Source organism: Peribacillus sp. V2I11, from assembly GCF_030817135.1.
Classification (GTDB): Bacteria; Bacillota; Bacilli; order Bacillales; family DSM-1321; genus Peribacillus; species Peribacillus simplex.
This window is the reverse complement of record NZ_JAUSYW010000001.1, coordinates 448,530-563,872: the sequence shown is the minus strand read 5'-3', so window position 1 is coordinate 563,872 and position 115,343 is coordinate 448,530. Positions and strand designations below refer to the sequence as shown.

98 protein-coding genes and 8 pseudogenes (1 of these 106 only partly in view) are annotated in these 115,343 nt (G+C 38.2%); 76 read left to right on the top strand and 30 right to left on the bottom strand.

All coding sequences use genetic code 11. From position 1 onward, the window contains the following. The 13 genes from rny to mutL form a co-directional block, all read left to right on the top strand. Positions 1–474, top strand: the 3' portion of a protein-coding gene (rny, locus tag QFZ73_RS02665) for a ribonuclease Y (protein WP_063231807.1). Its footprint begins 1,086 nt before the window's first position; only the last 474 of its 1,560 coding nucleotides appear in the window; its start codon lies beyond the left edge, outside the window; it ends in the stop codon at positions 472–474. A 150-nt stretch (positions 475–624) separates the two neighbouring features. Further along, entirely contained in the window at positions 625–1,422 is a 798-nt protein-coding gene (locus QFZ73_RS02660) for a TIGR00282 family metallophosphoesterase (RefSeq protein WP_251428030.1), read from the top strand. 174 nt (positions 1,423–1,596) lie between these two features. Then, positions 1,597–1,857 carry a stage V sporulation protein SpoVS gene (gene spoVS, locus QFZ73_RS02655; RefSeq protein ID WP_029281188.1) on the top strand — a complete coding sequence of 87 codons (261 nt, stop codon included), beginning with the start codon at positions 1,597–1,599 and terminating at the stop codon, positions 1,855–1,857. 89 nt (positions 1,858–1,946) lie between these two features. Beyond that, positions 1,947–2,924, top strand: a complete 978-nt coding sequence (locus QFZ73_RS02650) for a dipeptidase (RefSeq protein ID WP_251428248.1) — start codon at positions 1,947–1,949, stop codon at positions 2,922–2,924. A gap of 215 nt (positions 2,925–3,139) precedes the next feature. Continuing rightward, on the top strand, positions 3,140–4,897 hold the full coding sequence (locus QFZ73_RS02645; RefSeq protein ID WP_307262626.1) for a 2-oxoacid:acceptor oxidoreductase subunit alpha: 1,758 nt from the start codon (positions 3,140–3,142) through the stop codon (positions 4,895–4,897). Then, positions 4,884–5,750, top strand: coding sequence for a 2-oxoacid:ferredoxin oxidoreductase subunit beta (locus QFZ73_RS02640; protein WP_057278380.1), 867 nt, complete (start codon positions 4,884–4,886; stop codon positions 5,748–5,750). Before QFZ73_RS02645 ends, QFZ73_RS02640 begins: the two co-directional genes overlap by 14 nt. Positions 5,751–5,793: 43 nt before the next feature. After that, a complete protein-coding gene (locus QFZ73_RS02635; protein WP_307262619.1) occupies positions 5,794–6,153 on the top strand; it encodes a hypothetical protein in 360 nt (119 codons plus the stop codon). A 235-nt stretch (positions 6,154–6,388) separates the two neighbouring features. Beyond that, the gene (gene tdh, locus QFZ73_RS02630; RefSeq protein ID WP_307272548.1) at positions 6,389–7,429 is read left to right on the top strand and encodes an L-threonine 3-dehydrogenase; all 1,041 of its coding nucleotides are present in this window, start codon (positions 6,389–6,391) and stop codon (positions 7,427–7,429) included. 342 nt (positions 7,430–7,771) lie between these two features. After that, the gene (gene miaB, locus QFZ73_RS02625) at positions 7,772–9,316 is read left to right on the top strand and encodes a tRNA (N6-isopentenyl adenosine(37)-C2)-methylthiotransferase MiaB (RefSeq protein ID WP_098370963.1); all 1,545 of its coding nucleotides are present in this window, start codon (positions 7,772–7,774) and stop codon (positions 9,314–9,316) included. Position 9,317: 1 nt separating this feature from the next. Further along, the gene (locus tag QFZ73_RS02620) at positions 9,318–9,746 is read left to right on the top strand and encodes a YlbF/YmcA family competence regulator (protein WP_034313499.1); all 429 of its coding nucleotides are present in this window, start codon (positions 9,318–9,320) and stop codon (positions 9,744–9,746) included. Positions 9,747–9,957: 211 nt separating this feature from the next. Continuing rightward, positions 9,958–10,497, top strand: a complete 540-nt coding sequence (locus QFZ73_RS02615; RefSeq protein WP_034313495.1) for an outer spore coat protein CotE — start codon at positions 9,958–9,960, stop codon at positions 10,495–10,497. Between the two features lie 270 nt (positions 10,498–10,767). After that, positions 10,768–13,395, top strand: a complete 2,628-nt coding sequence (gene mutS, locus QFZ73_RS02610) for a DNA mismatch repair protein MutS (RefSeq protein WP_307262607.1) — start codon at positions 10,768–10,770, stop codon at positions 13,393–13,395. 22 nt (positions 13,396–13,417) lie between these two features. Beyond that, positions 13,418–15,358, top strand: coding sequence for a DNA mismatch repair endonuclease MutL (mutL, locus tag QFZ73_RS02605; RefSeq protein WP_307262604.1), 1,941 nt, complete (start codon positions 13,418–13,420; stop codon positions 15,356–15,358). 1,116 nt (positions 15,359–16,474) lie between these two features. On the opposite strand, the gene QFZ73_RS02600 is transcribed toward mutL, so the two are convergent. Then, positions 16,475–17,143, bottom strand: coding sequence for a cupin domain-containing protein (locus QFZ73_RS02600; protein WP_307262601.1), 669 nt, complete (start codon positions 17,141–17,143; stop codon positions 16,475–16,477). A gap of 343 nt (positions 17,144–17,486) precedes the next feature. Here QFZ73_RS02600 and QFZ73_RS02595 point away from each other — a divergent pair, with 343 nt between their 5' ends. The 3 genes from QFZ73_RS02595 (at position 17,487) to QFZ73_RS02585 (ending at position 20,524) form a co-directional block, all read left to right on the top strand. Then, a complete protein-coding gene (locus tag QFZ73_RS02595; RefSeq protein ID WP_230177458.1) occupies positions 17,487–19,379 on the top strand; it encodes an OPT family oligopeptide transporter in 1,893 nt (630 codons plus the stop codon). After that, complete coding sequence (locus tag QFZ73_RS02590) at positions 19,369–19,731, top strand: PqqD family protein (RefSeq protein ID WP_251428075.1); 363 nt, start codon at positions 19,369–19,371, stop codon at positions 19,729–19,731. Before QFZ73_RS02595 ends, QFZ73_RS02590 begins: the two co-directional genes overlap by 11 nt. Before the next feature lie 184 nt (positions 19,732–19,915). Then, positions 19,916–20,524, top strand: coding sequence for a methyltransferase (locus tag QFZ73_RS02585; RefSeq protein WP_307262594.1), 609 nt, complete (start codon positions 19,916–19,918; stop codon positions 20,522–20,524). 99 nt (positions 20,525–20,623) lie between these two features. Here the strand turns inward: QFZ73_RS02585 and asnB are convergent. Beyond that, positions 20,624–22,505: pseudogene (gene asnB, locus QFZ73_RS02580) on the bottom strand (asparagine synthase (glutamine-hydrolyzing)). 600 nt (positions 22,506–23,105) lie between these two features. Further along, positions 23,106–23,822 (bottom strand): GntR family transcriptional regulator, encoded by a 717-nt coding sequence (locus tag QFZ73_RS02575; protein ID WP_307272546.1) that lies wholly within the window; start codon positions 23,820–23,822, stop codon positions 23,106–23,108. Positions 23,823–24,109: 287 nt separating this feature from the next. Here QFZ73_RS02575 and QFZ73_RS02570 point away from each other — a divergent pair, with 287 nt between their 5' ends. The 7 genes and pseudogenes from QFZ73_RS02570 (at position 24,110) to chbG (ending at position 28,188) form a co-directional block, all read left to right on the top strand. Beyond that, positions 24,110–24,418 (top strand): PTS sugar transporter subunit IIB, encoded by a 309-nt coding sequence (locus tag QFZ73_RS02570; protein ID WP_307262591.1) that lies wholly within the window; start codon positions 24,110–24,112, stop codon positions 24,416–24,418. Between the two features lie 4 nt (positions 24,419–24,422). After that, entirely contained in the window at positions 24,423–25,193 is a 771-nt protein-coding gene (locus tag QFZ73_RS02565) for a PTS transporter subunit EIIC (RefSeq protein ID WP_307262587.1), read from the top strand. A 48-nt stretch (positions 25,194–25,241) separates the two neighbouring features. Then, entirely contained in the window at positions 25,242–25,385 is a 144-nt protein-coding gene (locus QFZ73_RS02560; protein ID WP_307262583.1) for a hypothetical protein, read from the top strand. Further along, on the top strand, positions 25,345–25,758 hold the full coding sequence (locus QFZ73_RS02555; RefSeq protein WP_307262580.1) for a PTS transporter subunit EIIC: 414 nt from the start codon (positions 25,345–25,347) through the stop codon (positions 25,756–25,758). Before QFZ73_RS02560 ends, QFZ73_RS02555 begins: the two co-directional genes overlap by 41 nt. A 16-nt stretch (positions 25,759–25,774) precedes the next feature. Then, positions 25,775–26,122: a PTS sugar transporter subunit IIA gene (locus tag QFZ73_RS02550; protein ID WP_063232121.1), complete on the top strand. Its 348-nt coding sequence runs from the start codon at positions 25,775–25,777 to the stop codon at positions 26,120–26,122. Further along, the gene (locus QFZ73_RS02545) at positions 26,119–27,462 is read left to right on the top strand and encodes a 6-phospho-beta-glucosidase (RefSeq protein ID WP_307262577.1); all 1,344 of its coding nucleotides are present in this window, start codon (positions 26,119–26,121) and stop codon (positions 27,460–27,462) included. The genes QFZ73_RS02550 and QFZ73_RS02545 overlap by 4 nt, the downstream gene beginning before the upstream one ends. Next, positions 27,459–28,188 (top strand): annotated as a pseudogene (gene chbG, locus QFZ73_RS02540) (chitin disaccharide deacetylase). The gene QFZ73_RS02545 and the pseudogene chbG overlap by 4 nt, the downstream one beginning before the upstream one ends. Before the next feature lie 90 nt (positions 28,189–28,278). Here chbG and QFZ73_RS02535 read toward each other — a convergent pair. Continuing rightward, complete coding sequence (locus QFZ73_RS02535; RefSeq protein WP_307262574.1) at positions 28,279–29,460, bottom strand: NAD(P)/FAD-dependent oxidoreductase; 1,182 nt, start codon at positions 29,458–29,460, stop codon at positions 28,279–28,281. 39 nt (positions 29,461–29,499) lie between these two features. Next, the gene (locus QFZ73_RS02530; protein WP_307262571.1) at positions 29,500–29,937 is read right to left on the bottom strand and encodes a helical membrane plugin domain-containing protein; all 438 of its coding nucleotides are present in this window, start codon (positions 29,935–29,937) and stop codon (positions 29,500–29,502) included. A gap of 491 nt (positions 29,938–30,428) precedes the next feature. On the opposite strand from QFZ73_RS02530, the gene QFZ73_RS02525 reads away from it, so the two are divergent. From QFZ73_RS02525 to spoVK, 10 genes are all read left to right on the top strand, one after another. Further along, complete coding sequence (locus tag QFZ73_RS02525) at positions 30,429–30,641, top strand: hypothetical protein (protein WP_307262568.1); 213 nt, start codon at positions 30,429–30,431, stop codon at positions 30,639–30,641. A gap of 491 nt (positions 30,642–31,132) precedes the next feature. After that, positions 31,133–31,588, top strand: a complete 456-nt coding sequence (locus QFZ73_RS02520; protein WP_251428100.1) for an SMI1/KNR4 family protein — start codon at positions 31,133–31,135, stop codon at positions 31,586–31,588. Positions 31,589–31,685: 97 nt separating this feature from the next. Then, on the top strand, positions 31,686–32,393 hold the full coding sequence (locus tag QFZ73_RS02515) for a response regulator transcription factor (RefSeq protein ID WP_307262561.1): 708 nt from the start codon (positions 31,686–31,688) through the stop codon (positions 32,391–32,393). Then, complete coding sequence (locus tag QFZ73_RS02510; protein ID WP_307262558.1) at positions 32,390–33,451, top strand: sensor histidine kinase; 1,062 nt, start codon at positions 32,390–32,392, stop codon at positions 33,449–33,451. The genes QFZ73_RS02515 and QFZ73_RS02510 overlap by 4 nt, the downstream gene beginning before the upstream one ends. A gap of 97 nt (positions 33,452–33,548) precedes the next feature. Continuing rightward, positions 33,549–34,325 carry an ABC transporter ATP-binding protein gene (locus tag QFZ73_RS02505; protein WP_251428107.1) on the top strand — a complete coding sequence of 259 codons (777 nt, stop codon included), beginning with the start codon at positions 33,549–33,551 and terminating at the stop codon, positions 34,323–34,325. Continuing rightward, the gene (locus tag QFZ73_RS02500; RefSeq protein ID WP_251428110.1) at positions 34,303–36,243 is read left to right on the top strand and encodes an FtsX-like permease family protein; all 1,941 of its coding nucleotides are present in this window, start codon (positions 34,303–34,305) and stop codon (positions 36,241–36,243) included. The genes QFZ73_RS02505 and QFZ73_RS02500 overlap by 23 nt, the downstream gene beginning before the upstream one ends. A 557-nt stretch (positions 36,244–36,800) precedes the next feature. Beyond that, the gene (locus tag QFZ73_RS02495; protein WP_251428113.1) at positions 36,801–38,123 is read left to right on the top strand and encodes a sensor histidine kinase; all 1,323 of its coding nucleotides are present in this window, start codon (positions 36,801–36,803) and stop codon (positions 38,121–38,123) included. A gap of 396 nt (positions 38,124–38,519) precedes the next feature. Then, the gene (gene miaA / locus QFZ73_RS02490) at positions 38,520–39,440 is read left to right on the top strand and encodes a tRNA (adenosine(37)-N6)-dimethylallyltransferase MiaA (protein WP_251428252.1); all 921 of its coding nucleotides are present in this window, start codon (positions 38,520–38,522) and stop codon (positions 39,438–39,440) included. Between the two features lie 3 nt (positions 39,441–39,443). Then, positions 39,444–39,677 carry an RNA chaperone Hfq gene (gene hfq, locus QFZ73_RS02485; RefSeq protein ID WP_034313436.1) on the top strand — a complete coding sequence of 78 codons (234 nt, stop codon included), beginning with the start codon at positions 39,444–39,446 and terminating at the stop codon, positions 39,675–39,677. Between the two features lie 388 nt (positions 39,678–40,065). Beyond that, complete coding sequence (spoVK, locus tag QFZ73_RS02480; RefSeq protein ID WP_251428116.1) at positions 40,066–41,022, top strand: stage V sporulation protein K; 957 nt, start codon at positions 40,066–40,068, stop codon at positions 41,020–41,022. 37 nt (positions 41,023–41,059) lie between these two features. On the opposite strand, the gene QFZ73_RS02475 is transcribed toward spoVK, so the two are convergent. After that, positions 41,060–41,668: a trimeric intracellular cation channel family protein gene (locus QFZ73_RS02475; RefSeq protein WP_307262544.1), complete on the bottom strand. Its 609-nt coding sequence runs from the start codon at positions 41,666–41,668 to the stop codon at positions 41,060–41,062. Positions 41,669–41,836: 168 nt separating this feature from the next. Between QFZ73_RS02475 and hflX the strand changes: the two genes are divergently transcribed. The 4 genes from hflX to glnA all read left to right on the top strand — a co-directional run bounded on the left by hflX (position 41,837) and on the right by glnA (position 46,347). Next, positions 41,837–43,090 (top strand): GTPase HflX, encoded by a 1,254-nt coding sequence (gene hflX, locus QFZ73_RS02470; protein WP_307262541.1) that lies wholly within the window; start codon positions 41,837–41,839, stop codon positions 43,088–43,090. Between the two features lie 12 nt (positions 43,091–43,102). Beyond that, positions 43,103–44,371 (top strand): methionine gamma-lyase family protein, encoded by a 1,269-nt coding sequence (locus QFZ73_RS02465; protein WP_251428124.1) that lies wholly within the window; start codon positions 43,103–43,105, stop codon positions 44,369–44,371. Positions 44,372–44,568: 197 nt separating this feature from the next. Continuing rightward, positions 44,569–44,973: a MerR family transcriptional regulator gene (locus QFZ73_RS02460; protein ID WP_053345434.1), complete on the top strand. Its 405-nt coding sequence runs from the start codon at positions 44,569–44,571 to the stop codon at positions 44,971–44,973. A 39-nt stretch (positions 44,974–45,012) separates the two neighbouring features. Continuing rightward, entirely contained in the window at positions 45,013–46,347 is a 1,335-nt protein-coding gene (glnA, locus tag QFZ73_RS02455; protein WP_251428127.1) for a type I glutamate--ammonia ligase, read from the top strand. Between the two features lie 114 nt (positions 46,348–46,461). Here the strand turns inward: glnA and QFZ73_RS02450 are convergent. The 4 genes and pseudogenes from QFZ73_RS02450 to QFZ73_RS02435 form a co-directional block, all read right to left on the bottom strand. Beyond that, positions 46,462–46,951, bottom strand: a pseudogene (locus QFZ73_RS02450) (site-specific integrase); the annotation flags it as partial. 209 nt (positions 46,952–47,160) lie between these two features. Next, a complete protein-coding gene (locus QFZ73_RS02445; RefSeq protein ID WP_307262533.1) occupies positions 47,161–47,658 on the bottom strand; it encodes a complement C1q domain-containing protein in 498 nt (165 codons plus the stop codon). A gap of 107 nt (positions 47,659–47,765) precedes the next feature. Next, the gene (locus QFZ73_RS02440; RefSeq protein WP_307262530.1) at positions 47,766–48,215 is read right to left on the bottom strand and encodes a hypothetical protein; all 450 of its coding nucleotides are present in this window, start codon (positions 48,213–48,215) and stop codon (positions 47,766–47,768) included. Between the two features lie 321 nt (positions 48,216–48,536). After that, complete coding sequence (locus tag QFZ73_RS02435; RefSeq protein ID WP_053346046.1) at positions 48,537–49,031, bottom strand: DinB family protein; 495 nt, start codon at positions 49,029–49,031, stop codon at positions 48,537–48,539. Positions 49,032–49,787: 756 nt separating this feature from the next. Between QFZ73_RS02435 and QFZ73_RS02430 the strand changes: the two genes are divergently transcribed. Beyond that, the gene (locus tag QFZ73_RS02430; RefSeq protein ID WP_307272541.1) at positions 49,788–50,291 is read left to right on the top strand and encodes an alpha/beta hydrolase; all 504 of its coding nucleotides are present in this window, start codon (positions 49,788–49,790) and stop codon (positions 50,289–50,291) included. Between the two features lie 362 nt (positions 50,292–50,653). On the opposite strand, the pseudogene QFZ73_RS02425 reads toward QFZ73_RS02430, so the two are convergent. Both QFZ73_RS02425 and QFZ73_RS02420 read right to left on the bottom strand, forming a co-directional pair. Continuing rightward, positions 50,654–51,042 (bottom strand): annotated as a pseudogene (locus QFZ73_RS02425) (FMN-binding negative transcriptional regulator); the annotation flags it as partial. Between the two features lie 71 nt (positions 51,043–51,113). After that, positions 51,114–52,016 (bottom strand): DMT family transporter, encoded by a 903-nt coding sequence (locus tag QFZ73_RS02420; RefSeq protein WP_251428139.1) that lies wholly within the window; start codon positions 52,014–52,016, stop codon positions 51,114–51,116. Between the two features lie 160 nt (positions 52,017–52,176). Here QFZ73_RS02420 and QFZ73_RS02415 point away from each other — a divergent pair, with 160 nt between their 5' ends. Both QFZ73_RS02415 and QFZ73_RS02410 read left to right on the top strand, forming a co-directional pair. Further along, positions 52,177–53,553, top strand: a complete 1,377-nt coding sequence (locus QFZ73_RS02415) for an aminotransferase-like domain-containing protein (protein WP_307262524.1) — start codon at positions 52,177–52,179, stop codon at positions 53,551–53,553. Between the two features lie 345 nt (positions 53,554–53,898). After that, on the top strand, positions 53,899–54,213 hold the full coding sequence (locus QFZ73_RS02410) for an MTH1187 family thiamine-binding protein (RefSeq protein WP_207440008.1): 315 nt from the start codon (positions 53,899–53,901) through the stop codon (positions 54,211–54,213). 436 nt (positions 54,214–54,649) lie between these two features. Here the strand turns inward: QFZ73_RS02410 and QFZ73_RS02405 are convergent, their stop codons facing one another. From QFZ73_RS02405 to QFZ73_RS02395, 3 genes and pseudogenes are all read right to left on the bottom strand, one after another. Next, positions 54,650–55,102 (bottom strand): hypothetical protein, encoded by a 453-nt coding sequence (locus QFZ73_RS02405; RefSeq protein WP_307262520.1) that lies wholly within the window; start codon positions 55,100–55,102, stop codon positions 54,650–54,652. Positions 55,103–55,313: 211 nt separating this feature from the next. Beyond that, entirely contained in the window at positions 55,314–55,784 is a 471-nt protein-coding gene (locus QFZ73_RS02400; protein WP_307262517.1) for a hypothetical protein, read from the bottom strand. A 215-nt stretch (positions 55,785–55,999) separates the two neighbouring features. Next, positions 56,000–56,366: pseudogene (locus QFZ73_RS02395) on the bottom strand (winged helix-turn-helix transcriptional regulator). Between the two features lie 256 nt (positions 56,367–56,622). On the opposite strand from QFZ73_RS02395, the pseudogene QFZ73_RS02390 reads away from it, so the two are divergent. The 5 genes and pseudogenes from QFZ73_RS02390 to QFZ73_RS02360 all read left to right on the top strand — a co-directional run bounded on the left by QFZ73_RS02390 (position 56,623) and on the right by QFZ73_RS02360 (position 63,050). Next, positions 56,623–57,498 (top strand): annotated as a pseudogene (locus QFZ73_RS02390) (SDR family oxidoreductase). 653 nt (positions 57,499–58,151) lie between these two features. Then, entirely contained in the window at positions 58,152–58,364 is a 213-nt protein-coding gene (locus QFZ73_RS02380; protein WP_307262511.1) for a hypothetical protein, read from the top strand. Positions 58,365–58,367: 3 nt separating this feature from the next. Continuing rightward, positions 58,368–59,216 (top strand): sulfite oxidase, encoded by an 849-nt coding sequence (locus QFZ73_RS02375; protein WP_307272538.1) that lies wholly within the window; start codon positions 58,368–58,370, stop codon positions 59,214–59,216. A 1,787-nt stretch (positions 59,217–61,003) separates the two neighbouring features. Then, positions 61,004–62,413 (top strand): processed acidic surface protein, encoded by a 1,410-nt coding sequence (locus tag QFZ73_RS02365; RefSeq protein WP_307262505.1) that lies wholly within the window; start codon positions 61,004–61,006, stop codon positions 62,411–62,413. Between the two features lies 1 nt (position 62,414). Beyond that, entirely contained in the window at positions 62,415–63,050 is a 636-nt protein-coding gene (locus QFZ73_RS02360; RefSeq protein ID WP_307262502.1) for a class D sortase, read from the top strand. Positions 63,051–63,166: 116 nt separating this feature from the next. Here QFZ73_RS02360 and QFZ73_RS02355 read toward each other — a convergent pair whose 3' ends face one another. Further along, entirely contained in the window at positions 63,167–63,574 is a 408-nt protein-coding gene (locus QFZ73_RS02355; protein ID WP_251428162.1) for a DoxX family protein, read from the bottom strand. A 316-nt stretch (positions 63,575–63,890) separates the two neighbouring features. On the opposite strand from QFZ73_RS02355, the gene QFZ73_RS02350 reads away from it, so the two are divergent. Next, entirely contained in the window at positions 63,891–64,013 is a 123-nt protein-coding gene (locus QFZ73_RS02350; protein WP_285846936.1) for a hypothetical protein, read from the top strand. Between the two features lie 108 nt (positions 64,014–64,121). Here QFZ73_RS02350 and xylR read toward each other — a convergent pair whose 3' ends face one another. After that, on the bottom strand, positions 64,122–65,276 hold the full coding sequence (gene xylR / locus QFZ73_RS02345; RefSeq protein ID WP_307272535.1) for a transcriptional repressor XylR: 1,155 nt from the start codon (positions 65,274–65,276) through the stop codon (positions 64,122–64,124). Positions 65,277–65,516: 240 nt separating this feature from the next. Between xylR and xylA the strand changes: the two genes are divergently transcribed. From xylA to xylE, 4 genes are all read left to right on the top strand, one after another. Continuing rightward, positions 65,517–66,854: a xylose isomerase gene (xylA, locus tag QFZ73_RS02340; protein ID WP_307262492.1), complete on the top strand. Its 1,338-nt coding sequence runs from the start codon at positions 65,517–65,519 to the stop codon at positions 66,852–66,854. A 56-nt stretch (positions 66,855–66,910) separates the two neighbouring features. Further along, positions 66,911–68,413: a xylulokinase gene (gene xylB / locus QFZ73_RS02335; RefSeq protein WP_307262488.1), complete on the top strand. Its 1,503-nt coding sequence runs from the start codon at positions 66,911–66,913 to the stop codon at positions 68,411–68,413. Positions 68,414–68,461: 48 nt separating this feature from the next. Beyond that, positions 68,462–69,508, top strand: a complete 1,047-nt coding sequence (locus QFZ73_RS02330; RefSeq protein ID WP_307262485.1) for an aldose epimerase family protein — start codon at positions 68,462–68,464, stop codon at positions 69,506–69,508. Positions 69,509–69,712: 204 nt separating this feature from the next. Next, a complete protein-coding gene (xylE, locus tag QFZ73_RS02325) occupies positions 69,713–71,134 on the top strand; it encodes a D-xylose transporter XylE (protein ID WP_251428173.1) in 1,422 nt (473 codons plus the stop codon). Between the two features lie 372 nt (positions 71,135–71,506). Here the strand turns inward: xylE and QFZ73_RS02320 are convergent, their stop codons facing one another. Then, a complete protein-coding gene (locus QFZ73_RS02320) occupies positions 71,507–72,088 on the bottom strand; it encodes a YitT family protein (protein WP_307262478.1) in 582 nt (193 codons plus the stop codon). A 542-nt stretch (positions 72,089–72,630) separates the two neighbouring features. Further along, on the bottom strand, positions 72,631–74,121 hold the full coding sequence (locus QFZ73_RS02315) for a DHA2 family efflux MFS transporter permease subunit (protein ID WP_307262474.1): 1,491 nt from the start codon (positions 74,119–74,121) through the stop codon (positions 72,631–72,633). Between the two features lie 546 nt (positions 74,122–74,667). On the opposite strand from QFZ73_RS02315, the gene QFZ73_RS02310 reads away from it, so the two are divergent. After that, positions 74,668–75,024, top strand: a complete 357-nt coding sequence (locus tag QFZ73_RS02310; RefSeq protein ID WP_307262471.1) for a UTRA domain-containing protein — start codon at positions 74,668–74,670, stop codon at positions 75,022–75,024. Positions 75,025–75,241: 217 nt separating this feature from the next. On the opposite strand, the gene QFZ73_RS02305 is transcribed toward QFZ73_RS02310, so the two are convergent. Together QFZ73_RS02305 and QFZ73_RS02300 are read right to left on the bottom strand one after the other, a co-directional pair. After that, complete coding sequence (locus QFZ73_RS02305) at positions 75,242–75,406, bottom strand: hypothetical protein (RefSeq protein ID WP_307262468.1); 165 nt, start codon at positions 75,404–75,406, stop codon at positions 75,242–75,244. Between the two features lie 43 nt (positions 75,407–75,449). Beyond that, on the bottom strand, positions 75,450–75,956 hold the full coding sequence (locus QFZ73_RS02300; RefSeq protein WP_307262465.1) for a DinB family protein: 507 nt from the start codon (positions 75,954–75,956) through the stop codon (positions 75,450–75,452). Positions 75,957–76,268: 312 nt separating this feature from the next. Here QFZ73_RS02300 and QFZ73_RS02295 point away from each other — a divergent pair, with 312 nt between their 5' ends. The 3 genes from QFZ73_RS02295 to QFZ73_RS02285 all read left to right on the top strand — a co-directional run bounded on the left by QFZ73_RS02295 (position 76,269) and on the right by QFZ73_RS02285 (position 79,855). Further along, a complete protein-coding gene (locus tag QFZ73_RS02295; RefSeq protein ID WP_251428189.1) occupies positions 76,269–76,475 on the top strand; it encodes a hypothetical protein in 207 nt (68 codons plus the stop codon). 939 nt (positions 76,476–77,414) lie between these two features. Then, a complete protein-coding gene (locus QFZ73_RS02290; protein ID WP_307262459.1) occupies positions 77,415–78,788 on the top strand; it encodes an aspartate aminotransferase family protein in 1,374 nt (457 codons plus the stop codon). Positions 78,789–78,994: 206 nt separating this feature from the next. After that, on the top strand, positions 78,995–79,855 hold the full coding sequence (locus tag QFZ73_RS02285; protein WP_307262456.1) for a MurR/RpiR family transcriptional regulator: 861 nt from the start codon (positions 78,995–78,997) through the stop codon (positions 79,853–79,855). A gap of 73 nt (positions 79,856–79,928) precedes the next feature. On the opposite strand, the gene QFZ73_RS02280 is transcribed toward QFZ73_RS02285, so the two are convergent. Next, entirely contained in the window at positions 79,929–81,332 is a 1,404-nt protein-coding gene (locus tag QFZ73_RS02280) for an amino acid permease (RefSeq protein ID WP_307262453.1), read from the bottom strand. A 216-nt stretch (positions 81,333–81,548) separates the two neighbouring features. Here QFZ73_RS02280 and QFZ73_RS02275 point away from each other — a divergent pair, with 216 nt between their 5' ends. The 6 genes from QFZ73_RS02275 (at position 81,549) to QFZ73_RS02250 (ending at position 88,323) form a co-directional block, all read left to right on the top strand. After that, a complete protein-coding gene (locus QFZ73_RS02275) occupies positions 81,549–82,358 on the top strand; it encodes a nitrilase-related carbon-nitrogen hydrolase (protein WP_307262450.1) in 810 nt (269 codons plus the stop codon). Positions 82,359–82,695: 337 nt separating this feature from the next. After that, positions 82,696–83,292: a TetR/AcrR family transcriptional regulator gene (locus QFZ73_RS02270; RefSeq protein ID WP_307262447.1), complete on the top strand. Its 597-nt coding sequence runs from the start codon at positions 82,696–82,698 to the stop codon at positions 83,290–83,292. Positions 83,293–83,443: 151 nt separating this feature from the next. Next, positions 83,444–84,151 (top strand): aspartate/glutamate racemase family protein, encoded by a 708-nt coding sequence (locus QFZ73_RS02265; protein ID WP_307262444.1) that lies wholly within the window; start codon positions 83,444–83,446, stop codon positions 84,149–84,151. Positions 84,152–84,301: 150 nt separating this feature from the next. Next, positions 84,302–85,621, top strand: coding sequence for a purine-cytosine permease family protein (locus QFZ73_RS02260; protein ID WP_307262441.1), 1,320 nt, complete (start codon positions 84,302–84,304; stop codon positions 85,619–85,621). 27 nt (positions 85,622–85,648) lie between these two features. Further along, positions 85,649–86,743: an S-methyl thiohydantoin desulfurase family protein gene (locus QFZ73_RS02255; RefSeq protein ID WP_307262437.1), complete on the top strand. Its 1,095-nt coding sequence runs from the start codon at positions 85,649–85,651 to the stop codon at positions 86,741–86,743. Further along, positions 86,743–88,323 carry a hydantoinase/oxoprolinase N-terminal domain-containing protein gene (locus QFZ73_RS02250; protein WP_307262434.1) on the top strand — a complete coding sequence of 527 codons (1,581 nt, stop codon included), beginning with the start codon at positions 86,743–86,745 and terminating at the stop codon, positions 88,321–88,323. The genes QFZ73_RS02255 and QFZ73_RS02250 overlap by 1 nt, the downstream gene beginning before the upstream one ends. A gap of 378 nt (positions 88,324–88,701) precedes the next feature. Here QFZ73_RS02250 and QFZ73_RS02245 read toward each other — a convergent pair whose 3' ends face one another. Continuing rightward, positions 88,702–89,169 (bottom strand): DUF2306 domain-containing protein, encoded by a 468-nt coding sequence (locus tag QFZ73_RS02245; RefSeq protein WP_307262431.1) that lies wholly within the window; start codon positions 89,167–89,169, stop codon positions 88,702–88,704. 345 nt (positions 89,170–89,514) lie between these two features. Here QFZ73_RS02245 and QFZ73_RS02240 point away from each other — a divergent pair, with 345 nt between their 5' ends. Next, positions 89,515–89,865 (top strand): hypothetical protein, encoded by a 351-nt coding sequence (locus QFZ73_RS02240; RefSeq protein WP_251428205.1) that lies wholly within the window; start codon positions 89,515–89,517, stop codon positions 89,863–89,865. A 109-nt stretch (positions 89,866–89,974) separates the two neighbouring features. Here QFZ73_RS02240 and QFZ73_RS02235 read toward each other — a convergent pair whose 3' ends face one another. Both QFZ73_RS02235 and abc-f read right to left on the bottom strand, forming a co-directional pair. Next, positions 89,975–90,799 carry a DUF2935 domain-containing protein gene (locus QFZ73_RS02235; RefSeq protein ID WP_373458906.1) on the bottom strand — a complete coding sequence of 275 codons (825 nt, stop codon included), beginning with the start codon at positions 90,797–90,799 and terminating at the stop codon, positions 89,975–89,977. Positions 90,800–91,125: 326 nt separating this feature from the next. Then, positions 91,126–92,768 (bottom strand): annotated as a pseudogene (gene abc-f, locus QFZ73_RS02230) (ribosomal protection-like ABC-F family protein). Between the two features lie 447 nt (positions 92,769–93,215). Here abc-f and QFZ73_RS02225 point away from each other — a divergent pair. Next, positions 93,216–93,986, top strand: coding sequence for a GH25 family lysozyme (locus tag QFZ73_RS02225; RefSeq protein ID WP_251428210.1), 771 nt, complete (start codon positions 93,216–93,218; stop codon positions 93,984–93,986). A gap of 50 nt (positions 93,987–94,036) precedes the next feature. Here QFZ73_RS02225 and QFZ73_RS02220 read toward each other — a convergent pair whose 3' ends face one another. Further along, positions 94,037–94,216 carry an H-type small acid-soluble spore protein gene (locus tag QFZ73_RS02220; RefSeq protein ID WP_076368724.1) on the bottom strand — a complete coding sequence of 60 codons (180 nt, stop codon included), beginning with the start codon at positions 94,214–94,216 and terminating at the stop codon, positions 94,037–94,039. A 295-nt stretch (positions 94,217–94,511) separates the two neighbouring features. On the opposite strand from QFZ73_RS02220, the gene blaOXA reads away from it, so the two are divergent. Together blaOXA and QFZ73_RS02210 are read left to right on the top strand one after the other, a co-directional pair. Continuing rightward, the gene (blaOXA, locus tag QFZ73_RS02215) at positions 94,512–95,315 is read left to right on the top strand and encodes a class D beta-lactamase (RefSeq protein WP_307262422.1); all 804 of its coding nucleotides are present in this window, start codon (positions 94,512–94,514) and stop codon (positions 95,313–95,315) included. Between the two features lie 252 nt (positions 95,316–95,567). Then, positions 95,568–96,314: a TerC family protein gene (locus tag QFZ73_RS02210; RefSeq protein ID WP_251428214.1), complete on the top strand. Its 747-nt coding sequence runs from the start codon at positions 95,568–95,570 to the stop codon at positions 96,312–96,314. Positions 96,315–96,480: 166 nt separating this feature from the next. Here QFZ73_RS02210 and QFZ73_RS02205 read toward each other — a convergent pair whose 3' ends face one another. Together QFZ73_RS02205 and QFZ73_RS02200 are read right to left on the bottom strand one after the other, a co-directional pair. Further along, a complete protein-coding gene (locus QFZ73_RS02205) occupies positions 96,481–97,134 on the bottom strand; it encodes a LuxR C-terminal-related transcriptional regulator (RefSeq protein ID WP_307262418.1) in 654 nt (217 codons plus the stop codon). Beyond that, positions 97,119–97,619 (bottom strand): hypothetical protein, encoded by a 501-nt coding sequence (locus tag QFZ73_RS02200; protein ID WP_307262415.1) that lies wholly within the window; start codon positions 97,617–97,619, stop codon positions 97,119–97,121. The genes QFZ73_RS02205 and QFZ73_RS02200 overlap by 16 nt, the downstream gene beginning before the upstream one ends. Before the next feature lie 213 nt (positions 97,620–97,832). Between QFZ73_RS02200 and QFZ73_RS02195 the strand changes: the two are divergent. From QFZ73_RS02195 to QFZ73_RS02185, 3 genes and pseudogenes are all read left to right on the top strand, one after another. Then, a pseudogene (locus QFZ73_RS02195) lies at positions 97,833–98,225 on the top strand (SDR family NAD(P)-dependent oxidoreductase); the annotation flags it as partial. A gap of 53 nt (positions 98,226–98,278) precedes the next feature. Continuing rightward, the gene (locus QFZ73_RS02190) at positions 98,279–99,022 is read left to right on the top strand and encodes an SDR family NAD(P)-dependent oxidoreductase (protein WP_307262412.1); all 744 of its coding nucleotides are present in this window, start codon (positions 98,279–98,281) and stop codon (positions 99,020–99,022) included. A 328-nt stretch (positions 99,023–99,350) separates the two neighbouring features. Then, on the top strand, positions 99,351–100,709 hold the full coding sequence (locus QFZ73_RS02185) for an IS1182 family transposase (protein ID WP_307262410.1): 1,359 nt from the start codon (positions 99,351–99,353) through the stop codon (positions 100,707–100,709). Positions 100,710–100,888: 179 nt separating this feature from the next. On the opposite strand, the gene QFZ73_RS02180 is transcribed toward QFZ73_RS02185, so the two are convergent. Further along, positions 100,889–101,788, bottom strand: coding sequence for a DMT family transporter (locus QFZ73_RS02180; RefSeq protein ID WP_251428220.1), 900 nt, complete (start codon positions 101,786–101,788; stop codon positions 100,889–100,891). A gap of 608 nt (positions 101,789–102,396) precedes the next feature. On the opposite strand from QFZ73_RS02180, the gene QFZ73_RS02175 reads away from it, so the two are divergent. The 7 genes from QFZ73_RS02175 to QFZ73_RS02145 all read left to right on the top strand — a co-directional run bounded on the left by QFZ73_RS02175 (position 102,397) and on the right by QFZ73_RS02145 (position 110,923). Further along, a complete protein-coding gene (locus QFZ73_RS02175; protein ID WP_307262404.1) occupies positions 102,397–103,161 on the top strand; it encodes a hypothetical protein in 765 nt (254 codons plus the stop codon). A 1,018-nt stretch (positions 103,162–104,179) separates the two neighbouring features. After that, positions 104,180–105,592, top strand: a complete 1,413-nt coding sequence (locus tag QFZ73_RS02170; protein WP_307262401.1) for a DHA2 family efflux MFS transporter permease subunit — start codon at positions 104,180–104,182, stop codon at positions 105,590–105,592. Between the two features lie 559 nt (positions 105,593–106,151). Continuing rightward, a complete protein-coding gene (gene gloA2 / locus QFZ73_RS02165) occupies positions 106,152–106,538 on the top strand; it encodes an SMU1112c/YaeR family gloxylase I-like metalloprotein (protein WP_251428226.1) in 387 nt (128 codons plus the stop codon). 392 nt (positions 106,539–106,930) lie between these two features. Further along, on the top strand, positions 106,931–107,989 hold the full coding sequence (locus QFZ73_RS02160) for an ABC transporter substrate-binding protein (protein ID WP_307262395.1): 1,059 nt from the start codon (positions 106,931–106,933) through the stop codon (positions 107,987–107,989). A gap of 28 nt (positions 107,990–108,017) precedes the next feature. Then, positions 108,018–108,833 (top strand): ABC transporter ATP-binding protein, encoded by an 816-nt coding sequence (locus tag QFZ73_RS02155; protein WP_307262392.1) that lies wholly within the window; start codon positions 108,018–108,020, stop codon positions 108,831–108,833. Between the two features lie 20 nt (positions 108,834–108,853). Next, positions 108,854–109,681 carry an ABC transporter permease gene (locus QFZ73_RS02150; RefSeq protein ID WP_307262390.1) on the top strand — a complete coding sequence of 276 codons (828 nt, stop codon included), beginning with the start codon at positions 108,854–108,856 and terminating at the stop codon, positions 109,679–109,681. 345 nt (positions 109,682–110,026) lie between these two features. Next, positions 110,027–110,923 (top strand): DMT family transporter, encoded by an 897-nt coding sequence (locus tag QFZ73_RS02145; RefSeq protein WP_307262387.1) that lies wholly within the window; start codon positions 110,027–110,029, stop codon positions 110,921–110,923. A gap of 161 nt (positions 110,924–111,084) precedes the next feature. Here the strand turns inward: QFZ73_RS02145 and QFZ73_RS02140 are convergent, their stop codons facing one another. Next, on the bottom strand, positions 111,085–112,869 hold the full coding sequence (locus tag QFZ73_RS02140; protein WP_307262384.1) for a laminin G domain-containing metallophosphoesterase family protein: 1,785 nt from the start codon (positions 112,867–112,869) through the stop codon (positions 111,085–111,087). 432 nt (positions 112,870–113,301) lie between these two features. On the opposite strand from QFZ73_RS02140, the gene QFZ73_RS02135 reads away from it, so the two are divergent. Together QFZ73_RS02135 and QFZ73_RS02130 are read left to right on the top strand one after the other, a co-directional pair. Then, a complete protein-coding gene (locus tag QFZ73_RS02135) occupies positions 113,302–114,063 on the top strand; it encodes a class I SAM-dependent methyltransferase (protein ID WP_307262381.1) in 762 nt (253 codons plus the stop codon). Positions 114,064–114,212: 149 nt separating this feature from the next. After that, positions 114,213–114,782, top strand: coding sequence for a GNAT family N-acetyltransferase (locus QFZ73_RS02130; protein ID WP_307262379.1), 570 nt, complete (start codon positions 114,213–114,215; stop codon positions 114,780–114,782). Positions 114,783–115,343 lie beyond the last annotated feature (561 nt).

The window sequence follows — 115,343 nt, the reverse complement described above, 5'->3', positions numbered from 1 at the left end:
GCAGGTTTATTGCATGATATTGGGAAAGCGATCGATCATGAAGTGGAAGGCAGTCACGTTGAAATTGGCGTTGAATTAGCAACCAAATATAAAGAGCATCCAACTGTCATTAACAGCATCGCTTCACATCATGGCGATACGGAACCAACTTCCATCATTTCAGTGCTTGTGGCTGCCGCTGATGCATTATCAGCTGCAAGACCGGGAGCTAGAAGTGAAACGCTTGAAAATTACATTAGAAGACTTGAAAAACTTGAGGAAATTTCTGAATCCTATGATGGAGTGGAAAAATCTTTTGCGATTCAAGCCGGACGAGAAGTACGGATTCTAGTGAAACCAGAACAGATCGATGATCTTTCGGCCCATCGACTCGCACGTGATATCCGGAAAAGGATTGAAGAGGAGCTCGATTACCCAGGTCATATAAAAGTCACGGTCATCCGTGAAACAAGGGCAGTCGAATACGCCAAATAATTGTTAATGAAAGACGAAGTGGTGCAAACCACTTCGTTTTTTCTTTTTCCGATATTAATCGTTAAGCGTAATTCCTATAATTACCCCAAATTATGTTACAATACATACTTGAATAATTCATAATTAGGTGAATCTAGAAAGGGTTTTACAATGAAATTGCTATTTATTGGAGATGTAGTGGGGTCTCCCGGTCGTGACATGATCCAAGAATACCTTCCTAAGTTAAAAGAAAAGTATCGTCCGCATATCACGGTGATCAATGGCGAGAATGCAGCAAGCGGCCGGGGAATTACAGAAAAGATTTACCGCAGTTTTTTAGAGTGGGGAGCGCAGGCAGTGACCATGGGAAACCATACATGGGATAATCGAGATATTTTCAATTTTATCGATGAAGCGAAATATCTCATCCGTCCAGCGAACTTTCCAGACGGGGCACCTGGAGAAGGAATGAAATTTTTAAAATTGAACCAGCATGAAATAGCGGTCATCAATTTGCAAGCAAGAACGTTCATGCCGGATTTGGATTGTCCGTTCAAAAAGGCTGAAGAACTCGTGGCGGAGGCACAAAAAAAGACACCAATCATCTTTGTCGATTTTCATGGAGAAGCTACAAGTGAAAAGCAGGCTATGGGGTGGTTCCTGGATGGGAAGGTTACAGCCGTTGTCGGTACACACACACACGTCCAGACAGCCGATAACCGTATATTACCTGGAGGCACCGCTTACATATCAGATGTAGGCATGACAGGACCATATGATGGCATCCTTGGTATGGGGAGAGATGCAGTCATCCATCGGTTCCTAACTAGCCTTCCTGCTCGTTTCGAAGTGCCAAAAGAGGGGCGGACCCTATTAAGTGGGGTTCTCCTTGAAATTGATGATGAAACTGGCAAGGCTAAAAAAATAGAAAGGATACTGATTAACGAAGATCATCCCTTTTATCATTGATTCGAACGGATGGACAGTCAAACTGGCCATCCGTTTTTCCATTCATTAATAAATGGTGGACAATCCCGGTTTTCTTTGTCATACAAGTTTTACTTGATGAATATAGTAGCAGTGGAAAGTGTTATAACTATTGAGCCAAGTTAGAATCGGCAGGGAAAACAAGGAGGACTAGGAATGGAAATATTAAAAGTTTCAGCAAAATCTAATCCTAATTCTGTAGCAGGCGCACTAGCGGGAGTGCTCAGGGAAAGAGGGGCAGCCGAAATTCAAGCAATCGGTGCAGGTGCGTTAAATCAAGCCGTCAAGGCAGTAGCAATCGCAAGAGGGTTTGTCGCACCTAGTGGAGTTGACTTGATTTGTATTCCTGCCTTTACAGATATACTTATTGATGGCGAAGAGAGAACGGCAATAAAACTAATCATTGAACCAAGATAATTCCATGTTGGGTGTCCTGTTTGTCGGTTGGCGAGCAGGCACTTTTTTGTCGTGAAATCCAAATGACGAAAGACCCGTGTCCCTTTATAATGGAATATATCATCAAAAAAGGTACAGGAAGGGGGATTACATTGGAGATTTTTGATGCACATTGTGATGTGCTGATGAAGATGTTCATCGATCCGGATATTTCTTTTACGAATAGTGATAAATTACATATAACAAAGCGGGGTTTATTGGATGAAGGGGGAAAAGTCCAATGTTTTGCAATATATATTCCTGAAAAAGTCCACCCTGATATGAGATTTCAAGCGGCTTTGGCGATGGTGGATATTTTTCATGAAAAGATTTTATCAGAGCCGGAAATGAAATTTATAAAGACCAAGGCAGACATCGAATCTTTAAAAGAAAAGGAAATCGGTGCAATGCTGACATTGGAGGGGTGCGATTGCATTGGGAATGATTTGTTGAAACTGAAAACCCTTATTCATCTTGGAGTGTCCTCCGTAGGTCTAACTTGGAATTACGCTAACTTGGTAGCGGATGGGGCATTAGAAACAAGAGGGGGCGGCTTGACAGGATTTGGAACGGAGGTGGTCGCGCTATTGAATGAGAAGGCAATTTGGTGTGATTTATCCCATTTGTCCGAAGCTGGATTTTGGGACACCCTAAAGTTGGCGAAATTCCCAATCGCCTCTCATTCGAATGCTTATCATCTTTGTCCGCATCCGCGAAATTTAAAAAACACCCAGATAAAAGCCCTTTTGCAGAAAAATGGGGTGATCGGCGTAACCTTTGTCCCGCAATTTCTAGCAAATGGTGATTCTGCTACGATAAAGGATATCTTGAAACATATAGAGCATATATGCAGTTTGGGCGGGGAAAGACAAATTGGATTAGGGTCTGACTTCGATGGAATCGATCATATGGTAGAAAATTTAATGTCATATAAGGATTATCATAACTTAATCAATGAACTGAACAGGCTTTATTCCAGTGAGTTTGTAAAAGGTCTCCTTTTTGATAATTTCACTCGTAATTTTCCGCTTGAAAAGGTAATATCCTAAGTGATTTTCAATTCTTACTATATAGATATGAATAAATATTCTGAAAATATAAAAAATAAAAGCAAAAAGGTTGCAATTTAATGCTTAAACCGATAGAATTGAAAGCGTTTAGTACACCTTTCCTAAATTAGAACGATTAATTATACATATGAATGTTCTGAAGAGAGGTGCGGTTAAATGCATTTATATACGAACGTCCTAAAGGAGTGTAAGACATGATCAATCAACTTTCATGGAAAGTTGGCGGACAACAAGGTGAAGGTATTGAAAGTACAGGAGAAATATTCTGTATTGCCCTCAATCGCTTAGGTTATTACTTGTATGGCTACCGTCATTTCTCATCCCGAATCAAGGGTGGACACACGAATAACAAAATTCGTGTAAGTACTACGGAAACTCGTGCTATCTCTGATGATTTAGACATCTTAGTTGCTTTTGACCAAGAAACAATTGACGTCAATTATAAAGAATTACATGAGGGTGGCATCATAATCGCAGATGCAAAATTCAAACCTGTCTGCCCAGAAGATACAAAGGCAGAATTATATATTGTTCCATTTACGGAAATAGCAGCCGAATTAGGAACATCATTAATGAAAAATATGGTCGCCATCGGTGCGACATGTGCTGTTCTAGGAATGGAAATTTCCGTATTTAACGATGTGGTTGATGAAATATTCGGCCGTAAAGGTGAAGAAATCGTTAAGAAGAATATGGATGCCATTACTGCTGGCTATAAGGCAATGGAAGTGTTGCTTGGAGAAAAACTGGGCGCAATGGAGCTGGAAAAGGCAGACGGCCAAAAACGAATGTTCATGATCGGTAACGATGCCATCGCTTTAGGTGCAGTTGCAGGCGGTTGCCGCTTCATGGCAGCTTACCCGATTACTCCGGCCTCGGAAATTATGGAATACTTAATTAAAAAACTTCCTCAATTTGGTGGGACGGTCATACAGACTGAAGATGAAATTGCGGCGGCTACAATGGCAATCGGTGCAAACTATGGCGGTGTGCGTGCCATCACAGCTTCAGCTGGACCTGGACTTTCCTTGAAAATGGAAGCGATTGGTTTAGCGGGCATTACCGAAACGCCAATTGTCATCGTCGATACTCAACGTGGCGGTCCATCTACGGGACTTCCTACAAAACAGGAGCAATCCGATTTAATGGCGATGATTTATGGTACACATGGTGAAATACCTAAAATCGTCATGGCTCCGAGTACTGTTGAGGAAGCTTTTTATGATACGGCAGAAGCATTCAACCTTGCAGAGGAATATCAATGTCCAGTTATCGTTTTATCCGACTTACAGCTATCATTAGGTAAACAAACGGTTCAGCCGCTTGATTACGGAAAAGTGGAGATAAGACGCGGAAAATTGGTTGACTTTGAAATTGAAGAGGCTGAAGACAAATCTTACTTCAAGCGTTATGAAGTAACGGAAGACGGAGTCTCACCACGTGTAGTGCCTGGTATGAAAAATGGAATTCACCATGTTACAGGTGTTGAACATGATGAAACGGGCAGACCTTCTGAAACGGCTTTGAATCGTAAATTGCAAATGGATAAACGGATGCGTAAGCTGAATAATTTAACTAACACATTCCAAACACCAGTATACAAAAACACACCGCATGAAGATGCGGATTTATTAATTCTTGGCTTTAACTCAACACGCGGGACGATTGATGAAGCGATCGGCCGGTTAGAAACGGATGGAATGAAAGTGAATCATGCGCAAATCCGTTTGATTCATCCTTTCCCAACTGATGAAGTCCTATCATTGGTGCAAAGTGCTAAGAAAGTAGTAGTTATTGAAAATAATGCGACTGGACAATTGGCTAATATTATCAAGATGAATGTCGGACATGTTAATAAAATTAAAAGCATCCTAAAATATGATGGCAACCCATTCCTCCCGCATGAAATTCACACACAATGCAAGGAGATGTTCGAATATGGCAACGTTTAAAGAGTTTCGGAATGATGTAAAACCTAACTGGTGTCCTGGCTGCGGAGATTTCTCCGTTCAGGCTGCCATGCAGCGTGCGGCAGCCAATGTAGGATTGGAGCCGGAGAATTTGGCCGTTGTTTCCGGTATCGGCTGTTCAGGTCGTATATCCGGTTACATCAAGTCCTATGGTTTCCATGGTATCCATGGCCGCTCACTGCCAATTGCCCAAGGAGTAAAAATGGCCAACCGTGAATTGACCGTTATAGCTTCAGGCGGTGACGGAGATGGTTTTGCAATCGGGATGGGTCACACCATCCATGCGATCCGCCGTAATATCGACATTACGTATATTGTCATGGATAACCAAATTTATGGATTGACAAAAGGCCAGACTTCTCCTAGATCCGCTGCTGGATTCAAAACGAAATCCACTCCAGAAGGATCAATAGAACAGGCTGTTTCGCCTATGGAATTAGCATTGTCAGCTGGCGCTACGTTTGTCGCCCAAAGCTTTTCCACTGACTTGAAAGACCTGACGGCGATCATTGAGGCAGGGATAAACCATAAAGGGTTCTCCTTTATCAATGTTTTCTCTCCTTGCGTAACATACAATAAGATCAATACGTATGATTGGTTTAAACAAAACTTAACTAAATTGAACACGATTGAAGGCTATGATTCATCAAATAAAGAACAGGCCATGCAGACTTTGATGCAACATGACAGCCTTGTGACAGGGATTATTTATCAAGACTCTTCACGCCCTTCGTACCAGGAATTAGTGCCAGGGTATGCTGAAAAAGCGTTAAATAAATCAGATCTGACACTGGATCAAGCGCACTTTGATAAGCTTGTTGCTGAATTTATGTAAAAAGTTAAAAGGTTCACCCCTAAAGATGGGGTGAACCTTTTTTGTGATTAATTGGAAAGCTCAAGTAGAGAGAATCACTATACTCTCTAAATTAGAATCCGAAGAAATTGCAACGATTCCTTCTACGACAACAATTGTGATGGCGGTCCCGATCGCGATCCCGATCACGGTCCCGATCGCGCCTATTACAGCCCCTCACAGCACGACAAAAATTGTCTGCGATTCTATCGTTATCTCTGTCCCGATCTCTGTCCCGATCGCGGTCCCGATCGCGGTCCCGATCGCGGTCCCGATCGCGGTCACGCCTATTACAGCCCCTCACAGCACGACAAAAATCGTCTGCGATCCTGTCGTTATTATTATCATGATGATCGTGATGATCGTGATTATTGCATCCACATGACATATAAGTCACTCCTTCATAATTTTGTTATACAAGATATCTTATTCGAGAGCGGACAAGATGCTATAGAAACATGACCCATTTAACAAAAATGTACGAATACCCTAAAAATCATCATTATTAATGTGAACAGGCCGGTACAAAAGCGATTATGGTATTTTTGTGATTGGTTTTTCATATCTTTACATATTAAGGTAGATGAAGAGAGCAGCCCTATGTCAGGGGGATGTACATGTTGAGAGGTAAAATGAAAGCCATCGTCAAACACCACCGAGGTTATGGGGCACAATTACAAGTTGTCGATATACCGGACATTCGTGATGACGAGGTTTTGATTCGAGTGAAAATGACCTCGATCTGCGGAACGGATATTCATATTTTCACCTGGGATGAATGGTCACAGGGAAGGGTGAGTCCACCATACGTATTTGGGCACGAATTTGCTGGGGAAGTAATCGAGATAGGAGCAAGTGTCAGCAATGTTTCGGTTGGTGATTGTGTATCCGCCGAGACACATATAGTTTGCGGTACATGCAGGCAGTGCGTAACCGGACAATTCCATATTTGTAAAAAAACAAACATTATCGGTGTTGATAAACAAGGGTGCTTTGCAGAGTATATAGCTTTGCCAGCCAAAAATTTATGGAAAAATCCAAGTGATATGCCACTCGATATAGCTACCATCCAAGAACCAATGGGTAATGCAGTCCATTCAGTGCTAGCTGGCGAGGTGCTGGGTAAAACGGTGGCAATAATCGGCTGTGGTCCAATTGGGCTAATGGCGATTGCTGTAGCAAAGGCCGCGGGTGCTGATAAAGTAATCGCTCTTGATATTAATGATTATCGACTTCAGCTTGCCAAAAAGATGGGTGCTACAGACGTCATTCATTCAATTAAACAGGATCCATTGGAAATCACGAAAAGCCTCACAAGTGCGGATGGGGTGGATGTTGTTTGCGAAATGAGCGGTAATCCTGCAGCTATCCAACAAGGGTTCAAGATGGCGACGAATGGTGGAAGAATATCAATTCTAAGTCTGCCTACTAAGCCCGTCACGCTTAATATAACAGAGGATATTGTATTCAAGGGTCTTACTGTCCAAGGGATAACTGGAAGGAAGATGTTTTCAACCTGGCAACAGGTATCAAGTCTGCTTGAAAGTGGCAACGTTGATGTAAAACCAATGATTACCCACCGGTTTTCACTTAGCGATTTTGAAAAGGGATTTGATCTGATGATCAAAGGTCAGTGTGGTAAGGTTCTCCTTATACCTTAAACATCTGAAAAGGTGGAAATTGCATTGTCTGCATTTGAAAAATCTTGAAAGGGGAAGGCGTCATCCAAAAATGACAAGAAGAGGCTAATTTCGTCGTAGCCTCTTATTTCATGTTCTTATTTTCTGTATTTGTGAAAAATTTCTTACAATTGAGGAAGCCACGACAGAATGATTGTTTCTTGCAGTTAAAAGCTTTATACTATGATAATGTGGATATATCACACTTAATAGCAAATATTTACTGGTAATTCTTAAAAAGGAATCCGTATAAATCCATTTGAAGATAGGTCTTGAAATAGTTGGTGAAAGAAATAAACTAACTATTTTGAAAGGAGATTAACTATGAACGAGAAACAACGATTAGAATCACAACAAGTACAGGCTGAGAATCCAGCGGACAAAAAATCCGAGAAGGACTTCAGTAAGTACTTTCAAGCTGTTTATATTCCGCCTTCCTTAAAAGATGCGAAAAAGCGAGGGAAAGAAGAAGTAGAATATCATGATGACTTTGCAATTCCTGAAGGTTTCCGTGGAATGGGAGAAGGTAAAAAGTTTTACATTCGTACTTACGGCTGTCAAATGAACGAACATGATACAGAAGTCATGGCGGGCATCTTTATGGCACTTGGTTATCAGCCGACAGACACGGTGGATGATGCTAACGTCATTTTACTTAACACTTGTGCGATTCGGGAAAACGCAGAGAATAAAGTGTTCGGTGAATTGGGGCATTTAAAATCATTGAAATTGGAAAAGCCGGATCTATTGCTTGGGGTTTGCGGTTGTATGTCACAAGAGGAGTCAGTTGTAAAGCGGATCCTAGAGAAGCACCATTTTGTAGATATGATTTTCGGAACGCATAATATCCACCGGCTGCCGCAAATTCTTAATGAAGCTTATCTTTCCAAGGAAATGGTCATTGAGGTTTGGTCTAAAGAAGGTGATGTAATCGAGAACCTTCCGAAAGTGCGTAAAGGAAAAACGAAGGCATGGGTCAATATCATGTATGGCTGCGATAAGTTTTGTACATACTGCATCGTACCTTACACAAGAGGGAAAGAAAGAAGCCGCAGGCCTGAAGATATCATCCAAGAAGTCCGTCATTTAGCGGCACAGGGTTACAAGGAAATAACCTTGCTTGGACAGAATGTGAATGCTTACGGTAAAGATTTTACGGATATCGAATATCGTTTCGGCGATTTGATGGATGAAATCCGCAAAATCGACATTCCGCGTATTCGTTTTACGACAAGCCATCCCCGTGATTTTGATGATCACTTGATTGAAGTACTGTCTAAAGGCGGAAATCTCGTTGACCATATCCATCTTCCAGTTCAATCGGGAAGTACAGACACACTTAAAATCATGGCCCGTAAATATACACGCGAACAATATTTAGAGCTAGTAAAGAAGATCAAGGAAGCTATCCCAAGTGCATCGCTAACCACTGACATCATTGTAGGCTATCCGAATGAAACGGAAGAGCACTTTGAAGAAACGATGTCTTTATACCGCGAAGTTGGTTTCGATGCAGCATATACTTACATCTATTCACCACGTGAGGGAACACCGGCTGCGAAAATGCAGGATAATGTACCGATGGAAGTGAAAAAGGAACGTCTGCAACGCTTGAATGCCCTTGTCAATGAAACGTGCGCATTGAAAATGAAGGAGTATGATGGACAGATTGTTGAAGTGCTCGTTGAAGGCGAAAGCAAGAAGAATGCGGAAGTATTAGCAGGTTATACAACGAAAAATAAGCTCGTGAACTTCAAAGGACCAAAATCCGCTATTGGCCAAATCGTAAAAGTGAAAATCACAGGAACGAAAACATGGTCATTAAATGGGGATATGGTTGAAGAAGCAACGGCGATTGAGGTGGAGTAATATGACTAAATATACTAAAGATGACATTCTGAACAAAGCGGCCGAGCTTGCTGAAATGATCGCCAGCACGGAAGAAGTCGATTTCTTTAAACGGGCAGAGGCTCACATCAATGAAAACCAAAAAATCCGTGAAATGATCGCCAGCATCAAGAGTTTGCAAAAACAGGCTGTAAACTTCCAGCATTACGGCAAAGAGAAAGCATACAGTCAAGTTCAGGCCAAAATTGATGCACTGGAAAAACAATTGGATGAACTTCCGATCGTGCAAGAATTCAAACAATCCCAAGTGGATGTAAATGATCTTTTACAAATGGTCTCATCACAGGTATCAAATAAGGTGACGGACCTGATTATTGAATCGACCGAAGGTGACGTCCTTCGCGGTGAGACAGGTTCACAGGTACAAGCAGGCGGCGGAAGCTGTTCATGAATATTAAAAAAGCCCTTCTGATTTCAGAAGGGCTTTTTATATGCGGAAATCCTTATACAGTGCCCATTCGTGACACATATCCCAAAACACGCGCATAAAATAATCTAGGTTTAAAACATTACAGCAGTTTTCAAACAATTAAAATTCTACGCACACTAGACTTTTACCACGCATAGGATGAATGGAAACTGTATGAGGAGGGTTCGCTAGCATGTCACAATATAGAGAGATAATTACTAAAGCGGTGGTGGCAAAAGGACGTAAATTCACAAAGTCCTCTCACACCATTTGCCCGGCTCATCATCCTTCTAGCATTCTAGGTTGTTGGATCATCAATCATAAATACGATGCAAAGAAAGTCGGCAAAAAGGTAGAAATTCACGGCAGCTACGAAATCAACGTCTGGTATTCTTATAACCAAAATTCGAAGACGGAAGTTGTAACTGAAAAGGTGCAATATACCGACGTTATTTCGCTGAAATACCGTGATCCCGATTGTCTTGATGACCATGAAATCGTTGCAAAAGCTGTCCAACAGCCGAATTGTTTAGAAGCTTGCATCTCCCCATGTGGACAAAAAATCATTGTCCATGTGGAAAGGGAATTCTTTGTGGAAGTCGTCGGCGAAACGAAAATTTGTGTCGCTGTAAGTCCAGATGGCCGCTGTGAGGATGACTGGGGCTCTGATTTCGATGATGAGGATTTCGAAGATTTAGATCCGGATTTCCTTGATGAATTCGAAGACGAATAGAATATAGAAATTAATACCGGATGACATTCCCTTCATCCGGTTTTATTTAATTTGAAGCGGGACAAGTTCCTTGCTGAACTGGCGATGAGAAAAAAAGCAATGTAATGTTACTATATCCGTGTGTATGGCTTTGCAGATACAGCTAGCTCACAATTTAAAGGATAATTGATTTACCATGCAATTTCGAATACAGGCAATGTTGCTTTCCCGTATGTTATAATGAAGGACATAAATGTGTAATAGATTTTAGTTTGGAAAGGTTTTGAAGGAATGGCAGGATATACTCCGATGATACAGCAATATTTAAAAATTAAGGCAGAGTATCAGGATGCCTTTTTATTTTTTCGTTTAGGCGATTTTTATGAAATGTTTTTTGACGATGCACTGAATGCATCGCAAGAGCTCGAAATCACATTAACGAGCCGAGAAGGCGGTAGTGAAGAGCGAATTCCGATGTGCGGCATTCCGTATCACTCGGCTGCTAATTATATTGATATATTGATAGAAAAAGGTTTTAAAGTAGCTATTTGTGAACAGACCGAAGATCCGAAGCAAGCCAAAGGTGTGGTACGCAGGGAAGTTGTCCAGCTGATTACTCCAGGAACGAAAATGGATAGTAAGGGTCTTCGGGAAAAGGAAAATAATTATATTGCCACCATCACTGATTTCACGGATGGTCAGTTTGGCTTTGGATACAATGATTTATCGACAGGGGAAAATAAGGTCACTTTGATTGAGAGTTTCGAAGAAGTCCTGAATGAATTTGCCATCCTTGGTGCTAGTGAAGTGGTCATTGCCGAGGATTTCAATGAAGAATGGAAAAAAAAGCTGCAAGAACGGGGCGCTGCCGCTCTATCCCTAGAGAGTAATTTGGTTCAAAGCGAATCATTCGTTGCATTGCTACATCCGTTAAAAGACCAGAAACTGGCGACAACGACCTCACGTTTATTGAATTATCTATACCGTACCCAAAAACGAAGCCTGGATCATTTACAGCCAGTGCTTGCATATGAAACATCACAATATATGAAAATTGATTATTATAGCAAACGCAATTTGGAATTAACTGAAACCATTCGTTCCAAAGGTAAAAAAGGATCATTATTATGGCTGCTTGATGAAACAAAAACAGCCATGGGCGGAAGGATGTTGAAACAATGGATTGATAGACCGCTCATTAATAAAAAACAGATCGAGCGGAGACAAAGCCTTGTTGAAACCCTGAAAAATCAATACTTCGAACGGCAGGACTTGCGTGAACGCCTGAAGGAAGTGTACGACTTGGAGCGGCTTGCCGGAAGGGTGGCCTTCGGGAATGTAAACGCTCGGGACTTGATTCAACTGAAACGTTCATTGCAACAGGTGCCGATCATTCGTGAAATCGTGAAGTCAATGGCTTCCAATCAGGATATTTCAATTCTGGCCGATAAATTGGATCCTTGCGAAGAAGTGACGGATTTGCTTGAAACGGCGCTTGTAGAAAACCCGCCATTGTCCGTGAAGGAAGGGAATATCATTCAGGACGGTTTCCATAAGGAGCTGGATACATACAGGGATGCCAGCAGAAACGGGAAAACTTGGATTGCACAACTTGAACGCGAAGAGCGGGAACGCACCGGGATCAAATCATTGAAAATCGGATATAATCGTGTATTTGGCTATTACATTGAAGTCACACGAGCCAATTTGCATCTGCTTGAAGAAGGCCGTTATGAACGGAAGCAAACTTTAACGAATGCCGAACGTTATATCACACCTGAATTGAAAGAAAAGGAAGCTTTGATTTTACAAGCAGAAGAAAAAAGCATCAGTTTGGAGTATGACCTATTCCTCAATCTTCGTGAAGAGGTCAAAAGCTATATCCCGCGCTTACAGGATTTAGCGAAAGGCGTCAGTGAACTGGATGTCCTGCAGTGCTTTGCCACGATTAGCGAAGAACGCCATTATGTGAAGCCAGTCTTTTCCGATGATCGAAGAATCGTCCTGAAGGAAGGCCGGCATCCAGTTGTCGAGAAAGTCCTTCAATCACAGGAGTATGTCCCCAATGACTGCTTTATGGATGGAGACCGGGAGTTACTCTTGATCACCGGGCCAAATATGTCGGGTAAAAGTACGTATATGCGTCAAATTGCGCTAACATCGATTCTAGCGCAAATTGGATGCTTCGTATCTGCAAGTATAGCTGAATTGCCTATTTTTGATAAGGTATTTACTAGGATTGGCGCGGCAGATGATTTGATTTCCGGTCAAAGTACATTCATGGTCGAGATGCTTGAAGCCAGAAATGCCATCATGAATGCGACAGAAAACAGTTTGATATTATTTGATGAAATAGGGCGGGGAACATCAACTTATGATGGGATGGCGCTTGCTCAGGCCATCATTGAATATATTCATGAGGAAATTGGGGCAAAGACTCTTTTTTCGACTCATTATCACGAATTGACTGTATTGGCAGCGGAACTGCCAAAATTGAAAAATATCCATGTCAGTGCCATTGAGCAAAATGGAAATGTCGTTTTCCTTCATAAAATTAAAGAAGGGCCAGCAGATAAAAGCTATGGAATTCATGTGGCTAAGCTAGCTGATTTACCGGAGCAGTTAATAGATCGGGCAGCCGATATTTTAGCGCAGCTAGAGAATGAAAATGGACAGGCAAAGGCGATGTCTGAACAGGAGGCTGCTGCTGTAAAAGCACCTATTGCCGAAGCCGCACCGGTTACATCCGTCAATGAGGCACAGCTTTCCTTCTTTGGGGAAGATGCTCCTAAAGGAAGAGTGAATTCTTCACCTAAGGAAAAAAAGGTGCTGGATGACATAAAATCACTGGATATCCTTGAAATGACGCCGCTTGAGGCAATGAATACCCTTTATAAATTACAAAAGAAACTTAAATGAGAATTAAAGCGAGGCGATAAAAATGGGAAAAATCATACAGCTTGATGAGGCTTTATCCAATAAAATCGCAGCTGGCGAAGTTGTTGAACGCCCAGCCTCAGTCGTTAAGGAACTTGTGGAAAACGCAATAGATGCAAACAGTACCATTATAGAGATTGAATTGGTGGAGGCTGGACTTGGTTCCATTCGAATCGTGGATAATGGCGATGGGATTTTGGCTGATGACATAGAAGCGGCATTTAAACGCCACGCCACAAGTAAAATAAAAGATGAAAATGATCTTTTCCGAATTCGAACACTTGGCTTCCGCGGTGAAGCAATGCCCAGTATTGCTTCAGTTTCCCGTTTTGAAATGAAAAGCAGCACTGGTGAAGGTGTAGGAACGCGAATACTTCTTGAAGGCGGCATGGTTAAGGAACTCGAGGCTTCATCCAGCCGTAAAGGAACGGATATCCTGGTTTCCGACTTGTTTTACAATACTCCTGCAAGGTTGAAATATATGAAAACCATTCATACCGAGCTAGGAAATATAACGGATGTCGCTAACAGGCTCGCACTTTCACACCCGGATGTTTCTATACGGTTATCTCACAACGAGAAGCGAATCCTGCATACGAATGGTAACGGTGATGTCAGGCAGGTGCTAGCCGCAATCTATGGTACGAATATTGCCAAAAAGATGATTCCGGTTCAGGCAAGCTCCCTGGACTTCAAATTATCCGGATATATCGTTATGCCTGAGGTCACCCGGGCTTCAAGGAATTATATTTCAACCATGATAAACGGACGCTTCATAAAAAACTATGCACTCGTGAAAGCAATCCTGGATGGGTATCATACCCTTCTTCCAATTGGACGTTTTCCAATTGCTTTGTTGAATATTGAAATGGATCCGATTCTTGTCGATGTCAATGTACATCCATCCAAAATGGAGGTAAGGCTCAGCAAGGAACAGGAATTGTACAGTCTTGTATCGGAAACTATCAAGTCTTCGTTTAAAAAGATGTCTCTAATACCAAGTGGATATACACCAACAGCAAAGCCGGAACAGGTGAAAAGTGAGCAAACTACGCTGGAATTGGACCATGTTGTGGAAAGCGGCAAGCGGGTCCTTGAAGAAGCCAAGAAAGAAGCTTCACTCTTGAAGGACACCTTGATTCGGGAAAAGCAGGAACAAAAGAGTTACGTGGATCATAATGAAGATTTCAATCTTGAACCAATAAAGGAAATAATCTATAGCAATGAACAGCAGCAAATGGAAGATGCCTGTATACCGGTCTTACAAGATGATGAAAGCAAACCATATTTCGAGTCGGCTGAAAAGTATACAACCTACGCTGTCGAAAAAGATGAAGAAATCGAGGCGAATGAACCGGACAGCCGCATCCCTCCCATGTACCCGATTGGGCAAATGCATGGAACATATATTTTCGCCCAAAACGAAAAAGGTTTATATATCATAGACCAGCATGCTGCCCAGGAACGGATCAAATACGAATATTTTAAAGAAAAGGTCGGACGTGTTGAAAACGAGCTACAGGATATGCTGGTTCCCATCACCCTTGAATTTTCAACAGACCAATGTATCCGGATAAATGAATATCGTCATGAGTTGGAAAAAGTCGGCGTCTATTTAGAGGAGTTTGGCTATAACGCTTATATTGTCCGATCGCATCCGCAATGGTTCCCAAAAGGAATTGAACAGGAAATCCTTGAAGAAATGATAGAACAATTGCTAATGATGAAAAAGGTCGACATCAAAAAATTGCGCGAAGAAGCAGCCATCATGATGAGCTGTAAAGCCTCCATAAAGGCAAACCGTCATTTGCGCAATGATGAAATCCAAGCACTATTAGATGAACTGAGGCGGACAACAGATCCCTTCACATGCCCTCATGGAAGACCTATCATCATCTCTTATTCCATTTATGAAATGGAGAAAATGTTCAAGCGGATCATGTAATTAAAAGCAACGGAGAACTCTTATGTAATAGGGTTCTCCATTTTTTTTTTGTTAAATGACCACAAAATGACCACATTTATTGCTCAAGGCTCTTTTTACCTGGTGCTTTTGAAAAGTTTTCTGCTGAAGAATCCTGTATATTCTGAGTAACATGATTATATTTTGTCTATGGTTATAGAAACTTTTGAATGTCCTAATCTTTCTGGAACCACTTTACAATTTCTTCGATCTCAAACATTTTAGTTGCATTTGTATGTCGTAAATCATGCTTGTACTATATCACAACCGATGAATGGGGAAGAAAAAAATATCATGATGTCACTCTTGCAGCTCAAAAAGACAAAAAAGGGAATGAAATTATTCCAGAAAGAAAAGTAAAGCAACCCGTTCTTTGGCCGAATGATAAGGGTATCGCAACTAAAGCGAAGTAAGGATATTTTGTATTAAAGTTTACCGGACCGAATCAAGTATTAGTTTTAGTCACTCCACTTCAAAAAAACTATATAGTTAATACCAATGAATAGATCGGTCAGCTGATGAAAATTAAAAAACTTATGATAATATGGAAAAACAGAATACCAGAAAGATACAAAGAATCAGGATTGAATACTTTGATATGGGTAGATTCCTTTAAAGATAAGAAAAGTTCTGAGCCAACCGCAAAATTGAGGTGAATGATCTGTTGTAATAGAGGGGGATCAATTTGAGATCTCTTATATATATTATAAGAAGAAACTCGGTAGAATATATATAGATTGAGATTGTATAACGGATGATTGTATCCAAGCGTGTTATGGATTTTATAATACCCATAAACCACGTTGGGTGACACCATAATATGAATGACCACCAAAATGACCACAAATTTTCTATTCGTAAATGAAATGTCATGAATTCATAAGATGGATAAATTCAAGTAAATAAGTAAACGTAACTAATGTAAGATGTGGCGAAGTAAATGAATTCGACTTTTAACGGGTCATGTAATTAAAAGCAAGGGAGAACTCTTATGTAATGGGGTTCTCCCTTGCTTTTTTCGATTCCGATTTACTAGACGCCATCCATGAAGGGGGTATAGGACTTGAACTCGGTTAATCAAGTTCCCAACACTCATCTTCAATAATAATAATAATTATAATTATAATATGGGGGACTAGGCTGGTATTGATAGTTGTAAGCCGGGGCAGTACACATTTGGTTATCATAGTGATTATGATATTGAGGATATTGCTGCATGTCTTCTTCGGCCGCTCGATGGCAGTTGGCTGGCGGACCGATGAATGTTGAGGGGTGAATCGGTGTAATTGCTTTTTTCCATTGGTTTTCATCCATGCAATACGTATGTGCCATAATATTTGCAGGTGTCAATTTCAAGATATCCGAACCCAGGATCACCTCAGGTGTTGGTGCATTAAAAATGGCCAGCAGATGAGTATTATCCGTATTAGCCACTTCATAATGCCACCAACCTTGTGGAACGTTGGCTACTTGGCCAGGTTTAATGGGATAATTTTGTATTTGCTTAGTAAAAGGATTCAGTAATGAAACGGTTGCCGCACCAGAAATGCAATACACTAGCTCTGCAGCATTTTGGTGATAATGCGGTTCTACGACATTGTTTGCACTAAGGTAAATATCTAATAAAGAAACATTTTCGAGTGTGTTCAATTGTTTGATACCTAATACATTTATATAGTTTTGATTGTCTTTTTTCATTAAATTGCTTTTATTAACATCGAAAAAGTATTGTGTGGATGGTGAAGTATAGTCCATATAGGAGACCATGAATTTATCATTCCTTTTTTTAGACTTGATTTTTCAGGATATGTTAAATCTCTTTTTAATGTGCAATAACCCACTGGGTTATTTGCTTCTGGAGCTAATAAGGAGTGCTAATGGTACACATCATTGAATGAATGAAATGCAATGATATCGTATAACGAATAAGCCCAAAACAGATGGTTATGAGATGAATATTATTCTTAAATATTTTTAAATCGTAATTACTAATCTGATTATTAGATATAATCAGAGATTTGATAAGCAGAATTTTCCCATTGCGTGACTTTAAATTACAGTGATATAATGTTCTCTGTGATTTTAAAGTTTAACATAGGAAGTGGCTAAATTGTCGAACAATTCAAAAGAGAGTAAATTCGTCCCGTACGTCTCTGCTTCTAAATCTCTACCGGAATTAACTGCAACTGCAATCATTCTAGGGATCATTCTTGCAATCGTATTCGGGGCGGCAAATGCATACTTAGGCCTACTTATTGGTTTAACTGTCTCTGCTTCAATACCCGCAGCGGTAATTTCAATGGCTATCTTAAGAGGGGTTTTTCGCAGGGATTCAATATTAGAAAACAATATTGTGCAAACGATGACCACGGCAGGTGAGGCTATTGGTGCCGGTGCTGTATTTACCATTCCAGCATTATTCATGTGGGACATGGACGTGAGTCAAGCATTCATCATTTTCGTTGTTTTAACTGGGGGATTTTTAGGGGTATTCATGATGGTTCCCCTTCGCCAGCTTTTGATTGTAAGGGAACATGAAACATTACCATATCCTGAAGGTACGGCATGTGCCGAGGTCCTGAAATCAGGAGAAAAGGGTGGTACAAGCGCGAAACTAATCGGAGCCGGTTTGGTTATCGGAGGTGTCGTTAAAGGGCTTGGTGATGGGTTTAAGCTTTTCAAGACAGAGGTTGAAACAGGAATCACGAATTTTAAAAATGCAGTGGTTGGTCTTGATGCATTTCCTTCCCTTTTGGGTGTAGGTTATATTATTGGACCGCGGGTTGCAGGACAAATGCTAGGTGGGGGTTTATTAGCCTGGGTCGTTCTAATACCGGCCATCAGCTTTTTTGGCGGAAGTAATGGAACAGCCATTTTCCCTTCTGAGGTACCGATCGGTGAATTGGATGCATGGGGAATTTGGGATAATTATATACGCTATATTGGTGCTGGTGCCGTTGCAACTGGCGGATTGATCACATTGATCAAAACCTTACCAATACTTTTCAGTTCAGTTTTTGATACTCTTAAAGGCGTAAAAGCCAATAAAGGACAACTAAAATCAGGTTCGATCCGTACAGAACAAGACATACCGGCTAAATACGTTTGGTTGGGAACGATCATCGTCATTTTAATCATTGCTTTCACACCTATAACAGATGTGGGAATCATCGGTGCGATTGCAATTGCGATTTTTGGATTTTTATTCGTGACAGTGGCTTCAAGGGTTGTTGGGATCGTCGGAAGTTCTTCTTCCCCTGTTTCTGGAATGACGATAGCTACTCTATTGATTGTAGCGATTGTCTATAAAGCTACTGGTTTTACTGGTACGACTGGAATGGTAGCCGCATTAACCGTCGCTGCGATCATTTGTACAGCACTTGCGGTTTCAGGTGATGTTTCACAAGATCTAAAAACAGGATATATCGTCGGCGGAACACCATGGAAACAACAAGTTGCCATGATGATCGGTGTTGTTGCGTCCGCTTCTGTCATTGGTTTTATCCTGGTTCTAATGGATAACGCATATACGATGGGATCTGCAGAACTACCTGCACCTAAAGCTGCACTAATGAAAATACTTGCTGAAGGTGTTCTTGGGGGAGATTTACCTTGGACTCTCATCTTTATCGGTGCGGCTATTTCCATCACATTAGAGTTTTTCGGCCTGAATTCACTTGTTGTTGCAGTCGGCATTTACTTGCCGGTTCATACTAGTGCCCCAATCATGATCGGTGGATTTATTCGATTCTTCGTTGAGTTCTTCTCGAAAACAAAAGAAGCGCTTAAAGCACGGGTTGATAGAGGTGTATTATTTGCCTCTGGTTTAATAGCGGGTGAATCATTGATTGGTGTACTTATTGCAATATTGATCGCAGCAGGTGTCCAAGTTCCGGCTGCGGCTAAATTAGCCAGCAATTTGCTACCTTTCCTACTATTCCTTGCTCTAGCTGGATTGCTTTGGTTCGTATCCAGCAAAGGGAAAAAAGAAGATGCTTCGTAAACGCCAATCAAAAAAGAGGAACCTGTTAACCATGGTTCCCCTTTTGGAAAGACGCGTCACTATGGTGCAAGAATCTCCGGAAGCAACTTTTTTAGTCATTCAAAGGACCAATTTTGTGGAACGAATCACAATTCGTTTCTTTAAACAACCTTCAGTCCGTAAAATCAAGCTTGATAAGTTTGGGGCATATGCCATTAAACAGATGGAGTTCCAAAGCAATGTAAATCAGATTTCAGAAGCGATGAGTGAACATTTTGGTGAGGAAGCAGAACCAGCCTTACCGCGATTGATGAAATTTCTGGAAATCCTTGAGGTTCATGACTGGATCATTTGGGATGAAGAAGAAAAATGATAAAAAGCTGAAGCTCTTTTTGATGCTTCAGCTTATTTTAATGATTATGTAACTAAAGCAAAATCCAATTAATTGACTGGACATTCATATAAAAAGACTTTACCCTGGATAAGATCAACCTTATTCGGGGTTTTTAGTTAGGAATCCCTTTATCGAAAAAACCATGAAGCAGGTGCAGATAACTATGGAAGAAACGAATTATGATGAAATGCTGAACATCAAGACGGAAGGTGAACAAAAAAATTTCAATGATTCTTTGCATTATCACCGATACGAGCCTACGCCATACAGTGCATTAGAACATTTATTCAAAAAATATGCACTGAAAAGAACTGATCGCATTGTGGATTTTGGATGCGGTAAAGGACGCTTGAATTTTTTTATCCATCACTTATATCAATCATCTGTGGTTGGCGTGGAGATGAATGATAATTTCTATAAAGAAGCGATCGAGAATCTGAATGGATACATGAAGAAAAGGAAAAACAACAATGGCAATATAGAATTCCACTGTTGTTTGGCAGAAGAATATGATATTGATACGAAAGACAATCGTTTTTATTTCTTTAATCCGTTCTCGGTACAGATTTTCATGAAAATCATCAATACCATATTGCTTTCCTTTGAAAAAGAAACGCGCCAAATCGAACTTATATTATTTTATGCTTCACAGGATTATATTTTTTTCCTCGAAAATCAAACCGCCTTCGAGCTGAAAAACGAAGTCATGTTACCTGGCTTGACTGAATCTAATCCTTTTGAGAAATTCGTCATATACCAATTGTTAAATTGAATGGATACTCGTTTTTGGGTGATAATCAAATATAAAAGGCACCCAAGCAATCATTCATTGATGCTTGGGTGCAATGAGTAAACAAGCCAATAAAGGTACTTAATTTACAGCATATTGTAAAAGCTTTTGGGGCTCATATTGTTTTTCTATATAAATTTGATGCCAAATCATAAAAGTTAAAATGGTCCAGAGCTTCCGGCTATTGTCCGCTTTATTATTTACATGGTTTTCAAGTAATTTCATAATTTGCGCTTTGTTAAATAGATAGTCAGTCGGGCTTTCCTGGATTAACCTTACTGCCCAATCGTATAATTCATCCTTTAACCAATGGCGTATCGGAACAGGAAAGCCTACTTCTTTCTGCTCCATACATGTTCCGGCACTATCCCACGGACAGCTTTTCGGAGCATGTATTTGGTCGTTCCATTTCTTACCTTTTGATCCATACTAAGTTTTGAAGCTGTATTGAAAACGCATTTATCCAAAAAGGGAACTCTCACCTCTAAAGAATTCGCCATGGACATTTTATCTGCCTTCAATAAAATATCACCTTTTAGCCAAGTTTGAATATCAATGTTTTGCATTTGGGTAATAGGATCATACCCCAAAGAACTTGAATAGATGGGATTTGTCACTTTCCCATTTTCTAAACCGTTGAGATAATTCACTAGTAAAAGTTTTTTCTCTTTCTCGTCGAATATGTTTCGTTTCCGATATATCGGTTTTCTAAAGGTGTCACTCCGCGCTCTATAAAACTCTTTCCTCTAACACCTTCTGGCAAAACAGAGGAAAGCGCCTTCAACACTTTGTTCAACGGTGCTGGTAAATAGGAAAACATGCGCAGGGAATGGGGCTCCCGGTATATATTATATCCGCCGAATAACTCATCTGCCCCCTCACCGGACAAGGCGACCTTGACGTGCTTTTTAGCTTCCCGTGCGACAAAATATAGTGGAACGGCAGCGGGGTCTGCTAAAGGGTCATCCATATGCCAGATGATCTTCGGAAGTTCTGCCAAAAATTCTTCAGGACTTATGATATAACTTATATTTTCTACATGTAGAGCGGCTGCTGTTTCCTGTGAAACGTTTATTTCACTATATCCATCTCTTTCGAACCCAACAGAAAAAGTTTTGATATTAGGGTTAATCTCTTTTGCGATGGAGCAGATAAATGATGAATCAATCCCGCCTGATAGAAAAGATCCAACCGGAATATCACTTCTCATATGGACGTTTACGGAATCCATCAGAGTTTCTTGTATTTCTTTTATGACCTGTGAATCTTCTATATTGGAAGGGTGAAAAATAGGTTTCCAGAACCTTTTTATATCCATTTTATTTCCGGGCACTTTAGTGAAGTAATGCCCAGGGAATAACTTTTCAATGTTTTTGGATAGGGTGGATGGTTCGGGAACATATTGAAAACTGAGAAAATGCTGTAAGGAATTCACATCAAGCTCTTCATTCATTGCTGTCAAAATACTCTTTTTTTCTGATCCAAAATAAGTAATCTCATCTTGTTCACAATAGAAAAAAGGCTTGATTCCAAAGTGTTCCCTTGCACCAAAAAGCTTTAGCTCGATTTTATCCCAAATGACAGAAGCGAACATGCCGCGCAATTTTTGGACGGTTTGCTCTTTTTGGCTACTATAGAGAGCCAATATGACTTCCGTATCAGAATCTGTCGTAAACTCATATCCTTCATCAATGAGTTCTTTCCTTAGTTCAATATAATTATAGATTTCGCCATTAAAAATGATCCAATATCTTTCATTTTCATATGAAAGCGGTTGGTTACCATTATCTATATCGATTATGCTTAATCTCCTAAATCCAAAATTCACAAAATCATCAAAAAAATATCCTTCATCATCCGGACCCCTATGGGTAATGATCGTGTTCATCTTCTTGATCGTTTCTTTCATATTTGAATTTATGGCTTTCGGATATTCTTGAATACATCCAACAAAACCGCACATAAAATCCACCTGCCTAATTATTTAATAGTAAGAGATTTCCTAATAACATTTATCAAGATTACAATAAAATAGGTATAAAGTTGAATATCGAACTGAGTAATAGTATATCCCTAGTCTACTAGGTTAGGTTATTATGCTATATTTGTCAATTTTACTCATTTAATGAATATATTTGTAACTATGTCAATATGTATCCAGACACGTAACGAAAAGACGCAATCGTTATTATTTCCTCTCAAAGTGTAGTCGAATTCGATGAAAAGTCGTTTGCCTACAGAGTTTTTTTATATAAAAAAGATGCAGTTGATTTCAGAAATCCGCTCCCTTTCCGCCGACTGTCTGCCAAGCCTCATCAAAGCAAGCATCTAGTGGGGTCTTGGCTAGCCAGCTATTCGGCAGGAGTGTCGCAAATTCCTACAATTTAATAAGAGTTTTATCCATAAAAAAAGTAAAAAACATGAATGATAAACAAGTCTTCATTTAAAATCATGGTTCGGTGTGAGAGCATTCCGAATTAGAATCAATATACCGTATAAAAAGTGCACAAAAAAATGGGATGCCTTATTAATAAGGCATCCGTCTTATTTTATCTATTAATAATCAATAGTTCCGCTCGATGACAAAGTGTGCACGATCGCCTCTAAAGAGAGTTTTAGAGAATTCAATGACCGATCCATCATTCTCATATGTGTAAGTTTCTAAGGAAAAACAAGGTGAACCGTTTGGTACATCCAATTTATCAGAAATGGAATCGTCGGCAAGTGAAAACTCCAAGTGTTCAACCGTTTTTTTTACTTTTAAATTGAATTGTGTTTCAAGTACATTAAAGAGTGATTTTTCACAGGCTTCGATATTAAGCCCGGGTGTTTTATACCAAGGGAGATAGGCAATTTCATATTGAAGGGGGATGTCGTTTACGTAACGTATCCGTTCCAGTTTGTTTACGGGGTCTCCAATATTTTGTTTGAAAAGCTTGGCAAGGGTAGCATTTGCTTCAATCACCTTTAAGCTAATGACCTTTGTAGAAGGGTTTTTTCCTTGCATCGTGACTTGCTCAGAGAACTTTTCAACCGTGCTTGTAAGAAATTGCTTCACTTTATTCTCCGAAACGAAAGTACCTTTGCCTTGAACACGATAGATATAGCCTTCGACGTTCAATTGCTGTAAGGCCGTGCGAATTGTTGTCCTGCTTACTCCGTATATTTTACAAAATTCGGCCTCAGTCGGTAATTTTGTATTTGTTTGATATTCTCCATTTTTTATGAGATCGATAATCGATTCCTTAACTATGGAATGCAATGCCGCTTCTTTATTCATGGTCTCCACAGTGATTCCTCCTAAGTTCATTCCCATTATATACATATAGATTATCTCGGATAAGTTCAATAATCAACTTTAATTCACAAATTTGTAATAACAAATTAAAAATTGTGTTGATATTTTTTCGATTTGTAACTACAATGTATGTATGGAGGTAATAATACCCATTTCATATATCCTTTCAAGGGAAGTGATAAAACAAAGTAACATCCATTATTATATAAATGCTGTTTAGCTTATCGAAAATACTGAATAATCAATCATTAAAAAGGGGGGTAATTTCAATGAATATCTTATTATGTTGTTCTGCAGGGATGTCTACTAGTTTATTAGTTACCAAGATGGAGGAAAGCGCTAAACAACAAGGGATAGAATGCCATATATGGGCTGTGGGTTCTACAGAAGTGAACAATGAAATAGAAAAGGCTGATGTGATTTTATTAGGTCCGCAGGTTAGATATCTTCTTTCCAAGTTACAGGAAGCGGGGAAAGAAAAGGGAATTCCAGTCGCAACCATCAATCCAATGTTCTATGGACTATGTAATGGTGAAGAAGTACTAAAACAAGCCACTACTTTAATAAAAGGAGAATAAGGATATGATGACTTTTATTGATAAGTATATTATGCCTGGGGCGGTAAAGGTAGGAAATAACCGGCATTTGCTTGCGATTCGTGACGCATTGATTGGAATGATAGCGATTACAATGATCGGGTCATTCGCCGTCCTGTTTAATAATCTCGGGCAAGTCATCAAGCCTTATGGAAGAATGATGGAGGCTATCTTCGGTCCTGCATGGAATACGCTGGGCGGTGATATTTGGTTTGGAACCTTTGCATTCATGACGGTATTCGCTGTATTCGGCATCTCTTATAAATTGGCACGATCATACGGTGACGATGGTTTTGAAGCGATGCTGGTTTCCGCAGCCTGTTTCTTTTTATTATTACCTCAAATCGGAAATGTCACTTTAACTATTGTTGATAAGGATGTTACAGGCGGGGCATGGGGTTTTGTAAGTGTGAACTATTTTAATGCTACAGCCCTATTTACAGGAATTGTCGTTGCCTTAATAGCCACTGAAATCTTTGTGAGACTTTCCCGAGTGAAATATTTAGTCATCAAGCTTCCTGATGGAGTACCCCCAGCGGTAGCCCGTTCATTTGCAAAGTTAGTGCCGGGTATGGCAACGATCTTTATCGCTGGTGTATTTGGACTGCTATTCCGTAAAGTTACGGATGGGCAGGTACTGAATGACTGGCTGAGTAAAGTGATTGTATCTCCATTACAAAGTGCAGTAGATTCATTGCCATTCGCTATTTTACTAGTATTTCTTGTTCATTTATTATGGATGATCGGTTTGCATTGACCCAATATCCTTGGCGGGATAACGACACCGCTTTTTGAAAGTTCGGGAGTGAAAAATATCGATTTATATGCAAAAGGAGTCAAAGACATAGACCAATACGGGGTATTGGCGGGTTCTTTCCTGGATGCATTTGTTTATTTAGGAGGATCTGGTGCAACATTGGGCCTTATCATTGGGCGGAAAACGGTATAAACAGATGATTGCACTCGGAGGGGCACCGGGAGTGTTCCAGATTAACGAACCCATTCTTTTCGGATTGCCTATCGTTCTGAATCCAATGTGGTTCATCCCATTTGTTCTCGGCCCGGTAATTACAACGGTCATCTCTTATATCGCGGTAAGCAGCGGAATGGTTTTCCCGATCGTTGCTAAGATTCCATGGGTTACCCCTCCGATTGTGGGTGGATTCCTGGCCACAGGCGGGCATGTGTCTGGAGCGGTCTTGGCTGCAATCAACTTAGTCATTTCAACCGCGATTTATTTACCATTCGTTTATGCTCAAGTGAAGATAGATACCAAAAATAAAACAGAGCTTACAAAAGATTCAGACACGCTAAGCGTTTAAGAAAGTAGTGATGAAAATGGAAAAAGAAGAATTATACCAACTATCCTTTCAATTGATTTTATATAGCGGGAATGCCAGAAGCTTTGCAATGGAAGCGATGCAGGAAGCAAAGAAAAGGAATTTTGATTCTGCTCGCGTGAAAATAGCCGAGGCCGAAACGGAATTACTGCAAGCCCATAAATACCAAACCCAATTAATCCATGCTGAGGCGGGCGGGGACCATTTTGATCTTCCCATTATCCTCGTGCATGCACAAGATCATTTAATGACAGCGATGACTATAAAGGATCTTGCAATTGAAATGATTGATCTACGCGAAGAATTCTTACATGCAGATGCTGTGAAGGAGAGGACTGCTGAATGAGCAAGGGGCTGAAGATTGTCACGATTGGCGGAGGTTCGAGCTATACGCCTGAACTGATCGAAGGTTTCATCAAATATCATGAAGAACTTCCTGTGAGTGAAATTTGGCTCGTGGACATCGAAGCGGGAAAGGAAAAGCTTGAAATTGTCGGGAATTTGGCAAGGAGGATGATTGAAAAGGCTGGTGTGAATATTGAAGTCCATCTCACGCTAGACAGAAAGAAAGCGCTTAAAGGCGCTGATTATGTAACAACCCAGTTGCGGGTTGGCCAGCTCGCAGCAAGGGCGCTTGATGAAAAGATTCCATTGAAACACGGAGTGATCGGACAAGAGACGAATGGACCAGGCGGGCTTTTCAAGGCTTTTAGAACGATTCCCGTCATTCTGGATATTGCTCATGAAATGGAGGAATTATGTCCGGAAGCATGGCTGATTAACTTCACGAATCCTGCAGGCATGGTAACGGAAGCCGTTCTGCGTCACAGTAATATTTCCAAAATCATTGGCCTTTGCAATGTACCGATTGGTATGGAACGGGGTGTTGCGGATTTGATGGATGTAGAGCCATCAAGAGTCCGGATCGACTTTGCTGGCTTGAACCATATGGTTTACGGCTTGGATGTATTCGTTGATGGCGAGAGTGTCAAAGATCAAATCATCCATTTGATAACAGATCCAGCTAAAGCCGTCACGATGAAGAATATCCATGCAATGGGCTGGGAACCGGAATTCCTTAGAGCGTTAAACCTGTTTCCGTGTCCATACCACAACTACTATTATAAAACGGGAGATGTGCTGGCCCAAGAATTGAAGGATGCAGAAAAAGGGGAAACACGTGCAGAGGTCGTTCAAAGACTTGAAGCTGGTTTATTCGAGCTATACAAAGACCAGGATCTGGCTATCAAGCCGCCACAGCTTGAAGAGCGCGGAGGTGCGTACTACAGTGATGCGGCTGTGCGGTTGATTTGCTCGATGCATACGGATAAGCGAGATATTCAAGCGGTAAATACCGTAAACCATGGTGCGATTGAAGGCATCCCTTACGGCTCGGCGATTGAAACCAGTTGCGTGATAACTAAGGATGGTCCTAAACCAATCAATGTAGGAGAGCTTCCTGTCGCTGTCCGCGGATTAATTCAGCAAATCAAATCCTTTGAAAGGGTAGCCATCGAAGCTGCAATTACAGGGGACTATGATACTGCGTTGCTTGCCATGACGATCAATCCACTCGTTCCAAGTGACCGGGTTGCAAAACTTATCTTAGACGAAATGCTGGAGGCACATAAAGATTATCTGCCGCAGTTTTTTGAAAAAAAGGAGTTGCAGGATAATTTATCATGATTGAAGTCCTTGTAAATGCAGATGACTTCGGGTTAACTAAAGCGGTGAATTATGGGATTTTGGATAGCCACAAATATGGAATTGTCAATTCGGCAACGATCATGATGAATGCGATAGCAACGGAGCATGCGATTGAAATCGCAAAGAAGACACCTTCGTTGAAGGTAGGTATACATTTAGTGCTGACATGGGGTAAACCTTTATTGAGTGATGTTCCGAGTTTAGTAGACGAATCTGGTTTCTTTAAGAAGCAAGGGATGGTATATGGATCCTGCTGGTATTTCCTTGAACGAATTGGAGAGGGAGTGGTCAGCACAAATCGAAAGATTCTTGGAATTTGGTCTATTTCCGACTCATTTCGACAGCCATCATCATGTACACGGGATCACAGCATTTCTGCCTGTTATAAAAAAGCTGTCTGATAAATATGGATTGCCAGTGCGTAATGCCGGAAAGCACCTTGCTGGGATTCAAACCGTAACAGATGTATTCCTGGATGATTTTTATGGAGAAATGGTGGTTGAAAATTACTTTCAAAACTTGAAAGGGAGGGTAATGGATGGGTCGAGCGTGGAGATAATGACCCATCCTGCTTATATGGATGAAGAATTGATGGAAGTCTCCTCTTATAATGATAAACGCTTAAAAGAAATCCGGATTTTGACAAATGCAAAATTACCTGATGGTTTTTTCCTTAGATTCAGCATCAACCAAGTTAAGATTTGATTTCTTTAAATAGCCTTTTAATTACAAAAGAGGACCATTCATCAAATGATGAATGGTCCTTTTAAATTCAATGAGTGCTTTATCTTAAAATTAATAAGCCAGGCTGAATAGGGCTTTGATGTGTGATAGATAGCGAACATTACTTGCTTCTTTCATCAATGTTGCCGGCAGACCTTTAAGGGACGTGTTATTGGCCCCAACGGTTGCCACCGCATCCTTACGGCCAAGGCTCGCAAGTGTACCTGAGTTTACAGGTGAAAATTCTTCAAGTTTCTTGCCTTCAAAGGCTGCATATAGGTTGTATCCAACAAGCTCACCCATTTGCCAAGCATTTTGTGCAGTAGGAGCGTATGGACGGCCGCCTTCTGGAGGGAAAGCAACGGCACTGTCCCCGACAACGAAAACGTCATTATGCGATTTGGATTGCAAATACTCATTAACGGTTGCTTTGCCGCGATCCACTTCAAGGCCTGATTCGCCTACGATAGGAAGAGCCGCAACTCCGCCTGTCCAAACCAGCGTATTGGCAGTTATCGTTTGTCCATCTTTCAATTCGATTTGATTTCCTTTAACACCCGTTACAGGCAGACCTGTCAAGAATTCAACGCCGCGTGCTTCCAAGCTTGTCATCGCACGTTCGATTAAGTGATCAGGCAGGACCGGAAGGATTTTTGGACCAGCTTCTACAAGCTTGATTTTCAAATCCCTGAAGTCCACTCCGAACTTTTTGGCGATTTTAGGGAAATGATCCACGATTTCACCGATTAACTCGACGCCCGTCAATCCGCCGCCGCCGATCACGATGGTTGCGTCCGCTTCATTATTCGTTTGTGCATATTCGCGGATGCGATCTTCGATATGTTTGTAAATCTTGTTTGCATCATTTACGGATTTCAAGACCATGCTGTTTTCCTCAAGTCCCGGAATGCCGAAGAATCCTGTTTGGCTTCCCAAAGCAACAACCAGGGCATCATAAGATAAAGTGGAACCATTGGCAAGTTTCACTTCTTTGTTATCGACTGAGAAAGACTCCACTTTGGAAATGATAAGGTCGATATCTTTTCCTTTGAAAAGCTTTTCCAAAGGAATGGAAACGGCTTGTTCAGAAATGGATCCGCCTGCAAGACGGTGCAATTCGGTGATGATTTGGTGCGTTGGAAATTGATTCACCACTGTAACCTGAACTTCATCTTTATTGTAATATTCACGTACGGATAAGGCAGATAGTAATCCCGCGTAACCTGCACCTAAGATGACGATTTGTTTTGACATAGTTAATCCCCCGTCCTTACTGATTGAAAGTTTATCAAATTATTTTTGGTGTTTACGTTCTGAAGAGACTTCAAGAAAAGCTTGGGCGAAACGGAAAAGTTTTTGTGCTTGCGGATCTTTCATCATCCTTAACAGACCAAAAAGACCGATCACATCATTATTCACTTCAGCACGATCCTTGGCTTCGATGGCATTAGCCGCAAGCCCTTTCACTGAATCGACTACAGGTGTCGCGATCTCCGAAATGGCGCTGACCGTATCATTTTTCAAAACATCATCAGTCGCTACCGATTGAGCGAAATCATAAGACTTTGTTAAAATATTCACTAACTCAGTCAGTTTTGGTAACTGCTCAACTAAAGTGTTCAATGATTCCTGAACCTCAGGCTTTAAAAGCTGATCTAGGATATCCAATTGTTCTTGGTTTGCAGAAATATTAAGTGTTTCATGTTCAGGTTTTGAGACTACATCTACCATATCTAATTCCCCTTTAAACTTAATTATTTTGATTTATGTGTTTTCCGCCGATACTACTAATCATACGACTCTAATCTCTTAATTTCAAATATTTCTTTTGTGATACGAATATAATTTAATCGTCATAATTAAGAGTTATTAGTTGGGTTTTATGATTTATCTTAATATTCCAAAAAAATATTAAGATTATTCTGGTTATAATACCTTAAATTACGAGGGTTATTTGAGGCATCCTATAAGATTACGATTGGGATTCACCGCATTTTTAAGAGGAACAACCTTGTCATTTCCTAAATAAGATCTTTAGATTGTCCAAACTATTAACGCCGTCTACGGGCAGCGATTAATCCGTGAATATGTAAACATCTTTTGTTTTGCATGTATGTTTGTTTTGCTATAATGTCCATAATCTTTGAATATGCCATGCCTGAATGAGACTCAAGAATATTTTATCTGATTTAGGGTAAATAATATTATCGGAATTGGAGATGATGCCCTTGGTAGAACGCAGGATGTTAAAGGTACGTGGTGAGATTATCGAAATATCCTCTAGGTATAATGAAAAATTCAGTAAATGGAATTGTACAGCTAAAATTCCCAATAGTTCCATCATTGCTTATTGTCGTGATAAGAATAAGCTGCGTGCTGAGACAGTTTCTATGAGCAGGTTATTAATTACCTATGATGACTATAAAATTGTCTGAGATGTAATGGGATTTATTCATGGCGCACAACCGAAGATGATGGTTGGGCGCCTTTTTTATTGAATATTATAAGGAAGAATGAATAATGCTAAGCTTCATCTATCTGCGAGATCGGAAAATATCTTCGGAAATGGAGATATATCATCGAAAACACCTGAATTATCTACTAATTATACGATTTTTCGACAAAAACTCTTTTTTTAAAAAAGCTATGTTCTTAATGAAAAGCAACAAAATTGTCAAAAAAAATATCAGAAAATACTGAAAAGAATAGTAAAATTATGTTAAAATATTTAAAAAAAGTATTATTTTCTAAGTAAATGAATAATTTATCTTTAAAGGATCTCCATTAAGAAAAGAAAAGAAAAGAAAAGAAAAGTTTAGATTACCAGAGTTGTAATGGAGTGGAGGACCTGACCATTTTATTAGCAGGCTTACAGAATAAGATTATCAATTGATTTTGCTACAATAAACTGAAATGGAGTGATAGAATGGTTAATATTACAGGATATGGCAAAGCGACACAAGAAGCAGTGAATAATTTTCAGGAATATGTGGGTTTTGAAATCCCTGCAGATTATAAACAATTTCTCCTTACGCATAACGGCGGCACAACTGCGGTTCAAAACAGTAAGTTTTATGTAGATGGATTAGACACACTCGTTTGCTTAAATGTACTTTATGGATTAGAGCTTCAAGATAAAGAACTGGATTTACAGAAATGGCATGAAGAAAATAGGAAAGAGTTACATAAGAATTGCATTATAATAGGTAATGATACATGTGCAGGTAAAATCTTGCTGATAAATAACGAAGAGGAAAAGGGAGTTTTCTTCTGGGATCAGGGTTGGTATTCGGATCCATCAAGTCAGGATGAAAATATTTATAAAGTTGCATCGAGCTTTAAATCCTTCATTGAGGGATTGAAAGTCCCGGAGGAAATCTAATTTTATTTGAATCCCCTTGATTGGCTCATGCCATTCAAGGTTTTTTATTGTCATTTCAAAAGTCAGAATGGATTTTCATGTTAATGAGGAGAAAAAGATGTATAAAATATTATTGATTGAAGACGATTTCAAAATAGCTGGAATCTTGGTCAATTATTTAAAAAGGTATGGGTATGAGGTTTTTGAAGTGAAACAACTGGACCAAGTCTTTGCGGAGTTCCAAGAGATAAAGCCAGATTTGGTTTTATTGGATATTAATTTGCCCTATTATGATGGTTTCCATTGGTGCCGGCTAATAAGGACGGTTTCAAAGGTTCCCATCATATTCATCTCTGCAAGGACAGATGAAATGAACCAAGTCATGGCCATTGAATATGGGGGAGATGATTATTTAACAAAACCGTTTCATTTGGAAGTGGTACTAGCGAAAATAAAGAGTGTCCTACGTAGGGTTTATGGTGAATATGCTGAAATATATTCATTCCACCAACAAATAAAGGAAATAGATGGATTAACGCTTTATACGGAAAAAGCGATGATCGAATATCAAGACAATCAGGTAACGTTAACTCAAAATGAGTTGAAATTATTGAGTTGTTTACTCCGACAGTATGACACCATTGTCTCGCGCGAAGACTTACTTGAAGCATTATGGAATGATGATTCATTTGTTGATGACAATACATTGACCGTCAATGTCACAAGGGTACGGAGAAAACTTGAGGATATTGGCGTCAAGCATGCCATAACAACCAGCAGGGGAAAAGGATATCGACTAAAAGTAGTGCAAGGTGAAGAAGAGTGAAGCTAAAATCCTTTATAAAAGACCGTCTTTATTTTATATTTTATACCGTTCTAATGGTGAGCCTGCTTATTATTGCTTATGCATTAGCTGTTCTGGAAGCGGGGAATCATATATCGGCTTCAAATATCATCTATTTAATTATTCTTGCGTTGTTTATGATGCTTCTATTTTTAGCGGGCGATTATTTAAGGCACTACCGTTTTCTTAATCAATTAGCAAGGATGAAGCAAGAACCGAGCTTGTCGTTTGAATATGTCGAAGCTTTTAGGGCCCCCCTGTCAAATGAACAAAAGTTGTGGATGGAGCTTTTTCAACAAATGAACATGGTAACAATTGGACAATTACAAGAACAAATCAAACAGAAGGAGCAATATGAGCTGTTGATTCATCAATGGGTTCATCAAATGAAAACACCTGTTTCAGTAATTTCCTTACTGGTCCAAGAAGGCAAAAGGACATTTTCGAATGAGCCGATGAAGGATTATCTTAAAGAGATAGAAGAAGAAAATGATCGATTTCGCAGAGGGCTGGAAATTATATTACATGGAGCAAGGCTGCAGCGTTTTTCGGAGGATGTAAAATCGGAGCGGGTTGACTTAATTAATCTAGTCAAGCAAGTGATTAACGAGGAAAAGAAACAGTTCATTAATCGGTTCATATATCCCAGGCTTGAAACGGAGCTTGAGAATGTATATGTGCATTCGGATCGTAAGTGGCTCCACTTCGTCATTAGTCAGGTGGTCTTTAATGCACTGAAGTATTCAAGGCAGGAAAAGCATGACAGCATAACGTTCAACATTGTTAAAAAAGAGTCGGAGATTTTCCTTAGGATAACAGATCAGGGAATTGGAATTGTTCCACATGATCTAAAGAGAGTGTTTGATCCATTTTTTACTGGAGAGAACGGGCGAGTCCAACAAGAGTCAACCGGAATGGGACTATATCTAGTGAAGGAAATCGTTAACAGACTTGGGCATGGCGTAACGATTCAATCGATTGTATCCGAAGGGACTACTGTGGAATTTCTTTTTAAGACAAATACCTTACATGAAAGGTGACAGAATTGTAAGGGTGTTAATCGATTATGTAATAAACTTCGATGGGAGCCTCCCGTTTTATTCATTATACTTACGGTAAGAAAGGGAGGTATTCAGGATGTCGATTTTAAAAGCGGAACAACTATCCAAAACTTATTTTCAAAAACAGGGGAATTTATTTCATAAAGCGTTACATAATTTCACCATGAATGTACAGAAAGGGGAATTTGTCGGAGTGATGGGTCCATCAGGCAGCGGGAAAACCACTCTGCTCAACTTAATGGCCACGATTGATAAGCCCACCACAGGTAAAGTCATTCTAAATGATCAAAATCCTAATGAATTAAACAATCAGGATCTGGCATTGTTTCGCAGGAGGGAAATTGGATTTGTTTTTCAAGACTTCAACCTTCTTGATACACTTACCGTTCGCGAAAATATCCTCCTTCCTTTAGCGTTAGATCATTATAAACTGCAGGAAATGGAAAATAGGGTAAAGCAGTTGGCGAACCTTCTTGGTATAGAAGGGATTTTAGAAAAGCGGACTTTTGAAATTTCCGGAGGTCAGCAGCAACGAACGGCTTGTGCAAGAGCGATGATTCATGAACCTTCCATTATTTTAGCGGATGAACCTACTGGTAATCTGGATTCCAAATCTGCCAAGCAGGTAATGGATACCCTCACGACACTTCAGGAGAAAAAGGGAGCAACCATCCTCATGGTGACTCATGACCCGACTGCCGCCAGCTTCTGTGACCGGATTCTATTCATAAAGGATGGAAAGTTCTTTTCGGAGGTTCACAGCGGAGGGGAAAGACAGAGCTTCCATCAAAGGATTTTAGATACGTTAAGCGTTTTGGGAGGAATCTATCATGAACATCCGACTTCTCGCTAAGAGAAATATTCAAGGAAATGCACAACGCTATCTAGCTTATTTTTTCAGTATTGTCCTTTCCGTCTCAATCTTTTTTATTTACGCATCATTTATCTTTCATCCTGATGTAGTTCATGCGAATATCCCAGGGGGACAGCTAATTAGTAGGGGACTCATTGCAGCTGAAATAGTGATCATCATATTTTCAGTTTTCTTTATCGCTTATTCGAATGCAGCATTTATACAGCCCCGAAAAAAAGAGTTTGGGCTGCTGACACTGCTTGGAATGTCCAAATCCCAACTTAGAAAACTGATTTACCTGGAGCAAACGATGGTTTCCCTCATATCTATCCTGATTGGGGTAGGCTTGGGCTTTTTGTTCTCCAAGTTATTCTTAATGGCAGTTTCATGGTTACTGTCTGTAGAGCAACCAATATCGTTTGTCTTTGTCCCTGAGGCCTTTGTTTATACGATTGTCGGTTTCATTTTGCTATTTCAGCTATTATCGCTCCTTTCATTGTTCCACATTGGTAATGCAGAGGTAGTCGATTTACTAAAAGATAAACAAAAACCAAAAAAGACGCCTTTCGTTTCAAAGTGGTTAATTGCATTATCAGCAGTTTGCTTAAGCATTTCATATTATTTGACTGGAACGATGTCGTTAAACAATTCTTATATTCGAGTAATGCCCATTTTATTCTTCGTACTGATCGGCACCTATTTTTTATTCAGCCAAAGCATTGTCGCTCTTTGCAGCAGGCTTTACCGGAAGAAGAAAAGCTTATATGGTGGAACGAATTTAATTACTCAAACAAACCTGATATTTAATATTAAGGACTATTCAAGGTTATTCTTTTTGACCTCGATCATTACAGCCGTGATTTTGACAGCTGCAGGAACACTTTTCATGTTCAGAGCAGATTTAAAAAAGCAAGGGATGGATAACATTCCGCAATCAATTGGCTGGGTGGAAAATGACGCTTCTATTTATTCCGTTATTGAACCCTCCGCAGTAGAGAAAGCATTAAAGGAAGATGGATTCAAAATCCTTTACGAAGTAAATATGACAGGTGTGCCCATTACCCACATATTACCCCATATGAGAACGGGAGAATCCAATGAAAATAGGTCATTATTAGTCTCGGAAAGTGATTATAACAATGCGGCTGCATTGCGAAAAATTGATCCGGTAAAGCTATCTGGAAAAGAAGCGTTATACATTTTTCCTTATGGGGGACTGGACTATCAATTCGTCCAAAAGGGAGAACAAAAGGAGCTTCACTATGGAAAACAAATCATACAGGTAACAATGGCCGGTCAGCGCAACCAATCCATAGTCGCACCCGTAAAGGCAGCAACGACGCTGATGGTGATCGATGATCAGCTGTACCATGAAATCACTGCTGATGTGCCTTTAAAAGACATGGTAAGAGTACGAGGGTATGAAGTTAAAGATTGGGAACAATCAGTGGAAATATCTAGTAAAATAGAAAAAATGTCTAATCATCCTGACCATAATCAATTGCAAACAAGAGCTCCGGTTTATCAAGAGATGAAACAGGGAAGCATGTTGATTCTTTTTATCGGCTTGTTTGTCAGTTTATTATTCTTTATCGTCCAAGGGAGCATGATGTATCTGCGAGTTTTTACAAATTTAGAAGATAAAAAAATCCAAATTCATGCCCTTCATCGATTGGGACTGACAAAAAAAGAAATACGGCAAATTTTAAGTGCGGAAATACGCATCCTCTTTTTCGCTCCTTTTCTGATAGGGATGATTCATGCCATAGTCGCCTACGTGGCATTAAGCAATTTATTGGGATCCAATTTGTTTGGCTATTCGGCTATGGTCATCGCAACGTATTTTCTTTTTCAACTGCTTTATTATCAAGTAACTAAAAAGATGTATGAGCTGGCAGTCATCAATTCGATTAAATAAAACCTATTATATGTAAATGGAATTAGGGGATCAGGCTCTGATTCCATTTTTTTAATCCAGGAGATCTTCTTATTGAAATGGCGTTTTCAGTATTGAGGAATTAGTTGATATGGACTATTGCAAGAGGAGTGATCAACTATTTTGCACAAATTAATATAAAAATATGAATTATGGTGTGATTTTACAGATCAAACCCCCAGATTCTTGTAATATTTTCATATAAAGGGTAAAATTATTTATTTGAAGCGAACATACCGAACTCTGCACCGCCAATTTTTTCCATTTTTCTATATAGAATTATACTGATATAATTAATTAAATAAAAAAATGATTTATTGGAAAAAATTAATAGTTGAAGTAGTGTAGATTAAAATATAAAAAGCTATAGGGCCGAAAAATTAGTGGGAAATCTGTTAATTACTTGATTAATTATAGTATTATATACCTGGAATTATAGAGGATATTAGACATTTCGCTATTTCTTTGTCCCTTAATATAGTAAACTCAGAATATATTCGTTAACTTTTAGCTGCTAGAGATGAGGTAAGTTTAACCCTATGAAAAATAAAAAGTTAAGGGCATTTCTTTATTTGACCATTCTTTTATTGATTGTTTTCATTCTTCTAAATATGTTTTCAACATATTTAAGCATTAAGAATTCTGTACAAAAATCCGTTGCTAATCAAAACTTGGTAGCTGCTAGATCTATTGCCGACTCGATGGATATAGAGGCCTATCAGCGATTTCTCAATAACCAAGTAAAGAGCGAGGATTATAGGGATATAAAAGCTTACTTAGAGGATGCCCGTGAAAAAATAGGAGCATTATATGTTTATACCATCATGATTGATAATCCGCGAGTATCTAAAGCTATGATTACTGGATTTTCTAAAGATCATAAAGGGGATTTTCCTATCGGTGGTGTATGTACTGTGCCACCGGAGCAGGTCAAACAGGCGTATGAAGGCAAAAACTTTATTACCGGGATTCTAGAAGATCCGGAATATGGCGAGTATTTGACTGTGGGAGTGCCAATGAAAAATCAAGATGGCACCATTATTGGTTTTTTGGGCATTGATGTGAGAGCAGAAGATATTAATGCCATTAACGGCAAGGTATTGAAAAGCAGCATTGCCATCCTTGTTTATAATGGTGGATTTGTTATCATGCTGCTGGTTACCTTTTTTGTCATTCAAAAATGGTATCAAAAGGAACTGACACGTGAAGTGGGGGATACGGAAGATACGTATCAATCGGAATTTCAATCGCTCATTGCTTCAGTCCGCTCATTAAGGCATGATTTTTCCAATCATATTCAGGTGATACATGGACTGCTAAAATTAGAGGAGAACGCAAAAGCACTCGATTATTTAACCGGTCTTTCAAAAGAAGTGCATTCGATCGAATCGATGAAATTGGATGTGATTCATCCAGGCTTGTCTGTTCTATTAGAGACAAAAAGGCTCTCGGCCCAGAATTATAACATCGAAATTGAGATTGATGTTTCACCCAAATCCTTCAATCGGGTCAAAACAATCGATTTAATTAAAATATTATCAAACGTTATCGACAATGCTATTGAAGCAACAATTGAATTGCCAGAACAAGAACGCCGAATGAATATTGCCTGCAAAGCTGATGATGAAAAGTATACGTTTATGGTCACGAACACCGGACCAATGATTTCAGAATTAGATCTGGAGAATATATTCGCCAGCGGTTTTTCAACCAAAAAGGCACAAAAGGGCAAAGTTCGCGGACAAGGATTGTTCATCATTAAAGACTTAGTGAACAGATATGATGGAGAGATTCATGTAAAATCCTCTGAAAAAGAAACGACGGTTACGATGATCATACCCGTAACTGGAAAAATGGGCTAAATGGATCCAAAGGAAATACAATTGATAAAAAGGTATGATTCCTCAAATGCAAAAGGAATCATACCTTTTTTTACGATTCTATGATCGGGATTATATTCCCCTTCCAGCAGGAGAAGAGGATTGAAAAATCACGTTTTTCTCCATTGCCGCAAATGGAGCTGTGGGCTTCAAATGTATTTTTAGTATTTTACACTCTGACAATCTAAGAGAAAAAGATATTACGGGGGAAAAGTTGAATAAAAGTACCTGAATTGGACATAATGGGTAGATGTTTAGCTGCTTTCATCGAGATTATGATAAGATAGGGAAAAAATCATTTAAGGCAGTGAGATTGTGAAACAACAAAAAGGAAAACTTCTCGTTATCATTGGACCGACTGCTGTTGGCAAGACAAAGATGAGTATTGAGATGGCAAAGTTATTTAATGGTGAAATTATTAGCGGAGACTCCATGCAGGTATATAAGGGGATGGATATTGGGACTGCAAAAATCAAGAGGGAAGAAACAGAAGGAATTCCTCATTATTTACTTGATATTAAAGACCCTGATGAACCATTTAGTGCGGCAGAGTTCCAGGAGCGGGCTAATGCTTGTATCGAGGATATCCAAAACAGAGGTAAACTTCCCATTATCGTCGGTGGAACAGGATTATACATACAATCGGTCATTTATGATTATCAATTTTCGGAGGCGCCATCCGACCCGGTTTATAGGGAGGGGCTCGAAAAACAGGTAAGGGAGTCAGGAATTGATCCTGTTTTTGAACAATTACGCAGTGTTGACCCGGAAAGTGCGAATCGGATTCATCCTAATAATGTAAGAAGGGTGATAAGGGCACTTGAGATTTTCCATTGTACTGGTAAAACGATGAGTGAGCAGCTGAATGAACAGCCTACAGAATTGAAATATGAAACGTGCATCATTGGATTGACAATGGAACGTGAAAAGTTATACCAACGCATCGATCAACGTGTTGATGGCATGGTAGAAGAAGGGCTGATTCAAGAGGTGGAGTCATTTTATGAAAATGGTTTGAGGGATTGCCAATCGATCCAGGCTATAGGCTATAAAGAAATCTATGATTTTTTTGATGGAAGGGCTTCATTGGATGAAGCGGTTGAGACATTAAAGCAAAACTCCCGTCGATATGCAAAAAGGCAATTGACCTGGTTTCGGAATAAAATGGATGTAGCTTGGTTTGATATGACCGATCTCGAGGGTTTTTCAAAAAAAATACATGAAATATCTGGATTTATAGCAGGAAAGCTTTTCAGTGAAGGCGAATACATAAATTTAGAGAGAAAAGAGGAGGACTAATACATGAAACAATCAGTAAATATTCAAGATCAGTTTCTTAATCAATTACGTAAAGATGGTACGTATGTGACGGTATTTTTATTAAACGGGTTCCAGATTAGAGGACAAGTGAAAGGGTTCGATAATTTTACCGTTTTATTTGAATCAGAGGGTAAACAGCAATTAGTCTATAAACATGCGATCTCTACATTTGCTCCACAACGTAATGTTCAGATTGATTACGAAGTGAAGGAATAATCATATATATGAATGTAAAAAACAGGTTTAGCTTATAGCGACCTGTTTTTTTTGCATGCACTTCTCTGTTCTTTTTCAAAGAATCGATAATTTTACGTACCTGTTTTGAATAGATATTAAGGGACGGATTATTTTCCGGGAAACCGCAGGAAATGACATTAACCCATATAAATTGGTGAACGGGAATGGAGTTTGTCGTAACAAATCCTCCAAGGAAAAAATCCTGTCAGAATAAGTCGCTTTTCAGGAAGGGAATTGGGCTTATCACGAAAAGAAATAAACGAATTTTCCGATGGGTTAGTTTTGGCTATGCAGCATATGCCTATGACCATCATAAATCGAAAATTGTGGTGTTAGAGTTAGGGTCCAAGATGGAGAGGTGAATGCATTGGAACAACCGATCCGTATGAAAAATAACGGGCAAATCAATATTGTGTTTAATGCGGAAAACAGAAAAGCGCTACAAAAGGATCTGCCGATAAAAGAAATTTTGGTGCAGGAAATCCCCCACCAGCATGTGGCATTGAAAGAGATTGAAGATGAACTGAAATCGCTGGTCGGAATGGAAGAAATGAAACGGATGATAAAAGAGATATATGCCTGGATTTACATCAATAAACAACGTGAGGCAAAGGGGTTGAAGACTGGCAGGCAAGCGCTGCATATGATGTTTAAAGGAAATCCCGGAACAGGGAAAACAACGGTTGCACGTTTAATCGGTAAGTTGTTTCAAAAAATGAATGTACTTTCTAAAGGGCATTTAATTGAAGCGGAGAGGGCAGATTTGGTCGGGGAATACATTGGTCATACTGCCCAAAAAACAAGGGATTTAATTAAAAAGGCCATTGGCGGGATCTTATTTATTGATGAAGCCTATTCCTTGGGAAGAGGCGGCGAAAAGGATTTTGGAAAAGAAGCCATAGATACCCTTGTCAAGCATATGGAGGATCGGCAGCACGAATTCATTTTGATCCTGGCTGGATATTCGAGGGAAATGGATCATTTCCTCGGCCTTAATCCTGGCCTTCATTCCAGGTTCCCGCTTGTTATTGATTTTCCGGATTATACGATTGAACAGTTAATGGAAATAGCCGATCGGATGCTACAGGAAAAGGAGTATCTAATGAATCGGGATGCCGAAAGGAAATTAAAAGAACATTTAATCATATTACGTTCATTCCGGGGACCTATTTCATTTTCTAACGGACGCTATATTCGCAATGTACTTGAAAAGTCAATCAGGGCGCAGGCAATGCGGCTTTTACTGGAGGATTCGTTTGAAAAATCCGATTTATTGACGCTTACCAGCCAAGATTTGATTTTCGAGGATGATGAGAAAGAATGACATGGAAAAGCCCACCAAGCTGGCGGGCTTTTCTGATTTATGTTTTAGGCACCCATTTTTTATTAGGAAGATGCCAATTATTGGTGTAAGAAAGGACTCGCAATATTGTGATGACGGCAAAGAGCGAATAAAGCTGCCATGACTGGGATAATACACCACTGCCTAAAGCCAAGCCTGCAATGATGGCCCATACTACGTAGATTTCTTTTCTGAAGACCAATGGCTTTCTTCCGGCCAGCACGTCACGGATTATCCCGCCGCCGCATCCAGTTAATGCAGCTGATACAATGATGGCGCTTATTGGATGATTAAGTTCCACGGCATACATAGCCCCTTGGATGGCAAAGGCTGAAAGGCCAATGGCATCACTGAAGTTTCCCCATCTGTCCCAGTGCTTTGAAAGGTTTGTAGGAAAAACAAAAACGATGGTGATGGATACTAACGCGATGACAAAATAGAAACTTTGATCCCATAACGCTGAAACGGGGACACCGATCAACAGATTACGGATTGCCCCTCCGCCAAAGGCGGTTATGATTCCTAAAATATAAACTCCTAAAATATCATACTCTTCTTCCATGGCGATGATGGTCCCGCTAATAGCGAATGCAATCGTACCTATGAAGCTTAATACTTCCCATGTCATATGAATGTCCCTCTATGTCTTTTCGATTTTGATGGTAAAGCCAAATTTGATTTTAGCATGTTATTGGAATTTTTAAAACGGTTAAAAGCTTCGTTTTGAGGAAATTTTTATATATTCACTTTTTTTGGTATGATTAACTAAAATCTTCGAGAAGGTGGTGCATTTGATTTGGAAGAAGCAATAAAGGAAACGGCCGTGTTGATTGGGTGTCAAACAACTGAGACTAATGAACGTTTTGAATATTCACTCGATGAGCTTGCTTCATTGGCGAAGACGGCGAATGGTGTGGTTTTAATGACCATTAGCCAGAAAAGGGAAAGGGTCGATCCGGCTACATATATAGGAAAAGGAAAAGTGGAGGAACTTCGGAATCTGGAAGAGGAGCTGGAGCCGGATTTATTTATCTTTAATGATGAACTATCTCCGAGCCAGATTCGGAACCTTTCAAAACAATTGGAGGCAAGGATCATTGACCGGACACAGCTAATATTGGATATATTCGCTCAGCGGGCGCGATCCAAAGAAGGGAAGCTGCAGGTTGAACTTGCTCAGCTCCAATATTTATTGCCGCGTTTGGTCGGGCAGGGTACGGCAATGTCCAGGCTTGGAGGCGGAATCGGCACCAGGGGACCAGGGGAGACGAAGCTGGAAAGCGACCGCCGCCACATTCGTGGGAAAATAGATGAAATCAAGCAACAATTAAGTGGCATAGTGAAGCATCGTGAACGCTATCGTGATAGAAGGAAACGTAATAAGGCATTTCAAATAGCCCTTGTGGGATACACGAATGCAGGTAAATCAACGCTGTTCAACCGTTTGACGGAGGCGGATTCATACGAAGAGAATCAGTTATTCGCTACGCTGGATCCCATGACACGAAAGGCGATTCTTCCTAGCGGATTTACCGTGCTGCTGACGGATACGGTTGGATTCATTCAAGATTTGCCGACATCTTTAATTGCTGCATTCCGGTCGACCCTGGAAGAAGTGAAAGAAGCGGATCTATTGCTCCATGTGGTCGATTCCTCAAGTACAGATTACTTTAATCATCAGAAAACGGTGCAGGATTTGCTAAATGACTTAGATGTCCCTTCCATTCCACAGCTAACGTTGTATAATAAGAAAGATAGGATTCACGCTGATTTTGTCAGGTCAGGCAGTCGTGCTTCATTAATGATCAGTGCCTATGAACAATCGGACCTGAATCTAATCATGGAAGAAATTGAAAAGTACGTGATTGAAGAAATGGTCCCGTATCACGTTTTCCTGCCATCTAGTGAGGGTAAACTATTATCACAGCTGAAAAATGAAACCATATTGCGTACTCTCTCCTTTAATGAAGAATCGGAAAGATATGAATGCAAAGGTTTTTGTCTAGCTGATCATCCAATAACCGGGCAGCTGGAGAAATATTCATTATAAAGGGGAATTTTGATGTATCAGCAGTTAACAAATGGAGAAGTGTTGAAAAACATTGCCCAGGAAGTGGAAGCAATGATTTCTCCGTTACATAAGCAAGTGGACGAACGAATTGAAGAAAATCAATTTCGTGTATTACAAAGTTATCAAGCACATAGAGTAAGTGATTCCCATTTCATCCCGACTACAGGGTATGGATACGATGATATGGGCCGCGATACGCTGGAATTGATATATGCAGATGTTTTTGGAGCGGAAGCTGGATTGGTACGCCCCCAAATTATTTCAGGCACACACGCCATCTCAACCGCTCTGTTCGGCATATTGCGCCCAGGGGATGAATTGTTATACATAACTGGAAAGCCATATGATACCTTGGAAGAAATTGTCGGTATCCGGGGATCGGGTATCGGTTCGTTGCGTGATTTTCAAATAAGCTATAAGGCCGTTCCGTTAGCGGAGGCTGGAACCGTTGATTTCGAAGCCGTCAAACAAGCCATTCAACCAAATACGAAGATGATCGGTATACAACGGTCAAAAGGGTATGCTACACGACCTTCCTTTACGATTGATGAAATAAGGGAAATGATTTCCTTTGTAAAAGACATTAACCCGGAAATCGTCGTGTTCGTGGACAACTGTTATGGAGAGTTTGTTGAGACACAAGAACCATGTCATGTCGGAGCCGATTTAATGGCAGGTTCACTCATTAAAAACCCAGGTGGCGGAATAGTGAAAACCGGTGGATACATTGTTGGTAAAAAGGACCTGGTTGAAGCTTGCTCTTATCGATTAACATCACCAGGAATAGGGGCGGAAGCAGGTGCGTCGCTTTATAGTCTTCAGGAAATGTACCAAGGATTCTTCCTTGCACCGCATGTCGTGGGCCAAGCTGTTAAAGGAGCCGTGTTCACAGCTGCCTTTTTAGAAAAACTCGGTATGAATACATCTCCTAAATGGGATGCGAAGCGAACTGACTTGATTCAATCCGTCCAATTTGATGACCGGGATAAAATGGTTGCCTTCTGTCAGGCCATCCAATATGCATCACCAATCAATTCACATGTGACACCATATCCTGCCTATATGCCAGGATATGAGGATGATGTAATCATGGCTGCGGGCACATTTATACAGGGGGCCAGCATTGAACTGACGGCAGATGGTCCGACAAGGGCTCCATATGTTGCCTACGTTCAGGGCGGATTGACATACGCCCATGTTAAAGTGGCTGTATTGACTGCTGTGAATGCGCTAATGGATAAAAAGCTGATTCAATTGTAAATGAAATTAAGTTAGGTACGTAATGGGAATCCAGATACAATTGGATTCCTGTAAAAAAACAATAGTCATAATATTTGAGTAGTAACAATCATTTAATTTTTCTGAAAAAAACACGTCATAAAATGTAACATCATATTGACAAGTTTAATAACATGATATATGATTATTTTAAGTTAAACAAAAGGAGGATGCTAAGAATGAGCGGCAACAACATTCGGCGTTCGATGCCTCTTTTTTCCATCGGAATCGTCATGCAGCTAACTGAGTTGTCTGCACGCCAAATTCGGTATTACGAAGAGCATCAACTTATTACTCCTATGAGAACAGATGGAAATCGTCGGGTTTTTTCTTTAAACGATATCGATCGACTGCTTGAGATTAAAGATTTAATCGAACAAGGAGTCAATCTGGCCGGCATAAAAAAGATTTTCACTGTAAAGGAACAGAATTTACCTAAAACTCAAGATTTAGAACAAGCGGAAAAAATAAGACAGGACCTTAGTGACGAGGAGCTTCGCAAGCTTCTGCGTGCCGAGCTTTTACAAGGAAGCAAGCATCGAACATCTCTTAGACAAGGGGATATGTCTCGTTTTTTCCAATAAAAAATATGATTTATGAATGATTATTAGGGGGAATAGAAATTGGCAAAGTTCACACGTGAAGACATCACTCGTTTAGCGAAAGAAGAAAATGTTAAGTACATTCGTTTACAATTCACTGACATTTTAGGGACAATTAAAAACGTTGAAATCCCAGTCAGTCAATTAGAAAAAGCACTTGATAATAAAATGATGTTTGACGGATCTTCCATTGAAGGCTTCGTACGTATCGAAGAGTCTGATATGTACCTATATCCTGATTTAAATACATGGGTTATCTTCCCTTGGACTTCCGAAAAAGGTAAAGTCGCACGTTTGATCTGTGATATTTACAATACGGATGGAACACCTTTTGATGGAGATCCACGTGCAAACCTAAAACGTGTTCTTGCAGAAGCAAGAGAAATGGGTTTCACAGATTTCAATCTTGGGCCTGAACCTGAATTCTTCCTATTTAAACTGGATGCAGCAGGCGAGCCGACTCTAGAATTGAACGACAAAGGCGGGTACTTTGACCTTGCACCTACTGACCTAGGAGAAAACTGCCGTCGTGATATCGTTCTTGAGCTTGAAGAAATGGGATTTGAAATCGAAGCATCCCACCATGAAGTAGCTCCAGGACAACATGAAATTGACTTTAAATATGCAGATGCAATCTCAGCTTGTGATAACATCCAAACATTTAAATTGGTTGTTAAAACGATTGCCCGTAAACATGGTTTACACGCAACATTCATGCCAAAACCATTGTTCGGTGTTAACGGATCTGGTATGCACTGTAACGTTTCTTTATTCAAAGGAAAAGAAAACGCATTTTATGATACAGAAGGTAAATTGGAATTAAGTAAAACAGCTGAGCAATTTATCGCAGGTATCATTAAACATGCTCCAGGCTTCACTGCGGTAACAAACCCAACTGTTAACTCATACAAACGTCTAGTTCCTGGTTACGAAGCTCCTTGTTATGTTGCATGGTCCGCTAAAAACCGTAGCCCATTAATCCGTATCCCAGCTTCACGCGGAGTAAGTACTCGTGTAGAGGTACGTAGTGTCGATCCAGCAGCAAACCCATACTTGGCACTTGCAGTTCTGCTGAAAGCTGGTCTTGACGGTATCAAGAACGACTTGACTCCTCCAGCTCCAGTTGACCGCAACATCTATGTTATGAATAAAGAAGAACGTGAAGAAGTAGGTATCGTTGATCTACCAGCTACTTTATATGCTGCATTGGAAACATTAAAATCTGATGAAGTAATCAAAGAAGCATTAGGTGAACATTTACTTGAACACTTCATCGAAGCAAAAGAAATCGAGTGGGATATGTTCCGTACACAAGTTCACCCATGGGAACGCGAACAATATATGTCAATGTATTAATATCTCAAACCCTTGGCACCTCTGGTGTCAGGGGTTTTTTATTTGGTGGGCAAATCTAAGATAAATGAAATGGATATTTGCCCACCATTTGCCCACCAAAGTTAGCAAAAAAATTTAATCTATTATTCCCTTGGTGCATTCTTCAAACTTGTCCATATTTTTCTTTTCGAGTTTTTTGCTTATATGTGCGTAAACATCAGAAGTTATAGCAACGCTGCCATGACCTAATCTTTTCTGAACATATTTCATATCCGCTCCGGCTTCAAGCTGGAGGACTGCATGTGTATGACGAAGAGAAGGCAACGCAGCTTTTTTTAGGATACGGCTAAATGCATTAAATAAAGTGGATTTTGGCATGAAACTGCCATCATCCCTGCACAGTACTATATTTAGATCATGGTGGTATAAATCATAAGGTAAGTTTATGTTGGTTTTGATGCCGAAAATGATGTTGAAGCACTTGAGTAAGTGTTTGGCTAATGGAAATAACCCGCTTAGAATTAAATGTTTTTGGATCGCCAAACAGTTCTTGTTTGAATTTAGCTTTAAAATCTAGAGTCTTTGTTATAGAAATGGTTTGTTCTTTTAAATCTATATCTGTCCATCCCTTTTATCTTTTAATGAACTTACGCGCCTGTTAGTTGAACAGGATTTTTTTATTTATGTTCTTTAGTTTGCATAAACCCAAAATCTAGATGCAAAAAAACCGGAATGGTAGATGGAGTGAATGTAGGTACCTCTACCGCACTCACTGCTATAACCAACTTTTCCCGGTTAGTCTGTAAACATTACTCAAATTTATGCCTTTTTTATTTACGCTGCAGGAGACGGGAATCTAGCTCCCTCAAAGCGAGTTGCTTTCCCTGGCAAAAGGACACCCGGAGTTGTACTTGAAGCAAATACTTCTACGGTATCTCCGGCATTTAAATTCACTTTGGCACTAAGTAATATAACTAGAGTGAAATCACCAGAATCGCCTCTAGTAAATTCATCATCAGTACCGACTGATGAACCATTAACTAGAATTTGAACTCGAACCTGATAAGGAACCTCGATAGGATCAGGGAAAAAATTAAGAGATGTAATAAAAAGATATACACCTGAATTTTTTGCGGTGAAGGTAGAAGTAGATGGGTCATATTCATTTTCTAAGTCAAGTAGTTCATTTGGAAAAAATACCTTAGCTAAAGGAAGTGTTCCAGCTAGTGGTTGAAGAACCGTTGAACCTTGGGTAGCTGCACTAAAAGCTGAATTAGTTTGTGGAATAGAGCCGCCATTTGATGAAGTATCATTGGATACATTTACATTCACAACTGGATTGCCAACAACGTTTGAAATAGTATCGGTATCATTTTGAGTCTGGGCCTGAAGTTGCTCTTGTTTTTGTTGCTGTTGTTGAAGTTGGAATTGAATATTTTCTAATTTATACTTACAATCATCGTGATGGTCATAATCGCAGCGTTTCTTCTTCTTACACCAATCATCGTGATGGTCATAATCGCAGCGTTTCTCCTTCTTACACCAATCATCGTGATGGTCATAATCGCAGCGTTTTTCCTTCTTACACCAATCATCGTGATGGTCATAATCGCAGCGTTTTTCCTTCTTACACCAATCATCGTGATGGTCATAACCGCAGCGTTTTTCCTTCTTACAACAATCATCGTGATGGCCATAACCCCAGCGTTTTTCCTTCTTACACCAATCATCGTGATGGTCATAATCGCAGCGTTTCTTCTTCTTACACCAATCATCGTGATGGTCATAATCGCAGCGTTTTTCCTTCTTACACCAATCATCGTGATGGTCATAATCGCAGCGTTTTTTCTTCTTACAACAATCATCGTGATAAGACAAAAAAATATCACTCCTTTTATTGCTATACTTTAAGTTACTTTTCAAGGTCGCATTCTTTTGGATAATTATCCCTGATTCCTATTATATGAACATTTTCAAAAAATGAATGAGCACTCTCACTATTTTGATTTTTGATACTAGAGACAGGTGGGAAGAAGGAAATGGAATTATCCAATTGATTCGTAGCAAGTTGCTCTTTTATCGTTAGGCTTTGTTAAGTAGTATTGTTGTTTTTTAGGTATAAAATATGGGAACGTCCGATTTGGACGTTCCCGTTCTTTCTCCATTAAAGCCCCCTATAATGGAATAACTGTAAAGCTAATGAAGCTTTTTTAAAAGCTGCGTTTCCCTGCCCAAGCTCCTTGCATTTTACTAAGGAATACAATTTGCCCAATATGATATGCGTCGTGCATTGCTAAACTCTTCAGTTCAAGCACTAATGAATTATCTTCTCCTGGGATCTGTCTATACAAATCTTCATGTTCTGATTTTGCTAGTATTTTTCCAAGTTCACGATGAACATAAAAGTATTCTTGTTTTGTTTCCTTCCAATTTTCTAACGTCTCAGTTGGTAATCGAAATGTAGATTCATTATTTTCTGCTTGTGGTTCATTCGCTGTTTCACCAAGAAATCGCATCAGAAATCTCTTTTCATAGAAAAGTAAATGACAAACTAATTCCCAAATGGAATTCATAGCCCCATCAGCTGGTTTCCAAATTGCCTGTTCAAAAGTTATATCCTCTAGCACTTTTTCAAGTGGTGGAAACCAGTCTTCTTCATCTAAGCAGCTTGCCCATTGTTGTAACAAAAGTGTCTTTACATCCATTTTCTATTCCCTCCAATTTAATCCCTTTAATAGATAATCCCTTTGGTCAAAATTCATTTGCGGCGTGTTGTAGATAGCTCACTAATTAAGGTGTCATGCCAATTCCTTGTTCAATTAAACTAGCCCTTTAACGGAACAATGAACGTTCCGTTATTTGGAAAATTCTGATAACCTTAGTTTATCATAAGTTGTGTTAACTGAGAAAGAACAACTGTCTGAATATGTATGTGGAGGCTAAACTTCAGTTTCACACCATTTTAGATCAAGTGTTTCTTGAATACCGGAAGGTTTTTGGGGATCTATATTCGAAGGTTTCTTTATTGATGTTAAAGGAATATCCTGCTTCAGAGGCGGTATTAACGGCCGGAGAAAGTAGACTGGCAGAGAGTGTTATAGAGTTCTGTTCTAGCCAATCGGGTGGATGGCTTTTGGTATAACAATTTTGGCAGTGGGAATGCTCTTAGTGATCATCCATTGGGTATTAAAAACTTCTCTTGTAGTCAGTCAAGCCATAGATGATAGTCTGGAGAAAAAGTGGCGAACTACTATTAACCCTAAGGTTGAGCGGTGATTACAAAAGAAATTTAGTTTCACCGCCTTACTCGGTCCATTCTTTAAAATTGCAAACATCAACAACGGTAATGCAGGCAGGAGAAATCAACTAGATGTTTATCGCCATCGCTCTCATCCGACGGGCTGCCCCACGTTGGTGCATTTGCACGGTGGGGGATTTGTAGGCGGTAAAAAGAACAGCCAATCTCTCCCTCTTATTTACCAGTCGCGAGCAAGGGGTGGGTGTGCATCAGTGCGAACTACCGCTTAAGTCCTGACGTGAAATTTCCAGACCACTTGATTGACATTAAGAATGTGATTGCTTGGGTACGCGAGCACGGGTCCGAATACGGTGCTGACCCTACGACGTTATTTTTAGCTGGTAATTCGGCAGGGGCTCATTTAACTGCTATGGCTGCACTAACTCCAAATTCCCCAACATTCCAGCCGGGTTTTGAGTTTGTGGACACGTCGATAACTGCCGCCATTTGTCTATACGGCTATTACGGTTATATCGATACAAAACCTGGTTTATTCTCATCTCCTATGGCTTACAATGGAAAAGGAGCACTGCCATTCTTCGTGGCGCATGGTGATCAGGATAGGTTAGTGTCCATGGAAAATGCCCGACGCTTCACGGAGCATCTGCGAGATTCCTCATCTAATCCGGTTGTTTATGTCGAACTTCCTGGTGCTGAGCAATTTTGATTTGTATCACTCCATACGTACCGAAGCAGTCGTGCATGGCATTGAAGTCTTTACCGCTTGGGTTCAAGACAATAACAAACATGATTCAAATAAAATCTTTCCATAATTGTTTGTGAAAGTATGTACTTAAGCTATAGGGTACGTTAGCTTAAGATCAGAGCTGTCTATAAGGCAGCTTTTCTTTATGCAACGATCGGGGAAGAGGTGTTGAAGAAGATGATATAATCAATTCTATATAAATGAGAACTATCGGAGTGTCAATGGGAAGGAAAAGAGCGTTAATCCCTATTTGATCAACACTCCCATTAGTACATAACCATTTAACGTTATTATTCTATGTTTGCTTTCATTAATAATGAAATCTATTCTTCATCCGTATTTGAAAATTTGTTCCAGTTGATTAACAATTAACTCTTGCCTTTGCAATGGCTGATTTTGACTTAACTTTGCTTTCCCTTCTATTGTGGTGATTTTTATCTTGAATCCTTTAAATCCTTTGTTCATACCAGAGGGAAACTCAGCATCTACATCTTGCAACTGTATGAACTGTCAGGGGCTTCTTACTTCGATACCATATCATGCAGGGAGCTCATTAACTCATTTCATCCTCTTGCAGTTCGACTTCTCCATAAACATGAACGGTCACATAATTCCATGTTGGTACTGCTTTATCCGTCTCATACCAAGATGGAGAGATATAACAATGCGGGCCATGAAAAATAGCTAAGACAGTTTGATTTTTGATGTCTTTCTAAGATAAGTCTATATTCATGACAACTTCTCATCTATTCAAACAGTCTCTAAAAGCTAACTTTCATACAGTTAGCTTTTCCCTGATAAAGCTTCGTTTTTTGATACGGGAGCATTTTTGCCAAATATAACAGAAAAGACAACAATCACTGCTATTACTAGTGTGAAAATTGTGATGGATTCATCTAGAAATACTGTTGCAAATAGAATCATCAAAAATGGTTGTAAGTATTGAATCTGACTAACTCTTGCTATCCCGCCCATTGCCATTCCGCTATACCAAGCAACATATGCTAAAAATTGACTAACCACTGAGAGATAAATAAAACTAATCCATGCTTGGATAGGGGCATGAAGCATTTCAGTTGTCAGGTTTAGTCCAACTGGAATAATGAAAAATGGAGCACCGATCATAATTGCCCAAGCGATCACTTGCCAGCTACCTAATTCTTTCGCTAATTCCCCCCCTTCTGCGTAACTAAGTCCCAGTATGATCACTGCTGCCAGTAAAGCTAAATCGGCAAATTGCAATTGGCCGAATCCAAGATGAAGTGCATACATAATTACCGCTAAAGAGCTGATTATACTTGAAATCCAGAATTTGAGAGATGGGATTTCTCCTGCCCTAAATATAGCGAATCCGGCTGTTGCTAACGGTAACAGAGCTAATTCCACTGCTCCATGAGAAACAGGCAAGGATTCCATTGCCCAAGAGGTGAGGAGAGGAAATCCTAAAACTGCACCAAAAGCAACAATAAGCAGTCGTTTGAATTGGCGAAGAGAAGGTATTCTTTCTTTTCGAACGATCAATACCACAGCTACTAAAATAGCGGCTACAACTGTTCTTCCTAAACCAACGATCGTAGTCCCAAAATATTCTACTGCAATACTTGTAGAAGGGAGCGTTAAGCTAAAACAAATGACGCCCACTAATCCTAAAAATAATCCTAATTTTCCTCTTGTTTCTCCCTGCATCTTTTCCAACCCCAATCTTTATATTTTGTACCACATCTGTACCATTTTTCCCTTATCTTAAAAACGGACTTGATATAATTAACATAATATGAGTACATTCAATAAAAACAAACCATTTTTTTACCTATCTGTCCTGGTACAGTTGGAGGGGGATCAATATATGAACTCAAAATATATGAAGATAATGGAAGACATTAAGCTTCGACTAGAACATGGTTCGCTAATTGCAGGCAGTAAACTTCCTTCTGTTCGTCAGTTATCTGAGTATTTTTCGTGTAGTAAAAATACGGTCATTAAAGCATACGTAGAACTTGAAAAAGAGCATTTGATTTATTCTGTTCCTAAAAGCGGCTACTATGTTGTGAATGAATTTCAAAAATCGACGGAAGAAAATGAGGTGATTGATTTTCTGTCTGCCGGTCCGGATAAAAACGTTATGCCTTATGTGGAATTTCAACATTGTATGAATCAAGCAATTGACCATTATAAAGAAGAGCTTTTTACATACTCTGATCAACAAGGGCTTTACTCACTACGTGTACAATTAGTGAAGTATTTGCAAAATTTACAGGTTTTCACTCAACTTGATAGATTAGTCATTGTATCTGGCTCGCAGCAAGCCCTGAATTTATTAGTTTCCATGCCATTTCCAAATGGAAAAAACAATATTCTAATTGAACAGCCTACTTATTTCGGAATCATAGAGTCCATCAATCTGCATCAAGCTACTACTTTTGGAATTGAATTAACAATGGAGGGGATTGATCTTGAGCGTCTGGAATACATTTTTCGAAATAATGATATCAAATTTTTCTATATTATCCCGAGATTTCACAATCCACTTGGACATTGTTACACGAATAGCGAAAAGAAAAAAATCGTTGAGTTAGCTGAAAAATACGATGTATATATAGTGGAGGATGATATTTTAGGAGACCTTGATCCAAATCCAAAATCAGATCCTTTATTTTCGTTTGATCCTTCTGGGAGAGTGATTTATATTAAAAGCCTTTCGAAAATCTTTCTCCCAGGGTTAAGGATTGGTACGGTCGTTCTTCCTGCATTAATGATTAACAATTTTTTACGATATAAATTTAGTTCGGATTTTAATAGTTCGGCACTTTCTCAAGGTGCGCTAGAAATCTATTTAAAAAGCGGTATGTTTAATAGCCATCTAAAAAAAGTCAAAGAGGTATATCGTACTAAAATGCAAATCCTTCAAGAAGCATGTGAATTATTTCTGCCGGCTAATACTTCTTTTTCTAAACCGACTTCCGGATTCTATCTATCCATCAGTTTGCCGGAGAATGTGAAAGCAAAACAGGTAGTTCATATGCTAAACGAGCAGCATATATATGTTGATGATGCCTCTAGAATGTTTTTAGCTGAATATAAAAAGGAAAATCTCGTTCGATTAAGCATCTCTCAAGTGAACGAGAGTCAAATTAAACCAGGGGTAGAGCAATTGGCTCACTGTATTGCTTTAATTGACAGTAGAAAAAATCGTATTACTCCAAATAACTTTTTACTCATATAGGATGGGAAGAGGGAAGCATCAAAAGATTATGCGGATTTCCAACCCTGTTTATGTGGCTTATAATTTGAGCAATAATTTGAGACATATTTATTTACTCCTACAACATCTCATGTGTTGCCACATACACATAGCAAATGTAGAGTGTTTTTCACTTCTTGTAAGGAAGAAATTTAATAACGAAAGATGTAACAATGAAGAAACTATAAAGAGGTAACTAGCTCCAAAGATTATATCTAATTTCATAGGTGCGAAGTTTAAGTTATAATAGTAAAAACAGCCGTCTATATAGGGTAGATGTCAGTATGCTTCTTGATTGAAATACATAAAAAGGATTGGTGAATAAGAATGGCAATAGTTGATGTAACGGTTATTCCTGTCGGTACACAAACTCCAAGTGTTAGCAGCTATGTGGCAGATATTCAAAGAGTATTAAAGCAATATGAAAATAAGGGAGAAATTCGTTTTCAACTGACTCCCATGAATACAATCATTGAAGGCGACCTGCCTAAATTGTTTGAAGTGATCCAAGCGATGCACGAAGTACCTTTTGAAAAAGGTCTTGCTAGAGTATGTACGAATATCCGGATCGATGACCGTCGTGATAAAGAACGCAGGATGGAAGACAAAGTAAAGCGAGTTAAGGGCATGCTTGAGGAATAACGGCTTCTGTATGTAATGGGTCTCGCAGAATGTGATGAGGAATAATCCACTTGTTATTTATCCGAGATTTAATGGGAAATAAATATCTAAAATTTACTATAAACTGATTAAATTAATAAAGTTTTTGGATTAATGTCAATGTATTAATAGCTTTAAAGCCTTGGTACTACTGATTTCTCAGTTACCAAGGCTTTTTTTATTTATTATATAATACATGGGAACCAGCTGGCTGATCTCATTTCATACTTTCCATATTAAATGAGCATAATCCATGTAACATCTACACTTTATTCTTCAAGTACCTTTGACACGCGAGCAATAGATATCTGCTTCTGTATGTAGCCTACCGTGTCAAAGCGCTCTTGAATATATTTCATGCTTTACCGGCTTCTATCTAACTGCATGAGTATGAGGAAGGTAGTGAGTTTTAGATAACTTATAAACGTTCGCCATAAAGTTCTTTTTCTTCAATTGGATGAAAAAGAGTGAATCCTTTTGAACAAAACACAAACCTTCTATCTATCTCGAATCCAGCCTTATTCAAAATTTCAACTGTTCCATGTGAACCAGGTCCAGGATACCCGCAACTACAACCAGATAGGTGTAGCTCATTTCCTTTTTTGTCTATAAGGATGAGATCGCTATCCAGCAAAATATTATCTTTATTAATTTCTTTAACAATTTTTGCAATTTTAAAACGGTCAAAATGATCTTTAACTGCTTCGAATAACGCAATACTTTTATTGGTGATACCGCGGTCCTCACCGTAATCTTTTATGATGAATACTTCCCGCTCATATGCTTTCTTAAATAGATGGTACTTTTGGTAAGTGACGTCATTAATTTTACAAATAAGTGGACTATTACTATCCAGTTTTTGATTAAACATTGCACGCCTCCTAAATAGTTAGTTTATTAAGTTTATTAGGAGAAAAAGAGATTAGTACAAAGAACCGGATAAGAGGCAAAATTTTTTCATTTTTGATTCTCGTTTGTTTAATTAATAGGAATGAAACGTGATACCTATAAGGTATGAATGAAGCTGTTAGGAAGAAGTGAAATTGTGAAGTCAAATTAAAAAGCACCAAAATAGGTGCTTGCTAGTTATATATCTTCTTAAAGTAATGAACAAACATAATGTTCATGACAATTTCGACTATAGCATTAATACTTACATCGATAATATTAGTTTCCTCAAGTGAATGATAAGGGGCAAATAAGACAATATAAATAGAGCCAATGATAGTTAAAAGTATGGTCCATAAGCTGTTACGTAAAAACAGTGGAATCATTAAGCCAAAAAAGGGCAAGAAGAAATCTAATTCTTGCCTACTTCTCTTTTTATAAATACCGACTAAAAGATAGATGGCAATTACATTGATAATAATAAATAAAATTAGATCAATAACATCATATCCATTCATAGATGAAGGGGTATAAACTCCAGGCAGTGAAAACACTGTAAGAGCAACTAGTATCCAAAAAGTTATCCGGTATCTTTTCTTTTGTTTGCCAGTTATTGTTCCTGCCTGTAACGCCATGACGAGTTTGTTAATATTCCAAATATACATTGTTGTCTCCTTATGTAGATTATCAGACTAATTATAGGGGAGGGTCCACGTAAAAGCCATCTTTATTAAAATTCCCTGTCCAAACTAATTACACGTTTCGAAACATAAAAAAATTGGATAAGGGACACTTTTTATGTTTGTCCGTTATCCGGGATATAATTCAAGTTTATACTATAGCTCTTTTTTATTAACTTGGGTGGATTAGTTTTGTTCACTTAGCTCCTGCAAAACTTGTTTTTTTCCATATATTTTTTTCCCCACTCTCCCATAATGTCCAGTACTGGGATAAAGCTTTTCCCTTGAGGCGTTAGCGAGTATTCTACTTTAGGAGGAACTTCTTTATACACTTCTCTGTGAACAATCCCATCCTCTTCCAATTCTCTCATTATGTCTTGTCAATATTCCTTTTGAAATGCCCGGTAACAACCTTTGAAGTTCGTTAAATCTTCTTGTTTGTTTACTTAGATACCATAAAATAACAATTTTCCATCTTCCGGCAATTACATTTTGAGTAAATGTCAAAGGGCATATTTCTTCTTGTTCTTCAGGAGGCGGTTCTCCTTGAAAATTAAATCGAGCCATTGATTGTAATTTCCCTCTCTCTCATAATGGTACTATTTTTGTGACTATGTCATAAAAAAATGCCTACTTTATTATTGTGACTGTGGATATAGTATATACCTGTACTAAATAATTCAACAATACACGTATATTTCTGGAAAATGAAGGGGGCAATATCAATAAACTCACTTTAAAAAGTTTTTTACTTTGTTGATCGAATTATTAAGATTGCTATTATCGACTTTCTAATACGAAAAAATTAATCGGGGGAAAAAAGATGAAAATATTAGTTACTGGTGCAACAGGAAAATTAGGATCAAAAGTTGTAGAAACGTTATTAAAAACTGTACCGGCAAGTCAATTAGCTGTTAGTGTTCGAAATCTAGAAAAAGCCGAAGGATTACGAGCTCGCGGAGTAGAAGTTCGATATGGAGATTTTGGTCAACCAGAAACATTAGATTCTGCTTTTTCAGGAATTGATCGGCTTTTAATTATATCTGCAGTTGGGGATGATGAAACAGTAATTAGACAGCATGCTAATGTTGTAGCTGCTGCTCAACGTAATCTAGTTAAATTTATTGCTTATACTAGTGTAACAAATGCAAGTGAAAGTAACTTATTCCTTGCCCCAGCTCATAGAGCTAGAGAAGAAGCTATTTTGAAAACAGGTATTCCATACTCGTTTTTACGAAACAATTGGTATTTGGAAAATGAAATTGGAAGTATGCATGGTGCGATAGCAGGAGAACCTTGAATTACATCAGCAGGAACAGGAAAAGTAGGTTAGGCACTTCAACAAGATTATGCAGAGGTATCAGCAACCGTTTTAACTGGGCATGGACACGAGAATACTATTTACGAACTTTCCGGCAAGCTTATGACTCAAGAGGAATTAGCATCTGCTCTTGGAACTGTGTTAGGTAAAGAAGTACCTGTGCAACTAGTCGATGATGCTACCTATGCCGATATTATGAAAGGTGCTGGAGTACCAGAATCCTTTCTTCCCATATTCGTAAACATGCAAAAAAGCATTCGAGATGGTGAATTAGAGATAGAGAGCAACGATTTAGAAATATTACTTTGTCGCCCTTTTACACCAATAAATAAGGCCTTGAGCCAAATTGTTAGTCAAAGCATCAAAACAGGAAAGTAAGTTATACCAAAAACGACCTCCTCATATTTTAGAAGATTGTTAAGTCCGATACTAACAGAAAGCAGTTTTATTAAGAAAGACATGATGTAGAAGAATATGACAACCCCTCATTGTCATACCCTTTAGAAAAAGATAAGGGTGTGACAATGCTGAGTAGGAAGAAAAACAACCAAATCGTTATTTATGTAATAAAAGGCTCAACAATTAAAAGGTTTTTAATCCTAGATCTAATTATTGGATCAGGAATTTTTTATGTGGTTAAATTCATTTCTTCAAGCATATTAATAGCGGGTGCGAGCAGTTTTATTGGAACGGAAGGAATTAAAAAGGCACCGAAAGTTCTAAAAAATGCAATTGGATTAATATCCTAGGGCCTAAAATTAAATAAATCTAGACCTTTCATGTTGCATATTCAAAATAATAAGGGTGTTAGTTAATGGGGTTGGATCTAAGGGAACTGGATTTCATGTTTGATTATGAATTTATCGAAGATACCAAGAAAATTCACAGCAATTACCATTCAAATATGATCAACAGGATCTGCCATAAGATTAGTCAATCTGGAATTAAATGTTTAACAAGGTTGTGTAGGAAGAAATGCGCTGTAACGAACATATACATCTATAATGATTCATTTTAATTGGGAGGGAATAATGACAAATCCTCATAAAGTGAAACCCTATTTATTGACACGTAGTTTGCTGCCGGAAAATCAGGAGACACCCATTCAATTCATCAATAATGATAGCATGGAAAACCAGTTATTTTATAGAAGGAACCACTTTTCTTATCCGACTCTTTCTTATTCAAACTATTGGCTTCCTATAAATGGGTTAGTATCAGCTCCCTTACTACTGTCCATGTAAGACATTCTTCAATACCCATCAAAAACGGTGGAAGTTGTCCTTGAATGCTCGGGAGACAAGCGTAATTTCTTCGAACCTAAAATATTTGGAGAACAATGGGAAAAGGGGGCTATTAGCCAAGGTAGGTGGAAAGGTGTACCATTACGGACATTACTTGAACTATCTGGAGTAGGGGGAGGGGCAAAAGAAGTTGTCGTGGAGGGTTATGATTATGGACATAGGACCGATCTAGATGAGGTTTACACCTACACCAGGAGTTTGCCTATCAAGAAAGCGCTGGATCCGGATACAATTATTGCATATGAGTATAATAACCAGCCAGTTCCTTTTAAACATGGTTATCCACTGAGGTTAATAGTTCCGCAGTGGTATGCAATGGCATCTGTTAAATGGATAAAGCAGATAAGTGTTATTAATACTACTTTCACTGGGCCTTTTCAAACCATTGATTACGTGTATTATCCAAATAAAGACAATGATCAAAATGCATTTCCAGTCACTACAATAAATATCAATTCGACTATCCAAAAACCGCTGGATATGGAAACTATTAATACTGGTAAGCATTTAATAAAAGGGATTGCATGGACAGGAAAAGGGGTTATTAAAAAGGTGGAAATTAGTATTGATGGCGGCTATACATGGAGAAATGCTGATATATTACCTGGTAAGGATATTGGGTATGGATGGGTTAGTTGGTCATTTGAATGGACTATATTAGAAAAAGGAGAGTATACGATTAAATCCAGAGCAATAGATTCATTTGGTCAAATTCAACCTAATTTACCTTTTTGGAATAAAAAAGGTTATGGATATAATGCCATTGATGAAATTAAAGTTAAGGTAGAATAAATAAGAAATTTATTAAAATAAAAGAAAGCGGATATTTAGAGGTAAAAGTAATATGAGGTAGTAGAGGGTTTACCCCTCATCAAAAATTAAAAATTTTTTAGTGTAATCCTCAGGGATATCTATAGGTGGTAACTGTGTTTATTTCTCAAATGGTTGGCACAAAACAGAGCAATTCTTCGAGGATAATGTTTTTAATAAAGCCATAAAACAAAGGAGAATACATATTATATATGTCTAACTGTAATCCCCTTTTATTTAATAAAAGCGCTCGGTTGTTGAGCATAATAAAAAAGATACATCTTTGGTGTTCTCTACGTATTTTTCCATAAAGTTGCATACTTCTTTTGATATTTTGCATCCTCTTCTTTTTCAATTAAATCCAGTCCGATTTGGTTTATTACCTGATCATTTATTTTATTAAACAAATTCCTAAGTCCTAATATCAAAACGATTTAAGGTGCAGTTTTTTTCATGAACACAATTTAAATATCGATCAACAAGACTTCTTATTACCATATCTTTTTGCTCAGTGCCAGCTAGACCAATTTTCCATATAGATTGTAGGCTATGACGTGCGGTGACGAATCTTTTATCTTCAAGATGTCATCCAATAAAAGGGGGAGCAACTTTTGGAATTGATTTATGAGGGTACCATCAATAAGGATAAAAATAATCATTAACGCTATGCGATCAGAAAATTGGTTTTGGAGATTAACCGATATTTTGCAAGTTCAAGAACAGGTCGTTCACCATTTGACCGATAAAGGTGTACTTCAACCGCTTATTAAGGAAGAGTTTCAATATATTCTCTAATGAAATGGGCTCATGATTGGAGCGTTCGTTTGTGAGGAATTAATTGCATTTGCATTCCGGGCGTTGCTGGCTCCTCTTATTGATGAGGAACATCTAGGGAGAGATTTCGGATCGATAGAAAACGAGCTATCGGAAGTTATTTATCAGGAAATTTCAAACGTACTGCCTGCATACAGGGGAACAAACTGCAACAGACACTTGCAACGTTGATCATGAACATGAAGGAGTTGAACAAGCAGGAGTCGCCTTACCGATTTGTATGCTGTACAGTTGCGCCTTTTAACATTCCAAGTTTAAAAGATAAGTTCGCCCAAGGTATGGGAATTGTGGCATTAAAAGGAAAATGCGACTGGCAATTGCGTTATATATTTGTGAAGGAATTGTCTGTAGTGGACGCATCTCCTGGCAGGAAATCCAGACCAATGAGATGAACGATATAGCATCCCAGCGAGGAATTATCGCAAAAGGTTGGCGTGGATTTAAAATGGAAGAACAGGAAGGAAAACAGTTAGTCTTTTATGGTAGTAAGCATACGTGTTAAATTTTAAGCTGTTTATCCTTATAGTATTTGCTTAATCGTAAGTGTTTTTGCAATGCCGGAAATGCTTAATAGATTAACGCTATTCTGGATTGAATGAAATCAATCAAAACGCAAATCCTTGAAACGTAAGGATTTGCGTTTTTTTAGTTTGGAATGGGTATAAACATTACGGTGAAGTTACTTTTTTTACAAAAAACATCACAGACTTATATTATGAACATGTAGAGCGCGGGAGTTTTTATCCCCTCTTTTGAATAGGAAGAAATACGTCTTTATTACCGCAAACAGATGTATATGCGGTTAAAAAGTTTGTTAGCAAAGTAAGTAAATTAGCAATTTTGCCTTATTGGAAAAAATAACTTCATTGTTTAATTATTGTTATTAAATTATAATTTTATAGAAACATATGAAATGTTATGAATAGGAGAAAAGTATGAAAAAACTGTGGACCATTTTAGTTTCATTTACGTTGTTAATTAGCTTATTCCCGCAATTAGCATCGGCAGCACCAAGCAAAAATTTTGAGCAAGAACTTACAAAGTATTTAAAAGAGGTAAGCCTTGTTAGGGGTTTTGAAGTGACAAAGGATGATATTGAAACATCTCTTTCTTTTTACGATGAGAGTATTGAAAACTTTGAATCCATTGATGATCTTAAAGATGCGTTGGGCGAAGTTATTAAAGCGGATTTAAGTAATTTAGATGCCATTTATGAAGATTATAATCTAACTAATGAGAGCCTAATTAAACTATTGCATGAAAATGGCGAAGAACTTGACGATTATATCTTTATCTGGGACCTCGATGAAGCTGTTTATTTCTATGCAGAAGAGGGCGATTTTGAACGCGATCCAAACTTTGACAAAGAATTTGTCAATTATTTAGCCAAGGTTAGCAAGGAAAGAGGCTTCGAAGTAACAAAAGAAGATATCGAAGCGTCATTGGAAATCTATGATTTTAGCACGGAAGAATTCGAATCTGTCGATGAGCTTAGCGAATTCTTAGGTGACGTCATAAAGGCAGACCTAAGCAACTTAGATTATTTTAATGAGAATTATGGATTGGATAAACAAGCGTTGCTTCAATTGTTGGAAGAAAATGGTAAAGACATTAACGATTATATATACATAGATAATCTTGAAGAAACTGTTTGGAACCATACTGGTGGGGGGATGGATGGTGAAGTTGCCGGAGATCTCCTTCCTATTTTCGAGGAAGAACTCGGTTTAACGGAAGAGGAACTACAGAGGCTTGAAGACCACTTAATGTCTTTGGAAGAGCATCTTTCCAATCCGGAAACAGTCAAGCAACTTGAAGAATTGGGCAACCGCATGATGGCTTTCGATGAATTTGATGTAGCAACCGAGCTTACAGCTGAACAGATAGCTGAAATGGCATCAATCTATGAAGAATTACTTTCGATCTTTAAGCTTAATGTATCCTATTCCCTTGTGAAAAGTGGCTCGGAATCACCTGTATCCCTTTTGGATTTAATGAAATTGGAAGAACTGAAAGGTGCTAACCTGAAAATAGAGATATACTCTACTGACGGAAAGTTCTTGGCTGATCTTTTAATAACAGGTGATATGGTAGATTCTGACACTCTCACTAATGCAGGCGGACAAATAAAGGAATCTGCTAAAGAGGTTAAAAAGACCATTGAAAAGGCACCAGTTGCTAAACCAGTAAAACAAAAGATCAGCACTCATACAAAATCGGAACATCAAACCTTAAAAGGTGCTAAACTACCAAATACCGCTTCCGATTATATCCCTAATGCCCTTTTAGGACTATGCATTGTCTTGTTAGGAAGCTTGATGTATCGAAAAATTAGGAAAGCTTAATATGAAACATTTAAAGAAAAGGCGGTTGCTTCTGCTTTCTTGTACAATTGCCATCATTTTATTTGGGGTTTGGTTTTCCACATCCAATATGTATAAGTTTGCAAAAGGCTACTTTCTTTACAAGACTCATGCTCCAAGCAGCCAAGTGAATGAAACTGGACAGAAACCACCAAGTAGTGAACCAATAAGTAAAAAAACAACAAAGAAAGAGCTATATCCTGTCCGCCCTAAAACGGGCGAAGAAATCGGGGAACTGTATATACCAAAACTAAAAGCAAAACTCCCTATTTTCCATGGTACGAACGAGGATGAATTGGAAAAAGGCGTTGGTCACTTTGCAGGAAGTGTACTACCAGGTGAAAATGACAATTCCGTTCTTTCCGGTCATAGAGATACGGTATTCCGTAAACTCGGGCAAGTTGGCGAAGGAGATTTGTTGATTGTAAGAACATCGGCAGGCGAGTTCACATACAAAGTCAACAAAGTTCGAATTGTGGATGAGGATGATCGCACCGTAATCGTACCAAAGCCACGGGCAACGCTAACCGTCAGTACCTGTTATCCCTTTGATTATATCGGGGCGGCACCTGAACGCTATATACTTGTCGCGTATTTGTCTTCAAAAAAAGTAAGTTAATAATAAGCAACTTTTTATTACATGTTCTAAAAAAAGAGTCCCGATAAGGTAAACCTTTATCGGGACTCTTTTAATTTCCAATTCTTCTTATATGAGACGAGATTATTGCCAATTTATTATATTGTCAAGCTATCCTTATTGCTCAAAGTGCTCGATATAGCGGATTTTAATATTTTATGATGGTAAATATAAGAGCCGGCTATCAATATATATCCGATAATGAAAAGCAGCCATCCACTGGCAGGGTCGCCCACTGAGATGCTTGAATACATAGCACCCGTCAAATCAAAAACAAAACCGGCATAAGCCCATTCCTTAATTCTCGGAAAACCTGGAATGAGTATTGCCACGACACCTAATAACTTGGCAATCCCAATAAAGGGTAGGAGGTAGGTGGGATAACCTAAATGATCAAATAAAGCGACTGCATCGGGAACAGACATTATATCCGGAATAGAACCTAAAACCATTAGTGCCACCAAAAGCCCTGTGAAAATCCAATATATAATTTTTATTTTTTTCATATATTCTCATTCCCTCCCTTAGATTTACATTTTAATCATATTCCACTTTCCTTTTTTTAATGCACTCTATTTTATTGAAATTCAACAGTTGCAGCGCGATTCTTTAATCAGAATCGCACCACGACTGTAGGCTAACTCGAAGAAAAGCGAGTTTGCCTGCAGTTTTTTCTTAAAAAATATTCAGTTGATTTCAGAAATCCGCTCCCTTTCCAATGCCAATAGCAGTGGTGGTACTTATTATTCGTCTGTTGAAGAATGGAAGAAATTATATCCCTTCTTAGGTTTTAGGCGGATATAGAAAACGGAGGAACTGTGTATGGAGCCAAAAGAAAAATCTCTCATTATTAAGGATGAAAGAGAGCTATTTCTAAATGATGGATTTACAACAAATTGTTTTATCTTAGAACCTAACTCATTTAATACAATTATCCTTTCATAGATTAGGGACGAAAACTAACAGGAGAGGTCTTACTCTGGGTAGAGAAAGACCTCTCCTGTTACCGTAGGAAAGATATTCAGACATCTATCATCTATACTTTGATATAAATTAGCTTGTAGTAACATTTAAGAAATGTTCGATCACAATTGAAACAGCGCCTAATGCAGGTGCATTTCTTCCTAATGAAGAGGGCAATAGTTCACACGTACTTTCTAAATGAGGATGTACCCTAGAAGAAACCTCATTCTTAATGGTATTTAACACAATCGGGTGAGATTCGATAATGTTATTTCTCAGAATAATAGCCTGTGCGTCAAATGTATTGAGAATATTAGTTAAGCCAATACTGACGTAGAAGCCAAAGTTCTGGAGTGCATTCAAGACGGCCACATCATTTTTATTTGCACGTTCAACAATTTCTTTTCGTAACATATTCTTTTCGTCTATAGAAAAAGAATCCAGTAATGCTTTTTCTGAAGCATATAATTCCCAGCAGCCTCGGTTCCCACAGCTGCATTTGGGGCCGTTAAAGTCTATCGTCATATGACCCATTTCTCCAGAAAAGCCATTTACTCCTTTATATAATTCATTATTGATAATAATCCCGACTCCAATACCTACGTTAATACTGATGTAAATGATGTTTTCAAAGTTTTTAGTAACCCCAAACACTTTTTCACCGCATGCGCCAGCATTAGCCTCATTTTCAACAAAAACAGGTACATTGAACTCGCTTTCAATTAAGAGTTGCAAATCTTCAATATACCAATCCAAGTTGGGCATAAAAATAATTTTTTGATTGCTATCCACAAGACCTGGTACACAAATACCTATTCCCACCAGACCGTAAGGAGAGTCGGGCATATGACTTATAAAATCATGAATAAGTGCAAACAGAATTTCTTTCACTTCACCAGCTGAAGGACTAGACAAGTCAGAAGCCTTCTCAAGGATAATGTTGCCTTCTAAATCGGTTAGAATTCCATTGAGGTAATCAACACCTATATCGATGCCAATTGAATAGCCTGCATTTTTATTGAAAATAAGCATCACAGGTCTTCTGCCACCTCTAGATTGTCCTGCTCCAATTTCAAAAATGAAATCTTTTTCAAGTAATGTATTTACTTGGGAAGAAACAGTGGATTTATTTAACCCTGTAATCTCAGAAAGGGTTGCTCTTGAGATTGGAGAATTTTTTAAAATTTCATTTAATATCAACTTTTGATTCATTTTCTTTACTAAAGCTTGATCTGCTATCGGAATGATAATCGCTCCTTTGTTTTACCATTGAACTAAGTGTTTTTTTATTTGCAATTAAAATCCAGTATGGAAATTGTATATTTCATATTATAACTAAATTTTCTAAAAAAAACATTGAAATAAATATTTATTTTGTATATCATGAAATGAAGTTAGTTTATTGGTGCAACAAACTTCCCGGAATAATACTTTTAAAAATATTAATGGGGAGTTTTTCACTTTAATTAAAGGGGGAAGTAACACATGATTCAAACTGATACTAATAAAATTAATTATTTTGAAAGCGTAAACAAAGTCTCTTATGAGGGAAAAGATTCTAAAAATCCTTTTGCTTTTAAATACTACAACCCAGAAGAAGTAGTTGGTGGTAAAACAATGAAGGAACAATTACGTTTCTCAGTTGCTTACTGGCATACATTTACAGCTGATGGGACAGATCCTTTTGGTGCAGCTACGATGCAAAGATCATGGAATAAATATGATGGAATGGACTTAGCAAAAGCTAGAGTAGAGGCAGCTTTTCAACTTTTTGAAAAATTAGAGGTTCCTTTCTTTGCGTTTCATGACCGAGACATCGCACCAGAAGGGATCACATTAAAAGAAACGAATAAAAATCTTGATGTAATCGTTAGCATGATTCAAGAGTATATGAAAACAAGTAACGTAAAGTTATTGTGGAACACAGCTAATATGTTTACAAATCCTCGCTTCGTTCACGGTGCAGCTACTTCTTGTAATGCAGATGTATTTGCTTATGCAGCAGCTCAAGTAAAGAAAGGGCTCGAAACGGCAAAAGAATTGGGAGCAGAAAACTATGTGTTCTGGGGCGGCCGTGAAGGTTATGAAACACTGCTCAATACAAATTTAAAGTTAGAGTTAGATAACTTGGCTAGATTTATGCATATGGCTGTAGATTATGCTAAGGAAATTGGATTTACAGGTCTATTCTTAATTGAGCCAAAACCAAAGGAACCAACAACGCATCAGTATGATACCGATGCAGCTACGACCATTTCGTTCCTAAGACAATACGGATTAGATAAACATTTTAAACTAAACCTTGAAGCTAACCATGCTACTCTAGCCGGGCATACGTTTGAACATGAATTACGTGTAGCCAGAGTTCAGGGCTTCTTAGGATCAGTGGATGCAAACCAAGGTGATCCTCTTTTAGGATGGGATACCGATGAGTTCCCAACAGATTTATATTCTACAACTTTAGCAATGTATGAGATCCTGCAAAATGGAGGATTAGGTAGTGGAGGATTAAATTTTGATGCTAAAGTGCGCAGAGGTTCTTTTGAACAAGAAGATTTAGTATATGCTCATGTGGCAGGGATGGATGCGTTCGCTAGAGGTTTAAAAGTGGCTCATAAATTATTAGAAGATCGTGTTCTTGAAAACATCATTGATGAACGCTACAGCAGTTTCAAAGAAGGAATTGGTCTTGAGATTGTTGAAGGAAGAGCCAGCTTCCATACACTGGAGCAGTATGCATTACAAAATCCATACATTACGAATAAGTCAGGAAGACAGGAACGATTAAAAGCCATCTTAAATCAATATATTTTAGAAGTTTAATATAACAGAGAGTAGAAACAATTTCTGCTCTCTTTTATAAAAGTGGAGGAATCAAGATGAAATATATTATTGGAATTGATCTAGGAACGAGCGCTGTCAAAACTGTTTTAGTTAATACAAAAGGTGAGATCTGTGCAGAAACTTCTAAAAATTACCCTCTTCTGCATGAAAAAACAGGATATAGTGAACAAAATCCAGAGGAGTGGATTCAGCAGACTGCTCGTGCTTTAAATGAGTTAATCTCCAAATCCGATGTAAGACCAGAAGATATAGAAGGAATTAGTTATTCTGGACAAATGCACGGTCTAGTACTGTTGGATAAGAATCATAATCTTTTACGTCATTCTATTTTATGGAACGATACAAGGACGACAGCACAATGTCATCAGCTATATGAAATGATTGGTGAAAAGCGTCTTTTAGAAATAACAAAAAATCAAGCTTTGGAAGGGTTTACACTACCTAAGCTGCTATGGGTTAAAGAGCATGAACCAGAAATATTTGATCAAGCAGCTGTATTTATGCTGCCTAAAGACTATTTACGCTTCAAAATGACTGGCTCGATTCATAGTGAATATTCCGATGCTGCCGGTACATTATTGTTGAACGTGAGTGAGAAAAAATGGAGCGAAGAGCTTTGTCAATTAGTGGGCATTGATATCAGCATTTGCCCATCGCTAGTGGAATCTAGTGAATGCGTGGGAACAATAAATGAAGAATTCTCTCAAAAATCCGGGATAGCATTATCGACTAAGGTATTTGCGGGTGGAGCTGATAATGCTTGTGGAGCAATTGGAGCTGGCATTCTATCATCAGGAGAAACGTTATGCAGCATCGGAACATCTGGTGTCGTACTTTCTTATGAGGAGCGAAATGATAGAGATTTTGGTGGGAAAGTGCATTATTTCAATCATGGAAAAGAAAATGCCTTTTATACGATGGGAGTTACATTATCTGCTGGCCACAGTTTAAGTTGGTTTAGAGATAATTTTGCTGAAAATGAGTCATTTGAAGAATTACTGGCTGATATAAACAATGTTCCAATTGGCTCAAATGGGCTTTTATTTACTCCATACTTAGTTGGGGAACGAACACCACATGCAGATGCAACTATACGTGGAAGCTTTATAGGAATGGATGCTTCCCATAAAAAGAGGGATTTTACAAGGGCAGTTATTGAAGGAATTACCTTCTCATTAAATGAATCAATTGAAATTTTTCGAGAAAATGGAAAAGATATTACGTCTATTGTATCAATTGGCGGGGGAGCAAAAAACGATAGTTGGCTTCAGATTCAAGCAGACGTTTTTAACACAAAAATTATAAAGCTATCTACTGAGCAAGGACCGGCGCTAGGGGCTGCCATGTTAGCCGCTTATGGCTGTGGGTGGTACAACTCATTAGAAGAATGCGCAGATTTATTCATTGGTTCTTCAAAAACATATCATCCTAATTTAGGAAATGTTCCAGTGTATCAACAACTTTATGCTTTATATAAAGAGGTATATTCCCAAACAAAAGACTTAAGTGAAAAGCTGAATCAATTTAGCAGAAAGTAACAGGTTGCATTCGAATCATGCATCCCTTTCTTCGAAAAGGAGATTAACATGAAAATAGAAGAGGGAATTTTCGGTGAAATAAATGGAGAAATGGTAAAGTCTTATACAATCATGAACAATCAAAACATAAAAGTAACCTGTATTGATTTTGGATGTACGATTACCAGAATCGATGTACCAGACAAAGAAGGAAATATAGAAAATATCGTGTTAGGATTTGATTCTGCAGAAGATTATTTACATTATTCCCCTTATTTTGGTGCAGTAATCGGGCGAGTGGCAGGGAGAGTTAATCCAACAAGCGTTGATGTAGAAGGGTTTACATACCACCTCCCTGAGAATGAAGGGGGAAATCATTTACACGGTGGACCCGATGGATTCCATAGCGTGGTCTGGAAATCCTCTACTAGTGAGAGTGTAGATGAGGCTAGTGTGACATTTACTTATATGAGTCCTGATGGAGAAGCTGGTTATCCTGGAAATCTTGAGGTAAGTGTCGATTACACTCTCACCAATAATAATGAACTTATAATAACCTATCATGGTATTTCAGATAAAAATACGTTATTAAATTTAACCAATCATACTTACTTTAATCTGAGTGGCAATTTAAAAGAAGATATCTTACAGCATGAATTAACTATGAAAAGTGAAAAGTTTTTAGAGCTTGATCCGTCTTTACTCCCTACAGGCAATTTAATAGACGCTGAACATACACCTTTTGATTTTAGAACAGGAAAGCGAATTATTGAAGGAGCAAAATCCACACATCAACAAAATGAAATAGTAGGAAATGGGTATGACCATCCATTCTTATTAAGTGAAAATCATCAAAAAGAAATTTGTTTGGTTAATCCATCTAACGGACGGAAAATGATAGTGGAAACAGATGAGCCATATGTTGTTTTATATACGGGAAATATGCTAGAAGATACTTTTCGAATTAGAGGAATTCCTTGTCAAAAGCATCTTGGCTTATGTCTCGAAACGCAACATCCGCCAAATGCCATTCATAATCAGCAATTACCTTCTATTTTATTAGAAAAAGATAAAGAGTATCATTCTAAAACTCGTTTTACTTTTACCGTCGGTTAAGAACCTTTGGTTTGCATTGGTTTAATGTTTTTTTAGTGAAATGAAAATCTATAATGGAAGGGAGGATAAAAGCAGTTAGTAGAATGGGTGAGGGAAGAGAGAGCCTTCTTGTCCATTAATTTTGAAAGCGCAACCAAAAGTATGCGCTTTTATAATAAATAGACTTTCTCCCAGCCCGTCATTCTTAACTGTTTTTAGTAAAACATGAAGCAAAAACGAAACTCATTATATATCTTTTCTATTACCTTAGTGGCAGCAATTGGAGGGTTACTGTTTGGATATGATACAGCTGTAATATCTGGAGCTGAAGAATCGTTAAAGGTTTATTTTATCGATAGCTTAGGGTTAGGCTCTTTGGCACATGGCGTCACCGTATCAAGTGCTTTAATAGGATGTATTATCGGAGGATTAATATCCGGCTATTTTGGATCAAGACTAGGACGTAAAAAATCACTTATACTTGCAGCGATTCTTTTTATAGTATCAGCATTAGGTGCTTCTTATCCTGAATTTTTATTTTTTACAAAAGGTGAACCAACACTTTCTTTATTGCTAGCTTTTAACTTTTATCGAGTTATAGGGGGAATTGGTGTTGGATTAGCGTCAGCTATTTGTCCAATCTATATAGGGGAAATTGCTCCGGCAGATATTCGCGGCAGATTGGTATCATTTAATCAGTTTATGATTATTTTTGGTATGTTAGTCGTTTACTTTGTAAACTGGGGTATTGCAAATGGTGAAACGTTAGAATGGATAAATGATGTAGGATGGAGATACATGTTTGCATCAGGAGCTATACCAGCTTTACTCTTTGCGGTACTTTTGTTTTTAGTTCCTGAAACACCTCGCTATTTGGCAATACAGAATCAAGATCAAAAAGCTTTAGCTATCCTTACAAAAATTAACGGATCTTCAGAAGCGAAAGCGATTCTGGGTGATATTAAAAAAACGACTGCTATCAATATTTCTTCTGAAAAATTATTCGCTTATGGAAAATTGGTTATTATTGTAGGTGTACTGCTTTCTGTATTTCAACAATTTGTAGGTATAAATGTAGCCTTATACTACGCTCCGCGTATCTTTGAAAGCATGGGAGCAGCTAAAGATTCTTCTATGCTGCAAACCATTATTATGGGATTGGTAAATGTTATCTTTACAGTTATCGCGATTTTAACAGTTGATCGATGGGGAAGAAAGCCTTTATTAATAGTAGGTTCTATTGGAATGGCAATTGGAATGTTTGGTGTAGCAAGCATGGCTTTCTCTAATATTATTGGAATGGGGACGCTTGTATTTATCATTATTTATACAGCTTCATTTATGATGTCGTGGGGACCAATCTGCTGGGTGCTGATTTCAGAGATTTTCCCTAATAAAATACGAGGTCGGGCTGTAGCAATTGCTGTAGCTGCCCAATGGGCGGCTAACTATTTTATTTCTTCTACATATCCTATGATGATGGAATATAGTGGGGGACTGACATACGGTTTCTATGGTTCAATGAGCGTGCTTTCTGCCTTATTTGTTTGGAAAATGGTTCCTGAAACCAAAGGCAAGACTCTTGAACAGTTGGAGAATATATGGAGAAGAAATGTCAAAAATTCAGAAGATAGTCAAATTATTTAAATAGTAAAGTTCACTTAAACTGGACACATAAGTGGATAGGTATAATATAAACGGAAAACTCAATTAAATTTTTTTCTTATTGTTGGGATAGTAAGTATTGTTATTTCAGATGTTTTTATCGGAGCATGGACAGTTGGACAACAACAAAGAGCAAATTTCTTCAATCCAGTGAGGATTTCATCCATATAAACAAGTAAAAAACTATCCAGTTGATTGGAAAGGAAGGAATGAGACTCCTAAGGGAAACGCGTGTCCAAGGGAGAGACCCCAAAGGAGCAAAGGGCATCCGCGGTAAGCGAGTGCCCTACGTACTAATCATTTTACGAACCCTTAAAAAAACGTTCCAGTTGTTTGACCCTTTGAAGTATGGCTTTACCTCATAAAAATGTTTATTGTCTTAAAAGAATTGATAAAAATGACGCATATGCCGACACAGGAAATCGTGAGGAGTGAATACATTAACTTTAAGTCTTTCAATATAATAATTCCCGCAATTACTATGAGTGAATCAATAATAAAAATAACGATTCCAGGATTAGTTGCTGTGGTTTTAGAGATTAATAGTGCTAACAAATCCACTCCACCGGGGCTAATATGTTGTCTCAACATAAAACCAACACCAATCCCAATCGTCATTCCACCGATAATGGCACTCGTTATGATCGGTAGATGAACCAAACCGTTTAGTGGTGTTAGCCAATCAATAATGGTTGAAGTAAAAGCTAACCCAAGGATGGCATTGAAGAAATAAGACTTATCGTATAGAAGAGATAGAAGGTATATGGGAATGTTGATCATGATCATGGTATGTCCAACCTGGAATCCCCAAACATATTTAATTAACAAACTTATTCCAAATATCCCGCCATTAATTAGATGGATGGGGATTATAAAAAGGTTAAGACCAATTCCAATGCAAAAACTTGAAAAAAGCAGAGTAATAAACTTTTTCATAAAAGCATTCCCCTTGTCCAAATCATTATCTTAAAATATATGAGAGGAATCTAAATATATACTTAACTGATTGGAAATTACGATTACTATTTGTGTATTGTTGGTTTTGTTCTTCAGATGATATTCTGAAATTTTGCTTAGTGCAGCAGGATTAAAATAAAGGCCGTTTCCTTGAGGCCATGAAGAAATTAAGGCAAAAAAAAGAGACACTCATAAAAAGTGTCTACAGTTTTTTTGCTTGTACAAATTTGGACGTTGATTTCCACTTCAGGCACTCGCTTTCCGCGGGCGGTCCGGGAGCCTCCTCGGCGCACTTGCGCCTGTGGGGTCTCCCTTGGACTCGCTATTCCCGCAGGAGTCTCGCACCTTCCGTTCCAATCAACTATGTTTAAAAATTTGGATAGAACTCCTTTTGTCTACAAACTGAGACACTCATAAAAAGTGTCTCTTTTTTTGCCATTTATATGTCTCCATGGGGAAAGTCAGTTTAATATAAGAATTTTTTATACCTTGGAAAATAGGTTGAATTTAGCCTTGTTTATTCAAGCTCTTTTTTTTGATAGGCGTTTTGTAATAGTATCTTCTTGCGGTGAAGTTTGCCGTATATAAAAGGCCAGTATGAATGCAACTATGGTCAAACCTGTTGCTATCATGAATGCATCATCTACCCCCATTACGCTGCCTTGTTTAATGGCCATTGCCATTTGTGATGTATTATCTGGTGATATGTTCCTTTGAGATAAGATTTCCTGAACATGCTTCGTTCCCTGGTTTGTCATGATGGAAACAAAGAATGCCATGCCAACAGCACCTGCTACCATTCTCAATGTATTGACCATTGCTGTTCCATATTTATTTAGGCTAAGTGCCAATTCATTTAATCCAGCTGTGAAGATAGGCATCATCAGTATCGACATTCCGAACATTCTAATAGTATATACCCACACCACATAAGAATAAGACGTATCTGTTTCAAGCCGAGTTAAAAGATAGGTTGTAATGATAGTGATGGCAAGTCCGCTCACCGCAAGCCATCTCGCACCAAATCGATCAAAAAGCTTACCTGTGATAGGAGACATGATCCCCATTAAAATTCCGCCAGGCAATAGCATGAGACCGGATTCCATCGGAGTGAACCCACGGATATTCTGCATATAGATTGGCATGATGATCATTCCAGAGAACATACCCATAGTTGCGATGATGTTGATAATTGTCGTTAAAGTGAACATCCGATACCGAAAAATCCTAAATTCCAAAATAGGATGAGATACAGTAAATTGCCTCCAGACAAATAAAACTAAACTGATTCCTCCAACAAGGAACATCGTCAGTACTTCGGGACTGCCCCAGCCCTTGGTACCGCCAGTAGCAAATCCATATAGAACTCCGCCGAATCCGATAGTGGATAAAATTACACCCATTTTATCGAGTTTAGGCCGGCTGGTTTTCCCTACTTTTTTAATGATGAAAATGGCAAAGATGAAGTCAAGCAGGGCAAATGGGAAAATGATAAAAAACAGAACCCGCCAAGAATAGTTTTGTATAATCCATCCTGATAACGTCGGTCCTACAGCGGGAGCAAAATTCATCGCGATACCAAATATCCCCATTGCGAAGCCGCGTCTGTTAGGTGGAAATAAAGTGAAAATCACATTTGTAATCAAAGGGAATAAAATCCCTGCACCTGCAGCTTGAACCACACGTCCGATCAATAGGACGGAGAAGCTGGGGGCAATACCACATAAAAAAGTCCCTAATGCAAAGAGTCCCATCGAAGCAAGATATAATTGTCTTGTATTGAAACGTTCCATTAAGAAAGCAGTGATAGGGATGACAATCCCATTGACCAATAAGAAGATTGTAGTAAGCCAGTTAGCTGTTGCAGCCGATATTTCAAAATGAGTCATTAATTGAGGCAATGCGATATTAATTAAAGTCTGATTTAAGAAAGCGACTAGAGCACCAGCTAGCATCACCGCAAACATGGGGCCAGTACGAATTTTAGTGGTTTCTGTTTTGTCGTGATTCATTATTATGGCACGTCCTTTCCGCTAGGGCAGTACAAATTGTACTGCCTGCAATTTTTAAAAGTTATAGAAACTAATTCGTCTCACGAAGTTTTAGTGTAAACCAAACTATATTTTCCAATAAAATACACCATCTTAAGGAGATTCACCTCAATTGAGGGCTTTTGGAGGCGTTTATTCTTTATTAACAACTCACTTGACAATATTCAGGATATATTCTCTTGTTTAGGAAATACCCCAGTTTAACATCCATCTACAGGTATATCATATTCAAACAATAATCACCAATATTATACTTACTTTATGGTAAAGAGAAACAAAAATCCGATTTTTACCTCCAAGCTTACCGCTATCGATTACGAAGGCACGCTGTTCCTCCTAATTATATATAAATAATCTAGGATTTAAAATTGTGGTGGCCACTTTAGGTGAAAATGGTTCACTTGCTATGATGGTATTCAAAATTTATCAATGCGGTGTACTCGAAGCGGATATGGTGGATACTATTGGGGGATTCCTGGATGATACCTAATTCCCGGATTTTAAGAAGTGAAGGTAATACCAGCACCAAAAGATGTTGCAGGTCATCTCCTCATTGATGAAGGAAGTCCCGTTCTCGAACTTGTGCGGCTCATGAATGTAAATGATCGTCCGCTTTTCTACGGTACAGCTCATTATTCGTTAATTCGTTTTCCGGATTTGGAAAAGAAGATTGCAAGGGATGAATCAACTTATAAAATCCTTTTGGAAGATTACCATACAGAAATAGTCAGTAACGATATAATTATAGACGTGATTGGTGCTACAAAAAACTATGCTGAATTTTTAGAATGTGATATTGGCGCCAATTTATTTAGAATATTAAAGATCGCTTTCGATGCAAACGACCAACCTGTGCATCTCTAAACGTTCATGTGTGAAACCAACAAGGTCAATCTGACTGTTCATCGGGCAAAATAGGTCATGCCAAATTATTGGCATGACCTATTTTGAAGTTTTGAAAAATGTTTTCAAACTAGCTGTTATAACTCATGAAAGAATTGCCGAAGCAACTGCCTTAATGAATTGAAACTTTTAAGGTCAATCAGACACTCAACTCATTTTGATTTGGTGTATTACTCCTTCAACTCTCCTCTTCCAAAACTTCTTCTTTGATCCTTGCATATAAAATATCCTTACAATTAAAACATAAGATTTTCTTGTTATCTAACAGAATACCGTTGAGAAAACCAGCCGTACAATATACATCATGTGCACAGCGAACACAAGAGCCAACTAGTTCATCCATCGATACATCCCCCTATTCAGGAAATGGTATATAGTTTGGTGTTCTATTTTGAATAAAGGTAAAGGCCAAAATCTTGCATAACGGAAGTGTGCCCCATTTGCCGCAACAAGGTAGCTATATTGCCGCGATGATAGGATCCGTGAGTGACAACGTGTAATACCGATTCGGAAATGGAAGTTTCAAGCAACCCAGCATATGGGTTGTCCACGACAATTACCTTTTCCATATCCTCTGTACTCAGAAGTGCTTTGTTTCTTTCGTATAGGTCTATGAATATTTTTTTCATTTCCTCAATACTTTTCTTTTCCACCACTTCTCTTAAATGATTAGAAGATGCCATTGCTTCATCCATACTTTTACCTGAGATAATGTCAAACCACGCATAATCTGTGAGATAAATGTGAGACAACACTTTTGATACCGATGAAAAACCACTCTGAATTTCTTTATGGTAAATATGCTGTGGAAGTTCATTTAACCGATCGATGATGACTCCATTTGCCCACGCGTGATAGTTATACATTTCTAATACTGGCACGGGATGTTTCATTTAAAAAACCTCCATATACACTAGTTTTTTCGTATTGAACAATTTATGCAGTTAGAACAAAAAAATTCAGGTGAATTCAATAAAGTAAGTACATTTATTAATATTCTCTTATATTTATAACAATTCCTCCTAACGGTTCGTGCGCTCATCGCGAATTTCCAATGTGTAAAAAAAGAGGTTTTGAGAAAATACGAACTACTTATCATTCTGATTAGAAAAATGAATAGTTAGTGGAGGCCACATTAGAGTATTTTTTTCTTGCAGGAAAACTGCTCCTTATATCGAACTGATAGTAAAGGAGATGGTATTTTTATGAATCTGAGGATCAAATATAGGCTTTATATCCATGTAGGCGGAAAACTTATTCCAGAACAGTATGACCGATACGAGATACTAAACGTCAGGGAAGGTATAGATCCAAATGATACTAAGGATTACCAAGAGCTTATTAATAAATTGAGTAAGTCGATTAATCGACCCCAAAGTGAATTCGAAATAAAAAACTATGAAACAATGTAAGTGCAATTACGTATTCTAAAATTTTCTCCTTCATTAGAACGAAATTCAAAATATAAAAGTGAAAATATTTAAAGGGAACTTCTGTTTTTTAAAAATGTAGCGTGCTAAATGAGCCTCCTCCCCCTTAAATTAATATAAGGAGGGAGAAGGTGTAATAGTGACCGAAAAAGAAAATCTTTGCCTTAAAAGTACGTTGTAATTCAGCAATATAGTTGAGCTCGTTCAATGCAGAAAACTCCGTAGTTTCAGTCTCATTTTTCTTCTTTACTAGTTTAAAATGTTGTAGTGATCTGAGCACCGCCTGATGAACCTCTAAAAATATGTGATAGATTCAGCACCCCAAATAACGAAGGTGGTATAGGATTGCCCCGGTAGGGCCAAGGAGATACAGACATGATTGATGTTTCATGATAAATAACGCCAATTAAGCGCGCCATTTCTTGGAGCGCTTAATTGGCGTTTGCTCTAAAGTTAGATATCCGTTAAAAATATTGATTACAGCTTATTTATTGAGAAATTGGTTCTGATTTTTTGAATAGTCGTTGAATCGCTTCATCCGTATGGGCTAGCAGTTATATTTCTGAGATCTTAAAAATAAGTAAAAAACTCCTTATTAACCTTGACTTTGTAATATTTATTTCATATTATTATTTATAATGAAATATTTATTTTAATAATAAGAAAATTTACTATTGGTTAGAACAGGAAGTGAATGAGAAGCTGGAAATGATGGTTGGTGGAAGCAATTTCAAAGTGTATAGCTCATTATCTTTTATCTTCTTATGGTCAGGCTGGAGCTGTTGCTTAATCAATTGAATATCTGGGTTTGGTCTGAAAAATATCCATATTTAATAGGAGTTTTGATTAAATTTTAAAAAATCTCTTCTATTATTTATAAATACTCGCATGAAAAAAATCTATATAAAGGGGAAATTAATTATGATACTACACGACAAGAATTTATTATCGGAAAAAACAAAAAAATCAGCTGATTTATTTGAAAAAGCTTGTGACGTGATTCCGGGCGGTGTCACAGCACATATTAAATACTTTCCGCCGCATCCATTAATGATGGAAAAAGGAAAAGGCAGTAAGTTATATGATGTAGATGGCAATGAATATATCGATTATTTATTATGTTATGGAGCTCTTATATTAGGTCATGGTCATCAACAAGTATTTGATGCTGTGACAAAACAAATGTTAGAGTCTGGAACCACCATATTCGGTACGCCACACAAGATGGAAACAACAATGGCGGAAAAATTAGTAGAGTTATATCCTGGTATTGAAATGGTTCGTTATACGAATTCTGGCTTAGAAGCTACACTTCTTGCAATTCGTACGGCGGTGGCTTATACCGGAAAACCGAAATTGGCAAAGTTTGAAGGACATTATCATGGAGGATATGATCAAGTATTAGTGAGTGTTAACCCTGATATGGATCAGGCAGGTAACGCAACAGCTCCTAAAGCGGTAGGAGAATCAAGAGGATTACCAGATTACTATATTGAAAATACCGTCATTCTTCCATTCAATGATTTAGAGTCTACCGAGAAGATTTTACGTGCCCATGCACATGAATTAGCAGGTGTTATTTTAGAGCCAATTCAAGGAGGGTTCATACCTGCTGAACAAGAATTCATGGAAGGACTTCGTAGAATAACAGAAGAACTTAATATAGTGCTTATTTTCGATGAAGTAAAAACAGGGTTCAGGATATCGATTGGGGGAGCTCAAAAAGTATATGGCATTAAGCCGGATATCACCACCTTAGGAAAAGTTCTGGGCGGCGGATTCCCAGTAGGGGCCATTGGAGGTAAAAAAGAAATAATGATGATTACCTCTGCTAGAGGCGGACGAGATATTTTAACAGCTGGAGCAGATAATTCAGATAAACAAAATCCGTTATATCATAGTGGAACATACAATGGTCATCCGACCATTTTGGCTGCCGGTTTAGCAACGATTGACTTATTGGAACAAGAAGGAACAATGGAAGATTTGTTTACTAAGACGCAATCTTTACGTAAGGAACTTGAGAATGTGTATAAAAAACATGGCTTAAACATGCAAACCGTCGGTATGGGCAGTATCTTTAACATGATCTTAGCCGAAGGCCCGATTAAAAATTATCGTGATATGAGCAGGGCAAATACGAAATTAAGAAAAGAGATTGACTATGAGCTATTAAAATTAGGTATTTATACAAAGCCGCTTAATCGTTATTCGATGTCTGTTGTACACACGGAGGAGGATATTCTTCGAACTGTGGAAGCGCATGACGAAGCCATTGGACGGATTCTGAAATAATTCAGCTTAACTGAGTGTTAGATGAAAAGCAAATGGCCCGATCAAAGCGATTTTAATTGATCTGGCCTTTTTTAATTCCACCATGGCACTTGCAATTAACTTGACAAAAAAGGTTGAAAAAACCTATTGTTAAATTATAATCATTCACAAAAAGGAAATAGATACTCTTACAATACATAAATATAAATAAAGGGGCGCTCTTTTTAATGACAAACGTCTATCAAAACATCGCTGGACAAATAGGGGAAATGAGCAAGTCCCACGTGAAAATAGCTACATATATATTAGAGAATCAAACGACCGTTCCTTTTTTTACAGTTGGAAAATTAGCGAAAATGGCAGGGGTCAGTGATGCTACTGTTGTGCGGTTTGCAACCTCGCTTGGCTATTCAGGCTATCCAGAGATGCAGCAGTATATGCAGAATTCCGTTAAGCAGCAGCTGACAACGACAGAGCGATTAAAGATGTCCCAAAAGGTTTACAATAAAGAGTCTTCAGGGGTATACGAAGTTTTCCAAGACGACATCGCAAACATAAAATCCACTATGGAGAAATTGGATGAAGATGCATTCCATGAAGCAGTGAAGTGCTTGTTACAAGCGAGAAGAGTATATGTTATCGCAAACCGCAGTGCCACTTCCCTAGGCGTGTTTTTGGAATATTATCTTCAGATTGTTCTCAATAATGTGGAACTTCTGCAGTCATTGGAGAATTCATCGGAAAAGTTATATAATTTAAGTGAAAAAGATGTAGTGATTGGTGTCAGTTTTGCACGATATACGAAAAGTACAATTCAAATGTTTTCTTTTGCAAAGGAAAAAAATGCGACAACAATTGCCATTACTGATAATTTACTCTCACCACTTATTCCTCATGCGGACATTCCGTTGACAGCATCCAGTCAGATGCCCAGCTTCATTGACTCTTTTGTTGCACCATTAAGCCTGATTAATGCTTTGATCATGTTTGTCGGAAAAGAGAAGCAGGAAGATATCCACGATCGATTAGAAGCCTTGGAAGATATCTGGAGTCATTTTGATGTTTTTCAAAAAAAGAAAATGGAATAGAAAGAAGCCTTACTCTTCCACATTGGAAAAGTAAGGCTTTTTAATTAATCACATAATGATATTCTGCCATAGCTTATTTCAATGGAGGCAAATTACTGGATAGTTTTCTTTTCTCCTCTGCGCTACTGATGTTCTTTTTCCCGAAAAAATGAGTCAACACAATAATTACCCCAGTTAGTAGAAGTGTTGAATATAGTTGGCTTCTTGTAGAATCGATAAAAGCCATGGAAATTAAAATGATGGAAATCCCCAGGATCGTCGCATATGTCAAATATGGGAATAACCACATCTTCACTTTCAGAGCATCAGGATTCTCTCTTTCTAATCTATTTCTCATCCTCAACTGCGAAATGGAAATAACCAAATAAACTAGTAATATAATCGCTCCTGATGTATTAACGAGAAACAGAAAAACTAATTCAGGCGAAACATAACTCATCACTACAGCAATATAAGAAAATATGGTAGCTGCAAAAACAGCTCTGGCAGGTACGCCATTATTATTCAACTTACTAAAATATTGAGGGGCATCCCCTTTTTTAGCTAAAGAGAAAAGCATTCGGGATGTTGTATATAATCCAGCATTTAGACATGATAAAACAGCAGTTAATACGATGAAATTCATGAGGTGAGCGGCAAAAGGAATGCCTAGGTTTTCTAAAACGGCAACAAATGGACTCTGTAATACATTAGCGGAATTCCAAGGAAGTAATGTCACAACTACGGCTATTGAGCCTACATAAAAGATCAAGACACGCCAAATTGTACTATTAATAGCTTTAGAGACAGACTTAACAGGATCCTTTGATTCAGCTGCTGCAATGGTTGCTACTTCTGTACCGGCAAAAGAGAAAAATACAGTGATGACTCCCACGAAGACGGAACTTACACCATTAGGGAAAAATCCCCCGTTTTGTACAAGGTTAGATATTCCAACCGTCGATTCTCCTGAAAATCCGAATATATAAGATACGCCTAAAATCAAAAAGGCGATGATGCTCGCTACTTTAATCATGGCAAACCAATATTCAAATTCTCCAAAGGATTTAACTGAATAGATATTTGTTAAAGTCAAAGCGATTGTCAAGGCCAAAGCAAGAAACCATAAAGGAATACCTGGGTACCACATATTGATGATGGCTGCACCTGCAATCGCTTCAATGGCAATAACGACAACCCATTGAAACCAATAAAGCCACCCAACTGTTGTGCCTGCCCAAGGGCCAATTGCGTCCCGGGCATATTCTGAAAATGAACCACTTGATGGATTGGAAGTGGCCATTTCACCAAGGCTCTTCATAATCAAGAACACTAAAACACCGGCAATTACATAAGAAACCAAGATGCCAGGCCCGACCTTATGTATAGCAGCGCCACTACCTACAAAAAGACCTGCACCAATGACGCCTCCGATAGCAATCATTGACATGTGACGAGAACTGAGTGATTGTTCTAAATCATTCTGTTGTTTTTTCATGTAAGACCTCCCTGAAAAATGTTGTGTAAAAGTTTACAATTACCCCAACCGAACTGGATTGATTATAGTTTACACAATTTTTAGATTTTTTGAAATAAAAAATTCAAAACTATATACTAAAAGAAATAATCATTGCTTAATTAAATGAAATAAAATATTATTAAATTAAACACAGGTTTCTAAAAAATCTGATAATTTTCATTTGCAGAAAAGGATGTGCTTTTGTTGATTAAGGTTGCTGCAGTTCAATTACAAGCTATCCCTGGAGAAAGGGATAAAAATATTAAAAATTGTATAGAAATGGTTGAAGAGGCGGCTAAACAGGGAGCTGAATTAATCGTATTACCTGAACTTTGGGTAAGTGGTTACTATTTATCGAAGGAGCAATTCCAATCGCTGCAAGAGGTTTCGAATGGAGAGACTGTTTCATTATTTCAAAAGCTCGCTAAAGAGTTAAAAGTAATACTCATCGTACCTTTTGTTGAGGGGGAAAATGGAAACCTTTACATATCCTTAGCTGTAATTGAGTCAACAGGGGAAGTCATTGCCACGTATCGAAAATCATTTTTATGGGGAAGAGAGAAGGAAATATTCACTCCTGGTGAGAAAGTCTATAATGCCATAGAAACATCGAAAGGAAAAATAGGTGTTCTTATTTGTGCAGATATTGAATTTCCTGAACCAAGCCGAATTCTAGCTCTTCAAGGTGCAGAACTTATTATTGTTCCTTCAGTATGGAGCTACGGAGCTGAAACAAGATGGGATATTCAACTTCCGGCACGTGCACTCGATAATACGGTTTATATTCTTGGCGTAAATACGGTCAATGAGGGAAGTTGCGGAAAGAGTAAACTTGTTGCTCCGACCGGTGAGGTCCTATGTGAAGCTTCAAGATCAGAGCAGGGTATTCTAATTCATGATGTGGATTTTTCAATTATATCCGAGGTGCGAAAAGAAGTTCCTTATCTGGATGATTTAGACAAGACATTGTGGCCAAATGCTTCGTTATTTGAATTGGAAAAATAGTTTTTTTTCAAAATTCATTAAACGAATTATGTAGGTCTAAAACTAGAATCTTATAAAGTTTATTAAAATCCATTTTTCATTATTAAATGATTAATGGATTTTTTGTTTTATTAGGAATTATAAGCATAATAATTTTTGAACCATGAATTGGCTTTCTCGATTAACGTTAAGCCTATACTAGATTACAATTTTTTCAGTCTAAAGGTCAATGTGTTGATCCCTGTGCAACTACTTTATCCCAATAATAACTATTCATCGGGATGATTATTCAGAAAATTATTGTTTTTCCGAAAAATACACTATATAATTTACCTAATAAACGTTAGGTGGGGATGAATTGAAAAGGCAAGAATTGATAGATGCAGCCCTTTTGCATTATTCACTACATGGATATCAAGGAGCTACCATGAAGAAAATTGCGGATGAAGTGGGAATAAAACCAGCATCCATTTATTTTTTTTATAAAAACAAAGAGGAATTATTTATCGCCGCTTTTCAACAATTACTTGATAACCATTTAGCCGAAATGAAACGAATTTTAGCTAAAACAAGTTCACGATCAGTTGATCAGATTTTTAGTGAAATGCTTCATGGGATCGTTAAGTATCACAAAGATGATGAGCGAGGGACTATGGCGTATATATCGTTAGTTACGTCACCCATTCCAGAAATTAAACTATATTTACAAAAGTATTTGTTGCATTTTAATGACTGGATGGCCAGTTCACTTGAGGATCTATTGAGGCAGAGGTATCCGAGCATTTCCGCAGACGAAGTGGACCAAATCATTAAGCAATTTGTTTTACTCGGGAATGGATTATTCTGGGGTATAAACTTGTATGAGGGAGAAGATTTAATGGAACAAGTTCATATTGCAGATCGATTCATCAGCTCCATGTTTAGTGATATAGAGAGGAAATATGTCCAAAAGTGAATAATCAAAAGGTGAAGTCATAACTATGGCAGGAATGGATTAGTTGCTAAAAGGGGGTGATATAAATAATAAATCATGACAAAGAAATGAAAATGGTTCAGCAGGTCTATTAAAAACAAAGGAGTGTATTCCAATAAAAATTAAAGTGATCATGCCGGTTATATCGGATATTTTTAATGAAGAAATTAGAAGAGAGATTAAATCTTATGTTTCTGAAAACACTGAAGTAGGAGTTTGCAACCTTGATTATGGACCTGAATCAATTGAAAGCGAGTATGATGAAGCACTTTGTATACCTAATTTCCTAGAAAAAGCAAAGCAGGCTGAAGAAGAGGGGTATCAGGGTGTAATTAGTGATTGTTTTGGAGATCCAGGTGTGAAGCCTGCAAGAGAAATATTGGATATTCCCGTTGTTGGGCCGTGTGAGTCTTCCATGCTTGTTGCGAGCTCATTAGCAAAATCCTTTTCTATTGTAACGGTGCTGCCTAATGTTGTGCCCATGATTGAAAACATAAGTAAAACTCTAGGTGTAGATGGGAATGTCGCCTCCATTCGATATGTAAATATTCCTGTTCTGGAAGTTCAAGACAAGGAAAAGTTAAAAAGTGCGCTGTTTGAAGAAATGATAAAGGCGATTGAACATGACAATGCCCATGCTTTAGTGTTAGGGTGTACAGGCTTTATGGGTGTTGCAGCGGAGCTTCAGGAACGATTATCGCAAAAAGGTTATGATGTTCCGGTTATTGATCCCGCATTTGCAGCTACAAAGATGCTTGAAATTTTAATTGCTATGGGGGTTAAACAAAGCCGCTTGACCTACATGACTCCACCTTCTAAACAGAGAGTAAAAAGTTCATAAACTTTTTTTAAGAAAAAGAAAACACTGACTCTTGTAAAGGAAATTGACGGAATATTCTTGATATTTAAGCATTCAAGATAGCTTTAAAAAGGCAGGGAAATCTCCAAGTTTATCGATAAAGCTGAGGAGTAATTCATAGGGGGTGAATTTATGGAAGATAATACAAAGTTGGGAGACGATTACTCTCTATCGAGAGTTCCACAAAATGCGAGATTGCCAATGTGGGATATCATGATTGTCAGAGTCGGTGCCCTAGCTACACTTTCTCAATTTATGCTAGGTGCGGCATTAGGATACGGAATGACTTTTTGGCAGGCGTTTTGGGCCATGATGTTTGGAAGTGTCATTTTACAAGTTATAAGTTTTCTAATCGGTTATGCCGGTGCACGTGAAGGCCTTTCAACTAGTCTATTGGCGCGTTGGACAGGATTCGGCAGGTATGGTTCGAGTATCATTGGCGCGGTCATTGCTTTTTGTACAATTGGCTGGTTTGGAGTACAGAACACTGTTTTTGCTAATGGATTGGTTAAAGCCACCGACGGTAAATTGACCCTCCCAATTGCAGCTGCCATTACCGGATTAGGCGTAACTGTACTGGTTATATTTGGTTTTAAGCTATTAAGCATGACAGCCAAAATTACCGTTCCTGCTTTTCTATTGGTGGTAGGGATTGGCATCTATCAAGTTCTCAGTGATCATTCCATTTTCAGTTTAATGGGTACGTCGCCTCCGGGAGAGAGTCTTTCTCTGGGTGTGGGTGCAACAATTGTTGCTGGAGGATTCATTATTGGTGCCGTAATCACACCTGACTTCAGTCGGTTTGCCCGAAACGGTAAGGATGTTTTTTGGATGACTACCATTGGTACACTAGTGGGTGAACTTGGTGTAGGAATGATCGCTGTGTTAATGGCCCATGCAGCAAAAACGAGCGATGTTGTCAGCATCATGCTACAAACGTCTGGCTGGCTTGGCGCTGCAGTTGTCGTTTTTTCCACAGTGAAAATTAATAACGTAAATTTATATTCCTCTTCTCTTGGCTTTACTAATATTTTCGATTCAGTTTTTAAGGTCAAGATGAATCGAGGACTCGTTACACTTGTAATTGGTGCTATCGGCACTTTGCTTTCCATTATGGGCATTCTCGATAGATTTGTAGACTTCCTTGTTTTACTTGGAATCATGATACCTCCAATAGCTGGAATTATGGTGGTTGATTATTTCGTGCTAAAAACGTATCGAAAAGCTCTTGATGAAAGCAGAGAGAAAGGAACATTGCCATCTGAGCCTGAAAAATTGAATCCAGTTACATTAGTTGCCTGGGGAGCAGGATTTGCAAGCGGCTATTTTATTACAGTTGGCATACCATCTATCAATTCCCTTCTAATAAGCGGCATTATCTATTACGCAGGTGTGTTATTTATTAAATCCATCAAAGGGAAAAAAGAGAATAGGGATCATATCGCATCATAATTTTTGAAAATCGGGGGTTTTGAGAAAATGAGGAGATTAGGTAAACAGGAAATTGAAGATATTGCAGTAGGTGCGGCTTTACTCGGAACGGGCGGAGGAGGAGATCCTTACATTGGTAAACTAATGGCTTTACAGGCAATCGAAGAATACGGGGAAATCACATTGTTGGATGTGGATGAAGTTCCCGATGACGCATTAGTAGTTCCTTCCGCGGTGATGGGAGCTCCGACGGTTATGTTGGAAAAAGCACCAAGTGGTGAAGAAGCAACAGCCGCTTTCAAAAACCTCGAATCTTATTTAGGAAAAAAGATTTTTGCAACGATGCCGATTGAAGCAGGCGGAGTGAATTCGATGGTGCCCCTTGCACTTGCTGCCAAGCTTGGCTTGCCTGTGGTGGATGTTGATGGAATGGGAAGAGCATTCCCGGAATTGCAGATGGTCACTTTTTATTTGGATGGAATTGCAGCTACTCCGATGGTCCTTGCGGATGAGAAAGGAAATACTTCACTGCTCTCAACCATAAACAATGTCTGGACAGAAAGGATTGCCCGTGCAGCAACGATTGAAATGGGCGGTTCAACCATGACAGCCATCTATCCAATGACAGGAAAGAATATAAAGGAAAGCGGAATTAGAAATATACTAAGTTTAGAAGAACAAATCGGAAAGACAATAAGGCTTGCAAAGCAAAACAATGTTGATCCAATAAAAGAAGTGTTGAATAAGGCGGACGGGTTTGAATTGTTCCGTGGAAAAGTGAGTGATATCAACCGCAAGACAGAGGCAGGATTTGCTAGAGGTGTGGCAACATTCGAGGGAATCAATGAGTATAAGGGAGAAAAACTCGAGGTGCGATTCCAAAATGAACATTTAATTGCACAGACAGAGAATCGCTTGCTTTGTGTCACTCCAGATTTGATTGCCGTGCTTGATGCAGAAACAGGCTTGCCAATCACTACTGAAGGTATCAGATATGGAGCAAGATGCGTGGTGATCGGAATGCCATGCCATCCCAAGTGGCGAACGGAAAAGGGAATCGAAGCTGTAGGCCCAAGATACTTTGGCTATGAAGTTGGTTATATACCTGTTGAAGAACTAGTAAAAAAAGGAGGGATAGCATAATGGGTGTTTATCGAATAGGAATTGATGTCGGGGGAACCCATACAGATGCTGTGCTTTTAGATCAATATAATCAGGTCATTTCGGAAACAAAATCGCATACAACGGAGGATGTTTCCATTGGCATCTATACAGCAATGAGAAAAATAATCGATGATGCAAAGGTTCCGCGGGAACAAATTAAATATACAATGCTGGGTACGACCCATTGTACAAATGCTATCGTTGAACGAAAGAGATTAAACAAAATCGCAGCAATCCGTATTGGTGCTCCGGCTACTTTAGCAGTTAAACCGCTGATCGGCGTACCTGAAGACCTCTGCGCAGTACTCGGAAAATACGTATACCTAATCCGCGGCGGACATGAATATGATGGCCGGGAGATTGTTGAATTAGATGAAGCTCGTTTGTATCAAATTGCCGAAGAAATCAATGGGAAAGTGGATTCCATCGCGATTACTTCTGTCTTCTCACCTGTATCGCAATCACATGAACAAAGAGCAAGTGAAATTTTCAAAGAAGTGCTGGGAGAAGAAATTTCAATTTCTTTATCTTCAGAAATTGGGTCAGTCGGTTTACTGGAAAGGGAAAATGCGACGATTCTTAATGCTGCTGTCGTAAATGTCGCAAAAACAACTGCTGACGGATTCATCAATGCACTGAAGAATGAAGGAATTGAGGCAAAAGTATTCTTTTGCCAAAATGATGGGACATTAATGTCAATTGAATATGCGGTTAAATACCCAATCTTCACTGTTGCTTGCGGTCCGACTAACTCATTAAGGGGGGCATCCTATTTGAGTGAGTTAACAGATGCAATCGTCGTTGATGTTGGGGGGACAACAACAGATATTGGTGTTCTAGTTCAATCGTTTCCAAGGGAATCTTCTTTGGCAGTAGAGATTGGAGGAGCCAGAACAAACTTCCGGATGCCTGATTTAATTTCGATTGGTCTAGGCGGAGGGACAATAATCCGCATAGGAGAGAATGGAGAGTTCACAATTGGACCGGACAGTGTCGGTTACCGATTGCCCGAAAAAGCCTTGGTTTTCGGAGGTGATACTTTAACGACAACTGATGTTGCTGTGGCTCTTGGAAAGGTGGAACTTGGGGATGCTTCAAAAGTGGCTCACCTTGATAAAGAATTATTAAATAGAGTCTATTTAAATATAGTCAATCTGGTCGAAGAAGCTATTGATAAGATGAAAACAAGTGCTGCACCAGTGCCTGTCATTCTCGTTGGAGGTGGAAGCATCCTTTTACCTGAGGAATTAAAAGGTGCATCTGAAGTCATACGCCCATTACATTCAGGTGTAGCAAATGCCATTGGGTCGGCTATCTCCCAGGTTAGCGGGCAAATTGAAAAAGTATATGCACTAGCTGAAATAGGAAGGGAAACAGCATTGGAACAGGCAAAGGAAATAGCGATGTCAGAAGCGATCAGTGCAGGAGCCGATCCTGAAACGCTTGTTATTGTCGACATAGAAGATGTACCTTTAGCGTATATGCCTGGGAATGCAACCCGTATTCGTGTGAAAGCAGCTGGTGATTTAGCCCAGTCTGAAATGAATGAACTGGTGTAGGCGAGGCAGGGGAAAATTAGCTATTTTACCGGGAATACCTTTAATTCCGGCTTAGGAGTAATGGTAATGATCCCATGTTTCCAACATTTTTGGTATTGAGATTGGTGGGGGAAATTACAAATAACCAACAACAAACCATGGTTGGCAGCACTGAAATAGTAGAAAAAAGTAGATATAAGCTAACACAGATAAAAGCTTAAAGTTGTTTGCTGATAACAATGAATATAAATGTTTTTGATTGGCGATAATTATATTATTGTACTACCCCCTAAGTGGTACTCCTCCATTGTTAAAAGCCCTCCTCTTAATCGAGAGGGCTTTTTTTGTTTAGCGCTTTGTTAAATAATTTTTGTTTATAGGAGCTCTTTTGGACTGCATTCAGATCGTTTTGTATTTTTTATACTTCTTTCTAACCAAAAATATCAGAGGGGAACCTATAATGCTTGGAAGAAACCAAAATATTAATGGGTTCCATTGATTCAAGATAGTTATATTGGATACATTCACTACAAGAATTGCAGTACAAATAGCGATATAGGAACCGAGCATCCCGCTAATATGAGATACAGTCCAGTTTTTCCATTTCTTCTTACCAGCAAGATAACCTATAAATGCGAAAGAATATGAAAATATCCCAATGAAAAATAAATATGCGCTGCTTTCCCAATTCAATATTGCCATTGTCAGGGATGTGACAAAGACTACAACATATGCACTGTGATAAGTTTCACCACAAATTGTATGCATGCCTCTTTTTTTCTTTGAAGACATAGCACCTATTCCACTAACAAGACATATTGCTCCAGCGAAAATATGAATGAACAGAATGATCTTAAAGATAAGCAACTTTCCCCTCGTTAAATATTCATTATCATAACGTAACAGATTAAATATTTATTTAATTATAATACAAATATTTACCAAAAATATGAATGTTAATTTGCAAAGAACAAAATCAATCCAGTTATGGCGGATGAATTTCCATATAATGGAGCATCCTTTGCAAAACGGTCAGGCGCTGTGTTCGTTGCGGAAAATCGTCAGTGAATCTGGTTTTATGTGTTAATTTCTATCTCTGGAATAAAGGGTCAATGCGGTACTAAAAAGGGAAGTGTGTATCGTCCTTTTTAAGGAAAAAGGAGGATTTTACGTTTCGTTCGAAGAATGTTTTGACGAATGGGGGTGGAATAATTGCGACAACATAAAGAACACGACTTATCTAAAGAGGACATTTTTAGAATGATTGTTAAGCACCTTGATGTATTTCCGTTGACTAGTCTAGAGGCTATCAGAGAAGTGATCAGAAGTTCATTAAAACAACGAGGCTTGATAGGGGGGATGACTAAACAAACAGGAGCCGCTAGCATAACATTTAACCGAAAAATATCAGACCAGGATATCCTATTAATAAATGATTGTATTTGCGACCTTTTATCTAGCAGCGTTATCCAACCTGGTATTAATGATGATAATCTGGATTTACCATGGATTCATGTTTCTGATAAAGAGAAACTTAAAACATTGGTGAGCTCCCTGTCTTAACATTTTACATATAAAAGCCCTTCTCTAAATCGAGAGGGGCCTATTTTAGGTTAGAATTTCTTAATCCGATAATTGCAATTTTCTAAATCAGTCATAATTAATTGTATTTTTAACCTGTAAGATGGGATTCAAACATATCAATAATTTCAAGGAAACGTTCGGCTTCACGGAAAACGTGATCAGCCAATAGTGGATGGATAATGCTCTTGATTTTGCATTCTTCGATTAAATCTCTGGCGGTTTTCTTAAAGTCTCGAAGTGATACGACGGAAACACGGTTCTGATCTAGAAATTGATCCAAAAGAGGAGCGGTTTGAGATTGCGGTTTCATGGACTCTAAGTCTACGGCTTGAAAGACTAATTGATCAAAATCATTGCTAAAGTTTCGCGCCATATCCACCAGCTTTCTTTCCGATGGATCAAGGAGATGTCCGATGAATTTTGCATGATCCGCCATGATCCTTAAAAAGAAAACATTTTCTTTGATGATGGCGTCCGCAAGTGGTTTCAATTTGCCCTCATTTAATTCTTTTAATCGTTTTCTGAAATAATTGGCTTCCCTGCTTGTATGGTCGACTAAAAGTGGGAAGTTGTTTGCACCAGGCAATTTACAGGTGAGTATTAATCCCAATACCTTCCTTTTAAATAAAAATATCCCTGTAGCAGCTTGTTGCACTTCCGCATTAAATCTTCTAATCTGTTCTGGATCAGTTTGATTTGTAAATAAATGGGATTGCTGTTCTATCCGTTCAAATAAAAGATAAAACTGATTAGCTTCCTCAATTAGCTGTGTATCATCACATCTAAAACCTAGTCTTAAAAATAACGAATGTTCCTTCATTATTCTTGACCAAAAACGAATCTCATCTAAAGAGCGTTCAACAAACATTCCAAAGTTATTCCTCATATTAGCTTCCTGTGTGTTCTCACTCATAACTAAAGCCCCCTTATTAAAACAAATCCATCATTAAAGCATATTAACAAGGGGGCCTTAGTATTCTGTTCAAATTAAAATCAATATAAGAATATCCTTTTAGCACCACAAACCAATGGGTTTTACGTTAAAAGGATAATAGATTCTGAACCAAGGAGGCACCTAAAGACTGTAACATTAGAGCTTCAAAGGGGGAATCAAATACCATGTAACTTTCTTGGAAAAACCTCAGCAGCCACTCTGTATCTAAAAAAACCCTTAGAGTTAATTCATTCTAAGGGTTTCCGTAGTTTAATCCATCAGTTTCATTAAGTTACTGTTGATAGTCATTTGTCACAAAGTTCATTTATTTTTTTCGTAAGCTCATTAAACTTCTTGTCGAGTTCTGTGTACGCTTTATCGTTTGGAGTCATAAAGCTAAGCTTTCCCAAAACTTCTTGTCTTTCTGTTTCAAGTGTTAATCGCAGTTCTTCCAGATCATCTCTTTTTGATGATGATTCATACAATTGCTTTTGAATGTGAATATTCGAAATGACGAGTTTGCTGCTTGTCGTTTTTTCGAGAAAATGCCGATCATGCGAAACGACGATTAGCGTTCCAGTATACTGTGCTAAGGTATCTTCAAGTTGTTCCCGTGAAGCTAAGCTAAGTCCAGATGGTTTGTCGGCTCATCCAAAATGAGCACATCTTTTTCTTTTAATATATATTCCATTAACTTACATTTCACTCGCTCACCCATACTCATATTCTTAATGGGTTCTGTCCAATGAGATGCCGTGAAGCCTAAATGCTTCATTAAAGTTTGAACGTTGCCTCTCGACTCGAAAGTTTCTTTATGAAATAGCTGGGAGGGTGTTAGTTCAATTGGTAAATCAAACACTTCTTGCGTCAAATAGCCAATTTTTGCAGATGGTGAAATCCATACATCGCCCGCAAAAGTTTCATGTCCAAGAATTATTTTTAATAATGTCGTCTTTCCACTGCCATTGGGACCTATTATGGAAACCTTCTCACCATGCTGAATCGTGAAATTGACGTTTTTAAATAGTGTTCGCCCGTTAAAAGACTTAGTTAAATTCTTAACTTCCAAAAAACGTTTTCCCGTCTTGTTTTTTGCTTTAATTGAAAAGCGTACAGTATATTCTGATTCGACAGGTTCAGCTTTTGCTTTTTCAAGCTCTTTTTCAAGACGCTTTTGTTTAGATTTAACTTGTGCATCCATTCGCTTTGCTTTTACGCGATAGTATTCCTTAACTCCTTCCTTTTTCGTCGATTGGGAATGGGCTTTTTTTGACCAAGAAGTGATTTCATTCATTTGTCCCTCGATCCGTTCAACCATTTTTTGCTGTTTTTCATATTCACGTTGTTGTGTAAGTCTTTTCTGTTTACGAACCTCCATATAACTGGAATAATTCCCTCTGTGTTCAATTAGCTTTTTATCTTCAATCGACCAAATTTTCGTTGCTACAGCATCCAAAAAATAACGATCGTGCGAAACAAAAATGATGGTACCTCTATAATTTTTAATTTGTCCTTTGAGAAATTCTAAACTTTCCTCATCAAGATGGTTCGTCGGTTCATCTAATAGTAAAAGGTCTGCATCTTTAGAAAGACCTTTTGCAAGTCTGGCTTTCAGTTTTTCTCCCCCGCTTAATTGTGGGAAGTCATGGCTTGGTACATGCATTTTATCTAGTAATTTAACTTCGGAAGAAGTCTTTTCTTCTGAAGAATGCGACTCGACTTCTTGTTCTACCATAAAAACTTTCAAGCCTTGCTGCAGCCATTGGATTTGTCCATGTGCAGGCTCTAAATCATTATTAATTAATTGCAATAACGTAGATTTACCGGCACCATTTTTACCAATGATACCGATGATCTCCCCTTGTTGAACACTAGTGTTTACATTTTTAAAAATGTTAAGATCCATTACTTCATAGCTAATATTGGTCAATTTTAATAATTCTTTCATAATAATCCATCCCTCTCCTTAAAGGGAGAATAAAAAAATCCTCCCAGTTCATATGGAAGGATTAGTCATACCTGTGCATTATCAAATAAGAGCCATTTTGATTATAGCTCTGTAATTTATAGAAAATGGGCAGACTAATCCTATTTCGTATGATTTGAAATATGTGATTTCAAATTTTAAAAATAAGATTAGTTAATCATCGGCCACCCATCATCCCTTCTGATATTAATAAAATCAGTATAGCATAAAATAATCTTTGAAAACAAAAGGAAGCAGCATAATACTTTGCTTTCATTTAAAGATTTATAATTGTTTTAACTCAATCAAATATCTTATTATAGGGTGGGCAATAGTACTGCATATTTCCTATATGATGTGTTTATAAGGGCTATGATAATCATAAACAATATACCAACATAGTGTTGTTTCCTTGAGGAGGACATTAATATGGAATATATAAAGGGAATCGATGTTTCACATTGGCAAGGTGCTATTAATTGGGAGGAAGTTGCAAAGGCAGACGTGAAGTTCGTGTTCATTAAAGCAACAGAAGGAACGAGTTATTCCAAGCTATCCTATTTCAAAGATAATGCACCACAAGCATTGGCAGCGGGATTGAAAGTTGGAGCCTATCACTATGCAAAGTTTGCAACTGTTGCAGAAGCAAAGGCTGAGGCTGCATATTTTTTAGATTCCATCAGCTCTTTTGCTTTAAATTACCCTGCTGTTCTTGATCTTGAAGAAAATAAAAAAAAGGCAAAGAAAAAAACGCTGACCGATGCAGCAATAACTTTTTTAGAAGCTATTGAAGAGGCTGGATACACGGCTATGCTGTATACTGGTAAATACTTTCTCGAAAATACTTTAGATGAATCAAGGTTGACGAACTACGCTTTGTGGATTGCCAGATACAACAGCACGTTGGGACGTAGCACAGATATTTGGCAGCATTCTGATTCAGGTAAGATAAGCGGGATCAGCACAAAGGTGGATTTGAATATAGCCTATAAGGATTTTACAAATACAATAAATACTTTTAGGACGCACAACTCCCATACATTGAAAACCGAAACATCAACAACTTATACTGTAACAAAAGGCGACACGCTTAGCTTCATTGCCAAAAACCATAAAACAACGGTAAAATCTCTTGTTAGTCTTAACCGAATTAAAGATCCCGACAAAATTTATATCGGACAAATATTAAGGCTGAAATAAGTAAAGGCTCTTCTCATTACGAGAGGAGCTTATTTTTAATGGGATATTCCTTATATTTCCTTAAGTTCGTCAATGGCTACTTCGGATCTTTCCTCTAATGGTCCTCTTAAATGTACTGTAGCCGTTCTTCCATCTTCATTTAAATTATCAATCCATACTGAAGTGCCATTATATCTCACCTCAATGTCAGATGAAGAAGAAAGTATCTGTTTTACACGCTTAACATCCATATATATCCCTCCTGCTAATTAGTCTACCTATTATTTGAGGAAAGGCTCAATTTTATTCGTTTTTAAAGGTACACAAAAAAATAACCCATTAAGGTAATTCAGAGGATTAATATTGTAATCATAAAAGGCGCAATGATGTTACAAATTTACCTATTATCCAGGCGGGCGTATTTTAAAATAAATGGTTATTAATTAAGTTCTCAATGAAAAAAGATAAGAATTCTTAATCTTAAAAATATTGAATTTATCTGCTAGAATGGATAGGATTGTAAATAATTTTTTTGAGGTGATCAATGTGAAAAGACGCAGGATTCTGGCAGTCCTTTTAATACTTATTGGCGCAACCGTACTATTTACATGCATGCAACAGCCAAGTGGAGCCAATGCCGCCAGAGAGAAACTCAACATTAAGAAGTTCGACGTCGATGAATTTTTTGCTGAACGTGATGGAACTTTTATATTACGTGAAGTGAAAAAAGGCACTTTTATCTATAATAATGAACGGGCCAAAAAAAGATTTGCGCCGCAATCGACTTTTAAGGTGCCTAATGCACTCATCGGATTACAAGTCGGGGCTGTCGAGGATGAATATGATATTAAATATTGGGATGGAGTGAAAAGGGAAATTGAGATATGGAACCAGGATCATACGCTTGGGTCTGGTTTAAGGAACTCCGTTGTTTGGTATTATCAAGCAATGGCCCGTGACATTGGAGAGAGTCGAATGGAGGAATGGATTCATAAGATTTCTTATGGCAACCAAGATATTAGTGGAGGGATTGATCAGTTTTGGCTAAGCAGCTCACTCAAAATTTCTCCTATTGAACAAGTGGATTTTATGGAAAATTTATATAGAGAGAATCTTCCTTTTGATAAAGATGTCATGAAAACCGTTAAAAGGATGATGATCCAGACTGAAGGGGACAACTATACACTTTACGGAAAAACAGGGCAGGGGTCCAACATTGGCTGGTACGTTGGTTTCATTGAAACAAAGGAACGTGACTATGCTTTTGTAACGAATATCTCCGGTACATCGGCAGACGCCAGGAACATCACAAAGGACATTTTAAAGAAATATCATTTAATGGAAGAGTAGGGAGCAATTAAAGTGAAATAGGTCGAAGGTTTCCCACTTTTTCTTAAATGGAACGAAGTCTAAGCGTAAAAAAATATTATAGGGCTAACGTATGCTTTACTCTCAATAGGGGAGTACCTCCTATTCATATTGAGCTAATGGGACGGAAGGGTTGAATAAGGAAGTAGATACAATGGGACAATATTGGAGGAGAAAGTGTTGTTGGGTTTGAAGTCATATACGCATTCTTATACATGCTTTTAGGGGGGTATCATGGAACTATCGTTATTATTAGAATATGGCTGGGTGTTAATTATTCTAATTTTTTTAGAAGGTTTATTATCTGCTGATAATGCATTGGTTTTAGCCATCATGTCAAAGCATTTACCAAAAGAACAGCAAAAGAAAGCGATTAATATTGGGTTGCTTTTGGCTTTTATATTTAGGATTGGTGCAATCTTCATTATTTCGTACCTTTTCCATGTTTGGCAAGTTCAAGCAATTGGGGCTGCATATTTGATTTTCATCGCATTAAAGCATTTACTAAAAAAGGACCACGGGGAAAAAGAGGAAAAAGGGAAAAGCTACCGTATGACCGTTGCGCAAATTGCATTAGCTGATATTGCTTTTGCTATTGATTCCATTTTAGCTGCAGTCGCTCTTGTCATTGCCTTGCCAGATACACCAATGGGTGATATAGGAGGTATGGATGGGGCAAAATTCATTGTTATTTTATTAGGAGCAATTGCAGGTTTAATCGTCATCCGGTTTGCAGCAGGGTACTTCGTTAAGATACTGACGGAGCGACCTAGCCTCGAAACGGCAGCCATGTTAATCGTTGGTTGGGTAGGGGTTAAGTTATTAATGCATACCCTTGCGCATCCAGCCGTGCACATTATCCCTCACGATTTTGTTGAAGGACCGATTTGGAATATAATCTTTTGGTCAGTCATGCTTCTTATTGCTATAGGCGGATGGTTTTTATCTGGAAAAACAGTGAAAAAAGGTGAAGGTAAATAAGGTATATCTTTAGTAATAAATAAAAATTTCAAGAAGATTAAAGACCGAAAAAAATTTTCCGGTCTTCTTTTTGTTTATATAGAATGACCTTCTACATAGATTTGATAATGTTGAGAGTATGACAAATTGCCATGAAAAATCAACAAAGCTGTTGATTGATTCAATTTTACTTTAATAGACCTAAGCGAAATCCAAAGACTACCACTTGTGTACGGTTCCTGGCTTTAAATTTTGTCATTAAACTGCTTACATAATCTCTAACGGTATGCTCGCTTAATTGCAATAATTCGGCCATTTTTTTATTGTTATAGCCCTCAGCCAGCAAATTTAAAATCATGGATTCCCGCTCCGTCAATTGTATGTCGGTACCTATTGATACCTCATCATCTTTTCTTGATAAATATAAACCTAGCCGTTTTCCGGCTTGTTCAAGTAAAGTCAGTTCATCTATTGAATACTCGAATTCCTCCCCTAATTGATCAAAGGTCAACCAGCCGAACACTTGCTGGTCATGAACAATCGGTACAAAAATGACAGACGAAAGATTAAATAGCTGTATATGTTCCTCTTTAATGTAATTATGAGGATTCTTTAAAAATACCGGCTTCTTTGAATTGAATACCATGGATTGCTTGGAGCTGAGTTGACCCCTCATGCTTTGAACTTTTGGCAGCTCCAATCCAATGGTGCCATAAAATTGATTGGACCAAGGAATATAAGCATAAAAAACACATCTTTTATAGTTAAAGAACTCTTCACATTTTTTTAGGATAAAAGCAAAATCCTTAAATCCTGCTGAGTTAATTAGAAGTTCATCCAATTTGTCCAGTAGCTGCAGTCTTCTAAGTTCTGCATTGTCTTGTTTGTTTTGGGATGTTGCTCCGGTTCGTCGACCATCCACTTGTTATAGCTATGGATGAGATGAGAGAAAATGGATAATAAAAACATAAGTATGGATAGGGTTTGGGCATGTTTCAGGTTTACCATTAAGGTAACAATGGACTTTTCAAAGATTAATCGGAACATGCTGAAATGATTCTCATTTAAATGGGGTAAATGTGATTGGAGCCAAGTATCCAAGTGCTCTTCGTATGTGTCTTTTATGTCCTCGATGTTTGGAGCGGATAAAAATAGTAAAAATGATTCCAGTAATGTTTGTATCATCTTACGTTCAGGTTCTAATATGTAGGGCTCTAGATTCAAATAAATATTGATATTTTCTTCAATCTGTTTGTTATGACTTTTAATGAATAATATGAATTGCTGCAATGTTATTTCTTCATATGCATGAAAGGGCTGAGCCATGTGAATTCCTTCTCCCTAAAACAAAATACCCTATAAAAAGGGGAGACTAACCCTATTATTATACAGCACTTTATAGGATAGTAATTCAAATTGTAAGGAGTAAAATAAATGTATGAACACAGAATGAAGCTATTTGATGGCCATTCTATTTCAATCAAGGATTTCACATTGCAGTCAGCTTTTTGCTTGTATAAGAATGGTCGCCTAGGGAGAATGAAACATATTATGCCACTGATGGCGAAACAAAATAAAGGTTCAGTCATAAACGCTTCTTCCATTGCTGGCTTGATTGGCGCCCCTGGTCATGTTTTATACGGTGCAAGCAAGGGAGCCGTCCGGACAATGACTAAAGATGCTGCCATCGAGTATGCTTCAAAAGGAGTCCGTGTAAACTCGATTCATCCAGGATATATCGATACCGGGATGGCGGACTATGCATCTGAACAAACGGGCAGTACAAAAGATGAATTGGGTAAAGAATTCCCGTTGGGACATCTGGGAAGCGTCAACAATGTGGCGAATACAGTGCTTTTCATTGCCTCGGACGAATCTTCCTATACGACGGGTACCGAATTTGTGATAGATGGCGGAGCAACTGCTCGCTAAAATCCCTACCGTTCTAGCAGATATAAAAAACTAAAACCAAGGAGTGTTTAAATATGAGATTGGAAAATAAAGTGGCGATCGTAACAGGGGGAGCAAGCGGGATTGGTGCAAGGACAGCTCAATTATTTGCAGAAGAAGGAGCAAAGGTGGTCATTGCCGATTTTGCTGATCATGGACAAGCCGTGTCAGATGAGTTAAATGGAAAAGGGTATGATACTCTTTTTGTTAAAACTGACGTGACGAAAGAAAATGACGTAAAGAATATGATCGAAGAGACGGTTAACAAATATGGAAAACTGGATATCATGTTCGCAAACGCAGGGATTGCAAGAGACGGAAACATCCATGAGTTAAGCTATGAACAATGGCAAAAAACAATTGATATTAATTTATCCGGTGTCTTCCTATCCGATAAATATGCGATAGTGCAAATGCAAAAACAATCTACTGGCGGCGCAATTGTCAATACAGGCTCCATCCATAGCCATTCAGGGAAGCCGGGGGTAACAGCCTATTCTGCTGCGAAAGGCGGGGTCAAACTGTTAACACAAACATTAGGTTCGACTTATGCCAAAGATGGCATTCGTGTCAATGCAGTTTGCCCTGGATATATTGATACACCACTTATTGCGGAAGCACAAGGTGAAATAAGACAAGGTTTGATCGATTTACACCCAATCGGCCGTTTAGGCAGAGCGGAGGAAGTGGCGAAAGCCGTTCTCTTCCTTGCAAGTGACGATGCTTCATTTGTTACAGGCACAAGCCTTATAGTCGACGGCGGTTATACGGCAGTATAAGTTTTATTCGGCTGGTTCAGAAAATAAACAAAAGGCGTACACAATGTACGCCTTTCAGACTGTAGACAAACTCGATGAAAATCGAGTTTGTCTATTTTTATGGCTTGTACAATTTGGACGTTGATTTCCACTCTAGGCACTCGCTTTCCGCGGGCGGTCGGGGAGCCTCCTCGGCTTTCGCCTGCGGGGTCTCCCCTAGACGCGCTTTTCCCGCAGGAGTCTCGTACCTTCCGTTCCAATCAACTTTGTCTTACCTTTTAGATAGAACACTTTTGCCTGGAGTCATTTTTGTTTTAAAATAGAAGTATTAAAACTTGAGGTGATGAGGATGCTTTCTAAACATGATTCTATTCAGCGAGATCAACTTGAAATGATTACTTTAGATCAACTGGTGCCACCGAACCATTTGGTTCGTAAAATGGAGGCTGCCATTGACTTCACTTTCATTTATGACTTGGTGAAAGATATGTATTCAGAGGTAGGACGCCCAAGTATTGATCCAGTTATTTTAGTTAAACTGACTTTCATTCAATATACCTTCGGTATTCGTTCCATGCGTAAAACGATTGAAGAAGTTGAAACCAATATGGCTTACCGTTGGTTCTTAGGCTATGGTTTCCATGATAAAGTACCTCATTTCTCTACGTTCGGGAAAAATTATGAGCGACGCTTTAAAGATACAGACCTGTTTGAACAGATTTTCTATCGCATTTTAATGACAGCTGCTAATAAAAAGTTAATAAGTGCTGAACACGTTTTCGTGGATTCCACACATGTGAAAGCCAGTGCGAATAAACGGAAATTTGAAAAGAAAATCGTTCGTAAAGAAACACGAGCGTATCAAGGACGTCTTCAAGAAGAAATCAATCAAGATCGTGAAAACCATGGAAAAAAGCCTTTTCCACCAGATAAATTTGATAAAGAAGAGACCAAAGAGATTAAAGAAAGTACAACGGATTCTGAGAGTGGCTACTATGTGAAAGATGAACGAACAAAACAGTTTGCCTATTCATTCCACGCGGCCGCAGACCGCAACGGTTTTGTATTGGGAACGATTGTAACACCTGGAAATACACATGACAGTCAGATCTTAGAGCCACTAGTTGAACAAGTGATTGAGAAAGTTGGAAAACCGGAAGCCGTTGCCGCAGATGCAGCTTATAAAACACCAGCGATTACAAGCTACCTATTTAACAAAGAAATCATACCGGCTTTACCTTATACACGTCCTCGCACCAAAGAAGGATTTTTCCGCAAACAGGACTATGTATACGATGAACATTTTGATTGTTACCTTTGCCCTTCGGGCGAAACTTTAAAGTACTCAACAACAAATAAAGAGGGCTATCGCGAGTACAAATCGCCAAAACAAATTTGTACAACATGCTCATTTTTATCTCGGTGTACAGAAAGCAAAGACTGTCAAAAAGTGGTGACACGGCATATCTGGCAAACACATGTGGAAGAAGCAGATCATCTGCGTCATCATCAAGATGTAAAACCTATATATGCAAAACGTAAAGAAACGATTGAGCGTGTATTCGCAGATGCAAAAGAAAAGCATGGTATGCGTTGGACTACTTTAAGGGGACTTAAAAAATTGTCGATGCAGGCGATGCTTACTTTCGCTGCCATTAATTTAAAGAAGATGGCCAATTGGACATGGCGAGGTCCAAAAATGGCCTAACATAGTGGGCTCGTAGAGCCCCAATCTCTTAACTTTAGGCGAAAATTCAAAGGGAATTTCAAAAGGGGTTCAGAATTTTTTAATTCAGAACCCCTTTTGTCTACAAACTGAAAGGCGTACACAATGTACGCCTTTTATATTTATTCATTAGCCATAATCTTTTCGAAACAGCCTTTATTTTATAGATTTGATTCGTATTTAGTCTGTGATTTTAGCTTGATGTTTACAAACAAAATACTAATCAAAATAAGTAAAAGACCAACTAATAAATTTAGTGTAATATTTTCATGCAACAAAAAAGAACTGAAAAGAATTGCGATAAGTGGGATGAGAAACGTAAAAGAACCAACTTTGCTCACGTCTCCTGAATTTACAAGTGTAAAGAATGCTAGCCACCCAAATGCAATTACAAAGAAAGAGATGAAGAGTAAATTTATTATAAACGACATTTCCCATTGGATATTTGACCAGCTTTCGACACTTGTACCTACTATTAATAAAAAAAGACCTCCCATAATAAGTTGTAATGTAACCAGCCAAATGGAGTCAACACGATCACCTGTTTTCTTAATAAAAACCGTACCTAATCCCCAGGATAATGCAGAGCCAAGGGCTAGAATAATACCTATAACTGAAACCTTACCTGTAAATCCTCCTGCACTAATAATAGCAACACCTGCGAAGCCCAGAATCAATCCAATAATTTTTAATCCATACATGGATTCCCCTAGCCAAATCCAACAGAAAATCCCAAGTAATACTGGCTCAATAAACACAATGGCCGAAAACAATCCTGCTGGTGCATAACCAAGACCTACCGTTTGAAGACCGTAAAAGAGAATAATGTTTAGAGAAGCAGAAATTAGGTATATATGCCATGTTTCTTTAAAGCGAAGTTTTTTATATCCCGGTAGTGCAAAAATTAGTAAAATCAAACCTCCCAAGACAGTTCTTATTCCCGCAAATAATATTGGCGGTGTATAATTTAGCGCCATTTTAGATAATGGCCAATTGACACCCCACACAATCACAAGGAATATTAGCAGCAAAGCTGTAGTTGTTCGAGAAATTTGTTTCATGGTAGTGCCTCCTTAACGTTCGTACCTAAATTATAATACTACTAAAAATTATTAATACAAGATAAACGATCAGTTATATTTGATTGGTGTGAATGTGTTAGCTGCAGCCAATACACGCGAGATACAATTGGCATGCATTTCCTTTTTCCGAATAGTCCACCCAGGTTTACATATCGATTCAAAAGATGGAGGTTTTCCAAGAAAGGTCAGGGAGTGTTGCTCCGGGCATCTCACCTGGCCGCCTTCTTCATTTATACCGTACGGAGTAAATTGTTGAAAAAGGTTAGGAGTCGCCTGGGCATATTATGTTGAAGTTTGAGGATCCTCTAGCTGTAGATGTAATAAAGAGCGGATATGACTAATAATGAAAAAACATATACTTGTTTAAAATAACCAATTGCTAAAGCATACTGAGCTGTTATGCATAGTACTGACACGTCTCAGTGAGATTGTTCTTCCTTCGGGTAAGCGTGTATATTCTTTCTAAACTAGGCATACATTCTTACATGTTCACTAACAGTTAACGTTCCTTAATAGTCTTGTGAATAAATACCGCTGAATAGTCCCATTTGTCGAATTTAGTAGTCAAATAGGAGGGAATGAAGAGTATGAAAATATCAGACGTTGGATTTAAAGGTCAAGTTTTTGGATTTATAAAGTTCACACCTTTTGTTGAAAGTTTCTTGTCTGGAGATCTATATATGAACAATTTCAAAAAGTATATTGATATGGAAAGCGCTTCGGGAGAAAAAGGTGTAGGAGACAAATTTGAAGCTGCACATGTTTTTACGGAATTAACAATGAATTTCTTTACTCAAGATACCCATGAATTAAAAATGTCGGGGCGAACTAAAAAGATGAATTTCAGAAAAAATATAAATGAAAAAAGACCATTATATTGTATGTTTGCAATTGTCGGCGATATGTTAAAAGTGGTTATGGAGGATGAAAAGTATTACTATACCAAATTTGATTTACCTAAAGAACAAATCGATAAAATGATCAACGAGTTCGGAGATAGATTGATTTTTGTTACCCCATCACAATTTATTGACAGAATTACTAAAACGCTCAATGAAAAAGGGTATGCATACAGAGGTGGGTTGGTAAAATATGATGATTATAACATCAATTCCTCAGCTAGGATGAGATCTTATAAAAATCAAGGGACAGATATTTATTTTTGGAAAGATAAATACTTTGAAAATCAATATGAATATCGCATAGTTCTCACAGGTCTAGAAGTTGATGAAGCTTTAATTGTGAACGTTGGTGATATTTCAGACATTAGTACTATATTTAATGCCAATGAATTTTTCAGTGATAAATTTGAAATAAGATTACGAAAGAAAGGAAATCTAAGCATCCATTAAATTGGGTGCTTTTTTATTTGCAGGAGGGATAAAGAAAATATTGAACTTTTTAAAGAATGAAATAGAAGAGTTAAATTAACCGGAAATTCTAGGATTATCGCATCCACAAGGGGTTTACTAACTCATTTATATTCACTAGTATTGGTTTTGTATGTTGGGCTTTCCCGATCCAGAAGATAATTTGGTCTTTACCGAATGTTGGTTTTATAACTTTGGGAAATATAAAGATGGAGATATGTAGCAAATTCATGCTGGGCTTTGGAATCTAATAAGTGATAGTGATTATTCAAAAAAGAGGAAGACCAAATCATTTAAAATGACTAGTTCTCCCTCTTTTGATCTTTTTCTTTATAAAAGAAGAAGCTAAATAAACAACATGAATTAGATGTAGGTGTGGAAATATCTTTAAGTAAAATTTGGACTATTTTTCATATCTTTAATTTTTAAACCATTTATGGATCTTTTAAGAGAGTGCCATTCAATAGAGTCCGAAATTCAGCAAAAACCTCTCTAAAACTGACGACTTTCTTCTATCATGTTATTTATAAAAAACTAAGAATATGGCGGAAAAACATATTGTAGATAATGGCCCTTTTGCTGAACAAAATAAAAAAAGTACCAAAACGCGGAAACATACGTTAAGCAAATTTCGATAACGTAATTGCAATGGTGATTAGTGGTTATAAGCCAGTTAAGAGTGATTTTTATACATTAAAAAGTCGATCACTTGATATGAATGTTTTGATGTCTACTGCGGCTATTTGACCTGCTCTTATAGGGAGTGACTTTTGAAAGTGCTTCCGTGTTTGGCTCAACAGCAACCCTATGACTAGGCCAATAGAAAGTACATCAATGCAGCTGGTTCTTCAAAGGAAATCCCCTTTTATTTGTAGGGAGAGTTATTATTTAATGCCGACTTTATTGCTTTCATTTTAACAGCAAATAAGTGGATATCTAATGTAAATTCGTGTAATCTACATAAGTATGTTTTTTTCCTAATCGTAAAGGAGGACCATAATTGAGTTCAACAAATAGTAAACATTCAACAATTATTGGCCTTTTGCTTGCGGGTACATTTATTGCGATCTTGAATCAAACATTAATGATTACCGCGATTCCTCCTGTAATGGAGGAAATGAATATTACGGCAAATAGTGCACAGTGGCTAACTACCGTTTTTATGCTGGTTAATGGGATCATGATCCCTGTGAGCGCGTTTTTACTGGAGCGCTATACCACCAGACAGCTCTTCCTTTCAGCCATGGGGATTTTTGCTACTGGTACATTGGTTGCGGGACTAGCTCCTAATTTTGGAATGCTGCTGCTAGGACGGATGATTCAGTCGAGCGGAGCCGGAATTATGCTCCCGTTAATGCAAACGGTCTTCCTAATGATATTCCCTGTTCAAAAACGGGGTGCAGCTATGGGACTGGTCGGGCTGGTCATTTCCTTCGCGCCGGCTATTGGGCCCGCTTTGTCGGGCTGGGTTACGGAGACCTACTCATGGAGGGTGTTATTCTTTATCATTCTTCCAATTGCAATTATTGATATCATAGTTGCGTTCTTCGTTTTAAAAAATGTAACAGAAGTTACACGGCCAAAAGTGGATGTGCTTTCGATTGTTTTATCTTCCGTGGGTTTCGGTGGATTATTGTATGGATTTACAGCTGCTGGTAATTATGGCTGGGCAGACGAGAGTACTATCATATCCCTAGGCATTGGAACAATTTCACTTGTTTGGTTTATCAAAAGGCAATTGCGATTGAAGCATCCAATGCTGGAGTTCCGTGTGTTCACGTATTCAATATTCCCGCTTGCTATTATTATTGGAGGCATTACCTTTATGGGTCTGATTGGTGCCGAAACGCTAATCCCGCTATTTATGCAAAACATGCGCGGATTTACCGCATTTGAAGCTGGATTAGCCATACTCCCTGGAGCACTTATTACCGGATTAATGTCCCCGTTCATTGGACGTATTTTTGACCGGATTGGGGCCAAGTGGTTGGTTATTGGCGGATTACTCATCATAACCGCTTCCTCCTTTACTTATATAGATGTTGGTCCTTCGACAAGTTTTACATTTATTATGGTTATGTACAGTATTCGGATGTTCGGATTGGCCATGGTTATGATGCCTGTTTCAACGGCTGCCTTAAACCAGCTGCCTAAACGGTTAATTGCCCATGGTGCAGCAATGGATAATACGATGAAAATGATTGCAGCATCTGTAGGTACAGCAATACTTGTCACTGTGATGACATCAGCTACCGAAAATGCTCAGCAGCGTCCCGAGATAGTACATCCTGATATGTATGGCGCGCAAATTCCATTTATTGTCATCGCTGTACTTTCGTTAATTAGCTTCCTGATTTCTTTTAAAATAAAGGATCAAAAATCAGCAGGAAAAGAGTTCGGAGAGAAGAATTAAAGATTTGAATCCGAGTTTTTTATGCTTGAAAAGAATCACAATATAGATTCATCTACTTGTGATTCTTTTTAAACTAAATATCCTATTTTCGCCGCCAGGCTCGCTCACCTTATTGAACTCCCTCAGTTTAATACGATTTTCTCGTAAATACTTGCTTATTCGCAGGGTTCCATATTGAATGTATGTTAACGGATAAATAAAGTAAGTTAGGGACATTAAGGCATCGTGAAATAAAAGAACAATAGAACTTCATTTTTCACCATAGTATGAACGTTTTCCAACGCTGCCCCTAGGCTTTCCCTCCCAGGCCTATCATTCCTTCGTCATGGTAACTCATGAAATAAAAAAAGATACTGAATCAGCACCAATTTTAAAGATTGAAGAAATGAAAAATAGTCCAGATTTAATTTAAGATATTTCCACACCTAAAGACAAAGGGTTTCTTTGCGAATGATATCCTGCCATTTTTAATAAAAGGAACTGAAATTTAAGTTTTTATCAATGTATAACTTTGGTAAAATCAGATTATAAATAACCGATGTTCCTAGGGAGGAAGTAAATGAAGGTAAAAAAAATACATCATGCAGCTATAATTTGTTCCGATTATGAAAAATCCAAAAACTTCTATGTAAATATTTTAGGGTGTGATATCGAGAAGGAAACATACCGGACAGAAAGGAAGTCGTATAAATTGGATCTAATGGTCGGAGGGGAATATCAGCTGGAATTGTTCTCATTTCCTGATAGCCCCCATCGTCCAAGTTATCCTGAAGCAAGAGGGCTTAGACATCTTGCTTTTGAAGTGGAAGATATTAATCAAGCGATTGAAGATTTAGAAAAAGAAAACATTCCAGTCGAACCTATCCGTGTTGATGAGTTAACAGGAAAAAGGTTTACTTTTTTTTGTGATCCGGATGATTTGCCTCTTGAAATATATGAAAAATAGCAATTTCCAGTTGGTATTTACGGATGACTTTTTAGGCATGATGGGGGTTGCTTATTTCAAATTAAGTTATGAAGATTCCCTAAATAGATGTCGATATTAACTGATTGATCTCCATTTGCATATTCCATATTTCTATACGAAGTTAAAGGAAAACGACACTCATTCATTCTATATGAGTGTTTTTTTTGTGCAGCAATCCACTGAATTATCTAAATTTTCCAAAATTATAATTGACCCAAATGGGACGGCTGATTTAGAATTGATATGTATATAAAATTACGTTTTGTATATAAAACAAAACAAGGAGGAAATATAGATGTCTAATGGACAATTTTTAATTGTGTTCTCGAAGTTAGGAATTAAGTAAAAAATGATTTAGGGAGGTAAGTTATATGTTTAAGAATAAATTATTGGTTCTACTTTGTTTGGTGTTTATGGTATCTGCTTGCAGTCAAAGTGACGAAACAACTACAGAAAATAAAGGGAATTCAGGAGGAAAAGCAGTTAAGCTTACTTTTACAGAACCTGCACGGTTGTTGTCAGTTGCCCCTTTGTATGTAGCTATCGAGCAAGGATTTTTTGAAAAAGAAGGAATTGAAGCTGAGATTGTATCTGGTGGTGGTGGAGCACAAGTAATTGCTTCTGTATTATCAGGTGAAGCTCAATTTGCGGTCTCAGGTCCTCGAAGTATGTTTACTCCTCTTGACAAGGATGAAGATTTATTGGCGATTCAATCTTTAAATTCGGCGCTTACCTATCAAATTACTCTCTCTAAACAATATCAAAAGAAAAAGAGTGTTTCTAAAGACTCATCATTTGAAGATAGAGTTGCTTCATTAAGTGGCGCAACTATTGGTACAAACCTTGTTGGCGATTCTGGAGATGTATACACTCGTTATTTAATGCAATTACATGGTGTAGATCCTGATACTCTTAAAACCGTCAAATTAGCAGGTGATGGTTCGAAGATTGGCGGTATGCAGGAGGGGATTGTTGACGGGGGTATAGCATCACCACCAATGGGTTTACAAGCGGAAAGTAAAGATGTTGGTGAAATTGTAATCAATACAAGTGAAGAGCCAATGTATGGGAATATGGTCTGGGAAGCTGTTTTTGCTAAAAAAGAATACTTAGAAGAAAATCACGAAACATCTTTGAAAGTAGTTCGGGCAATTGGGAAAGGTATGGAATTTACACGTAATAATCCAAGAGAGGCAGCCGAATCAATCGTTTCTTACTTTGATGGAATTGATGTTGATATTCTAGAGGAATCAATAATCGGATTGAAAGACACTTTTAAAGGCTATGGAGAAATGAATCAAGAAGCTTGGGATAATGCCCAGGATCCATTAGTTGAATTTGGCAAGTTATCAGGCGTTTCTACTAAACAGGATACAACTGAAGATGTTATTTGGACAAATAGTTATATAGAAGAAGCTTTTAAAAAATAATTAGAATAGAAAGGAGATGATATTGAAAATGGAAAATGCACAATTGGGAAATTTCAAATTGTCTACTCGTTTTTTAGACGTTACTTACGTAAATAATAAAACTGGTGCAGAAGTGATTGCCCTGCAGAATATAAACTTAAATATCAAAGATGGTGAATTTATATGTATTGTAGGACCGAGCGGATGTGGAAAAACCACTTTTTTAAATACCGTAGTTGGATTACTAAAGCCAAGTAAGGGAGAAATTCTATTAGATCAGCAAAAAATTGATGGACCCGGCAAAGATAGGGCAATGGTTTTCCAAAACCCGAGTCTATTACCTTGGAGAACAGTTTTGGAAAATGTTCTCTATGGAGTTGAACTATTAAAGCAAGTAACTGAAGAGAAAAAGAAAGAGGCCAAAGAATTTATTGAAATGGTCGGTTTAAAAGGTTATGAAAATCATTATCCCCACGAATTGTCAGGGGGGATGCAGCAAAGGGTAAACTTGGCTCGAGCATTAACGGTAAACCCTTCTTTAATATTACTGGATGAACCATTTTCGGCATTGGACGCACAAACTAGGGAATTTATGCAAGGTGAGTTACTTAGAATATGGGATGAGACAAAAAAGACAAGTCTTTTTATTACACACCAAATCGATGAAGCGGTATTTTTAGCTGATAGGGTTTTTGTTTTTGGGGCAAGACCAGGACGTGTAGTGGAGGTTGTGGATGTTGATATACCTAGACCGAGAGCTCTCCATGTGAAGCGTAGCCCAGAATTTTTAGAGTTTGTAGATCATATATGGTCCATTATTGAACAGGAGTCTTCAAAACAAGGTTTCGATAATAAAGAAAAATAATAAGGTGAAAGGAGAATAATATGACAAAGGGTACTATCCAACTTACACAATCAAAGCACAAGATAAAAAAGGCGAAGAAAATAAAAAAAGAAAAAAAGTCATTTTTTATCAGTGTTGCTTCTGTTTTAATATTCCTGTTGCTTTGGGAAGTTGCCTCTCAAAATGAATGGATAAATCCATTGTTTATTAGCTCACCAATTGAAATTGCACAAGCGGCAGTTTTAATGGTCCAAGAAATTTCTTTTTGGGGAAATATGAAAGTAAGTGGTTACGAATTTGTTGCAGGCTTTGTTTTAGCAATACTCATTGGAATTCCAATTGGTGTGTTATCGGGCTGGAATTCTAACTTTAATGCGGTAGTCAACCCTTTCATTTCGGGATTATATGTAACTCCTAAAGTCGCGCTTTTACCAGTGATCATAATTGCATTCGGAATAGGACCAGCATCAAAAATTGTTATAGTATTTTTGATGGCCTTCTTTCCAATAGTGATGAGCGCCCAAAAAGCTATGTTAATATTAGATCAAAACTTAATAAAAGCAGCAAGAACATTTAGTGCAAGTGAATTTCAAATTTTTAAAACAATTGCTTTGCCTTCGACGGTACCATTCCTTTTAAACGGTATTCGCTTAGGTATTGGTCAAGGATTAATTGCTGTAGTTGTAGGTGAATTATTCGCTTCGACAGCTGGTATAGGATATCAATTGACAAGCAATGGTCAAAATCTACAAACAGATCGTATGTTTGTTGGAGTGTTAGTCATTACCATTACGGGAATCATTCTTACTTCATTATTAGGCATTATTGAAAGACGCTTTTCATCTTGGAACCAGAAAATAGTTAATTAAATGAATATAACAGTATTGCTGCACAAAATGGTTACAATGTAAAAGCCTTAAGACAATATTCAAAGTGCTTAAATCTTGGATATAATAAATTATAAAGGTAATTGTAAACAAAAGGTGCTTCCTATACGAAGCACCTTTTGTTCAGCATGCTTTTCTAATCTGATCCATCAAGATTTCCTTTCCAAGCCCATCTGGTATTTACTTTCGTCGGAGATGATTACTGACAGATAGTGCTCTAATTCGTTATTTTACTATGCCACTTCACAGTGAGATAGAAATTTTATTGAAGTTCTCACGTATCCATGATACCTTCAGTTTATAGTGAATGGTTGGGAGGAATGGGTTTTGAACACTAAGGCATTTTTATTGGCATCAATTACAGTTATTATTTGGGGATCTACATTCGCTGCTATTCGTGCAAGCTTACATGGCGGGTATTCAGCTGGCCATTTGGTACTTGTTCGTTATCTTATAGCATCAGGGATTTTTGTCCTTTATGCTCTATGGCCTGGGGTGAAATTTCGACTCCCGAAAAAAGAGGATCTGTTGAGGATATCGATCCTTGCATTTATCGGTATAAGTATTTACCATATCGGGGTGACATTCGGGGAACAAACAGTTTCGGCGGGAACGGCTGGAATGCTGATTGGTTCAGCACCTGTCTTCATAGCGATCATTGCTGCTTTCGTTTTAAAAGAACGCCTCGGTGTATTCGGATGGATTGGTTTAGGAATAGGATTCACAGGGATCACCTTAATAACATTAGGTACTGCAGGCCCTTCCCTGAATATTTCTGAAGGAGCCTTTTTAGTGCTGATGTCCGCTTTCGCTTCTGCGGTGTTTTTTGTTTTCCAAAAACCTCTGTTTAGCCGCTATAATCCGATTGAATTGACAGCTTATTTCACATGGATCGGTACAATACCCTTTTTTATATTTTTTCCTGGGCTATTTCAAGAAATTCAAAATGCTACAATGGAAGGTCATTTATCAGCGATTTTTGTTGGTATTTTCCCTGCGGCCATCGGTTATGTAACTTGGGCAGTCGCACTATCATTAGGAAAAGCCAGTTCCGTTTCTAGTTTGTTATACCTTGAACCTGTGATTGCCATTTTCGTCGCTTGGGTTTGGCTACGGGAAGTACCTAGTACTCTTTCGGTCATTGGCGGCGGAATTGCGATATTAGGGGTTCTTGTCGTCAATGGGTTCGGAAAGTATAAATCAGTAATGAAAAAAGCAGCATGATGGTTGTTTAAACCAACTAGAAAAATCGCAGCATTTTAAGAATGGACGTTTATCCTTCTTGAGCGACTCAACACATAGGAGGGCACCCAATAAAGGAATTCACCCAGGTTACTGAGATCGATCAGTTACACCTGGGGAATTGGGTTTTTTCCTCCTCTTAATTACCTAAAATTAAATCTATTTTTAAAGTCCCAATCCAATTTAAATGAATTTTTCTCACCTGTTAAAAATTTATAATCGATATAGGATTTTTCTTTTTTAGACATTTCGTCGACAAATGGGGAATAGGTACGGAATACCAATGCATTTTTCTTTTCATCAAATTCTACAAGTCTTAGCCAGCCATTCCCCCCTCGATAATTCGTTTGGTAATTGACCAGCATTTGTATGACATCATTTCCTGCTGAGTTTTGTTTTACCCGATGTGCTATCCCAAAATAATGTCCATTAACCGTCATGAACACTTGATTATGGTCCTTTACGAGTTCATCCCAAATCAGCCGGCCATTAGATGATTCGACGGCAATGGTTTTATCACCCTTAACCTTCGGAAATATAATATCATGCGAGACGAGGATTGTCGGTTTATCTTTATGCTGATTCAGAATCTTCTTTGACCATTCAAGGTCCTTATGCAGGTTTTTCATATCCACTATTAAAACTAAGTATTCATAACTCCCGGCCTTAGCGATTGCATATGAACTATACCCAGAATGAGAAGACCCCTTATAGTATTTTTTATTCAAAAAACGCTGCGGTCCATAATGTGTTAAGTAAGGATCTCCGTCCGCATAGTCATGATTCCCAGCTGCCATCATATATGGAACTTCCTTTTTATCCAAATGGGAAATGGCTCCGAGGGAATTCTGCCATTGTTTTTCTGAATCACTATCGACAATGTCCCCAACAAATGTATTCATGATGATATTGTTCTTCTTGGCGTTATTGGAAATCCAGGTCATTTGGCTATCGAAAATCTCTGGATTTTGGCTTGAATATTTCTGGGTATCTGGTATAAAAAGAAAATTATAATTCTTTTTATTCGTTAGAAAGGGTAAAGCTTTGTTTGATCCTTCGAATGGTTCATCGTCACGAGCATCCTGCACAAGCCATTCTTTTTCAGTTAAAGCCTTATTAGCAATTCGTATTTCCTGGATATTCCCTTTGAATAGTGCATTAAACTTATTTCCCCACTCAGATGCTCCGATGTTCCAGCCTTTACCTTTAACTGCTGCAATACCTATTACTTTTTCTGATTTTCCGTAATCACTAACGCCATTCAAAGTTAAAGTCGTCGTGTTACCATCATTAACAACCGCCAAATGGTACCATTCATCAGCATTTAATGATCGAGACCAATTGCTTACATTATAATTTAAATTAGATGGATGGCTTGTCCAGTGGATTTTTTGATCACTGGACACAGTTAAAGCAGAAAGGATTTTCTTCTCGCCTTCCATTTTATTAAGATCGGCAGCCTGACCTTGTCTAGAAAAAAGCCCCATGACACTCTTTGAATCACTTGGCAACTTAAAAATCGCTTCAATGGTAAAACCCTTATCGAATTTCTCCGAATTGATAGGTGAACCCTTTTTGGTTTTGAAATATCTTCCTGAAGGGGCGTTTTCATAATTAGCGAACTTCAAGCTATCCACTTTTTCTTGATCATGATAATCTTCTTCAGACCATTGAATCATATTTTTTAATTCAGTCGAGGCAGGATCGCCTATCGTCACCAACTCCAAATCATTTCCATGTTTGCTTGTATCTTCTATAATTAAATTACCTTTATCGATTGAACCGCTTTTAACATGTTTTTTTGTGAATTTCCAATTTGCCACGATATTGTTTCGATTATTTTCAGCAACGGAATCAGCCGATTTGGCAATACCAGGAACAATCATACATAAGAGTGAGAGACCTATTAATGCTTTTTTCATTCTCATAAAACATTCACCCCATTAAATTTTGATTAAGTGATATACATTTATCCTTTTTACTGCCTGGATTAATTTGTAGCGAACTAAGCCTAGGTAGATTCCGTATAGCTGCAATATGGTATAGTTTGCTTATTTTTTTAATAACTTATTAAGGATGAGTAAAAAAGTCTTATTCCTTAAAAAGGCATTAGGAGATAAGGCCTAATGCGGATGATTTATCTTGTTAAAATCAAGGATTACAACTAATTGTCAAAAGTGATCAATAAATATGAACTTCAGATGGGGAGGTAGGAAAACAAGCAATGTGTTAGGATAAGGACAGTGATTCATCAAGAAGAAGAGGTGAAAAAAATGGTGAGAAGGAGAAAGGTAGCCTCCTGTAATAGAAGTGGGATAAATCTTAGGAGGCTATCTTGAATTATAGGGGATGTATAAATTATGAAACAAAACAAATATGATGATGCTAATTTCTTTTCTGCGTATGAGCATATGCCTCGTTCAGTCAAAGGACTTGAAGCTGCTGGAGAATGGCATGTACTAAAAGGGCTAATGCCAAATCTGCGTAATAAAAGGGTACTTGATTTGGGCTGCGGTTTTGGCTGGCATTGCCGATTTGCCCGTGAGCAACAAGCTAGTTCTGTCGTAGGTGTGGATATTTCCGACAACATGCTTCAAAGAGCACGCGGGAAAACGGATGACCCTTTCATTTCATATATTAAAACGCCAATTGAAGACATTGATTTTTCCGATTCTGAATTTGATGTGGTTATCAGTTCGTTGGTTTTTCATTATATTGAGTCATATGAGGCCATTTGCAAAAAGGCCCATGATTGTCTAAAGCCTGGGGGCACTTTTGTTTTCTCGGTTGAACATCCAATCTTTACTTCTCGCAACGAACAAGATTGGTATGTAGATGATCACGGAAATCATCTGCATTGGCCAGTTGACAACTATCAATTCGAAGGTTTGAGAGAAACAACCTTCCTAACGGAAAACGTAGTAAAGTATCATCGTACGATTTCAACATATATGAATGGCTTGATTGGTGCTGGTTTCAGCATAAAAGCAGTAAGGGAACCGATGCCTTCAGATGAAATGTTAAAAAGTGTTCCTGAAATGAAAGATGAAAATCGAAGGCCCATGTTTTTAATGATTTCAGCAGTAAAGGAAACGAATTCTTTAAATGAAGGAAACAAGTAAACGGATAAAAGGCGTTTCTACGAAAGTAGGGACGCCTTTTATTTATTATCATTAATTCTTAACCAATAAAGCGTTGATTATTGGCTTTAATTAGGTAATGATTAAAAAAGTAAAATATGGAAAAGAGGACTTTGGAGGAGGGAAATAGGATGGAGAAGGTATTTCCGCTTATTGAAACACCACGATTGATTTTAAGGGAAGTAACAATAGAAGACGCGGGTGATATGTTTAAATATCTATCTGATACGGATGTAGTGAAGCCAATGGGGTTAGATCCATGCCAGACAGTAAATGACGTAGGGGATGAAATTAAGTGGTACGAATCAATATTCCAGGAAGGTTCGGGAATTAGATGGGGAATTACATTAAAAGATTCCCGTAGGGTTATAGGAAGTTGTGGTTTTCTGAATATGGTCACCAAACATCATCGAGCTGAAATTGGATATGAATTAAGTAAAGGTCATTGGGGAAAAGGCATTGCTAGTGAAGCGTTGGAAGCCGTTGTTATGTATGGTTATCGTCACTTTCACCTAGAAAGGATTCAAGCTCTAATTGAACCTGATAATCACCCATCCCAAAAACTAGTGGAAAAACAGGGATTTAGAAGAGAAGGATTGCTAAGGCATTATGAATATACTTGTGGCAAATTCGATGATTTATATATGTACTCACTCATAAAAGAAGATTTAAATGACATTTCCTTTAATTCATTATCATGATTTTAAAAGAAAACGTTGATCTCCACTCCAGGCACTCGCTTTCCGTGGGCGGTCGGGGAGCCTCCTCGGCGCTCTTTGCGCCTGTGGGGTCTCCCCTAGACGCGCATTCCCGCAGGAGTCTCGTACCTTCCGTTCCAATCAACTTTGTTTTGAAATTTAGATAGAAACCCTTTTGTCTATAAACTGGAATCGGATTTCATTATATCGTTTTCTGCCTATATAAACTCGATAATAATTGAATGTTCTACAGGTTTATTGATGGTTTGTAAAATTTGAACGTTGATTGGAACGTAGGGCACTCGCTTTCCGCGGGTGGTCCGCCCTCGGCGCTCTTTGCGCCTATGGGGCCTCCCCTAGACGCGCATTCCCCCGCAGGAGTCTCGTACCTTCCGTTCCAATCAACTTTGTTTTAAATTTAAATAGAAACCTTTTTGTCAAAAAAAGGTGGGTACTGAACAGTCTTATCCCGAACCAAGGTTTTAAAACAAGTCTAGGTTATACTCTAGTTTTTTGGGTTTTTAAGACCCCCTCACTAGATTGAAGAAATTCGCGACACTCCTG

Coding starts and splice junctions, on each gene's coding strand:
- QFZ73_RS02660 (WP_251428030.1), top strand. CDS start 625: ATGAAATTGCTATTTATTGGAGATGTAGTGGGGTCTCCCGGTCGTGAC.
- spoVS (WP_029281188.1), top strand. CDS start 1,597: ATGGAAATATTAAAAGTTTCAGCAAAATCTAATCCTAATTCTGTAGCA.
- QFZ73_RS02650 (WP_251428248.1), top strand. CDS start 1,947: ATGGAATATATCATCAAAAAAGGTACAGGAAGGGGGATTACATTGGAG.
- QFZ73_RS02645 (WP_307262626.1), top strand. CDS start 3,140: ATGATCAATCAACTTTCATGGAAAGTTGGCGGACAACAAGGTGAAGGT.
- QFZ73_RS02640 (WP_057278380.1), top strand. CDS start 4,884: ATGGCAACGTTTAAAGAGTTTCGGAATGATGTAAAACCTAACTGGTGT.
- miaB (WP_098370963.1), top strand. CDS start 7,772: ATGAACGAGAAACAACGATTAGAATCACAACAAGTACAGGCTGAGAAT.
- QFZ73_RS02620 (WP_034313499.1), top strand. CDS start 9,318: ATGACTAAATATACTAAAGATGACATTCTGAACAAAGCGGCCGAGCTT.
- QFZ73_RS02615 (WP_034313495.1), top strand. CDS start 9,958: ATGTCACAATATAGAGAGATAATTACTAAAGCGGTGGTGGCAAAAGGA.
- mutS (WP_307262607.1), top strand. CDS start 10,768: ATGGCAGGATATACTCCGATGATACAGCAATATTTAAAAATTAAGGCA.
- mutL (WP_307262604.1), top strand. CDS start 13,418: ATGGGAAAAATCATACAGCTTGATGAGGCTTTATCCAATAAAATCGCA.
- QFZ73_RS02600 (WP_307262601.1), bottom strand. CDS start 17,143: ATGGTCTCCTATATGGACTATACTTCACCATCCACACAATACTTTTTC.
- QFZ73_RS02590 (WP_251428075.1), top strand. CDS start 19,369: ATGCTTCGTAAACGCCAATCAAAAAAGAGGAACCTGTTAACCATGGTT.
- QFZ73_RS02585 (WP_307262594.1), top strand. CDS start 19,916: ATGGAAGAAACGAATTATGATGAAATGCTGAACATCAAGACGGAAGGT.
- QFZ73_RS02575 (WP_307272546.1), bottom strand. CDS start 23,822: ATGAATAAAGAAGCGGCATTGCATTCCATAGTTAAGGAATCGATTATC.
- QFZ73_RS02570 (WP_307262591.1), top strand. CDS start 24,110: ATGAATATCTTATTATGTTGTTCTGCAGGGATGTCTACTAGTTTATTA.
- QFZ73_RS02565 (WP_307262587.1), top strand. CDS start 24,423: ATGATGACTTTTATTGATAAGTATATTATGCCTGGGGCGGTAAAGGTA.
- QFZ73_RS02550 (WP_063232121.1), top strand. CDS start 25,775: ATGGAAAAAGAAGAATTATACCAACTATCCTTTCAATTGATTTTATAT.
- QFZ73_RS02545 (WP_307262577.1), top strand. CDS start 26,119: ATGAGCAAGGGGCTGAAGATTGTCACGATTGGCGGAGGTTCGAGCTAT.
- QFZ73_RS02535 (WP_307262574.1), bottom strand. CDS start 29,460: ATGTCAAAACAAATCGTCATCTTAGGTGCAGGTTACGCGGGATTACTA.
- QFZ73_RS02530 (WP_307262571.1), bottom strand. CDS start 29,937: ATGGTAGATGTAGTCTCAAAACCTGAACATGAAACACTTAATATTTCT.
- QFZ73_RS02525 (WP_307262568.1), top strand. CDS start 30,429: ATGCCCTTGGTAGAACGCAGGATGTTAAAGGTACGTGGTGAGATTATC.
- QFZ73_RS02520 (WP_251428100.1), top strand. CDS start 31,133: ATGGTTAATATTACAGGATATGGCAAAGCGACACAAGAAGCAGTGAAT.
- QFZ73_RS02515 (WP_307262561.1), top strand. CDS start 31,686: ATGTATAAAATATTATTGATTGAAGACGATTTCAAAATAGCTGGAATC.
- QFZ73_RS02505 (WP_251428107.1), top strand. CDS start 33,549: ATGTCGATTTTAAAAGCGGAACAACTATCCAAAACTTATTTTCAAAAA.
- QFZ73_RS02500 (WP_251428110.1), top strand. CDS start 34,303: ATGAACATCCGACTTCTCGCTAAGAGAAATATTCAAGGAAATGCACAA.
- QFZ73_RS02495 (WP_251428113.1), top strand. CDS start 36,801: ATGAAAAATAAAAAGTTAAGGGCATTTCTTTATTTGACCATTCTTTTA.
- miaA (WP_251428252.1), top strand. CDS start 38,520: ATGAGTATTGAGATGGCAAAGTTATTTAATGGTGAAATTATTAGCGGA.
- hfq (WP_034313436.1), top strand. CDS start 39,444: ATGAAACAATCAGTAAATATTCAAGATCAGTTTCTTAATCAATTACGT.
- QFZ73_RS02475 (WP_307262544.1), bottom strand. CDS start 41,668: ATGACATGGGAAGTATTAAGCTTCATAGGTACGATTGCATTCGCTATT.
- QFZ73_RS02465 (WP_251428124.1), top strand. CDS start 43,103: ATGTATCAGCAGTTAACAAATGGAGAAGTGTTGAAAAACATTGCCCAG.
- QFZ73_RS02460 (WP_053345434.1), top strand. CDS start 44,569: ATGAGCGGCAACAACATTCGGCGTTCGATGCCTCTTTTTTCCATCGGA.
- QFZ73_RS02435 (WP_053346046.1), bottom strand. CDS start 49,031: ATGGATGTAAAGACACTTTTGTTACAACAATGGGCAAGCTGCTTAGAT.
- QFZ73_RS02420 (WP_251428139.1), bottom strand. CDS start 52,016: ATGCAGGGAGAAACAAGAGGAAAATTAGGATTATTTTTAGGATTAGTG.
- QFZ73_RS02415 (WP_307262524.1), top strand. CDS start 52,177: ATGAACTCAAAATATATGAAGATAATGGAAGACATTAAGCTTCGACTA.
- QFZ73_RS02410 (WP_207440008.1), top strand. CDS start 53,899: ATGGCAATAGTTGATGTAACGGTTATTCCTGTCGGTACACAAACTCCA.
- QFZ73_RS02405 (WP_307262520.1), bottom strand. CDS start 55,102: ATGTTTAATCAAAAACTGGATAGTAATAGTCCACTTATTTGTAAAATT.
- QFZ73_RS02400 (WP_307262517.1), bottom strand. CDS start 55,784: ATGTATATTTGGAATATTAACAAACTCGTCATGGCGTTACAGGCAGGA.
- QFZ73_RS02380 (WP_307262511.1), top strand. CDS start 58,152: ATGACAAATCCTCATAAAGTGAAACCCTATTTATTGACACGTAGTTTG.
- QFZ73_RS02365 (WP_307262505.1), top strand. CDS start 61,004: ATGAAAAAACTGTGGACCATTTTAGTTTCATTTACGTTGTTAATTAGC.
- QFZ73_RS02360 (WP_307262502.1), top strand. CDS start 62,415: ATGAAACATTTAAAGAAAAGGCGGTTGCTTCTGCTTTCTTGTACAATT.
- QFZ73_RS02355 (WP_251428162.1), bottom strand. CDS start 63,574: ATGAAAAAAATAAAAATTATATATTGGATTTTCACAGGGCTTTTGGTG.
- QFZ73_RS02350 (WP_285846936.1), top strand. CDS start 63,891: ATGGAGCCAAAAGAAAAATCTCTCATTATTAAGGATGAAAGAGAGCTA.
- xylA (WP_307262492.1), top strand. CDS start 65,517: ATGATTCAAACTGATACTAATAAAATTAATTATTTTGAAAGCGTAAAC.
- xylB (WP_307262488.1), top strand. CDS start 66,911: ATGAAATATATTATTGGAATTGATCTAGGAACGAGCGCTGTCAAAACT.
- QFZ73_RS02330 (WP_307262485.1), top strand. CDS start 68,462: ATGAAAATAGAAGAGGGAATTTTCGGTGAAATAAATGGAGAAATGGTA.
- xylE (WP_251428173.1), top strand. CDS start 69,713: ATGAAGCAAAAACGAAACTCATTATATATCTTTTCTATTACCTTAGTG.
- QFZ73_RS02320 (WP_307262478.1), bottom strand. CDS start 72,088: ATGAAAAAGTTTATTACTCTGCTTTTTTCAAGTTTTTGCATTGGAATT.
- QFZ73_RS02315 (WP_307262474.1), bottom strand. CDS start 74,121: ATGAATCACGACAAAACAGAAACCACTAAAATTCGTACTGGCCCCATG.
- QFZ73_RS02305 (WP_307262468.1), bottom strand. CDS start 75,406: ATGGATGAACTAGTTGGCTCTTGTGTTCGCTGTGCACATGATGTATAT.
- QFZ73_RS02300 (WP_307262465.1), bottom strand. CDS start 75,956: ATGAAACATCCCGTGCCAGTATTAGAAATGTATAACTATCACGCGTGG.
- QFZ73_RS02295 (WP_251428189.1), top strand. CDS start 76,269: ATGAATCTGAGGATCAAATATAGGCTTTATATCCATGTAGGCGGAAAA.
- QFZ73_RS02290 (WP_307262459.1), top strand. CDS start 77,415: ATGATACTACACGACAAGAATTTATTATCGGAAAAAACAAAAAAATCA.
- QFZ73_RS02285 (WP_307262456.1), top strand. CDS start 78,995: ATGACAAACGTCTATCAAAACATCGCTGGACAAATAGGGGAAATGAGC.
- QFZ73_RS02280 (WP_307262453.1), bottom strand. CDS start 81,332: ATGAAAAAACAACAGAATGATTTAGAACAATCACTCAGTTCTCGTCAC.
- QFZ73_RS02265 (WP_307262444.1), top strand. CDS start 83,444: ATGCCGGTTATATCGGATATTTTTAATGAAGAAATTAGAAGAGAGATT.
- QFZ73_RS02260 (WP_307262441.1), top strand. CDS start 84,302: ATGGAAGATAATACAAAGTTGGGAGACGATTACTCTCTATCGAGAGTT.
- QFZ73_RS02255 (WP_307262437.1), top strand. CDS start 85,649: ATGAGGAGATTAGGTAAACAGGAAATTGAAGATATTGCAGTAGGTGCG.
- QFZ73_RS02250 (WP_307262434.1), top strand. CDS start 86,743: ATGGGTGTTTATCGAATAGGAATTGATGTCGGGGGAACCCATACAGAT.
- QFZ73_RS02235 (WP_373458906.1), bottom strand. CDS start 90,799: ATGAGTGAGAACACACAGGAAGCTAATATGAGGAATAACTTTGGAATG.
- QFZ73_RS02225 (WP_251428210.1), top strand. CDS start 93,216: ATGGAATATATAAAGGGAATCGATGTTTCACATTGGCAAGGTGCTATT.
- QFZ73_RS02220 (WP_076368724.1), bottom strand. CDS start 94,216: ATGGATGTTAAGCGTGTAAAACAGATACTTTCTTCTTCATCTGACATT.
- QFZ73_RS02210 (WP_251428214.1), top strand. CDS start 95,568: ATGGAACTATCGTTATTATTAGAATATGGCTGGGTGTTAATTATTCTA.
- QFZ73_RS02200 (WP_307262415.1), bottom strand. CDS start 97,619: ATGGCTCAGCCCTTTCATGCATATGAAGAAATAACATTGCAGCAATTC.
- QFZ73_RS02190 (WP_307262412.1), top strand. CDS start 98,279: ATGAGATTGGAAAATAAAGTGGCGATCGTAACAGGGGGAGCAAGCGGG.
- QFZ73_RS02185 (WP_307262410.1), top strand. CDS start 99,351: ATGCTTTCTAAACATGATTCTATTCAGCGAGATCAACTTGAAATGATT.
- QFZ73_RS02180 (WP_251428220.1), bottom strand. CDS start 101,788: ATGAAACAAATTTCTCGAACAACTACAGCTTTGCTGCTAATATTCCTT.
- QFZ73_RS02175 (WP_307262404.1), top strand. CDS start 102,397: ATGAAAATATCAGACGTTGGATTTAAAGGTCAAGTTTTTGGATTTATA.
- gloA2 (WP_251428226.1), top strand. CDS start 106,152: ATGAAGGTAAAAAAAATACATCATGCAGCTATAATTTGTTCCGATTAT.
- QFZ73_RS02160 (WP_307262395.1), top strand. CDS start 106,931: ATGTTTAAGAATAAATTATTGGTTCTACTTTGTTTGGTGTTTATGGTA.
- QFZ73_RS02155 (WP_307262392.1), top strand. CDS start 108,018: ATGGAAAATGCACAATTGGGAAATTTCAAATTGTCTACTCGTTTTTTA.
- QFZ73_RS02150 (WP_307262390.1), top strand. CDS start 108,854: ATGACAAAGGGTACTATCCAACTTACACAATCAAAGCACAAGATAAAA.
- QFZ73_RS02140 (WP_307262384.1), bottom strand. CDS start 112,869: ATGAGAATGAAAAAAGCATTAATAGGTCTCTCACTCTTATGTATGATT.
- QFZ73_RS02135 (WP_307262381.1), top strand. CDS start 113,302: ATGAAACAAAACAAATATGATGATGCTAATTTCTTTTCTGCGTATGAG.
- QFZ73_RS02130 (WP_307262379.1), top strand. CDS start 114,213: ATGGAGAAGGTATTTCCGCTTATTGAAACACCACGATTGATTTTAAGG.